Origin of the sequence: Dyadobacter sp. CY356 (assembly GCF_021440195.1) — a bacterium.
In the GTDB taxonomy this organism is placed as follows: Bacteria; Bacteroidota; Bacteroidia; order Cytophagales; family Spirosomataceae; genus Dyadobacter.
In genome coordinates, this window is record NZ_JAJTSZ010000012.1 from 57,672 (window position 1) to 170,578 (window position 112,907).

At 40.7% G+C, this 112,907-nt stretch carries 96 protein-coding genes and 1 pseudogene; 62 read left to right on the forward strand and 35 right to left on the reverse strand.

The genetic code is table 11. The annotated features are described in order from the left end of the window. Positions 1-55: 55 nt before the first annotated feature. The gene (locus LXL81_RS27345; protein WP_234650944.1) at positions 56-2,932 is read right to left on the reverse strand and encodes a PKD domain-containing protein; all 2,877 of its coding nucleotides are present in this window, start codon (positions 2,930-2,932) and stop codon (positions 56-58) included. Between the two features lie 225 nt (positions 2,933-3,157). Here LXL81_RS27345 and LXL81_RS27350 point away from each other — a divergent pair, with 225 nt between their 5' ends. Further along, positions 3,158-4,186, forward strand: a complete 1,029-nt coding sequence (locus tag LXL81_RS27350) for a type IX secretion system membrane protein PorP/SprF (protein WP_255713964.1) — start codon at positions 3,158-3,160, stop codon at positions 4,184-4,186. 109 nt (positions 4,187-4,295) lie between these two features. Further along, positions 4,296-5,087, forward strand: a complete 792-nt coding sequence (locus LXL81_RS27355; RefSeq protein WP_234650948.1) for an NIPSNAP family protein — start codon at positions 4,296-4,298, stop codon at positions 5,085-5,087. Positions 5,088-5,135: 48 nt separating this feature from the next. On the opposite strand, the gene LXL81_RS27360 is transcribed toward LXL81_RS27355, so the two are convergent. Both LXL81_RS27360 and murQ read right to left on the reverse strand, forming a co-directional pair. Beyond that, positions 5,136-5,576: a hypothetical protein gene (locus tag LXL81_RS27360; RefSeq protein WP_234650950.1), complete on the reverse strand. Its 441-nt coding sequence runs from the start codon at positions 5,574-5,576 to the stop codon at positions 5,136-5,138. A 151-nt stretch (positions 5,577-5,727) separates the two neighbouring features. Then, positions 5,728-6,531 carry an N-acetylmuramic acid 6-phosphate etherase gene (gene murQ / locus LXL81_RS27365; protein ID WP_234650953.1) on the reverse strand — a complete coding sequence of 268 codons (804 nt, stop codon included), beginning with the start codon at positions 6,529-6,531 and terminating at the stop codon, positions 5,728-5,730. Between the two features lie 336 nt (positions 6,532-6,867). Between murQ and ilvD the strand changes: the two genes are divergently transcribed. The 19 genes and pseudogenes from ilvD to LXL81_RS27460 all read left to right on the forward strand — a co-directional run bounded on the left by ilvD (position 6,868) and on the right by LXL81_RS27460 (position 24,084). Beyond that, positions 6,868-8,553, forward strand: a complete 1,686-nt coding sequence (gene ilvD, locus LXL81_RS27370; RefSeq protein WP_234650954.1) for a dihydroxy-acid dehydratase — start codon at positions 6,868-6,870, stop codon at positions 8,551-8,553. A gap of 27 nt (positions 8,554-8,580) precedes the next feature. Continuing rightward, positions 8,581-8,829 carry a CopG family transcriptional regulator gene (locus tag LXL81_RS27375; RefSeq protein WP_234650956.1) on the forward strand — a complete coding sequence of 83 codons (249 nt, stop codon included), beginning with the start codon at positions 8,581-8,583 and terminating at the stop codon, positions 8,827-8,829. A gap of 13 nt (positions 8,830-8,842) precedes the next feature. Next, on the forward strand, positions 8,843-10,603 hold the full coding sequence (ilvB, locus tag LXL81_RS27380; protein ID WP_234650959.1) for a biosynthetic-type acetolactate synthase large subunit: 1,761 nt from the start codon (positions 8,843-8,845) through the stop codon (positions 10,601-10,603). 54 nt (positions 10,604-10,657) lie between these two features. Further along, entirely contained in the window at positions 10,658-11,191 is a 534-nt protein-coding gene (gene ilvN / locus LXL81_RS27385; RefSeq protein ID WP_090340612.1) for an acetolactate synthase small subunit, read from the forward strand. A gap of 296 nt (positions 11,192-11,487) precedes the next feature. Continuing rightward, positions 11,488-12,534, forward strand: coding sequence for a ketol-acid reductoisomerase (gene ilvC / locus LXL81_RS27390; protein WP_234650961.1), 1,047 nt, complete (start codon positions 11,488-11,490; stop codon positions 12,532-12,534). 229 nt (positions 12,535-12,763) lie between these two features. Next, positions 12,764-12,976: a type II toxin-antitoxin system HicB family antitoxin gene (locus LXL81_RS27395; RefSeq protein WP_234650963.1), complete on the forward strand. Its 213-nt coding sequence runs from the start codon at positions 12,764-12,766 to the stop codon at positions 12,974-12,976. Between the two features lie 62 nt (positions 12,977-13,038). Further along, positions 13,039-13,224 (forward strand): annotated as a pseudogene (locus LXL81_RS27400) (hypothetical protein); the annotation flags it as partial. 22 nt (positions 13,225-13,246) lie between these two features. Beyond that, on the forward strand, positions 13,247-14,506 hold the full coding sequence (gene ilvA / locus LXL81_RS27405) for a threonine ammonia-lyase IlvA (protein WP_234650968.1): 1,260 nt from the start codon (positions 13,247-13,249) through the stop codon (positions 14,504-14,506). Positions 14,507-14,562: 56 nt separating this feature from the next. After that, positions 14,563-14,871, forward strand: coding sequence for a nucleotidyltransferase family protein (locus LXL81_RS27410; RefSeq protein WP_234650970.1), 309 nt, complete (start codon positions 14,563-14,565; stop codon positions 14,869-14,871). Continuing rightward, positions 14,852-15,193 carry a DUF86 domain-containing protein gene (locus tag LXL81_RS27415; RefSeq protein ID WP_234650972.1) on the forward strand — a complete coding sequence of 114 codons (342 nt, stop codon included), beginning with the start codon at positions 14,852-14,854 and terminating at the stop codon, positions 15,191-15,193. Before LXL81_RS27410 ends, LXL81_RS27415 begins: the two co-directional genes overlap by 20 nt. A gap of 10 nt (positions 15,194-15,203) precedes the next feature. Next, on the forward strand, positions 15,204-16,052 hold the full coding sequence (locus LXL81_RS27420; RefSeq protein ID WP_090340628.1) for a helix-turn-helix transcriptional regulator: 849 nt from the start codon (positions 15,204-15,206) through the stop codon (positions 16,050-16,052). A gap of 65 nt (positions 16,053-16,117) precedes the next feature. Further along, positions 16,118-16,405, forward strand: a complete 288-nt coding sequence (locus LXL81_RS27425; protein WP_234650975.1) for a nucleotidyltransferase family protein — start codon at positions 16,118-16,120, stop codon at positions 16,403-16,405. Beyond that, a complete protein-coding gene (locus LXL81_RS27430; RefSeq protein ID WP_234650977.1) occupies positions 16,398-16,739 on the forward strand; it encodes a DUF86 domain-containing protein in 342 nt (113 codons plus the stop codon). The genes LXL81_RS27425 and LXL81_RS27430 overlap by 8 nt, the downstream gene beginning before the upstream one ends. 234 nt (positions 16,740-16,973) lie before the next feature. Beyond that, a complete protein-coding gene (gene leuC, locus LXL81_RS27435) occupies positions 16,974-18,377 on the forward strand; it encodes a 3-isopropylmalate dehydratase large subunit (RefSeq protein WP_234650978.1) in 1,404 nt (467 codons plus the stop codon). A gap of 141 nt (positions 18,378-18,518) precedes the next feature. After that, positions 18,519-18,890: a GxxExxY protein gene (locus tag LXL81_RS27440; RefSeq protein ID WP_234650980.1), complete on the forward strand. Its 372-nt coding sequence runs from the start codon at positions 18,519-18,521 to the stop codon at positions 18,888-18,890. Positions 18,891-19,014: 124 nt separating this feature from the next. Next, positions 19,015-19,611, forward strand: coding sequence for a 3-isopropylmalate dehydratase small subunit (gene leuD, locus LXL81_RS27445; protein WP_234650982.1), 597 nt, complete (start codon positions 19,015-19,017; stop codon positions 19,609-19,611). Positions 19,612-19,691: 80 nt separating this feature from the next. Beyond that, complete coding sequence (locus LXL81_RS27450) at positions 19,692-21,275, forward strand: alpha-isopropylmalate synthase regulatory domain-containing protein (RefSeq protein ID WP_234650983.1); 1,584 nt, start codon at positions 19,692-19,694, stop codon at positions 21,273-21,275. A 282-nt stretch (positions 21,276-21,557) separates the two neighbouring features. Further along, positions 21,558-22,628, forward strand: coding sequence for a 3-isopropylmalate dehydrogenase (gene leuB, locus LXL81_RS27455; protein ID WP_234650985.1), 1,071 nt, complete (start codon positions 21,558-21,560; stop codon positions 22,626-22,628). 301 nt (positions 22,629-22,929) lie between these two features. After that, on the forward strand, positions 22,930-24,084 hold the full coding sequence (locus LXL81_RS27460; protein ID WP_234650987.1) for a 2-isopropylmalate synthase: 1,155 nt from the start codon (positions 22,930-22,932) through the stop codon (positions 24,082-24,084). A 139-nt stretch (positions 24,085-24,223) separates the two neighbouring features. Here LXL81_RS27460 and purU read toward each other — a convergent pair whose 3' ends face one another. Beyond that, on the reverse strand, positions 24,224-25,057 hold the full coding sequence (purU, locus tag LXL81_RS27465; protein WP_255713969.1) for a formyltetrahydrofolate deformylase: 834 nt from the start codon (positions 25,055-25,057) through the stop codon (positions 24,224-24,226). Positions 25,058-25,191: 134 nt separating this feature from the next. On the opposite strand from purU, the gene LXL81_RS27470 reads away from it, so the two are divergent. After that, positions 25,192-25,677, forward strand: a complete 486-nt coding sequence (locus tag LXL81_RS27470; protein ID WP_234650989.1) for a GAF domain-containing protein — start codon at positions 25,192-25,194, stop codon at positions 25,675-25,677. On the opposite strand, the gene LXL81_RS27475 is transcribed toward LXL81_RS27470, so the two are convergent. The 8 genes from LXL81_RS27475 to LXL81_RS27510 form a co-directional block, all read right to left on the reverse strand. After that, complete coding sequence (locus tag LXL81_RS27475; protein WP_234650991.1) at positions 25,678-26,583, reverse strand: sugar phosphate isomerase/epimerase; 906 nt, start codon at positions 26,581-26,583, stop codon at positions 25,678-25,680. 187 nt (positions 26,584-26,770) lie between these two features. Continuing rightward, on the reverse strand, positions 26,771-28,252 hold the full coding sequence (locus LXL81_RS27480) for a c-type cytochrome domain-containing protein (RefSeq protein ID WP_234650994.1): 1,482 nt from the start codon (positions 28,250-28,252) through the stop codon (positions 26,771-26,773). Positions 28,253-28,272: 20 nt separating this feature from the next. Beyond that, positions 28,273-28,596, reverse strand: a complete 324-nt coding sequence (gene rhaM, locus LXL81_RS27485) for an L-rhamnose mutarotase (protein WP_234650996.1) — start codon at positions 28,594-28,596, stop codon at positions 28,273-28,275. A gap of 53 nt (positions 28,597-28,649) precedes the next feature. After that, positions 28,650-30,125 carry a DUF1501 domain-containing protein gene (locus LXL81_RS27490; RefSeq protein ID WP_234650998.1) on the reverse strand — a complete coding sequence of 492 codons (1,476 nt, stop codon included), beginning with the start codon at positions 30,123-30,125 and terminating at the stop codon, positions 28,650-28,652. 39 nt (positions 30,126-30,164) lie between these two features. Beyond that, on the reverse strand, positions 30,165-32,918 hold the full coding sequence (locus LXL81_RS27495; protein WP_234650999.1) for a DUF1553 domain-containing protein: 2,754 nt from the start codon (positions 32,916-32,918) through the stop codon (positions 30,165-30,167). A gap of 160 nt (positions 32,919-33,078) precedes the next feature. Further along, positions 33,079-34,485 carry a glycosyl hydrolase family 95 catalytic domain-containing protein gene (locus LXL81_RS27500; protein WP_409013981.1) on the reverse strand — a complete coding sequence of 469 codons (1,407 nt, stop codon included), beginning with the start codon at positions 34,483-34,485 and terminating at the stop codon, positions 33,079-33,081. A gap of 27 nt (positions 34,486-34,512) precedes the next feature. Next, complete coding sequence (locus tag LXL81_RS27505) at positions 34,513-35,364, reverse strand: glycoside hydrolase N-terminal domain-containing protein (RefSeq protein ID WP_234651003.1); 852 nt, start codon at positions 35,362-35,364, stop codon at positions 34,513-34,515. A gap of 1,043 nt (positions 35,365-36,407) precedes the next feature. After that, positions 36,408-36,764, reverse strand: coding sequence for a YraN family protein (locus LXL81_RS27510; RefSeq protein ID WP_234651005.1), 357 nt, complete (start codon positions 36,762-36,764; stop codon positions 36,408-36,410). A 190-nt stretch (positions 36,765-36,954) separates the two neighbouring features. Here LXL81_RS27510 and lipB point away from each other — a divergent pair, with 190 nt between their 5' ends. The 4 genes from lipB to rnr are packed head-to-tail and all read left to right on the forward strand — an operon-like array spanning position 36,955 to position 41,339. Then, positions 36,955-37,707: a lipoyl(octanoyl) transferase LipB gene (gene lipB, locus LXL81_RS27515; RefSeq protein WP_234651007.1), complete on the forward strand. Its 753-nt coding sequence runs from the start codon at positions 36,955-36,957 to the stop codon at positions 37,705-37,707. A 15-nt stretch (positions 37,708-37,722) separates the two neighbouring features. Continuing rightward, the gene (locus LXL81_RS27520; RefSeq protein WP_090340679.1) at positions 37,723-38,136 is read left to right on the forward strand and encodes a hypothetical protein; all 414 of its coding nucleotides are present in this window, start codon (positions 37,723-37,725) and stop codon (positions 38,134-38,136) included. A gap of 20 nt (positions 38,137-38,156) precedes the next feature. Beyond that, the gene (locus tag LXL81_RS27525; RefSeq protein WP_234651009.1) at positions 38,157-38,891 is read left to right on the forward strand and encodes a 3'-5' exonuclease; all 735 of its coding nucleotides are present in this window, start codon (positions 38,157-38,159) and stop codon (positions 38,889-38,891) included. Between the two features lie 60 nt (positions 38,892-38,951). Further along, complete coding sequence (rnr, locus tag LXL81_RS27530; RefSeq protein WP_234651011.1) at positions 38,952-41,339, forward strand: ribonuclease R; 2,388 nt, start codon at positions 38,952-38,954, stop codon at positions 41,337-41,339. Here rnr and LXL81_RS27535 read toward each other — a convergent pair whose 3' ends face one another. Next, positions 41,340-41,564, reverse strand: a complete 225-nt coding sequence (locus tag LXL81_RS27535; protein WP_234651013.1) for a hypothetical protein — start codon at positions 41,562-41,564, stop codon at positions 41,340-41,342. It lies immediately after the preceding gene. A 254-nt stretch (positions 41,565-41,818) separates the two neighbouring features. On the opposite strand from LXL81_RS27535, the gene LXL81_RS27540 reads away from it, so the two are divergent. From LXL81_RS27540 to LXL81_RS27560, 5 genes are all read left to right on the forward strand, one after another. Continuing rightward, entirely contained in the window at positions 41,819-42,712 is an 894-nt protein-coding gene (locus LXL81_RS27540) for a DUF1080 domain-containing protein (RefSeq protein ID WP_234651016.1), read from the forward strand. A 64-nt stretch (positions 42,713-42,776) separates the two neighbouring features. After that, entirely contained in the window at positions 42,777-44,429 is a 1,653-nt protein-coding gene (gldG, locus tag LXL81_RS27545) for a gliding motility-associated ABC transporter substrate-binding protein GldG (RefSeq protein WP_234651017.1), read from the forward strand. A 111-nt stretch (positions 44,430-44,540) separates the two neighbouring features. Continuing rightward, entirely contained in the window at positions 44,541-45,665 is a 1,125-nt protein-coding gene (dnaN, locus tag LXL81_RS27550; protein ID WP_090340695.1) for a DNA polymerase III subunit beta, read from the forward strand. 274 nt (positions 45,666-45,939) lie between these two features. After that, positions 45,940-46,314, forward strand: coding sequence for a BlaI/MecI/CopY family transcriptional regulator (locus LXL81_RS27555; RefSeq protein WP_234651019.1), 375 nt, complete (start codon positions 45,940-45,942; stop codon positions 46,312-46,314). A 2-nt stretch (positions 46,315-46,316) separates the two neighbouring features. After that, positions 46,317-48,161 (forward strand): M56 family metallopeptidase, encoded by a 1,845-nt coding sequence (locus tag LXL81_RS27560; RefSeq protein WP_234651021.1) that lies wholly within the window; start codon positions 46,317-46,319, stop codon positions 48,159-48,161. 100 nt (positions 48,162-48,261) lie between these two features. Here the strand turns inward: LXL81_RS27560 and LXL81_RS27565 are convergent, their stop codons facing one another. From LXL81_RS27565 to LXL81_RS27585, 5 genes are all read right to left on the reverse strand, one after another. Next, positions 48,262-49,329 carry a ferredoxin--NADP reductase gene (locus LXL81_RS27565; protein ID WP_234651023.1) on the reverse strand — a complete coding sequence of 356 codons (1,068 nt, stop codon included), beginning with the start codon at positions 49,327-49,329 and terminating at the stop codon, positions 48,262-48,264. A 169-nt stretch (positions 49,330-49,498) separates the two neighbouring features. Further along, on the reverse strand, positions 49,499-50,716 hold the full coding sequence (locus LXL81_RS27570; protein WP_234651026.1) for a pyridoxal phosphate-dependent aminotransferase: 1,218 nt from the start codon (positions 50,714-50,716) through the stop codon (positions 49,499-49,501). Positions 50,717-50,926: 210 nt separating this feature from the next. Beyond that, positions 50,927-51,712: an ATP/GTP-binding protein gene (locus LXL81_RS27575; RefSeq protein ID WP_234651028.1), complete on the reverse strand. Its 786-nt coding sequence runs from the start codon at positions 51,710-51,712 to the stop codon at positions 50,927-50,929. Between the two features lie 48 nt (positions 51,713-51,760). Beyond that, entirely contained in the window at positions 51,761-53,017 is a 1,257-nt protein-coding gene (locus LXL81_RS27580) for a hypothetical protein (protein ID WP_234651030.1), read from the reverse strand. A gap of 179 nt (positions 53,018-53,196) precedes the next feature. After that, positions 53,197-54,408: an NADP-dependent isocitrate dehydrogenase gene (locus LXL81_RS27585; RefSeq protein ID WP_234651032.1), complete on the reverse strand. Its 1,212-nt coding sequence runs from the start codon at positions 54,406-54,408 to the stop codon at positions 53,197-53,199. Between the two features lie 273 nt (positions 54,409-54,681). On the opposite strand from LXL81_RS27585, the gene LXL81_RS27590 reads away from it, so the two are divergent. Together LXL81_RS27590 and LXL81_RS27595 are read left to right on the forward strand one after the other, a co-directional pair. Then, a complete protein-coding gene (locus tag LXL81_RS27590; RefSeq protein ID WP_234651034.1) occupies positions 54,682-55,257 on the forward strand; it encodes a 5-formyltetrahydrofolate cyclo-ligase in 576 nt (191 codons plus the stop codon). Positions 55,258-55,815: 558 nt separating this feature from the next. Further along, complete coding sequence (locus LXL81_RS27595) at positions 55,816-56,826, forward strand: aspartate-semialdehyde dehydrogenase (protein ID WP_234651036.1); 1,011 nt, start codon at positions 55,816-55,818, stop codon at positions 56,824-56,826. Positions 56,827-57,125: 299 nt separating this feature from the next. Here the strand turns inward: LXL81_RS27595 and LXL81_RS27600 are convergent, their stop codons facing one another. Then, positions 57,126-58,343, reverse strand: coding sequence for an NADH-quinone oxidoreductase subunit D (locus LXL81_RS27600; protein WP_234651038.1), 1,218 nt, complete (start codon positions 58,341-58,343; stop codon positions 57,126-57,128). Between the two features lie 85 nt (positions 58,344-58,428). After that, positions 58,429-59,997, reverse strand: a complete 1,569-nt coding sequence (locus tag LXL81_RS27605; RefSeq protein WP_234651040.1) for a family 10 glycosylhydrolase — start codon at positions 59,995-59,997, stop codon at positions 58,429-58,431. Positions 59,998-60,225: 228 nt separating this feature from the next. Here LXL81_RS27605 and LXL81_RS27610 point away from each other — a divergent pair, with 228 nt between their 5' ends. The 7 genes from LXL81_RS27610 to LXL81_RS27640 all read left to right on the forward strand — a co-directional run bounded on the left by LXL81_RS27610 (position 60,226) and on the right by LXL81_RS27640 (position 70,821). After that, positions 60,226-62,040 carry a glycosyltransferase gene (locus LXL81_RS27610; RefSeq protein WP_234651069.1) on the forward strand — a complete coding sequence of 605 codons (1,815 nt, stop codon included), beginning with the start codon at positions 60,226-60,228 and terminating at the stop codon, positions 62,038-62,040. A gap of 130 nt (positions 62,041-62,170) precedes the next feature. Next, entirely contained in the window at positions 62,171-62,467 is a 297-nt protein-coding gene (locus LXL81_RS27615) for a nucleotidyltransferase family protein (RefSeq protein WP_234651071.1), read from the forward strand. 50 nt (positions 62,468-62,517) lie between these two features. Beyond that, positions 62,518-62,808, forward strand: coding sequence for a DUF86 domain-containing protein (locus LXL81_RS27620; RefSeq protein ID WP_255713977.1), 291 nt, complete (start codon positions 62,518-62,520; stop codon positions 62,806-62,808). 109 nt (positions 62,809-62,917) lie between these two features. Further along, entirely contained in the window at positions 62,918-63,754 is an 837-nt protein-coding gene (prmA, locus tag LXL81_RS27625; RefSeq protein WP_234651075.1) for a 50S ribosomal protein L11 methyltransferase, read from the forward strand. An 87-nt stretch (positions 63,755-63,841) separates the two neighbouring features. Next, on the forward strand, positions 63,842-68,509 hold the full coding sequence (locus tag LXL81_RS27630; RefSeq protein ID WP_234651077.1) for a hypothetical protein: 4,668 nt from the start codon (positions 63,842-63,844) through the stop codon (positions 68,507-68,509). 153 nt (positions 68,510-68,662) lie between these two features. Continuing rightward, on the forward strand, positions 68,663-69,319 hold the full coding sequence (gene plsY / locus LXL81_RS27635) for a glycerol-3-phosphate 1-O-acyltransferase PlsY (protein WP_234651078.1): 657 nt from the start codon (positions 68,663-68,665) through the stop codon (positions 69,317-69,319). Positions 69,320-69,453: 134 nt separating this feature from the next. Beyond that, positions 69,454-70,821, forward strand: a complete 1,368-nt coding sequence (locus LXL81_RS27640; protein WP_234651080.1) for a dipeptidase — start codon at positions 69,454-69,456, stop codon at positions 70,819-70,821. A 91-nt stretch (positions 70,822-70,912) separates the two neighbouring features. Here the strand turns inward: LXL81_RS27640 and LXL81_RS27645 are convergent, their stop codons facing one another. Beyond that, positions 70,913-72,145, reverse strand: coding sequence for a lipopolysaccharide assembly protein LapB (locus tag LXL81_RS27645; RefSeq protein WP_234651083.1), 1,233 nt, complete (start codon positions 72,143-72,145; stop codon positions 70,913-70,915). Positions 72,146-72,254: 109 nt separating this feature from the next. Here LXL81_RS27645 and hpt point away from each other — a divergent pair, with 109 nt between their 5' ends. Together hpt and LXL81_RS27655 are read left to right on the forward strand one after the other, a co-directional pair. Then, entirely contained in the window at positions 72,255-72,785 is a 531-nt protein-coding gene (hpt, locus tag LXL81_RS27650) for a hypoxanthine phosphoribosyltransferase (RefSeq protein ID WP_234651085.1), read from the forward strand. 122 nt (positions 72,786-72,907) lie between these two features. Then, entirely contained in the window at positions 72,908-74,305 is a 1,398-nt protein-coding gene (locus LXL81_RS27655) for an MBL fold metallo-hydrolase RNA specificity domain-containing protein (protein WP_234651087.1), read from the forward strand. A gap of 399 nt (positions 74,306-74,704) precedes the next feature. Here LXL81_RS27655 and LXL81_RS27660 read toward each other — a convergent pair whose 3' ends face one another. Then, the gene (locus LXL81_RS27660) at positions 74,705-75,250 is read right to left on the reverse strand and encodes a CopD family protein (RefSeq protein ID WP_234651089.1); all 546 of its coding nucleotides are present in this window, start codon (positions 75,248-75,250) and stop codon (positions 74,705-74,707) included. Between the two features lie 277 nt (positions 75,251-75,527). On the opposite strand from LXL81_RS27660, the gene msrA reads away from it, so the two are divergent. Both msrA and LXL81_RS27670 read left to right on the forward strand, forming a co-directional pair. Beyond that, positions 75,528-76,202 (forward strand): peptide-methionine (S)-S-oxide reductase MsrA, encoded by a 675-nt coding sequence (gene msrA / locus LXL81_RS27665; RefSeq protein WP_234651091.1) that lies wholly within the window; start codon positions 75,528-75,530, stop codon positions 76,200-76,202. Positions 76,203-76,342: 140 nt separating this feature from the next. Then, positions 76,343-76,873: a hypothetical protein gene (locus tag LXL81_RS27670; RefSeq protein ID WP_234651092.1), complete on the forward strand. Its 531-nt coding sequence runs from the start codon at positions 76,343-76,345 to the stop codon at positions 76,871-76,873. 71 nt (positions 76,874-76,944) lie between these two features. Here LXL81_RS27670 and LXL81_RS27675 read toward each other — a convergent pair whose 3' ends face one another. The 7 genes from LXL81_RS27675 to LXL81_RS27700 all read right to left on the reverse strand — a co-directional run bounded on the left by LXL81_RS27675 (position 76,945) and on the right by LXL81_RS27700 (position 83,078). Beyond that, the gene (locus LXL81_RS27675; RefSeq protein ID WP_234651094.1) at positions 76,945-77,709 is read right to left on the reverse strand and encodes a hypothetical protein; all 765 of its coding nucleotides are present in this window, start codon (positions 77,707-77,709) and stop codon (positions 76,945-76,947) included. Positions 77,710-77,746: 37 nt separating this feature from the next. Next, a complete protein-coding gene (locus tag LXL81_RS27680) occupies positions 77,747-78,469 on the reverse strand; it encodes an RluA family pseudouridine synthase (RefSeq protein ID WP_234651096.1) in 723 nt (240 codons plus the stop codon). 117 nt (positions 78,470-78,586) lie between these two features. Continuing rightward, positions 78,587-78,715 (reverse strand): hypothetical protein, encoded by a 129-nt coding sequence (locus LXL81_RS29110; protein WP_255713974.1) that lies wholly within the window; start codon positions 78,713-78,715, stop codon positions 78,587-78,589. Positions 78,716-78,770: 55 nt separating this feature from the next. Then, positions 78,771-79,481, reverse strand: coding sequence for an ABC transporter ATP-binding protein (locus LXL81_RS27685; RefSeq protein WP_234651098.1), 711 nt, complete (start codon positions 79,479-79,481; stop codon positions 78,771-78,773). A 36-nt stretch (positions 79,482-79,517) separates the two neighbouring features. Next, on the reverse strand, positions 79,518-79,982 hold the full coding sequence (locus LXL81_RS27690; protein WP_234651099.1) for a hypothetical protein: 465 nt from the start codon (positions 79,980-79,982) through the stop codon (positions 79,518-79,520). Between the two features lie 92 nt (positions 79,983-80,074). Next, on the reverse strand, positions 80,075-82,738 hold the full coding sequence (locus LXL81_RS27695) for a hypothetical protein (protein ID WP_234651100.1): 2,664 nt from the start codon (positions 82,736-82,738) through the stop codon (positions 80,075-80,077). Positions 82,739-82,868: 130 nt separating this feature from the next. Next, complete coding sequence (locus LXL81_RS27700) at positions 82,869-83,078, reverse strand: DUF433 domain-containing protein (protein ID WP_234651101.1); 210 nt, start codon at positions 83,076-83,078, stop codon at positions 82,869-82,871. Between the two features lie 303 nt (positions 83,079-83,381). Between LXL81_RS27700 and atpD the strand changes: the two genes are divergently transcribed. The 13 genes from atpD (at position 83,382) to LXL81_RS27765 (ending at position 96,995) form a co-directional block, all read left to right on the forward strand. Continuing rightward, on the forward strand, positions 83,382-84,902 hold the full coding sequence (gene atpD / locus LXL81_RS27705; RefSeq protein ID WP_234651102.1) for a F0F1 ATP synthase subunit beta: 1,521 nt from the start codon (positions 83,382-83,384) through the stop codon (positions 84,900-84,902). Between the two features lie 81 nt (positions 84,903-84,983). After that, entirely contained in the window at positions 84,984-85,226 is a 243-nt protein-coding gene (atpC, locus tag LXL81_RS27710; protein WP_234651103.1) for an ATP synthase F1 subunit epsilon, read from the forward strand. A gap of 160 nt (positions 85,227-85,386) precedes the next feature. Next, positions 85,387-86,727 carry an APC family permease gene (locus LXL81_RS27715; protein WP_234651104.1) on the forward strand — a complete coding sequence of 447 codons (1,341 nt, stop codon included), beginning with the start codon at positions 85,387-85,389 and terminating at the stop codon, positions 86,725-86,727. Between the two features lie 37 nt (positions 86,728-86,764). Continuing rightward, positions 86,765-87,226, forward strand: coding sequence for an IS200/IS605 family transposase (gene tnpA / locus LXL81_RS27720; RefSeq protein WP_234651105.1), 462 nt, complete (start codon positions 86,765-86,767; stop codon positions 87,224-87,226). Positions 87,227-87,712: 486 nt separating this feature from the next. Beyond that, positions 87,713-90,142 (forward strand): TonB-dependent receptor plug domain-containing protein, encoded by a 2,430-nt coding sequence (locus LXL81_RS27725; RefSeq protein WP_234651106.1) that lies wholly within the window; start codon positions 87,713-87,715, stop codon positions 90,140-90,142. 150 nt (positions 90,143-90,292) lie between these two features. Then, complete coding sequence (locus tag LXL81_RS27730) at positions 90,293-92,038, forward strand: tetratricopeptide repeat protein (protein WP_234651107.1); 1,746 nt, start codon at positions 90,293-90,295, stop codon at positions 92,036-92,038. Beyond that, positions 92,028-92,858: a DUF4292 domain-containing protein gene (locus tag LXL81_RS27735; RefSeq protein ID WP_234651108.1), complete on the forward strand. Its 831-nt coding sequence runs from the start codon at positions 92,028-92,030 to the stop codon at positions 92,856-92,858. The genes LXL81_RS27730 and LXL81_RS27735 overlap by 11 nt, the downstream gene beginning before the upstream one ends. Before the next feature lie 96 nt (positions 92,859-92,954). After that, complete coding sequence (locus LXL81_RS27740; RefSeq protein WP_234651109.1) at positions 92,955-94,295, forward strand: murein hydrolase activator EnvC; 1,341 nt, start codon at positions 92,955-92,957, stop codon at positions 94,293-94,295. 82 nt (positions 94,296-94,377) lie between these two features. After that, positions 94,378-95,196 carry a 3-methyl-2-oxobutanoate hydroxymethyltransferase gene (panB, locus tag LXL81_RS27745; RefSeq protein WP_234651110.1) on the forward strand — a complete coding sequence of 273 codons (819 nt, stop codon included), beginning with the start codon at positions 94,378-94,380 and terminating at the stop codon, positions 95,194-95,196. A 53-nt stretch (positions 95,197-95,249) separates the two neighbouring features. Beyond that, on the forward strand, positions 95,250-95,981 hold the full coding sequence (locus tag LXL81_RS27750; RefSeq protein WP_234651111.1) for an RluA family pseudouridine synthase: 732 nt from the start codon (positions 95,250-95,252) through the stop codon (positions 95,979-95,981). 6 nt (positions 95,982-95,987) lie between these two features. Beyond that, positions 95,988-96,296 carry a DUF6787 family protein gene (locus LXL81_RS27755; protein ID WP_234651112.1) on the forward strand — a complete coding sequence of 103 codons (309 nt, stop codon included), beginning with the start codon at positions 95,988-95,990 and terminating at the stop codon, positions 96,294-96,296. 109 nt (positions 96,297-96,405) lie between these two features. Next, positions 96,406-96,687, forward strand: coding sequence for a type II toxin-antitoxin system RelE/ParE family toxin (locus LXL81_RS27760; protein WP_234651113.1), 282 nt, complete (start codon positions 96,406-96,408; stop codon positions 96,685-96,687). A gap of 11 nt (positions 96,688-96,698) precedes the next feature. Beyond that, positions 96,699-96,995 carry a HigA family addiction module antitoxin gene (locus LXL81_RS27765; protein ID WP_234651114.1) on the forward strand — a complete coding sequence of 99 codons (297 nt, stop codon included), beginning with the start codon at positions 96,699-96,701 and terminating at the stop codon, positions 96,993-96,995. Between the two features lie 174 nt (positions 96,996-97,169). Here the strand turns inward: LXL81_RS27765 and LXL81_RS27770 are convergent, their stop codons facing one another. Together LXL81_RS27770 and LXL81_RS27775 are read right to left on the reverse strand one after the other, a co-directional pair. Beyond that, positions 97,170-98,597 carry a DUF5723 family protein gene (locus tag LXL81_RS27770; protein ID WP_234651115.1) on the reverse strand — a complete coding sequence of 476 codons (1,428 nt, stop codon included), beginning with the start codon at positions 98,595-98,597 and terminating at the stop codon, positions 97,170-97,172. Next, positions 98,594-100,519, reverse strand: a complete 1,926-nt coding sequence (locus LXL81_RS27775) for an ATP-dependent DNA helicase RecQ (RefSeq protein WP_234651117.1) — start codon at positions 100,517-100,519, stop codon at positions 98,594-98,596. Before LXL81_RS27775 ends, LXL81_RS27770 begins: the two co-directional genes overlap by 4 nt. A 161-nt stretch (positions 100,520-100,680) precedes the next feature. Here LXL81_RS27775 and LXL81_RS27780 point away from each other — a divergent pair, with 161 nt between their 5' ends. Next, positions 100,681-101,955, forward strand: a complete 1,275-nt coding sequence (locus LXL81_RS27780; protein ID WP_234651121.1) for a D-alanyl-D-alanine carboxypeptidase/D-alanyl-D-alanine-endopeptidase — start codon at positions 100,681-100,683, stop codon at positions 101,953-101,955. 7 nt (positions 101,956-101,962) lie between these two features. Here the strand turns inward: LXL81_RS27780 and LXL81_RS27785 are convergent, their stop codons facing one another. Both LXL81_RS27785 and LXL81_RS27790 read right to left on the reverse strand, forming a co-directional pair. Next, entirely contained in the window at positions 101,963-103,660 is a 1,698-nt protein-coding gene (locus LXL81_RS27785; protein WP_234651123.1) for a hypothetical protein, read from the reverse strand. Between the two features lie 72 nt (positions 103,661-103,732). After that, on the reverse strand, positions 103,733-104,752 hold the full coding sequence (locus LXL81_RS27790; RefSeq protein ID WP_234651127.1) for a toxin-antitoxin system YwqK family antitoxin: 1,020 nt from the start codon (positions 104,750-104,752) through the stop codon (positions 103,733-103,735). Between the two features lie 96 nt (positions 104,753-104,848). Here LXL81_RS27790 and LXL81_RS27795 point away from each other — a divergent pair, with 96 nt between their 5' ends. Both LXL81_RS27795 and LXL81_RS27800 read left to right on the forward strand, forming a co-directional pair. Continuing rightward, the gene (locus tag LXL81_RS27795; RefSeq protein WP_255713975.1) at positions 104,849-105,790 is read left to right on the forward strand and encodes a GDP-L-fucose synthase; all 942 of its coding nucleotides are present in this window, start codon (positions 104,849-104,851) and stop codon (positions 105,788-105,790) included. A gap of 185 nt (positions 105,791-105,975) precedes the next feature. After that, positions 105,976-106,449: an Lrp/AsnC family transcriptional regulator gene (locus tag LXL81_RS27800; protein ID WP_090340796.1), complete on the forward strand. Its 474-nt coding sequence runs from the start codon at positions 105,976-105,978 to the stop codon at positions 106,447-106,449. A gap of 104 nt (positions 106,450-106,553) precedes the next feature. Here LXL81_RS27800 and LXL81_RS27805 read toward each other — a convergent pair whose 3' ends face one another. Together LXL81_RS27805 and LXL81_RS27810 are read right to left on the reverse strand one after the other, a co-directional pair. Beyond that, a complete protein-coding gene (locus LXL81_RS27805; protein WP_234651129.1) occupies positions 106,554-108,050 on the reverse strand; it encodes a DUF4301 family protein in 1,497 nt (498 codons plus the stop codon). A gap of 130 nt (positions 108,051-108,180) precedes the next feature. After that, positions 108,181-110,496, reverse strand: coding sequence for an ATP-dependent helicase (locus LXL81_RS27810; RefSeq protein WP_234651131.1), 2,316 nt, complete (start codon positions 110,494-110,496; stop codon positions 108,181-108,183). 291 nt (positions 110,497-110,787) lie between these two features. Between LXL81_RS27810 and LXL81_RS27815 the strand changes: the two genes are divergently transcribed. Continuing rightward, positions 110,788-111,141, forward strand: coding sequence for a hypothetical protein (locus LXL81_RS27815; RefSeq protein ID WP_234651133.1), 354 nt, complete (start codon positions 110,788-110,790; stop codon positions 111,139-111,141). A 126-nt stretch (positions 111,142-111,267) separates the two neighbouring features. Next, the gene (locus tag LXL81_RS27820) at positions 111,268-112,575 is read left to right on the forward strand and encodes a hypothetical protein (protein WP_409013982.1); all 1,308 of its coding nucleotides are present in this window, start codon (positions 111,268-111,270) and stop codon (positions 112,573-112,575) included. The last annotated feature ends 332 nt before the right edge of the window (positions 112,576-112,907 follow it).

A 112,907-nucleotide genomic window follows, 5' to 3' on the forward strand; every position in this document is an offset into this window, starting at 1 on the left:
ACGCACACATGTTACCTGATCAAAAATAACCGTTTTTATTGGCAAAACCGAACAGTTAACGAATCACCATGACAGAGCCACGCAACACAACAGGATTTCTTTCAGGGAAATATTGGGCTTCGTAAGAAACAATATATGGATATACGCCCGGCTGCACTTTCATGCCCTTATAAGTCCCATCCCAACGGCTTTCAATCGAATTGGTTGCATATATCACCTCACCCCAACGGTTGTAAATCCGGATGGAATAATTGGTGTAATATGCTCCAAAAACTTCCAGTGTTTCATTTTTACCATTTCCATCTGGTGTGAAAGCATCAGGAATAAAGAACCGGGGTTCACATTGATCTAAAACGGTTGTCGACTTCTGTGCAATACAACCTTCCTTATTTGTCCCCAAAACGGTGTAAACGCCTTTTTGATTTACCGTTATTGTTTGTGTAGTATCACCGGTAGCCGGCCATTCGTAATGGATAACCCCGACACCTTTGGCATCCAGCACGGTCGATCCGCCATCAGGTATACAGATATAGTATTCAGGCGCAAGTCCCAGGAAAGGTGATGGAAGTTCTCCAACCTGAATTGTATCCGCATTATAACAGTCGTTCCCGTTTTTAACCTGAACAAAGTAAGTACCCGGCTGACGAACGGTTATACTCCTTGTTTTTTCACCGGTATTCCATAAAAACTCTCTCCACGTAAGTCCCGGAGCCGTAATTAAAATAGAACTGTCGCGGCACATGGTTGTATCTGCCCCCAGATCAAATGCCGGCGGCTTTCGTAAGGTGACTTCGGTAGTATCAGCCGTGAAACAATCTCTTTGCGGACCATTATAGGCAACGGCAATGTAGCGACCAGTGGCAGTAACTTTCAAAGTCCTGGAACGGCCAACAATTCTGCCTCTGTTATACCATTCATAAATTTGCGCTGTGATACCCATGTCCAGCTGAATATATTGTCCGCAAGTATCGATGTTCGCACGAAGATTCATAGCAGGTGGTGTTTCATAAATAACAACGGTATCTTTTGTTACCATTGTCGTACACTCATTTGTCTGCGAGAGCGTTACGAGATAACTACCAGGCTGCGTGTAAGTATGGGTTGCCTTTTGTTGTTGTTTTGATGGAGCAGTAGGAGCACTTCCATCACCGAAGTTCCAGCTATACGTATCTTCTTTGGGATCGCAAATCGGTCCGGCTTCAAAGGTTGTCGGTTCATTGGTACAAAAACCATCAGCAGTAAAGCCTGGCCCGGATGATTCCTGAGAGAAATCCTGAACCATATTAGGCAAACCTAATCCACTTTTTTTGCCACCAAGATTTGCACCTTCTAATTTATATTCAATCGTACTAACAGAATTTCTTTCCGGTTTTCCAATCACACCCAGATAATCACTTCCGTCAACAGCCATGTATATCTTCCCATCAGAAGCCATTTGTAAAGCCCCGTACTTCTGCGTGGCAGAACTGTCGATAACCAGCGCGGATTCTACCAGCGTACTGTCGCTAAATGTAAGATCGTATTGTTTTAAATATGATTTGGTTTTCCCGTCTCCCTGAAAGGTGACGTACATTTTTTCACCACTGGAAGAAAATTCTATCCCATACGCAATAGGCGGGGCAGGCCCGAGATTTATTTTTTTGTCATAGGTAAGAACACCTGTTGAATCATTGAATTTGAACAATTCAACATAATTGGTAGGCGGTCCTGGTATGACAATTGCCAATCGCCGGTCACCGCTGGTACTGTCCGGTGAAGAGAATTTCATATATCCTTCTCCTTTATTCAAGGAATCGTGCGCCATACCCAATTCAGGAGAACTGGTCTCTGTAAGACCACCGGTTGTAGCGTGAAAAATTCTGAATTTATTGGTTCCGTAATCATGTGAAACAACCCAATAGGTGGTATCTCTTTTATTTTCAACCGCTGCAATTCTTTCCGTTGTTGGCTGCTGTAAGGTTGTATTTTGTTCTATAATGGCACCTTTACCATTATTCCGGCGCATATCTACCACACTTACTGTAAGATATTTCGTACCCTGAATATCTGTTGTTGTAAAAACATTATACAAATATTCACAACCGCGGCAGGTGGGCTGCGGAACAATTAAAACCGATTCTGTGGATGTATGACTACCTAAAAGCGGCGCGCAGTTGGCGATCGCAAAGCAATCCATCTTCTTATGGTCCTTATTATAGATGGTGATACCATCAGAATAAAACAGCAATTCACCTTTTGAATTTGCTATGGAAGAAACCCCTTCTGCCGTATTTACCTGACCATCCGTTAAAGGTGATGGCGGAGAATTATTAAAATCAAGCCCCGCATTCGCTCCAAAATACCATTTGGCACCTTCCGAATTGGTAGGTTCCATACAAATCTTCACATTAACCTTATCCTGGAGTTTACAACCATTTGGCATAATAACCTGAACGGAATAACATCCGGAGCTGTCGACTTTTAAAATCTGTGTTGTATCACCTTTTGGATACCAGATATATTTTGCGCCTGCGGGTGCATTGGTAGGATAAGGATTCAAATCAATACTTTGTCCGGGACAGATGGTAGTATCTGCTTTCCATTTCTGAAATGCAGGTGGAACTTCTCCAATAGTAATTGCCTGCGTTTCCGTTGTCTTCGAACCATCAGCAAAAGTTCTGGTCAATGTGACATTAAAAGTCCCGGCAGTTTTGTAAGCATGCAAAGGATTTCGTACAATATCCGTTCCTCCGTCTCCAAAATCCCAGGCCCAGGCCGTAGCCTTGCTATTGTTGTCTTCATTAAACACAGTTCCATCCTCCGCGCACGCCGGACTTGGCACGCACTTTTCTGTGACCGTGAAAGTTTGACCTTTTGCAAATCCCGTTACCAGAAAGAACAAAAAGAAAAATGAATAAAATATTTTCCGATGTGTATTATAAAATTGCCTCATGTTTCGTTACTAAATCAATCATCCCTACCGAGCCACTTTAATATTCTTGTTACCTGATCATTCTAACGAAAATAATATGTTAAAATTTTGTGTGGTAATGTCTTAAAAACCATGCTAATTTGAATATAATTACGCAATGTGGCGACAATTTGTGAATTAAAACCTGTAATTTTTTATGTCACTATACACAATTCGCCGTAAATAGCGGACAAAGTCTATTATTGTATGATAAAGCGTTTACTCTCTCTTATTTTTATGACACTGCTCAGCCTCGAAGGTTGGAGCCAGGACCCGCAATTTTCCCAATTTTATGCTAACCCCTTATACCTCAATCCCGCTTTGGCAGGTGGGGCATTAGCTCCGAGACTTACAGCCAATTACCGGAATCAATGGCCGGCTCTTTCTGCCAATTTTGTAACGGCATCTTTTGGTGCGGATGTTTTTCTTCCAAACTATAACAGTGGGATTGGTATTCAGGTCACAACGGATAGCCAGGGTTTGGGAAATCTAAAAGCAACGGATGTCGCTTTACAATATGCATACCAGATTGCATTGAATGAAGTAACCTCATTAAGGCTTGGTATTCAGGGCGGTTTTTCTTCCCGTTCTCTTGATTATTATGGATTAACTTTTGGTGATCAGTATAACAACGGCGGACTGACCGGCACGCCATCAACTGATCCTTTTGCACAAGGAGGCCCCAATGTTAGTTATGCTGACTTCTCAACCGGTATGATGGTGTATTCTGACTGGTACTGGGCAGGTTTATCGGCACATCACATTAACCGGCCGAATCAGGCATTTAGTGGTACCGAGGCAAGGCTTCCGGTAAAAGCTAGTTTACAGGCTGGTTTAAGAATACCGTTTGCCGGCTATACGTATTTGGGAGATGAGATTGATAAAGAAAAAACTATCTCTCCAGCCATCCTTTACAAGAAACAAGGAAAATATGATCAGCTGGATGTAGGTATGTATGTAACCATTGAGCCTTTGGTATTAGGAATGTGGTACCGTGGAATTCCTTTCAAAAAATATGAGCCGACGATAAATAATCATGAATCACTGGTTTTTCTGGCTGGTTTTCGTCAGGACAAATTTTCGATTGGATATAGTTATGATCTGACAATATCAACGCTGGGCGCTGGCAGCGGAGGTGCTCATGAGATTTCATTATCCTATATTTTTGAACCACTTACACCTAAAAAGAAAAGATCAAGAAGCAGTAAACATCAGCTTTCCTGTCCTAAATTCTAAAATAACATAAATTTTATTGTATTAAATCTGGCGTTTCGTTACAGTAAAATCCTAAACTGCTCCTCTTTTTGATATATACCAATCCTAAATATCACAGAGCAACAATTTTATGAACAATCCACAAAAACGAAATTTTATTTTAAGCATTTTAATGCTTGTTGTTTTATCAGTTAGTGCAATGGCGGCTCCGCCAAAAAGAGAATTTTATGAAATAAAAATATATCACCTGAAAGACAAAACGCAGGAAGCAGCGGTTGAAAATTATCTGAAAGAGGCTTATGTACCAGCCGCGCATCGTGCCGGAATTAAAGATGTTGGTGTATTTAAACCGGTTCCATCGGATACTATGAGCGGAAAACTGATCTATGTTTTGACACCGTTAAATTCACTGGATCAGTTACTTTCACTTCCAAAAACACTGGAAAAAGATGCAAAATACCTGGAAGCCGGAAAAGATTATCTTGACGCTTCTTACAAAACGCCTCCTTACACTCGTTTTGAAACTACAATCCTTCAGGCATTCACAACGATGCCAACGCATGCAAAGCCAAATTTAAAAGGTGCTAAAAGTGAGCGTGTATATGAAATGCGCAGCTATGAAGGACATACTGAAAGAAGATATCAGAACAAAGTAAAAATGTTTACCCAAGGTGGAGAAGTTCCTCTTTTCGTAAGATTAGGCTTTAATGCAGTTTTTTACGGAGAAGTAATTGCCGGAAGTCATCAGCCAAATTTGATGTATATGACGACTTTTGAAAATAAAGCTGACCGGGATGCACACTGGAAATCTTTTAGCGATGATGCTGAATGGAACAAATTGAAAGTTAATCCTGAATATCAGAACAACGTATCAAAAAATACAAGTTTCTACATGTATCCGACTGAGTATTCGGATATTTAATTGTTAACAATATTTTGAAAAAGGTCAGAACTATCGGTATACTTCCGGTTATTCTGACCTTTTTCTTCTCCAAAATCTCCTCCTGACAGGCTTGTCCTTTGCTATGGAATTGGAAGTAACTGCGATATTATTTTCAAAAAATATTTGTTTAATTTCATTTACAGAACAATCAAACTGAACGGCCAAAGTCTCAATTTCCAGACATTTGTTTAGATATTTGTTTATTAATTCCTTTTTTCTAAAATCTGTAAATACTCTCTTTCTAGGGTGATTCTTCCGGATTTCTGATTGATAGCTTACTAAGATTTGAATAATCTCATCCAAGTCAGACGGCCTTATCCTGATATTTGATTCTATTGTATCCAATTGATGAACAAATATGCTCTGACCAATTGAGACATAAAATAACCCGTTTGCGGCTTTTATCAGTTCGAGATTATATCTGCTTTTCTCCGTGTTGATAATTTCGGATTTTAATATTTCCTGCATAAGTGTATGTCGTAAAAGTGAAATCCCTTGATAAATCATCAAACGGATAATTTATTAAGGGATTAATATACAATTTACTCTACACAAAATATCTCAGCATTATACTCTAATCAAACAATTCATATGATATGAAAAATTTGATTAGCAGCTACTACTTCCTCACCGCCTCAATCGCGCCACGAACACTGCCATACTGATCCAGCAATGATTCCGCCTCATCCGGTGAAACACCTAATTCATCTATAATCATATGGATCGCACGATTTACCAGTTTTTCGTTGGTCATCTGCATATCCACCATTTTATTTCCTTTTACTTTTCCCAAACGGATCATCACAGCAGTTGAGATCATATTCAGCACCAGTTTTTGCGCAGTACCCGACTTCATTCTTGTACTTCCCGTCAGGAATTCCGGTCCAACAACCACTTCAACGGGGAACTCACAAGCGGCTGCGATAGGGGAACCGCCGTTGCAAACTACACAACCTGTCAACAAGCCAGCTTTTTTCGCTTCATTTAATCCACCAATCACGTATGGCGTACGGCCGGAAGCGGCGAGCCCGATTAATGTATCGTTTTCATTTAAATTATACGGAGCAAGATCAATCCAGGCCTGCGTCCAGTTATCCTCAGCATTTTCTACTGCTTTTCTAATTGCGATATCCCCGCCGGCAATAATTCCTACAACCAAATCGAATGGCACGCCGAAAGTTGGCGGACATTCCGACGCATCTACAACCCCCAGGCGACCGCTCGTTCCGGCACCGATATAAAATAAACGCCCGCCTTTTTTCATACGCGGAACAATCTCTTCGATCAACGCTTCAATTTGAGGAATTACCTTTTGAACGGCATTAGGCACGGTCTGATCTTCCCGGTTTATTGAGTTCAAAATTTCATTGACACTCATTTGATCGAGATTATTGTAGAGAGATGATGATTCGGTTGTTAGCATGGAATGTTGCATTGATTGAAAACCAAAATTAATTATTTTCTGTGAACGAACCTTTACCAAATAAATAATATGGGATTTATCTAAGTATATCCGCAAATATTTGGCCTAAAATTTGGAAAATAAAAAGATAGGCTCCTAATTTGTAACACCAAGTTAGAGTTAGCGAAATTTCGCTAAAACAAATATTTTCGTTTTTTTATTGATTTATGTTAATCGTACGTTCCATCTTCCTACTGATCGTAGTCACGTCTTTGACGTGAGTGAGATGTTAACGGCATATATCCGCACCTCACTCACCCGCTGAGTGAGGTGTTTTTTATCTTACAATAATTCACCATGGCGACAGAACTAAACAGATTTTCGAAAACCTTAACTCAGGAAGTTACTAATCCGGCAGCTCAGGCAATGCTTTATGGCATTGGATTAAAAGAAGAAGACATGGCAAAACCACAGATTGGTATTGCCAGTACAGGTTATGAAGGAAACCCTTGTAACATGCACTTAAACGGTCTTTCTGTTTATGTAAAACAAGGAATTACGGCTAATAACATGGTCGGCTTGATCTTCAATACCATTGGAGTTTCTGATGGTATGACCAACGGAAATGACGGGATGCGTTATTCACTTCCAAGTCGTGATATCATTGCAGATTCTATTGAAACGGTTGTTGCTGCGCAGTGGTATGATGGTGTGATCGCTGTGGTAGGTTGTGATAAAAATATGCCTGGTGCTGTTATGGCGATGGCGCGTTTAGACCGTCCTGCGATTATGGTATATGGTGGAACGATCCGTTCAGGTCATTATAAAGGACAAAAACTGGATATCGTTTCTGCTTTTGAAGCACTTGGTAAAAAGTTCGCCAACAATATTTCTGACGAAGATTATAAAGGAATCATTCAAAATTCAATTCCTGGTCAGGGTGCCTGCGGTGGTATGTATACTGCTAATACTATGGCTGCTTCCATTGAAGCGATGGGATTAAGTTTACCTTTCAGCAGTTCTTATCCGGCTACACACGAAGGAAAACAGGAAGAATGCAAAAAAATCGGTGCGGCAATGAAAAACTTGCTGGAACTGAACATTACGCCGAAAGACATTATTACAAAAAAATCGCTTGAAAACGCTTTGACGGTGGTTATGGCATTGGGTGGTTCTACAAACGCAGCATTGCACTTTCTTGCGATTGCTCGTGCAGCAGATCTTCCTTTAACATTGGATGATATTCAGGCAATTTCCAACAAAGTGCCGTTTATCGCCGATCTTAAACCAAGCGGTAAATATTTCATGGAAGATATTCTTGCCATTGGCGGAGTACCTGCGGTTATGAAATATTTGTATTCAAAAGGACTGATCCACGGTGAATGTTTGACAGTAACCGGAAAAACTTTGGCTGAAGATTTGGCTGAAGCACCGGATCTTAATTTTGACACACAAAAAATTATTTTCCCGCTGGAAAACCCCATTAAGTCATCAGGACATATCCAGATTTTATACGGCAACCTTGCTCCAACGGGTTCTGTTGCAAAAATTACTGGTAAAGAAGGTTTGACATTTGATGGCGAAGCAAAAATCTGCGAGCATGAAACGGAGATTATTACCATGCTTTCCAAAGGAGAAATAAAAGAAGGTCACGTGGTGGTTATCCGTAATGCCGGACCAAAAGGCGGACCAGGTATGTCAGAAATGTTGAAGCCAACATCTGCGGTTATGGGAGCCGGACTGGGTGATAAAATTGCACTGATCACAGATGGTCGTTTCTCAGGAGGAACGCACGGATTTGTGGTGGGGCATATCACTCCGGAAGCATTTGACGGTGGCCCGATCGCACTTGTAAGAGATGGCGACAGAATCACAATTGATGCAAACACACGTCAACTGATTGTGCATATTTCTGATGAGGAAATGGCAGCACGCAAAGCGGCATGGGTACAGCCAGCACCGAAATTTACAAAAGGTATGTTGGGAAGATATATCCGCACGGTGAAATCTGCCAGTGAAGGATGTGTTACTGACGAAGCGTAATATTTCGTGCAAAAAGTATTGACAATTATGCAAGTCACATACACCAGCAAATTACCTGACACGCTACTCAAAGAATTAGAGTTAGTAGCGGCTAAGTTGAAGACGAGCAAAAAAGATGTCATTGCTGCGGCTCTTACCCATTATTTCGAAGAATTAAAAAAGGCTGAATACATAGCGTCTTTTAAGAAAGCAAAAGGTGAGCCTGAGATAATTGAAATGGCCGAGGAAGGCTTCGGAGATTATTCAAAATTGAGATTAAAAAATTCATCCGACTAAATAAGTAGAGGTCATGGAATTTAATGAAAACCAAACACAAACAACCGGAATCGCTGAGCAGCCTGTTTCGGTAGCAGCACCAGAACTGATCAACGGTTCTCACGCACTGATCCAGTCATTGATTATCGAAGGCGTCAAAACGATCTTTGGATATCCGGGCGGCGCGATCATGCCGGTCTACGATGCTATTTATGACTATCAGGAACAAATTGATCATATTCTCGTACGTCATGAGCAAGGTGCCGCACACGCTGCTGAGGGATTTGCCCGCATTACTGGTGAGGTTGGAATATGTTTGGCAACATCAGGTCCTGGTGCTACGAATCTGGTTACAGGAATTGCCGATGCAATAATCGACTCAACACCAATGGTATGTATCGTTGGTCAGGTTGGATCTCATTTGCTGGGAACGGATGCTTTCCAGGAAACTGATATTATGGGTGTTACGATTCCAATTACAAAATGGAATTACCAGATCACCAATCCGGATGAAATCCCTGAAATCATTGCAAAAGCATTTTATATAGCAAAATCCGGGCGTCCTGGTCCGGTGCTGATTGATATCACAAAAGATGCCCAGCTGAAATTGATGTCAAAACCATTTGACTATAAAAAATGCGAAAAACTGCTGAGCTATCGTCCACGCCTGTCGCCAAAAGAAGAGCAGGTGGAAGCGGCTGCAAAGCTTATTAACGAATCTAAACGTCCGTTTTTATTTTTCGGCCATGGCGTACAAATTGCGCATGCGGAAAAAGAACTATTGCAATTTATTGAAAAAACAGATGTTCCTGCGGCTTCAACCTTATTAGGACTTTCCTCTGTTTCTGTCGACCACCCGAATTATGTGGGCTGGTTGGGGATGCATGGAAATTATGGTACCAATGTTCTTACCAACCAATGTGATTTAATTATCGCGATTGGTATGCGTTTTGATGACCGCGTGACAGGTGATTTGAGCCGTTATGCAAAACAAGCCAAGGTTATCCACATCGAAATTGACCCTGCTGAGATCGATAAAATCAAAAAAGCAGACGCGCCGGTTGTAGGTGACGCCAAACGTGCTTTGGAAATGCTTTTACCACTCGTGAAAGAAAATAATCACGAAGCATGGAGAGCGGAATTCAAGAAATTTGATTCGATTGAAGATGAAAAGATAACGCAGCCGGAACTTGCTCCGACTACGGAGAAAATAAAAATGGCGGAAGTTATCCGTACCCTTTCCAATAAAACAAAAGGAGAGGCAGTTGTGGTAGCCGATGTTGGTCAGCACCAAATGATGACAGCGCGTTATTATCAGTTTAAAAAACCAAATTCGTTCATCACTTCCGGTGGTTTGGGAACGATGGGATATGCGCTTCCAGCAGCCTTCGGAGCGAAAGTAGGAGCACCTGATCGTGAGGTTGTAGCGATTATCGGTGACGGCTGTTTCCAGATGACGATTCAGGAATTAGGAACCATTGCGCAAAGTGGTTTGCCTGTTAAAATCATCATATTAAATAACAATTTCCTGGGTATGGTTCGCCAGTGGCAACAGCTTTTCCACCAGAAACGCTATTCATTTGTGGAACTTCAAAACCCCGACTTTATCACGATCGCAAAAGGTTTTGGTATCGACGGACATACATGTGGCGCAAGAGAAGATCTTAACGATTCGCTTGATAAAATGCTTGCTTCCGACAAACCATATTTATTGGAAGTATTGGTTGAAAAAGAAGAAAACGTATTCCCAATGGTTCCAACAGGAGCTTGTGTAGCGGATATCAGACTGGAATAATGTAAATGAATTTTCAGAAATCACTTGCATTTTTTCACTAGACATTAAAGAATCATGACAACTTACACCATTTGCGTATTTACGGAAAATACGATTGGGATATTAAACAAGATCACAACCATTTTCACCCGTCGCCGTATTAACATCGACAGTCTGACTGTTTCGGAAACGGAGCGTAAGGGTATATCCCGCTTCACCATCGTCATTCGTCATGAATCGCGTGAGGCTGTTGAAAAACTGGTTCGCCAGATCCGTAAGATCATCGAAGTGCTTGCCGTTTTTGGTTATCTGAACGATGATATTGCTTACAATGAAATTGCGATGTTTAAAATTTCAACGCCAATCGGAGCAAAACCTCTTGATATTGAAACGATTAACAAAGTATATAAAGCCTGGGTAGTATATTGGCACCTGACTTATGTGATCATTCAGAAAACAGGTACGGAAGAAGAAATTTTCGAATTCTTCAACTATATCAAACCACACGAAATTCTTGAATTCGTACGCTCAGGACGAGTTGCAGTAAGCAAATCTCCTCAGACACTGGTGGATTACCTGCCGGAAGCGGAATGGGAATATTATATGTAGGAGTTGTGTTTGTGTCTTATCCTAAATCAGGAGGCTATTACAGAGGCCATTTTAGAATAACAATCATGATTGCTATAAACAGGATGCTTCTCCGAAGCACTGGATTAAGCAATTTAAATAGCAAATTTTGAGTAGAAAGCCCTGGAAGGGCTGCCTGTTTATAGAACCAAATAATTCCCGACTTGACAAAACTCCGTAGGAGTTGCCTGTCTGGCAAATGTTAACAAAGAAATATCAAATCCATTTTTAGTAATATTGTCCTTTAATTAAGTAATCAATAATTCAATTAATAATCAATGGCAAAATTAAATTTCGGCGGGGTCGAAGAAGAAGTAGTTACCCGCGAAGAGTTCCCACTAGAAAAAGCCCGCGAAGTACTATCTACTGAAACCATTGCCGTGATCGGATACGGTGTTCAAGGTCCTGGTCAAAGCTTAAACATGCGTGACAACGGATTTAACGTAATCGTTGGACAACGTAAAGGTGGTAAATCATGGGATAAAGCGGTTGCTGACGGATGGGTTCCTGGCGAAACACTTTTCGAACTTGAAGAAGCTTTGCAAAAAGGTACTATAATTTGCTATTTGCTTTCTGACGCCGCTCAAATCGAATTATGGCCAACTGTTAAGGCTAATTTGACTGCCGGAAAATCATTGTATTTCTCACATGGTTTCGGTGTAACTTATAAAGACCAGACTGGAATCGTTCCTCCTGCTGACGTAGATGTATATCTTGTAGCGCCAAAAGGATCAGGAACTTCTCTTCGTCGTTTGTTCGTAGAAGGAAAAGGTTTGAACTCATCTTTCGCTGTGTTCCAGGATGCAACTGGTAAAGCACGTGAAAAATGTATCGCAATGGGTATCGGTGTTGGTTCAGGATATTTGTTCGAAACTGATTTCTACCGTGAAGTTACGTCTGACCTTACAGGCGAGCGTGGTACTTTAATGGGTGCTATCCAGGGAATTTTTGCTGCTCAGTATGAAGTTCTTCGTTCAAACGGACACACGCCATCAGAAGCTTTCAATGAAACAGTTGAAGAATTGACGCAATCATTGATGCCTCTTGTTGCCGAAAACGGTATGGACTGGATGTACGCAAACTGCTCTACAACAGCACAACGTGGTGCTTTGGATTGGTGGAAACCTTTCCGTGACGCTACAAAACCTGTTTTCGAACAACTTTACAACTCAGTAAAATCGGGAGAGCAAGCTACAATTTCTATCACGCGTAACTCACAACCTGACTACCGTGTGAAATTGGAAGAAGAACTAGCTGAACTTCGTGAATCAGAAATCTGGCAGGCAGGTGCTACGGTACGTAGCCTTCGTCCGGAGCGCGGATAATTCATTGATTTTGAATTGGATTTCTTTTTTGAAATTTGAAAAATATATACCCCTGATTTCGTTAAGAGTCAGGGGTACTTTTTTAGCATTGAAATCTGTTTGTTTATCCTCCACATTTTATCAATTTAGATTTGTGGTTGATTGTGGTTTGCCCTGTTGTTAATGCGAAAGCTCAAATTGCTGTCTGATTCAAAAAAATGTATATTTGGTAAGTAACAAAGATGAAATCATGAAAGAGATCGTTTTCCTAATAAACGAAGCCGAAGAAGGCGGATATACAGCCAGGGCATTAGGCGTATCCATTTTTACTGAGGCAGAAACTATGGAAGAACTGAAAAGTAATATTCAGGAAGTTCTTGAATGTCATTTTGATGATCCTGCCGACAAACCTAAAATCGCTCATCTTCATTTTGTAAAAGATGAAGTTTTAGCAATCGTCTGATGAAAATCCCAACCGATATTTCAGGAAGAGATTTATTAAAACTTTGAAGCAAACATTTTGGATATGAAAAAACCAGACAGGTAGGTAGTCACATGAGAGCAACCACTACTTTAAATGGTCAGCACCATATCAGCATTCCTGATCACAAACCCATAAAAATAAATACTTTACGCGGTATCGTTAAAGATATTGCCGAACACCATAATAAAGATCCAAAACTCATTTTCGAATTGTTTTTTGGTCAATAAATAGTCATTGCACTCCGAAATAATGAATCCTTCATCTCAGACATCCCCAACACTCGACAACATTTTCCTCGCTGCCGAAAGGCTTCGTGGAATCATAAATCACACTCCATTACTTTATAACGCTCATTTATCGGAGCAGTATGAAGCTAATATCTATCTAAAAAGAGAAGATCTTCAAACAGTTCGTTCCTATAAAATCAGAGGCGCTTATAATAAAATGGCAAGTCTGAGTGCGGAGGCATTAGCGGGAGGTGTGGTTTGTGCGAGTGCGGGAAATCATGCGCAGGGCGTTGCTTATGCGTGCCGAAAAATGGAAGTGAAAGGTGCCATTTTTATGCCAACCACTACGCCGGCCCAGAAGGTGAAACAGGTTCGTTTGTTTGGAAAAGAGTGGGTTGATGTGCATTTGGTAGGCGATACTTACGATGATGCTTACCATGCTTCGGTTGAATATCAAAAAGAAAATAACGCCACTTTTGTTCATCCTTTTGATGATTTACAGGTTATTGAAGGACAGGGAACGGTAGGTTTGGAAATATTCAAAGATGCCAATTTCAGAATTGATTATCTGTTAATGGCCATTGGCGGCGGGGGATTGGCTTCTGGCATTTCGACGGTTTTCAAACAACTTTCTCCAAAAACACAATTGATCGGTGTGGAGCCACTTGGTTCTCCAACGATGCAAAAATCAATTGAAGAAGGCCATGTGGTAACTTTGGATCACATTGACAAATTCGTAGACGGAGCGGCCGTTCGTCGTGCCGGAGATATTACTTTCGACATTTGCAGCAAAAGTCTGGATAAAGTTTTACTGGTTCCGGAAGGAAAAGTTTGCTCGACTATTCTTCAATTATATAACGAAGAGGCGATTGTAGCCGAGCCAGCCGGTGCATTAACCGTGGCTGCACTCGACATGGTAAAAGATGAGATTAAAGGAAAAAATGTCGTCGCATTAATTAGTGGCGGAAATAATGACATTACCCGCACGGAAGAAATTAAGGAACGTTCGCTTCTTTACGAAGGATTAAAACATTATTTCATCATCCGTTTCCCGCAACGTTCCGGCGCATTTCGTGAGTTTTTAAATGTGCTTGGACCAAATGACGATATCGCACGATTTGAATACGTAAAAAAAACGAATCGCGAACAAGGTCCTGCATTAGTAGGTATTGAATTGAAAAACCGTGAAGATTTTGAGCCGTTGATCGAGCGGATGAATGAGAATAGGGTTGTGTATGAATATCTGAATGATCAGCCGGATTTGTTTCAGTTTATGGTTTAAATAGCTGTATTTAATTATAAAATATTAAATTTATATTTTATAATCTACAATTAGGCATGGTGCAGAACAAACAAGAGGTTTTTAAATTGATTCAAAATCACAAACCTGCTATTCAGCAACTAGGCGCTGAAAGGATCGGCCTATTTGGATCATTTGTTCGTGAAGAGCAAAAAGATGGAAGTGACGTTGATCTTATTGTTGAATTTAAGGAAGGCAAAAAAACCTACCGAAATTTCATGAACCTCGCTGATTATCTGGAAACTTTACTAAATAGAAAAGTTGAACTTGTGACTTGGGAGTCGTTAGCCTCATTTGTTAAAAGAAACGTTCAAGAAGAAATAGAATATGTCACCTTCACTGATTGAATTTTTGCAGCATATAGAAGGTGAGCTTATTTTTATTAAAAAAAATACGTCTGATCTTGACTTCGAAGAGTTTGTAAATAACGATTTACTTACAAAAGCAATTGTAAGAAGTTTTGAAATAATAGGCGAAGCTTCCAAAAGAGTGCCGGATGATGTCAGAATTAAGTACCCTCTATTTGACTGGCGGGGATTTGCAGGATTGAGAGATCGTATGATTCACCATTATTGGGGAATTGATTATGCCCTTCTCTGGGACGCCATTCTAACAGAGGTTCCTTTCAATTTACTTTGGATAAAGTTAATCATTGAAAGAGAACAATAATTAAAAAAAATTGCTACGCGTCCCTTCCCACATAAGCTCCCAGGAATTTGAATCCTTAAAGATTCAGGATATGACTTTTGTTGCTTATCGCAATGAAGTATATCCATCCCGTTACGAGGTTTTCTTTGAAGAACATGCAGTCATTGTGGTTCTGGAAGGTGAAAAAAAATTCAGCAGCCCGACGCAGGAAGTTTATGTTGAAAAAGGAGATATCCTTTTTATTCAGCGTGGGTTTTATCTGATGTCTGAATCAATCAATGAATCGTACAAAAGTCTGGTTTTCTTTTTTGATGAAAAGTTGTTGAGGGAATTTGTGAATCTTCACCCCGAACTTTTTAATCCTGACGAAGCAACAAATACCCTCGAAAATCCTATTCTCCCGCTGAAATCAGATGAGAATTTTGAAAAATTTATTCAATCTGTTTTTCCATATTTCAAATCAAGAACAGAATTAAAAAACCATTTTCTCCGGCTGAAATTCCAAGAATTACTACTTCATTTACTGGAATTGGATAAATCGAAACAACTTAGAGCGAATCTTTACAGTTTGTATATTGGAGAGAAAGTGGATCTGTCATTTTTAATGAACAGTTATTACCTCAAACCGCTTACGTTAAACGAACTCGCCAGATTATCCGGCAGAAGTCTATCCGCTTTCAAACGAGATTTTCAGGAAGAATTCAAAACCTCACCTGCGCTTTGGCTGAAAAATAAACGATTGGATTACGCTGACTTTTTGTTAAGGAATAATACCAAAAACGTGACGGAAATCAGTACGGAAATTGGGTATGAAAGTGTGTCGCATTTTATAAAAATGTATAAGGAAAAGTTTGGAGTGACGCCGAAGAAGCATGGGTAGTTTCCAGCGTAATCATATTCTCTATCAATTTATTATCTTTGTTTATACTTTCAAAGACACACAGTATGGAAACGCAGCCAATTCTTCAGACACTTCAAAAAAACAAGAGCCATTTCTTTAAAAAATATCCTTTAAAGTCAATGGCGTTGTTCGGATCCTACGCGAGGAATGAGGCAAAGGAAAAAAGTGATGTCGATATTATGGTGGAATTTTCAAGCCCGGTAGGTTTCGAGTTTATCGATTTGGCTATGGAATTAGAAGATGTATTACACCAAAAAGTCGATTTGGTAAGCAGGAAGGCAATAAAGCCGTCAATGTTTCCACACATAGAAAAAGATTTGATCTATGTCTGAGCGCATTCCAAGATTATTACTGGAAGACATGCTTGATTCAGTGACTCACATCTATAAATATACAGAAGGTTTTAACTTTGATGATTTCATTGCAGATCGTAAGACGAGAGACGCAGTCATAAGAAATCTGCAAGTATTAGGCGAAGCCGCAAATAGAGTTCCTAAGGCTATCCGCGAACTTTATCCTGAAATCGAATGGATGAGAATCATCAGATCCCGGCATATTTTAGTTCACGATTATGCGGGAATTGATTATGAAATTATATGGAGAATTGTTGAAATCCATTTACGTCCACTTCAAGAAACCTTGACTGTCATACTTGACAATAAATAGTACTCACCCAATCTATTTTTAAAAAATTCCCAGAAAACGATAAAGATTTCCGCCCAACCCACCTCCTCAAACCAAAAACACTATTTTTTGAACGTTTCCCGTCATACTTATTTGAAGTATTCTGGTGAAATTTGTTTTCCTGATTATTTTACCGGTCGACTTCCGGTCTAAGCAGTCTTTTAGCTGTCAATCAGTCACAAAAATATTAGGTACCTATTTCACCATAAATTGAGAATGAGTAATCAAGCGAGTACCCTTTTTGACAAAGTGTGGGATTCACACGTTGTTCGTAAAATTGAAGATGGCCCGGACGTATTTTTTATCGACCGTCATTTTATCCATGAAGTAACCAGTCCGGTTGCATTCCTGGGACTTGAAAGCAGAAATGTTGGTGTTATTTATCCGAACCGTACTTTCGCAACGGCCGATCATAACACGCCTACTATCAACCAACACCTTCCTGTACAGGATCCACTTTCTGCAAAACAGCTGGATGCATTGGAGTCAAACTCTGCGAAATACGGTATTTCGCATTGGGGACTTGGTAATGTAAAAAATGGTATCGTTCACGTAGTCGGTCCTGAAAACGGAATTACACTTCCTGGAATGACGATTGTTTGTGGTGATTCACATACATCTACACACGGTGCATTTGGTGCTATTGCTTTCGGAATTGGTACTTCTGAGGTTGAAATGGTACTTTCTTCTCAGTGTATTATGCAGCCAAAACCTAAAAAAATGCGTGTAAACGTAAATGGAAAATTAGGTAAGGCGGTTACTCCAAAAGACGTTACGCTATACATTATTTCAAAACTGACAACAGCAGGCGCTACGGGTTATTTCGTCGAATATGCTGGTGATGTTTTTGAAAATATGTCGATGGAAGGCCGTATGACGGTTTGTAACATGAGTATCGAAATGGGTGCCCGTGGTGGTATGATTTCTCCTGATCAGACTACTTTCGATTATATCGAAGGCCGCGACCAAGCTCCAAAAGGTGAGAAATGGGACAAAGCGTTGGCTTACTGGAAAACTTTGAAAACAGATGAAGGTGCTGTTTTTGACAAAGAATATACTTTTAACGCAGAAGATATCGAACCAATGATCACATACGGAACAAATCCGGGAATGGGTCAGGGGATTTCATTGAATATCCCAACGGCGGAATCAGTAGAGGGCGGAAAAGCGACATATGACAAATCGTTGATTTACATGGGCTTCCATGAAAATGAATCGATGTTGGGCAAAAAGATTGACTATGTATTTATCGGGAGCTGCACAAACGGCCGTATCGAAGATTTCCGCGCTTTTGCATCGATCGTAAAAGGACGTAAAAAAGCGGATAACGTAACTGCCTGGGTAGTACCCGGTTCACATATCGTTGAAGCGCAAATCAAAGAAGAAGGAATTCTTGACATCTTAACCGAAGCAGGTTTCGAACTTCGTCAGCCTGGCTGCTCAGCATGTCTCGCGATGAATGATGATAAAATACCAGCAGGTAAGTATGCAGTAAGTACCTCAAACCGCAACTTCGAAGGTCGTCAGGGCCCGGGAGCACGTACGCTTTTGGCTAGTCCATTGGTTGCAGCGGCAGCGGCGGTAACGGGAGTTGTTACTGATCCGCGCGACTTGCTTTAACCGGTGAAGGTTACACAGAGGTTCTCAGAGTCAACAAAGAGAACCACAGAGGTTGTGTTAAAATAAACATTACTAGTCTATCCTGTGTGACCTGAATATCAGTTTGTGGTATATGATGTTGAATCATAACCACAAGGAATAATGGAAATTAATGAAATTACCGGAGAGATTATTGGGTGTTGTATTGAAATTCATAAGGAACTAGGTCCTGGGTTACTTGAATCTGCTTATGAAGAATGCCTGGCTTACGAGTTAAGCAATGCGGGTTTGTATTTTGAAAGACAAAAGGCACTACCAGTTCGATATAAAGAAATTCAAATTGAATATGGTTACCGAATGGATTTCATAGTTGAAAATCAGGTAGTAGTAGAATTGAAAAGTGTTGAAGTTATTAATAACGTTCATACAGCTCAAATTCTCACATATATGAGATTTTCCGAAATGAACGCAGGCCTGTTAATCAATTTCAATGTTTCAGTATTAAAAAACGGTATAAAAAGATTCATAAACTGACCGTGACACAGAGAACCATGGAGTTAAAAAGAGAGCCACGGGGAGCTTGGGTTTGATAAAAAACAGAATTTCTGTGTCCCTCTTTCAACCTCAGTGAACCTCTGTGTAACCTAAAAAAATAAAAATGGCTTACGATAAATTCACCATATTAAAAAGTACGGCAGTTCCTTTGCCGATTGAAAACGTTGATACGGATCAGATCATACCAGCGCGTTTTCTCAAAGCTACAAAACGTGAAGGTTTTGGAGATAATCTTTTCAGAGACTGGCGCTACAATGGCGATGATACTCCGAAACAGGATTTCGTATTAAACAACCCGATTTATTCCGGTAAAATCCTTGTAGGCGGACGCAACTTCGGAAGCGGATCCAGCCGTGAACATGCTGCCTGGGCAATTTACGATTATGGTTTCCGTTGTGTAGTATCAAGTTTCTTTGCAGATATTTTCAAAGGTAACTCGCTGAATATCGGAATCTTACCAGTTCAGGTAAGTGAAGAATTCCTTGACAAAATATTCCAGGCTATTGAAGCAGATCCAAACGCAGAACTTGAAGTAAATCTTCCGGAACAAACGATCACAATCGTTGCATCGGGCGAAAACGAAAAGTTTGATATCAATGGCTACAAAAAACACAATATGATCAATGGTTTTGATGATATTGATTATTTGCAGGCGATGAAAAGCGATATCACGGAATTTGAAGCACAGCGACTATACTAAATAGCTATCAGTTATCGGCAATCGGCAATCAGCGTTTTTGGCTGATAGCCGACTGCCGACTGCCGAAAGCCGACTGCCCCATGAATAAACGCTACATAGAAATAATGGACACGACACTCCGGGATGGAGAACAAACATCCGGTGTGTCGTTTTCCGCATCTGAAAAGCTGACGATAGCTCAGCTCTTGTTGCAAGAAGTAAAAGTTGACCGCATAGAAATCGCTTCGGCACGTGTTTCCGAAGGAGAATTTGAAGCGGTTAAAAAAATTACAAACTGGGCAAATCAAAACGGTTTTATTGATAAAATCGAAGTTTTGACTTTTGTTGATGGTGACGCGTCCATTAACTGGATGCTCAATTCGGGTGCAAAAGTGATGAATTTGCTAACAAAAGGATCTTTAAATCACCTCACCTTTCAATTAAAAAAGACTCCGCAGCAGCATTTTGAAGATATTGAACAGGTTATTGAACTTGCACAATCGAATGGCATAAGCTGTAATGTTTATCTTGAAGATTGGAGTAATGGTATGCGTACCTCCCGTGAATACGTTTTTGCTGCGCTCGACTTTTTGACAAAACAACCTGTAAAACGGATTTTACTGCCCGACACGCTGGGAATCCTTACGCCTTCTGAATCTTATGAATTCGTAAAATCAATCGTCGATCGATATCCTGACAATCATTTCGAATTTCATGCCCATAACGATTATGATCTGAGCATTGCCAACGTAATGGAAGCAATTCGCGCAGGTGCACATGGACTTCATTTAACCGTTAATGGTATGGGCGAAAGAGCTGGAAATGCTTCTTTGGCGAGTACCATAGCCGTTATAAATGATTTCATGCCGGAAGTTGAGACTTCGGTTGTTGAACGGTCCTTGTATAAAATCAGTAAGATTGTTGAGACATTTTCAGGTATAAGAATTCCTTCTAACCGGCCGATTGTTGGCGAAAGTGTTTTTACGCAAACTGCTGGTATTCATGCAGATGGAGATAAGAAAAATAATCTCTATTTCAGTAATCTGATGCCGGAACGTTTTGGAAGATTGCGTTCTTATGCATTGGGTAAAACTTCGGGAAAAGCGAATATTGAGAATAACCTGAAAGATATCGGAATCACATTATCGGATGCAGATATCAAAAAAGTTACTCAGCGGATCATCGAGCTGGGCGACCGGAAAGAGGTTGTAACGCCGGAAGATCTACCGTATATCATCTCTGACGTGCTTGATAGCAACGCGATTGAAGAGAAGGTTGTCATTCTGAATTATGTATTAACACATTCGAAAAATCTGAAACCATCCGCAACTTTGCAGATTAATTTTGGTGATGAGATTTTTGAGGAAAATGCACAGGGCGACGGTCAGTATGATGCGTTCATGAATGCGCTGAAAAAGATCTATGCGAAAAAAGGAATTTCATTGCCGATGTTGACGGATTACACCGTACGGATCCCGCCCGGAGGAAAAACGGATGCGCTTTGCGAAACAATTATCACCTGGGAAATAAACGGTAAAGATGTAAAAACCAGAGGTTTGGATTCTGACCAGACCGTTTCTGCGATCCAGGCAACACAGAAAATGTTGAATTTACTGGGTGTGCCGAGTGCGCTAAATTTGATCCCAAAGTTGGAAGAGGTTAACTCGGAATTTCAAAAAATATAAAATATCAAAGTAGATTAGGTTATGTCACCCTTTCAGGGTTAAAATCTTAGTTCGATCTATCCATTTCTATAATAATGTCATCCCTTCGGGATTTTCAATATGCGATTTTAATCCCGAAGGGATGATATTATTATAGAAAAGTGATTCGCCCCCAACAACTTTTAAGCCCCGTAGGGGCGGCCTATCACCTTGATACTGAATACTATAAAATTTAAATCAAAAACCATAATAACCCGTAAAGCCAACTAGCCGGCCAGCGGATTATAAATTTTAACCATAATAATGAAGAAGAACATCTTAATAGTACCTGGTGACGGAATCGGGCAGGAAGTTACAGAAGTTGGAAAAAAAGTTTTGATTAAAATTGCTGAGAAATTCGGACATGAATTTACTTATGACGAAGCATTAATGGGCCACGTTGCGATTGAAGCAACAGGAAATCCACTTCCGGACGAAACTTTAGAAAAAATGCGTGCTTCTGATGCGATTTTATTCGGAGCCGTTGGTCACCCGAAATATGATAACGATCCAACTGCAAAAGTTCGCCCTGAGCAAGGTTTGCTTAAAATGCGTAAGGAACTTGGTTTATATGCCAATTTACGCCCTATCAAACTTTTCGATGAGCTATTGGGTGCTTCTTCGATCAAACCTGAAATCCTTAAAGGTTCCGATATCCTTTTCTTCCGTGAGTTGACTGGTGATATTTATTTTGGAGAGAAAGGCCGCAAAAATGATGGAGATACTGCTTACGACATCGCTGAATATAGTCGTTATGAAGTAGAACGTATAGCGCGCAGAGCATTTGAAGCAGCCCGTACACGTGGTAAAAAATTATGTTCTGTCGACAAAGCAAACGTTTTGGAAACAAGCAGACTTTGGCGTGAAGTGGTTCAGGCGCTTGCTCCTGAATATCCGGACATTACGGTTGAACATCAGTTTGTTGATTCGGCTGCGATGATGCTTATCAAAGATCCACGCCGTTTTGATGTGGTTGTAACAGCGAATTTATTCGGTGATATTTTGACAGATGAAGCAAGTCAGATCGCTGGTTCAATGGGCATGTTGGCTTCTGCCTCGGTAGGAGACAGCACAGGCGTTTATGAGCCGATCCACGGTTCAGGACATGACATTACTGGTATGGGTGTTGCTAATCCAATGGCTTCGGTACTTTCTGCCGCTTTGCTGCTTGATATTTCTTTCGGTTTGAAGGCTGAATCTGACGCCATTATCTCGGCGATCGACCAGGTTTTGAAAGCTGGTTTCCGTACACGCGATATCGCTGATTCAACCACTGCACCAGAATTTATTCTTGGAACGGATGCGATTGGAGAAGAGATTTTGAAACGTATTTGATATAAAAAATAAGATTCATTATAAAATACATCTTTTTTTGAATTTTCATTAAGAATGATTTGTGCAACCAAAATCTTCTTAGTACTTTGCAGAAGAAAATCGCAGTCAGCGAATTTTCGCAAATAAAATAAAGATGAAACTTATTGACAATTGCATTTTTCTACTCATTCAGAGTAACCCGTAACAAGGAGAAAGGCATTGTCTTGAATAGATCAAAAACCCTTTCTCTAACACGGAAAGGGTTTTATATTGTCCTAAAATTAGTAAATTCGTAATTCAATCTTTAATCACAGTACCCACAATGAGTCAACGAGTTCAAATCTTCGACACAACATTACGCGACGGCGAACAAGTACCGGGAAGCCAATTGACAACAGAAGAAAAGATAATTGTAGCTACACAACTCGAAAAACTGGGGGTAGATGTTATTGAAGCCGGATTTCCTATTTCAAGTCCAGGTGATTTCAGATCAGTAGTAGAAATTTCAAAAGCAGTTCGCGAACCAATTATTTGTGCCCTTTCGCGCGCTGTAACCGGCGATATCGATGCTGCCGGAGATGCACTTGAATTTGCAAAAAGAGGCCGCATCCATACCGGAATCGGCTCATCAGATATTCATATTCAGCATAAATTCAATACGACAAGAGAGAAGATTCTTGAAAGAGCAATTGCTGCTACTAAATATGCAAAAGGAAAAGTAGAAGACGTAGAGTTTTATTGCGAAGATGCAGGAAGGGCAGATCTTGTTTTCCTGGCACAATTGGTTGAGGCTGTGATCGCTGCGGGTGCAACGGTGGTAAATATTCCTGATACAACGGGATATTGCTTACCGGAAGAATATGGTGCCAAAATCAAATATATTTTCGAAAACGTAAAAGGAATTCATAACGCAACAATTTCTATTCACTGCCATAATGATCTTGGTTTAGCGACTGCTAACTCATTGGCTGGTATCCGTGAAGGTGCGCGCCAGGTGGAAGTAACCATGAATGGAATTGGTGAGCGCGCCGGAAATACTTCTTTGGAAGAAGTAGTAATGGCTTTAAATGTTCACAAAGAACTAGGTTACGAAACGGGTGTAAATTCGCAATTGATTTACCCTACCAGCCAGTTGGTATCAAAAATGATGCGCATGCCGGTTCAGGCGAATAAAGCGATTGTTGGACGTAATGCTTTCGCACATTCGTCAGGTATTCATCAGGATGGCCACTTAAAAAATACGCTGAATTACGAGATCATGAACCCGCAGGATGTGGGTGTTGATAAATCGGATATCGTATTGACAGCACGCAGCGGCCGCCACGCTTTAAAACACCGTTTAGAGCTTTTAGGCTTCTCTTTTGAGAAAGCAATCCTGGATGATCTTTACAAAAAATTCCTTGATGTAGCCGATTTGAAGAAAGAAGTTAACGATAAAGATTTAGTGGATTTGGCACGTACGGTTGTCGTCGCTTAATATTTTTCATACATCATTTTGGATAATTACCTGAATATGAATTTGATGTTACAATGCTTTTTTGTAACATTACATATCAATAACATCCATCAGATTACAAAAAGCCCTCGGTGAGTCTGACTAAGGGCTTTTTTCTTGTTTATAAAATGATGGTCCGGTTGTTATGAATGAAAACGCGGTCGTTGAAAACCAGCTTTAAAGCAGACGTTAATACCCGTTTTTCTGTATCTCTTCCCAACGTTGACATATCACTTGCAGTTTGTCTGTGGTCAACAGATTTCACGTCCTGAGCAATGATCGGACCTTCATCCAGATCATTATTCACAAAATGCGCCGTTGCGCCAATGATTTTCACACCACGTTCGTATGCTTGCCGATAGGGATTTGCACCGATAAATGCCGGTAAAAAGGAATGGTGGATATTGACGATTCTGTCCGGAAAATGATTGACAAACTCAGGCGTGATGATGCGCATATACTTTGCCAAGACAAGATATTCCGGACGATAAACATCCAGTGTTCTCAAAATCGCTTCTTCGTGTTCCTCACGGGTTTTGTTTTCATGTGTGATGAAATGAAAAGGTATCCCGAATTTGCTGACCAGCGGCTGCAATGTATTATAATTACTGAACACAGCCAGAATATTGGCATCCAGCTCATCAAAGGCATATCGAAGCAATAATTCGCCCAGACAATGGTGTTCCTTTGTTACCAGAACAACAATATCCTTTTTCTTTTTTGGATTTAAACGCAGATTAATTCCAGCCGGCAGTTTCTTTTGTAGGATTTGCAATAATTCAGTCGCATCCGTTTCCCCTTCAAATTCCGTCCGCATAAAAAAATACGCTGACGGACTTACATATTCATCATTTCGGATGATGTTTTGATTATGCTCAAAAAGTATACGTGTTACCTGATAAATGAGCCCTTTATGATCCGGGCCGTCCATCAGTAATATATGGCGGTGATTCATTTGTTCAATTGATACGGGATAATAATGTGCTAAATAACACAATTTTAGCGTTTGGCTTACGAAAATTACTTCCTATTCGTCCAACTTTTTAAAAGAAACTACTGTTCAACTTATCAAATAGTACAACCTAAGAAATGGCTGAAGAATTAATAATACCCATTGGAACGGATCGTAAGGAAATTTACGACGCTTTGTTACCACAGATCAATGGTTTAATCGAAACAGAAAGCGATCTGACTGCAAACCTTGCCAATATTGCTGCTGCACTAAAAGAAGCTTTTGGATTTTTTTGGGTTGGATTTTATGTGGCAAAAGAGGGACAACTCGTTCTGGGACCATTCCAGGGACCGATTGCCTGCACACGTATACCTTTCCACAAAGGCGTTTGCGGAGCATGTTACTCGCAGCAAAAAACGATTATTGTACCGGATGTAGATCAGTTTCCCGGACATATCGCCTGTGCTTCTGCTTCGAAATCAGAGATCGTTCTTCCTGTTTTTCATAGAAACGGGACCGTAGCCATGGTTCTGGATGTCGACAGCGATCAGTTGAATGATTTCTCCGAAACAGATGCACAAGGCTTGCAAAGCATTCTAACGCTTTTGGAAAGAAAGTTATAGCTATTTGCTATATCGTTTTCTTAGCAGGTGCATCATAAAAACATTGATTTCCCATTGATTCGCTAACGGCTGATTCGTGAAAGGAACGGTTGGCATATAATGCGGAGGACCAAATTCTGTCAAAAACGTAATTTGTTCTCCGCTTTTTATTTTCCTCTCCACAACAACGTCCCACCAGGCCAAATGTGCTTTCAGCGCAGATTCCCATTCCGGAGCGCGGGGATCATTTACTTGCGGACCTTCCGGGTGTCCGATACGCGCATGGATATGGCCAGCCCGTGAAAGTGCCAGTTTTACCGTTTCCTCCTGATCTTCCAATAAGGTTTCCGCCACATTACACCAGTGCGAAATATCGAGCGTTAACTTCAATTTTGGATCTTTCTCGATAAAATTTTTTGCAATATGTGCAGCAAATAGCATTCTTGCACGATGCGTTTCATGATAGATCGGAATGCCACTTTTATCCGAAGCTTCGCTGGTATGGTCTATAAATGCTTTATTTTGATCATAACTGAAATGGTCTCTTCCGCTATGACAATTGATATAAAGTGGTTTGATTTCTGATTTTGTTGTCGCAGCATCAATAGATTTTTTGAAAAAATCCAGATGTGCTACGTAATCTTTTAATCCCGAACCGCATAAAAATCCCACTTGCAAATCGTGTTTTTTTAATGCTGCAAATAGCTCGTCGCGATCCTTCTGATTCTGCGGCCACCAAAACTCTGCGCCATCATATCCTTCTTTTTTTGCAGCTGCGCAAAAGGCATCTACGGTTCCTTCATAACCCCAGTTTGTAGCCAGGATTTTTATAGAACCAGCATTCACTTTTTCAAACGAAGGAGCATGTTCTTGCGCGATTGTTTCTATGGCTGATAAGGTGCCTAATCCGGTTATTGCAGTGCTCATAAATTTTCTACGATTCATTTCGTAATGGAATATGGAAACAAATTAAATTATGGTAATCCATTGATATATTGCGGATAATGTTTATTTCAGTGCGCTGCACCTTTTCCTGACTTTGGGAAAAATCACATCTACAAATATTTCGCAGCGCTGCCGCTGTGCTTTTAGAAACTACCTGGCTGCGACAATTTTATTTGGTTTTCGATATTTCTGCTTGCTTCAACGTGTCACCTGCTTTTAGAAACTCAGCAACCTTGGCCTCATTAAATCCATTAATAATATGCAGATCCGGATGTAATTTTTGTACTTCGGCAACGCCATTTTCCGTGACCGCAGATTTCCAGATATAGATGTTTTTCAGACTTTTCGAAGAGGCGAGGGTTCTTAAACCAGCATCGGTAACTTTTGTACCGACCAAATTAATGTATTCCAGGTATTGCAAATCTTTCAACAAAGTCAAACCTGCATCGGTAACATCCGTATATTCCAAATGTAGTTTATTTAGATTTTTTAACTTGCCAAGTTCTTTCACGGATGTATCAGTCACCTTGGTACCGCCCAGTTTTAGCCAGATAATCTGTTCCGATAAAGGTGAAAATAAATTGATTTGTTGATCCCCAAAAGCTGAGGCATTCACAGCACTCACTTCCAACAGATTCTTGTCATGCGAAATCGGCATAACCAGTAGCCCAGCCTTTTTGACAGCTTCCAAGGCTTTTTCATTAGGTGTTGGGACCTGTAAACTTAAAACCGGGGAGTCTGCACTTTTTGCATTTTCGCTTCCTGAACCAGAAGTTAATGAGGTAAGAGCTGGCTTAACCTGTTCAGAAATTTTTAAATCAGAAACTTTTTTATCTGCCGAAGCACCTTGTTCAATCCACCAGCTGAGCAGCGTAATTTGCGATTCTGACAGCTGAGGTTTTCCTTTTGGCGGCATATGGTCATCATCACTTTCAGGAAGCAGACAGCGCTTGATCATGGCACTTTCCAATGCTTTTCCAGAAACAAATACCGGCCCGTCTTCACCGCCTTTCAACAACATGACCATATTATCCATCCGTAAACCACCTTTTTGCTTATTCGCATTATGGCATTGCACACAGCGCATTTCTAAAATTGGCTGGACAATATCTTTGTAAACAATTGCCTGATTGATATCAGTAATAGGTTTTATTTCTGTTTTGTCCTCAGTTCTTGGTGGAATTCCTGCCAGCGACCGGAATGGTTCAGGTGTATATTGTGTCAAATATCCGTCTCCATGCGTGAGCGAGCCGCCGTCATGTCCCGCGGTAAATGTTAGCAGCGTAGAGAGTCCTAACGCGGGAAGATAAATAGCGGAACCGATCAAAATCTTGCCTGACTTTAATAACCACGCAATCCAGGCAAAAACAGCAACGCCGATTCCCTGCCATTGATGATCACTCAATAATTCTTCATCATACCCTCCGCCGAGCGATAAAAGATAGCCTGCAATACAAGCCATTGTCGCGCCAATAGCAGACCAAAACAGTATAAAAGAGATAGATGAATCGCTGACTGAGATCTTTCCGATTCGTTTGCCAATTTCCAAAAGTGCCGCGATCAGCAAAAATCCGATGGGCAAATGCACCAGAACCGGATGAAATCGTCCGATAAAATAAGTCCAGTCTGAAGCTTGCAAGAGGGTTGACATAGAAAAATTAAAACATTGAATTATTGTAACCGGAAAACTTCCTGGCAAGCGACAATTTTGGGAGAATTATCCGGATTAACTTCCATCAGATCCGCCATATGGTCCCACCATTTTTTCATGATCGGCAACGAAGATAATCCGGAAGTATCTGCATCTGGCGAAAGCTTTTGAAAGGCAAAAAGTGCCAGGGTAACCTCGTCCAGAAAAATATAATATTCCTGAATGCCGGCATTTTTCAAGAGTTCAGATAACTCTGGCCAGATTTCATCATGTCTTTTTTTGTATTCAACTTCGTTTCCCTTATTTAATTGCATGCGGAAAGCAAGCACGGTATCATTTTGCATTGGATTAAAGTTTGATTTCAGGCTTAAGACGACAACTGATCGATTATATCCGGTTAAGCAATAATATTTTTCACCACTTTTCCTTCGGTATCGGTTAATCTGAAATTTCTTCCCTGGAACGGATAGGTAAATTTTTCATGATCGAAGCCCATTAAATGCAGAATCGTAGCTTGTAAATCGTGCACATGAACACGGTCTTTTACGCCGTAATATCCCAGTTCATCCGTTTCACCATGGGTATAGCCTTTTTTGACACCACCGCCAGCCATCCACATTGTGAAAGCTTCCAAATGATGATCGCGGCCCATATACGGCATTACAACACCGTTCCTGTTTTCCTGCATCGGTGTCCTGCCAAATTCTGCTCCCCAGATAATTAAAGTTTCATCGAGCAAACCACGCATTTTCAAATCCTGAATTAAAGCAGCAACAGGTTTGTCTGACAGCCTACATTTATTTCTTAAACCTCCTTCAATATTATCACCTGCCGTGGTTCCGTGGCCATCCCAGCCCCAGTCAAAAAGTTGTACAAAACGCACATCATTTTCAATCAGTTTTCTTGCCAGAAGACAATTCATTGCAAACGTTCCCTCGCCTGGTTTTACACCATACATATCCAGAATAAACTGCGGTTCTTTGGATACGTCCATCACCTCGGGCACAGACATCTGCATCCGGAACGCCATCTCATACTGACTGATCCGGGTCAATATTTCCGGATCTTTTACGTCATCGTAGGTTTGTTTATTAATTTCATTGATCGCTTCTATCGTCTGTTTCCGCATATTCCGGTTCATACCATTTGGGTCGGTCACATACAAAACCGGATCTCCTCCCGTTCGACATTGCACGCCCTGATAGACTGATGGCAAAAATCCACTGCCATAAACACTTTTTCCTGCATCCGGTTGCCTGCCGCCGGAAGCCAAAACAATAAATCCGGGCAAATTCTGATTCTCTGATCCTAAGCCATACACAGACCACGCACCCAAACTCGGTCGACCTAACCGCGCGCTTCCGGTATGCAATAACAACTGCGCAGGAGCGTGATTAAACTGATCCGTATGCATGGCTTTGATGAATGTAATTTCATCCGCAACGGTTTGTAAATAAGGAATATAATCTGACATCCAGGCTCCGGATTGTCCATATTGATTGAATTTCCCCTGCGGTCCCAACATTTTTGGAACACCCTGGATAAAGGCAAATTTCTTTCCTTCCAGGAATTCAGCAGGACAATCTTTCCCGTGATATTTTTCCAGTTCAGGTTTATAATCAAACAGTTCAAGCTGCGAAGGCGCACCTGCCATATGGATATAAATAACCCGTTTTGCCTTTGGTGCAAATTGAGGAATCTTCGCTCCCATTGCTTCGGCTGTCGCACTTGTTTCTGCATTAGAATTACCACAGGATACTAAAAGCGAACCTAATCCCAAAGCACCCAGGCCAAAACCGGCCGACTGCAAAAAATGCCGGCGCGTCTGGCTGTGCAGATCAGCGTGTTGTAATTCTTTTAATAACTTTTCCATAGCTGTAATCAGTATTAGAATCAGAGAAAATTTCTCCGGTTATTCCTTGGTCACCACATTATCCAGGTTTAGCATCACATTGGCAGAAATTGTCAGCGCGGCCAGTTCAGGCGATTTTCTTTCTTTTCCGTAAACTAAAATACTATCCACGTCAGATGGCTTGGCCCGGTAAGATTTCAAGGCATCCCCATATATTTTCACCAAAACCTGTAAACTTTTATCGTTAATCGGCTGGAAAGTTAAAAGTCTGTAACCTTCCCGAAGCTGCTGTTCAGGTGTTTTTCCGCGTTTTTGCATGGTTGTTGCAAGCTTTTCAGCCGCTTCCAGATACACAGGATCATTTAAAGTAACCAAGGCTTGCAAAGGCGTATTTGTCAAAATTCTCCGCGACTGGCAAAATTCACGGCTTGGCGCGTCAAAAGTTGTCATGGAAGGATAGGGCGCCGTACGTTTCCAATACGTGTAAACCGCTCTCCGGTATTTATCTTCCCCTTCGCTAACCTTCCAACTTTCACCGCTGTAAGGAGATAACCAGATGCCTTCCGGCTGCGGCGGCATTACGCTTGGACCATACATTTTTTTGGAAAGCAGACCACAAGCAGCCATCGCCTGGTCGCGAACCTGTTCAGCACTCAATCGTACCCGCGGACCTCTTGAAATAAACCGGTTATAAGGATCCTGCTCTTGTCTGGCTTTATCCGATTTTGAACTTTGCTGATAAGTCGCAGACATGACCATCGTTTTCAGAAGCTTTTTAACGCTCCAACGATTTTCCTCCATAAAGTTTACAGCCAACCAATCCAGCAATTCCGGATGCGAAGGTTCGGCTCCCTGTGAGCCAAAATCTTCGACAGTTTCCACAATGCCTCTACCAAATAACTGCTCCCAAAAGCGATTTACAATAACTCTTGATGTAAGAGCATTATCACGGCTGACCATCCATCTTGCCAGTCCAAGCCGGTTTTTTGGATAATCCTTTGGCATGGGTGCCAATAATTTAGGAACATCCGGTTTTACTTCTGCTCCTTTCACCGACCAGTTTCCTCTGACAAAAACATTGGTTTTTCTGGCGAAATCTCCCGTTCCTTCCCAAACCACGGGCATACTTTCTGTTGATTTGGTTAGAATCGTTGAGTAATCTTTCAGAATTTCAGGATATTCCGGTTCACCAGCTCCGGGCAAGGCTTCCTGGAAAGCCAGCCAGGTAATCCGTACCCATTCTGTCGGATTTTTGGGACTTTTCAGCGTCAGAAAAATATCGTGTTTTCCTGAAATTTTTGGAATTGGCGTGACCAGAACCGTATCTTTGGTCGGAACATTTACGGTAGAAATAATTTGTCCGTCAATTTTATCCAGATGAAAAGTCATAACGGCATTTTCCGCTTTGGTAGAAATATTCATCACCAGATTTCCCGCACCAGTCAGGTTAACATTTGGAATTTTGGCATTTCCCTTATCCTTAACACCATAATAAGAAATCAGCAAAACGGTTGATTCGTCTCCTTTGATGATACTATGCGCATTAATTTTGGGCTCCATCACACGCATAAACTGCGTGAATTTTTGTGTCTCTTTTGGATCATGTTTAGTGATCCAGGATTTCACTTTTTCAACCCTTGCTGAATCATCGCCTTTATAAAAACGAAGTTTAGGCCATTCATCCCACACATCTTCGTCGCGGGAATTGTTGAAAAATGCCATGTATTTGTAATAATCCTCATGCGGAATCGGGTCATACGGATGACTATGGCATTGAATACAGGCGAAAGTGGTTCCCTGCCAAACTTCCCAGGTAGTGTTAACCCGGTCAATCTGAGCGGCTATGCGGAATTCTTCATCGTCCGTTCCACCTTCATTGTTGATCATTGTATTCCGGTGAAAAGCAGTAGCGATCATATTTTCATCGGACGGCATTCCCGTTTTCTTTTCCGGCATCAGATCACCGGCCAATTGCTCAATCGTAAATTGATCGAATGGTTTATCCGCATTGAAAGATTTCACCACATAATCCCGGTAACGCCAGATATTTCTGCCGCCGTCACTTTCGTAACCTTTGGTATCGGCATAACGCGCCAAATCCATCCACATGGAAGTCCAGCGTTCACCGTAGGAAGGCGATTTTAACAGCCCGTCGACCACTTTTTCAAAAGCGTCCGGCGAGTTATCTTTTTCAAAATCAGCAACTTCTTTTTCAGTAGGAGGCAAGCCGGTAAGATCCAGGCTTACACGACGGATTAAGGTCGCCTTATCTGCTTCGGGGGAAGGTGAAAGTTTTTCCTGTTTTAATTTTTGAAGAACAAATTCGTCAATTTCGTTTTTAGGCCAGTTGGCATTTCCCGTATTGATCAGTCCAAAAAGATTCCAGAGATTTTTATTAGAAGGGACTTCCGGTTTTTCAATTCTTTTATAGGCCCAGTGCGTTTCCCATTTTGCACCCTGGTTAATCCATTTTTTCAAGATTTGAATATCCTCTTCTTTCAAAGGAGCGCCACCTTTGGGCATCATCTCGTCCGGATCTTTTGACAAAATCCGTCGTATCATTTCACTGGCATCGGCATCACCACGAACCACAGGAATTTTACCAGATTTTCCGGGTTCCAGCATTTCATGTTCAAACAGAAAACTGACCTCGCCAGCCTGCTTGACACCGCCATGGCAGCCCATGCAGTTTTTGTTCAATATTGGCTTAACCTCCTCATTATAATCCACCTGATGGTCGAAAAATCCCAGCCATGAGAAAGATGATAACAAAATCACCGCCACACCCAAACCAATAAAATGCCACTTTTTCATTGTCAGGAACTGAATTTTAACTTGACTTACTAATCATTTAAAAGAATCAGCTTCTATAAAAATACTTCCCTACCCTTAAATTCTGTCAAATTTTATTTCAATAAGTTATTAAATCCATCTATCCAGCGTTTATCAAAATAAAATATGGAATTTCAGCTCATTAGTTACTTTTTAATATAACGCTCCCACCGGCTTTACATTTCAATTCTACAAAACCATCTTCCGAAGCATTTATAGTTACTAGCCTGGCTGACAAAGTGTGATATTTTTTAAAGGGCAATTTTAAAGTAGCAACCCCGTCTTTTTCCGCTTCTATTTTAACTTCCGTGACCTGGCCATTTTCCTTTTTGGCACTAATCAAAAACGCACCTTCTGCCCGGAGTTTTTCAAAAGCAATATCCCTCCAAGTTTCCGGAACTGCTGGCATGATCTCGATAAATCCGGCATAACTTTGCAGCAGCATCTCCTGCAAACCGGCCGCGAAAGCGAAATTTCCTTCCAACGTAAAAGGCCGGTAAGTGAATTTTGACAACCCGGATTTTGTCTGGTCGCCGTTGACATGAAAACTGTTTGGCAGTACAAAAGCTTTGGCAAAAATAGACAGATCTTTGGCGGCACCTTCACCATCTTTGGCACGCGCTTTCATATTGGCCAGCCACGCATAGGAATATCCACACCAATAATCCGGACCAACTTTATCCAGTAACGCAATGGTATTTTTGATAATGGTCTGCGACTTTTCGCCGTCTTCCCATTTGATCAGACCCAAAGGATGAATGGCCATCATATGTGAAAAATGGCGATGAGATTCCTGGTAAGGCAAATTTGGTGCAAACATTAATTCATTGTTTTCAGTAACTGCATAGTCACCAAATTCAGAGAGAATCTCCTTCCAATGATCTGATTCCGCTACCAAACCCAGCTCCAAAGCAAGTTCTGCACCGGCACTGAAAGCAAATTTCATCAGTGCCAGATCATAATTTGTATTTTGTGGAAACCAGGCTTCCAGACTGTTATCCTTAATTTCCGGACTTGAACTGATCGGAAGTTTTCGCTGCCCATTTTCGTCTTTGACCGTTATCTTTTCTAGAAAAGTACAAACTTCCTTTACCCAGGGATAAGCCCGGTTTTTGAGAAAATCAGTATCCATACTATACCGCCATTGCAGATAATAGTGATGTGCAAGCCAGGATGAAACCGTCGGCGAAAGTGAATATTGAATCCAGCCGCCCATTTCCGTTCCGTCCAACGTGGTTACGCCGGGAACGGCCAGCCCGTCAACGCCGAAATACATTTTGGTATAACGTTTGTAATTAGCCAGATTTTCGTCCAAATGGTCAAAATAACCTAACCCTTCTTCAAGGTGATTACCGCTGTAACTTGGCCAATAACTCAGCTGTGTATTCAGATCATGATGAAAATCGCCTTTCCACGGTGGGATTCTGCCGTTATCTGCCGTCCAGACAGCCTGCAAAGAAATCGGAGGCGCACCACGACGGGCAGCTGAACCGAATTTATATTGTTCAAGATACCATTGTTTTTCAATAACAGGGTCGGGGACATGGATTGCCGACTGGTTCCAGAATTTTTTCCATCAATTCGAATGACTAACAAAGTCTTTATCAAATCCATGCAAAATAGTTGTCTTGACAAGTGAAGAGGAGACAGGATTGAGATTTTTCTCAGGGTATTGTGAAGAAATACTCCATACACCTTCAATTGTTCCTGTTCCGGTTTTTTTCCATTGAACCGTTATCTCATAAGTAAATCCTCCCCAGCCCTCCTGTTTGTAAATAATGCTGTTTCCTTGTCGATTTACCGTCCCCTGTTTATAACCCAATCTGGCCAGATCATCTCCTACCAACGAATTCACCTCGCCGCCAGATAATTTGCCATCATATTTTGGTGCGATTAATTGCGGAATGATATCGGTTTTTACGTTTTCAAACTTAAACCAACATACTGGCTCTGTCGCGTGAACAAAGGTTTTAAGCGTCATTCCGTCTTCCCATCGAATCTCACATAAAGCTTTATCCAAAGAAAGATGAACGGATTTTACATTATTTTTTCCTGTAAAACCAAATTCCAAAGCACCTGCCGGGATTTTTGATGGAGCCGGTTCTTTGTCGTAAGGTGCGTCAAAATATTGCTGGACGGCTTTGTAATCTTTCTTTTCAACCTGCTCCTGTACCCATTTATAGCTAAATTCTTTCCGGTGCAATCCGGCCATAGGACGCATATCCCATATATCGGCGCGGTCGAGGGAAAAGCGTAATTTGTCGCCGTTCTTCCAGATCAATGCCCCGACGGTTCCGTTTCCCAAAGGAATTGCCTCATCCCAAACGGTTGCCAGGGAATCAAATTGGAGGTCGTGTCTTATTGTTGGTTGCGCATGGAGATTTATCACCGCCAGCATTAAGAATATTGAAAAGAGAATTTTATTCATATGTTTTTTGAAATATTTAGCAAGATCAGGAGGCTCTTATGGAGCCCGAATTTGTCATGGTTACAAGCGTTTTCTATAAACAGGAAGCCACGAAGTGGCTGGGAAACTTCCGGAATATGACAAGCATTTTAGAATCAAAACATTCTATTATCAGGCATTCAGAATTATTTCGCTCCATAGGAGCATCCTGTTTATAGCTGGCATTTACCCTGGCGGATTCCCGACTCCGTCGGAGTCTCCTGGAAATATTGGCGGTTTAGATTTTTCGTACACTTCTTATTTTTAAGAAAATATTTAAATCATATTTCCCCAAAAATTGATATTAAATATATTTGATTTTCATGAGTTAAATGAATAATTAGATCAAGCATCAGGAGGCTCCTACGGAGCCAGGATTTGTCGTAGGTAGCATCGGATTCTATAAACAGGAAGCCACGAAGTGGCTAGGAAATTTCTGGAATATAACAAGCATTCTTTAATCAAACGTTTCTCCTTTTTAATTGTGATATAGGAATTGTTCGGCTCCGTTGGGAGCATCCTGTTTATAGCTCAAATCTCTTTATTTGTCTTTCCTGACTCCGTAGGAGTCGCCTGGAAATATCGACGGTTTCCTTTTTTAGATTTTTCCTCCACTTCTTACTTTTTGAGAAAACATTTCAATCATATTTTCCCAAAAAATGGATCTCTAATATATTTGATTTTCACCATTAACAGAATAATTAGATCAAGCATCAGGAGGCTCCTACGGAGCCCGGATTTGTCGTAGGTAACAGCGTTTTCTATAAACAGGAAGCCACGAAGTGGCTGGGAAACTTCCGGAATATGACAAGCATTTTGGAATCAAAACATTCTATTATCAGGCATTCAGAATTATTTCGCTCCATAGGAGCATCCTGTTTATAGCTGGCATTTACCCTGGCGGATTCCCGACTCCGTAGGAGTCTCCTGGAAATTCCATAAACTCCTAACAATAATTGGGTTTCATATTTTTAACATAGAATCCAGACTATCCTAATGCTCCAAAACAACAAAAACATACTAACTCACGAAAATGCATCTTCAATATGTTTGATATTGATCCCGCCACTGGAAAGAATTAAAATGGACACAATATCAAACCGGATATCAAAATGCCAGTCTTTCGTGTAAATGTAATTTTCTGCCGCTTTCATGATTAGTTTTGCTTTGGTATAATTGACAAATTCTTCCGGCATACCGAAACCTGTGCCGCTTCGGGTTTTCACTTCAACAAAAATCAACGTTTTGTTTTTCCTGACGATCAGGTCAATTTCCGCATGTTTGTGGCGGTAATTTTTTTCAATAATTTCATAACCTTTTCCTTCCAAAAAGGTCGTTGCCTGAGTTTCACCCCAGCTTCCGGTAGTGTTGTGTATAGCCATTCGAACATTTTTAGTACAAAATAGTGTTATTGTATAGTAAGTAAAAGAAATTCCAAATCGATTATGTGTTTTAATCGATCTTCGATTAGACAAGCATTATAAGACATTGATTTCCACAGCCGGAAAGGCGTAATTTGTTTCAAACCATTTGATTTGATATTTTCCGTGATCAAATTGATTTCCTTCAGACATGAATACCCTCATTAATAAACAAGCAGAGTTCCAGAATTTAGGTCTGATCGATTATCAGGAGGCCTGGGATTACCAGGAGAAACTTTTTGCAGAAACGCTTTCGATAAAAACACAAAACCGTTCACTTCCCGCTGACGAACAATTAATTACACCAAACCGTGTAATTTTCTGTGAACATCCGCATGTTTATACTTTGGGGAAAAGTGGCAAACTGGATCATTTGTTATTGAATGAAGAAGATCTGAGCCAAAAACAGGCGAAATTTTACAAAATCAATCGTGGCGGAGACATTACTTATCATGGTCCGGGTCAGCTGGTTGGATACCCGATTCTTGATCTTGACAATTTTTTCACAGATATTCATAAATATATGCGGACGCTGGAAGAAGCGATCATTCTTACCCTGGCCGATTATGATATCAATGCGGGAAGGATCAGCGGATTAACAGGGGTATGGCTGGATTTTGTTGAACAAAAAAATCCTAGAAAAATTTGTGCAATGGGTGTAAAAGCGAGCCGTTGGGTTACGATGCACGGTTTTGCCTTAAATGTAAACACGGATCTGGCCTTCTTTGGAAACATCGTTCCTTGCGGGATCGAAGACAAAGCCGTTACGTCGATTTCTCAGGAACTTGGTCACGAAGTCGACTTTGATGAAGTTTCGTCACGTCTGAAAAATCATTTAGGTAGTCTTTTTGAAATGAACTGGACAAATCCATATTATTCAAAAACAGATATTTTAGAAAATTAAGCATTTAGAAAAAGAATGAAGAAGGATATTATATTTCATCCGGTGGAAGGTGTGAAAGTTGCTATTGTTCGTAAAATAAACGAATTAAATGAGGCCGAGTGGAATGTCATTGTGCTCAATAAAAATAATCAGCCGATCACCGGCGTTTTTGTGACTTCCAAAGGATATGGAAATACTGAGTCTGGTGAAAATGCAGGGATAAAAACTTCAACCTTACGTCACTTTTTTCCGGAAATCAAGGCGCAGGATCATGTGGTTGTAGAACCGATCATGCCGGAAGTTTTTCACCTGAATAACGAGTTCTGGATCAGCTATTTCCTTGGAAATCAGATTTATGATAAAAAGTTTATATTCGTGCCGGACAGTATCGTGGAGGACAATATCATTGAAATCGAGCCGCTGGGACTGGAGGGCGTCCTGCACGACTAGCGGATAATCAATAACACACTATGACAGATGAATTTCGCCGCAAGGCAAAAAATTTCCTTCTTCTCGACATTGAAACCGTAGCAGGATATGCTTCGTATGACCAGCTTCCCGAGCGGCTGCAAAAGCTTTGGGACAAGAAAGCGACCACGTTGAGAAAAGGTGATGAGAGCGTGTCCAATGAAGAATATTTTTATGACCGGAGTGCCATATATGCAGAATTCGGCAAGATCGTATGCATCGCTTTCGGTGCCTTTTATTGGGATGAAAATAATGAAATTGCCTTTAAAGTCCGCAGCTTCTCCGGCGACGACGAGGTTAAACTTTTGCTTGAATTTAAAGCATTAATAGAGAAATACCCGGCAGAGCAACTGATTCTTTGCGCTCATAACGGCAGAGAATTTGACTTCCCGTTTCTTTGTCGACGTATGCTGATCCTTGGCATTGAAATTCCAAAAGCATTGCAGATTGCGGGTAAAAAACCCTGGGAAATTCTGCATCAGGATACTATGGAACTATGGAAATTCGGTGATTATAAGAGTTACACCTCACTCGATTTGCTGGCTGCGGTTTTTGATATTCCTGGCAGCAAAAATGAAATGAGCGGCGATCAGGTCACGCGCGTTTATTACGAGGAAAACAATCTCGAAAAAATTTGCCGATATTGCAGAGAAGACGTGGTTGTGCTGGCACAATTATATCTAAGGATGCATTCCTTTCAGCCGGTAAGCACTGAAAATATTACAAGAGTGGAATAAATCGATGTTTAATAAGATGATTATTCCACCTTCCTTAAACAACAATTACTCATAAACTTCATGAGAGAGAAAAAACCAAATAAAGAATTTAAAGAAAACAAAATAGTCAAAGCACCGCATGGCATTGTTTCCTATATCGATAGTTTGAAAGCAGATATTGCCGCTTTTTTCGATTTAAATAGTGAACATTCCTTTCGTCCTTTTGATGTACACGCGCATTTTGGCGTCGAAGACCGGAAGGTCCGTGCGCTTTTTAACGAGATTTTACACGAACTTCAGGAATCCGGCCAGATCCGTTCTAATGTGGACGGGACGTTTACAGCCGCTCCTAACAAACCACAGGCCGATCCTGGCCTTATCGGCCGCGTCGATCGCGTAAACAAAGGTTTTGCTTTTGTGATCATTGAAGGTCGGCCGGATGATATATATGTGGAAACTGAATTGCTGAATGGCGCCTGGGATGGTGATATCGTGAAGGTTCAGATCCTTTCCAAATCAGGAAGAAGACAACAAACGAGCCGCGGAGATTCAGGAAAAACCAGAGTGGAAGGCCGTGTTGTTGAAATCGTTGAAAGATCACAAAAAGAAATCGTCGGGATTATTGAAGTATGGCCGAAATATGCTGTGGTTCAGCCTGATCATAAAAAATTATTTGACCCGATTTTCGTGGAACCGGAGCAGCTTCATGGTGCTTCGAATGGCGATAAGGTAATTATCAAAATGATTACCTGGCCAACAAGAACCCGGCAGCCGGAAGGTGAAGTTGTACATGTTTTAGGACAGGCAGGAGAAAACGATGTAGAAATGCACGCGATCCTGGCTGAATTTGGCCTGCCATATGAATTCCCGGAATCTGTTGAAAAAGAGGCTCAGAAAATTCCGGATACCATTTCAAAAGAGGAAATTTTAAAACGCCGCGATATGCGCGCGACTTTAACTTTTACGATTGATCCGGTTGATGCAAAAGATTTTGATGATGCGCTTTCGGTGCGTTATCTGGACGAGGGAAATGTGGAAGTTGGCGTTCATATCGCTGATGTATCGCATTATGTGCGCCCGGGAACGGAGCTGGAAAAAGAAGCATTCCGTCGCGCTACTTCGGTATATCTGGTAGATCGTACCGTGCCGATGCTTCCTGAAAAGTTGTCGAATAATCTGTGTTCACTTCGCCCAAATGAAGACCGTTTGGCATTTTCAGCTATTTTTGAATTAAATCCGAAAGGGAAAATTTTAAAAGAATGGTTTGGAAGAACAGTTATCCATTCCGAACGACGCTATTCTTATGAAGAAGCGCAGCAGGTTTTGGATACCAACGAAGGGGATTATCCAAATGAATTGACGTTGCTGAACAGTATCGCCAAAATTCTTCGGAAAGAACGTTTTAAAAACGGCGCGATCAATTTCGAAACTGCCGAAGTACGTTTTCGTCTGGATGAAAATGGGAAACCGCTTGGTGTTTATCAAAAAGAACGTCACGATTCGCATAAGCTGATTGAAGAGTTTATGCTTCTGGCGAATAAACGGGTTGCTGAATTTGTCTATTCTCTTTCCAAAGGGCCGGATAAAAATACGATGATCTATCGTATACACGAAGCACCCGATGCAGATCGTTTGAAAACATTTGCTGCATTTGTTGCCAAACTTGGGCATGAACTGGAAGTGGACGATGAGAAAATGATCGCGAAGTCCATGAACAGTATGTTGCAGGACGTGGCAGGAAAACCGGAACAAAACCTAATCGAATCTTTGGCCGTGAGAACGATGGCGAAAGCGCGATATAGCGTTGAAGATCTCGGTCACTTTGGGCTTGCATTCAAAAGATATACACACTTTACTTCACCAATCCGCCGGTATCCTGATGTGATGGCGCATCGCCTATTACAGCATTACTTAAACGGGGGCGAAAATGTAAATGACGATCCGTATGAAGAAGCCTGCAAACATTCGTCTGAACGTGAGAGACTTGCCTCTGATGCGGAACGTGCTTCAATAAAATACAAGCAGGTAGAATTCATGAGCACGATGGACAAAGATCGTGTTTTTGATGGTATCATTACCGGCGTAACCGAGTTCGGGATTTTTGTTGAAATAACAGAAACGGCTTCTGAAGGTTTGGTAAGAATGACGGATTTAGGTGATGATTATTACGACTATGACAAGGAAAATTACCGCCTGATCGGACAGTCGACAAAAAAGATTTACACCTTCGGAGACGCTGTCAAAGTGCAGGTAAAAGATACAAATCTTGCGCGCAGAAGTATGGATCTGTATCTGGCCGGTCACACAACATCATCCAGCCGTTCCCGAAATGGTGGTGGATTTGACGAAAAAAGCGGGCGAAGTTCCCGTGGATCTTCTTCAAGAGATTCCGGGAAACCATCTTCTTCGAGAAGAAGCAAGCCCTCAACGGCTGCGCCAAAAGATAAACAGCGGAGAAAAAGGAGATAGTCAGGCGGGCGTTTTTTCTTTCACCGTTTGGTGCAGGGCTTTTACCCTTTCTGATAAATTTAATACTCCATCCAATAAAAGTTGGTTAAGAATTTCAGGTGAAAAACCACTTGTATTTTTAGCCAACTCTTTCCAAAACTCCGCCTTTTCTTCTTCGGTTTCTAAAGTAGAAAAACGATTGAAAGCTTCCTGTAATAATTCCGGCACTTGTGGTTCTTGCTTCATAATCACTATTGTATTTTGACAAGCGCCCGGTAAGGGCATCCTGTTTATAGCCCGAAGTATCTCGGCATCAATATAACTCCTTTTGGAGTTTCCTTGAAATATACTAAGGCTCCGATGGAGCCAGGGAATTACCGATTAACGAGCTCTCTATAAACAGGAGGCTCTATTGAGCCGGTCAAGATCAATCTTAATTGCTGACAATTTCCAGTAGGAAAGTTAGTTCATTACCTTTTCGAAACAAACAATATTCGATTATGCCCAAATTCTGCAAATTTCTATCTCTTTTCCTCATACTTTCCTACACCACCTTTGCCCAAAATAACCCTGACAAAGAAGAGTGGCAATCCTTATTTAATGGAAAGGATCTGAAAAACTGGGATATTAAAATAGCAGGGCATAAGGTTAACGACAATTATAAAAACACCTTCATCGTCGAGGACGGTATGATCCGGGTGAATTATAAAGAATACAAAACTTTCAGCACAGAATATGGGCACATCTATTACAACAAACCATATTCTCATTACCGACTGCGTTTAAAGTATCGTTTTACAGGAAATCAGGTTCCGGGCGGGGCTTCCTGGAATGTTCGCAACAGCGGAATTATGCTTCATTCACAATCTGCTGCCAGTTTAGGGCTTGATCAGGATTTTCCGGTTTCTTTGGAAATGCAATATTTAGGAGGATTAAATGCCGGCGAACGTACGACAGGAAATCTTTGTACGCCGGGCACCATCGTTGAGGTTAATGGGAAAATTGACCAGGCACATTGTATTAATTCCACTTCAAAAACTTATGATGGTGATCAATGGGTTTCTGCCGAGGCTATTGTTCTGGGCGATTCTATTGTTCATCATATCATCAACGGTGATGTTGTTTTCACATTTACCAAACCTAAAATCGGCGGTGGATATGTAGGTAAAGATCACGATTTCAAAGCCGGACATTTCAGCAATGCCGAAGAATGGATCAAAAAAGATGGGACGCCATTAACGAGCGGTTATATTGCCTTACAGGCTGAAAGTCACCCGATTGATTTTAAAGATATCGAAATCCTGAATCTGCAAGGCTGTATGGATCCCAAAGCTTCCAACTACAAATCATACTACCAATCGGCTGATAATAAAAGCTGTAAATACAAGAAATAGTCGCCTGCCGTAATAACTCCGTTTAGTTTTTATATTTTTGCTGAAAATCGGGCGTTACTGCTTCATGAAAAAAACAATTTTCAGATTCTTATTTTTATTGATCATCCTGGCCGGACTCAACTGGCTGGCTTCTCTGTTCTTTTTCCGCTGGGATTTGACAGAAGATAAGCGATATACCATTTCTGACGCAACCAAGCAGTTATTAAGCAATCTGGACAAAGACGTAATCGTGAACGTCTACCTTTCCGGTGATTTTCCTCCTGGTTTTGAACGTCTGGAAAGTGCTACCCGCGAAACACTTGAAGAATTTAAAACTTATTCCAACGGACATTTATCATTTCAATTCTCGGATCCTTCTGACGCAGCGACCGAAGACGAACGGAAAAAACAATATCAAAATCTGGTTGATCGCGGATTAACGCCGACAAATCTTTTTGCCAACGAAGATGGAAAACGTACGGAAAAACTGATTTTTCCTGGAGCCATCGTTCAGGCTGACACGCTTGCGATTCCAGTTCAGCTTTTGAAAGGAAATAAAAGCAGCTCTCCGGAAGAGCAGCTAAATCAATCTTACGAAAACGTAGAATTCCAATTGGCTTCCGCGATTCGCGTGCTTGATAATCCTGCGAAAAAGAAAGTTGGTCTACTTGTAAATCATACCCAAAAACTCCCCCCGGCGAGGCTCAGCGATCTGATCGCCACCATGCAGCAAAGTTATGATGTATTTATGGTCGTAAACGATCCGGAAACTTACGAAGGACTGGATGCTTTGATGGTTTTAAAACCGGATGTTCCGTTTTCTGAGGAAGAAAAATATAAACTGGATCAATACGTGATCGGAGGAGGAAAGGCACTTTTTTTCGTTGACGGAGCGAAAGTGGATAGTGTAAGTCTGGAAGGAAATTATGTGCAACCACTTGATTTAAATTTGAACGATCTCTTTTTCAAATGGGGAGTACGGATCAATAATAATCTTGTAAAGGACTTAAACAGTGCAACAATTCCAATGAATGTTGGAAATATGGGCGATAAACCCGAGATCAAAGCGGTTCCATGGCGGTTTTTTCCTCTACTGAATAATTTTGGCCCAAGTCCGATTACCAGAAATACGGATGCCGTTTATTCCCGGTTTTTAAGTTCTCTGGATACGGTAGGAGGCGCACCAGGAATTCATAAAACTCCGCTTTTGATGACTTCGCCGTATACAAATCTTGTTAATACGCCTGCTTTGGTTGGCTATAACGAAGCACGTCAGCAACCTGATCCTTCTGAATATAAAGGTGGAGTAAAACTCGCAGCAGTGCTTTTGGAAGGTTCTTTCAATTCACTTTTTGAAAACAGGATCTTGCCAAACGATCCGCGTTCCAAAACTTTCAAGTCAACAGGGAAGGGGAAAATTATTATTTGTGCGGACGGCGATGTTGTTGTGAATGACTTTGATTACCGCAGAAATACGCCGCTTCCACTAGGTTACGACCGCGCTTCAACCAATATTTTTGGCAATAAAGATTTCGTTATGCACGCGCTGGATTATATGACAGACGAAAACGGGATCATCAATTCACGGAGTAAACAGATCAGTATCCGGGCTCTGGACAAGATTGCTGTGCATAAAGACAAGAAATTCTGGCAGGTACTGAACCTGCTTTTGCCATTGCTTTTGCTTGGTATTTTTGGAGCAATCCGCTACTATATCCGCAAGCGTAAATTTGCCTGATAATAAGTCGGCAGAGTACGTTTTTTTTCTTACTTTTGTTCCCTACCAGACAGATTTCCGGACCTGCCTGGATTTTTTATATTTTTTAATTAACTACTTCCGTCACGAATTATGAAGTTTGTCGTTTCGTCATCGGTACTGCTCAAGCAACTGTCTGCAATTAATGGTGTCGTTTCAACGAACCCTATCGTACCTATATTAGAAAATTTTCTACTTTCCCTTGAAGGTAATCGCCTGACTGTTACTGCATCTGATTTGCAGACAGTTATGATTACTGAAATTGAAGTGGAATCCACAGAAAAAGGCGCTATCGCTGTTCCTGCAAAACTTTTGCTGGATACATTGCGCGGTCTTCCTGAGCAACCTATAACGCTTCAGGTAAATAGCGAGACTTTCGGAACAGAAATTATTTCGGATAATGGACGATATAAATTGTCTGGAGAAAACCCGATCGATTTCCCAAAAACGCCTTCTGTAAACCGCGGACAATCGGTTGATCTGTCTTCTTCCGCCTTGGGAGCTGCAATCGCCAACACATTGTTTGCAACCAGCACAGACGATCTTCGTCCTGCTATGACAGGGGTTTTTGTTCAGATGGGTGTTGAAAATGCAACATTTGTAGCCACTGATGGCCACCGTTTGGTGCGCTATCGCCGTTCTGATATCAAATCGGATGTTGATACTTCGATGATCATTCAGCGTAAGGCTTTGAATTTGCTTAAATCTTGTCTGCCTTCTGACGATGTTCCTGTAAAAGCTGAATTTACTGCCTCAAACGCATTTTTCAGTTTTGGAAACATCCGTATGATCTGTCGTTTGATCGATGAGCGTTTCCCGGATTATGAAAACGCGATTCCAACAAACAATCCAAATACATTGACAATTGGCCGGATGGAAATTCTGAGCTCGTTACGTCGTATCTCCATTTATTCAAACCGTACTACACACCAGGTTCGTTTAAAAATGTCTTTGAATGATCTTGTAATTTCTGCGGAAGATCTTGATTATTCAAACGAAGCGAACGAACGTTTGATGTGCGAGTACAACGGCGATGCTATGGAAATTGGTTTCAACGCTAAGTTCCTGATTGAAGTTCTTGGAAACTTATCCAGCAAAACCATCACATTTGAACTTTCTGCGCCTAACCGTGCCGGTTTAATTATTCCGGTAGATCAGGAAGAAAATGAAGATATTCTTATGCTGGTAATGCCGGTCATGTTGAATACTTACGTCTAGAAGTTACATCAATCGAAATTGAGGTATTCAATTATCTTAATTTTTGTTAAAATATCAAAAAATGCCAGTAGGAAATTCCTGCTGGCATTTTTTATTTATCTGTAAGTCAGAAACTTAAACTTCATAAATTAAATTTTTATACCAAAGTACGAAAATAGTCGTAATAGACATTTGCAAATACGAATCTTTTCGTACAACTTTGCTACGAACTAAATCGTACATAGTCAATTCAGGCGATTGAATTGAAAATCAAGTTACTAAAATTTTATTAGCCATGATCATAAAACCAACAGAATCCGAACTGGAAATTTTGAACTACTTATGGAAAGAAGGCCCTTCTACTGTAAGACAAGTTCATGATTTCCTTTCCGCATCCAAGGACACAGGTTACACAACAACACTTAAACTGATGCAGATTATGCATGACAAAGGCGTTTTGTATAGAACCGAAAACGGTCGCTCTCACATTTACGTAGCCTTATTAGACGAAGAAGAAACGCAGCAGGATTTGCTAGGCCGATTTGTTGAATCAACTTTCCGTGGCTCAGCTGCCCGTTTGGTGATGCAGGCTTTGGGAAATCATTCAACTTCAAAGGAAGAATTAGACGAAATTCGTGAATTGTTAAACAACCTCGAAAACAATAAATAGCCATGAAATCATTTTTTAATTTATTCTCTGACGCGCTTGTTTCTTCCTTTGGATGGATGCTGGTTCATTCTTTATGGCAGGGTGCCTTACTGGTTTTGATTGCCAGTATTGGTCTTTATTTGTTAAGAAAAAGCCCGGCTGCAATACGCTACAATGTAGGAATTCTGGCTCTTTCAGCTCAGGTTATCTCTTCAATTGTTACATTTTTTTATTATTACCTCAATACAACGCCCAAAGTTTTGAGCAGTGCATTTAAGAATACCGCACATAATGTAGCTGACTGGAAAACATTAACTTACGAACTTTCATTGACTTCAAAAGTTCAGCTTTGGCTCACTACACATATCCAGGAACTTGTTATTTGCTGGCTTATTGGCGCGGCTGTTTTGGTCGTAAGATTTCTGGGCGGATGGATTTATACAGAATATCTCCGCCACAATTCACGGTTAGTCATGAATAAGGAATGGAGAGCCAGATTTGGGGTTTTAACAGCGAAACTAAAAGTTTATCAATCTATTGAACTGAAAGAATCTTCGAAAATCCTGACACCGATGGTGATCGGGACTTTGCAGCCGGTAGTATTAATTCCGATTGGATTATTGCTGGGTTTTCCAACAGCTCAGATCGAAGCCATTCTTGCGCATGAACTGGCGCATATCCGCCGCCATGATTATCTGGTTAATATGCTGCAATCTTTTGTAGAAGTGGTTTTCTTCTTTCACCCGGCACTTTGGTGGTTATCGGAGCGTGTCCGGATTGAACGAGAACATTGCTGCGATGACCTGGCCATTGAAGCATGCGGAGATCGCCTTTCATTGGCTCATGCACTGGTAGGAATTGCTGAATTTAAAACAAATCATTCATTAGCTATGGCTTTTGCTTCTAAAAAACCACTTTTATTACAACGTGTAAAACGCGTATTGGGGGTTGCTCCCAAGTCGGTCAGGATATTTGGTGGCTTACCGGTTACGATGTTATTTATTGCTGCATTGATCGGTGTTTCTGTTTATGCCGTTGGACAGGATACAATTAAAAAGAAAAAGGCAAAAGCAAAAACACATCAGGTTGCTTCAAGACAATCTAAATATGTTACTGTAAGAGATGAATACAGGACAGTCGTGGATGCTGAACAGGAGACTAATATTGAAATACCGGAGATCGATGAAAATATCAATGTAAACATTAATGAAGATTTTGATGGATCAGAATTTCTGTTGATGAACGATTCTCTTAAAAGTAAGATGAATGAATTCCATCAGAAAATGGCTGTTTTACAGAAACAAATGGAGCCGTTGCAAAGCCGAATGCATGAGCTGCAACTGGAAATGGAAAAACGTCAGTTTGATATGGAACATTTTGACAGAGACCAGGAGAAACTTGATTGGAAGAAAGATAATGCCAATGAAATTCGACAGGGTTTACTTGAAAAACGTTCTGCTCTGTTACATCCGGACAGTAAATCCAAAACAAAGTTAAATGAGGCCGATATGGAAAAACAATTGGCAGATTATGAACAGCAGATTAAGGCACAGGAGCAAATCATAACCAAATTAAATTCTGAGCTCGCCAATAACTTAAAAGAAGCAGAAAAAGCGGGAGAACCTTACCGGGAAATGCAGAAAGAAATGGATCAGTTGAGCGGCAAGATGGATGAGATTGGCAAAAGTATGGGACTGGCGTCTTTGGGAATTGAAAAATTATACCCTGCACCGCCAAGACCGGCAAGGGCACCAAAAGCACCAAAAATGAAGGTAAAGTCCGCTGCCATAGCAGCACCTGCTGCCCCGGCAGCTCCTGCAACTTCTCCAAAATCTCCGCCGGCTCCACCAGCACCGGCTAGAAAATAATATTACTGTAATTAAAATGGCTTACTGCAAACAAATGCCGTAAGCCGTTTTAATTACTTTTCAATTTGTATCTGACCAAACAGGAAATACAGTTATTAGATTATTCCACCTCAATAACCACATCATCACTCATCGGATGCGCCACACAAGTCAGGATGAAACCTTCATTTAATTCTGCTTCTGACAAGGCATCTTCCTCATCCAACTGCACTTTTCCGGATACGCAACGGCCCATGCAGGCTGTGCACATACCAGCCTGACAAGAATACGGAAGATCAATATCCATATTCATCGCAGCTTCCAGAATGGTCTCATGAGGTTTCACAGGCACTTTGTATTCCGTTCCTTCATAAAAGAGCGTAATCTCATGCGTTTTCGGTGAATCATCTGTTTCTTCCAAGGTTACTTCTCCGTGACTTGGTGTGGTGGCAGTTAAAAAACTCTCTTGTCTTATTTTATTTAAGGTTACACCGCGTATGGCCAAAGCACGGTTTGCCTCTTCCATCATATCTTCCGGTCCGCATAGAAAAAATTCGGCTTCATTAATCTTTAAATCCGGCAAACCTTCCATAATTTTCAAGATATGGCTTTTGTTCAAACGGCCACGCTCGCCTTCCCAGTTTTCTTCCGGTTGACTAAGGGTGTAAATCACTTTAAAACGCTCCTTATATTTTTCCCGAAGAATCCTGATTTTTTCCTTAAAAATGATACTTGATTCTGTACGGCTTCCGTAGATAAGTACAACTTCACTTTCCTGCTCCACCATCAGAATGGATTTGGCAATTGAGAACAGAGGCGTGATTCCGCTTCCCGCGCCAATAAAAACAACCTGACGGGTTTGGTCATCCTCCTGTTTTGGAAAAAATATTCCCATGGGCTCCATGGCTTCAAGCACGTCGTCCACTTTTATAGTATCCAATAAATAATTGGAAGCAAAACCACCAGGAACACGTTTAATAGTGATGGCCAGGGAAACATCAGTATAAGGAGAACTGGACATGGAGTAGGAACGGCGCACTTTCTTGTCTCCATCCGGCAAAAGCAAAGTAATAAATTGTCCGGGACGATAAGCTACTACTTCATTCAGAGGATGCCAAAAATGGATTGTAGCTGCATCTTCCGTTTCCTTTTCTATTTCTTTAACCTTTAAAAAATAATATTTGCTCATGGTGATTTGGCGGTCGGCTTTCGGCTATCAGCAGTCAGCTTTTTGATATTTCAGAGTTTATGGTGCTTTTTATCTCTAACAATAAATGAATAAAGGTAATTCGCTTATCAAAAGAAAAAGCCTCATGGAGTTGAAAATCCATGAGGCCCCGGAATAAATTTATTCTATGTTATTTCAAAGTTGCAACCGCGTCTTTGATTCTTTGCACTGCTTCTGCCAAGGATTCGTCAGAGGCTGCTGTTGAAATCCGGATGCAATTTGGCGCACCAAAACCTGAACCAGCAACGGTTGAAACGTAAGAATTATTCAGCAACCAATTACAGAAATCATCCGAATCTTTGATAAGATTTGTGCCGTCCGATTTACCGAAGTAATAACTTACATCAGGAAATGCGTAAAATGCTCCGTCCGGTACATTTACTTTAAAACCAGGAATTTCTTTCAGCAAACCAACAACAAGGTCACGACGACGGGCATATGCTTTTGTCATCTCTCTTGTCGTATCCAAAGGCCCGTTGAATGCAGCGGTAGCCGCTTTCTGAGCTATTGAATTTGTTCCTGATGTAACTTGCCCCTGCAATTTCTCAACACCATCAGCGATCCATTTTGCAGCACCGATAAATCCGATTCTCCATCCCGTCATAGCGAATCCTTTTGCTACTCCGTTCACGGTAATCACGCGATCTTTCAAAGCAGGAATTGATCCCATGCTGAAATGTCCTTCTTCTGTGAAGTTGATATATTCGTAGATCTCGTCAGCCAAAACATAAATTCCTTCATGTTTTTCCAAAACAGCACCAATTTCTCTCAACTCGGCTTCTGAATAAACAGCACCTGTTGGGTTATTTGGAGAAGCATACATCACAACCTTCGTACGAGGCGTAATAGCAGCTTCCATTTGTGCAGCCGTAACTTTGAAACCGTTTTCAAAAGCACCTTCCACAATCACAGATTTTCCTTCTGCAAGTTTTACCATTTCGGAATAACTAACCCAGTAAGGAGCGAAGATCAATACTTCGTCGCCCGGATTAACCAAAACCTGGATCACGTTGGCCAGAGAATGTTTAGCTCCCGTAGAAACTACAATATTTTCAGGTTTCCAATCTATATTATTGTCGCGCTTTAGCTTATCAGCAATCGCCTTTCGTAAGTCAGGGTAACCTGCTACCGGCGAGTATCCATGAAATCCATCGTCAATTGCCTTCTTGGCAGCCTCGCAGATGAATGCGGGCGTTTTGAAGTCTGGCTCTCCCACGCTCAGACTGATCACTTTGTGGCCTTGGGCAGCCAATTCACGGGCCATTTTCGTCATTGCCAACGTTGAAGATTCTTCGAGGGCATTGATACGGTCGGCCAGCACCTGGGTTTGCTCTGCTACTGCGGACATTGCAACAAAAATTAAGTTAAATGAAAATATTTCATTTGAGATTCAGACCTGTCGCAGGTCAATATCAACAAATTGCCCGCAAAGTTAGGGCTTTTTTGGAAGAGTTGAAGAAATAGGAGGTCTTAAAGAAAAAAAAGAATTTATGCCTGACTATTTCAAGTATCATAAACCAGATATTCGGAGATAAAATATTCGTCGTGAATTGGTTGGCTATCTTCTTACTTCAATAGAATTTTGTGTAATTACTTTTAATTCATCAGGGTTAAAAATTAACGGTTCAATGGCATTATCGATGTTTTCAAGTTTGATAAGAATACCATTTAAAGGCTTTTCTTCGATTTGGTTAACGATTTCTCCAAATGACCGGATTGTGTCAATACTTTGTGTCGCTGCAAAAACCTGAACGTTTAAACGTTCAGAAATTTCAAAAATCATATCCCACATCGCTTCCTGCACTGAATAATGTATGCCATTTTCAATTTCATCGATCAATATGATTCCATTTTCGGAGGTACTTAAAGCGAGTAAAACAGTAAGGATACGGTGAATTCCATTTCCCATGCGCAAGAGCGCAACATTTTTACCATTTTTGAATGTAGCGATCGGGTTTTTTAAATTATCTGCTACAAAATCAATTTCCATGATCCGGTCATCCATAATTTTTAGACATTTCAAGGCCTTTTCACGAATAAGGTCAGAAAAGATATCAAAGGTATTTTGTCTTAAAAAACTCTGGATACTGGAATGTGAACCAATAAACTTCACATAAGAGGAAAAAAAGATTTCATCTTCAGACAGCAGACCAGGAGCCAGATCGTCGATGATAAGTTTATCCTCGGGAAGGAATTCATTTTGAGAAGAATAGAAATTTATTGATTCAAGGAAATTCGTTTTACCTGTATTATTCTTGCCAATAATCAGATTAACACGACTTAATGAATCGATATTGAGATTTTTAAGATTGCGGAAATTCTGTATTTCTATCGAAGTGATCATTTCTTTCAAGTTTCCTGATCACCAAATCTAATTAAGAACAAGTTATATTTAAAATACTTCTCCCAGATTTACAAACAAACCTCTCGAACCGTTTGCCCCAAAACCATAATCAATAGCAATATTTGTTCTGGAAGCTTTATTGATTTTAACACGGATACCCAAGCCAACACCAGGCGCAACTTTATCGAATTTTTTGGTAGGCCAGTTGGAAAAACTTTGCGCATTCCCAAATACAACACCACCAAGCAATCCGTTTTGAGTCAATGAAAATCTATATTCTGTTTCAAAATATAACATATTAGGACTGCGGAATCTACCCTGGATGTATCCCCGGCCGGTGTTATTTGAAGGATCCCAACTTGTGCTAGGCAAATCAAGATACGGTGGTTTTCCGGATAATGTCAACCAGTTAAAATCCCAGAAAGCCAGCGTATTACGGCTTCCTCTCGGAAAATTTACATATTTACGTAACTCTAAAACCAGAGATTGCCAGTTTGTATTACTGCCTAAAACAGTCAGATTGTTTCTGTAACGCGCATTGGCATAAAGTCCGGCGATCGGATTTATCGAATTTTTTCTGTTATCAAAAAGGATATTGGCAACCAGTCCGGAAGATACTGATTTGGGACGCAGTCCATATCTGGAGACATCTTCGTTGCTTCCTTCCTCTTTGATTTTCCACCGATAATCCAGCAAATAACCGATTCCCATATACAAAGAGCCGCCTACTTTTTTTAAAACCGTTTGGTGCATTCGAATATGAGAATAATCGATTCTGTCTGCATTGGCTATAAGGCTATGACCTCCAAGACCATAAGTATCCTGTGGATATTTGAAATATCGCCAGTCGAAAATAATATTATAGCCATTATCTTTCGTCCAGATGTTGGCTATAACCGGTATCGTGATCTGATTGTATTGAGTATAATTGAAACTTGTGCTGATACTTGAAATGTTGGTCGTAGCAGTATCGCTTAAATAAAATGCCGCATTTGCACTTAATAAACCAACCACGCCGGTTGATAAAGTATACCCAACAGCGGGAACCATGGAATAAAGAATCTTCCCCGATTTTTTCTCTTTCAGTTTAAAACTTTCCCTTTTACTCTTTTTTCGTAACTGTCCGAGCACGTCCATAATGTCCTTTTCTTCTACTTTTTTATCAGCAGGAGCCGAACTATCAGGATTAACCGTTGTTTCAATCCCTATTGAATTATCAACGGGTGCTACGACCTGTGCCTGAACTTCAACGTAGAAAGCCCCACAAAATAATATAATAATAAAACTGAAAAAGGCTTTAAACAAGTCGGGAATTCGGTTAAATGAGATCAAATTTAGTTCAAAATAAAAAATCCATGCCTGGAATAAAAAGATCTAAGTATTTTCTAACTGTAATTTAAGATGACAATTTCAATAAATATAAAATAAAAAAGCTGCCAGCTCTATAAAGAACCGGCAGCTTTCCATGATATTTCTAAAATAATTTAAGCCAATGCAGCTTGCAAATTATCGTTAATCGCTTCTAGGAATTCCTCTGTATAAAGATAATGCTCTCCGTGATTCACTTTGTTTCCGTGAATACAAACAGCCAAATCTTTTGTCATTTTACCGCTTTCAACCGTTTCGATACAAACTCTTTCCAAAGTCTGGCAGAAATCGATAAGCTCCTGGTTGCCGTCTTGTTTTCCACGGAATTCAAGTCCACGCGTCCATGCAAAAATTGAAGCAATTGGATTTGTAGAAGTTGGTCTTCCTTTTTGGTGCTCGCGGTAGTGACGTGTCACCGTTCCGTGTGCAGCCTCAGCTTCCAGTGTTTGTCCATCCGGAGTCAACAAAACAGAAGTCATCAAACCAAGAGAACCAAATCCTTGTGCAACTGTATCTGACTGAACGTCACCATCATAGTTTTTACAAGCCCAAACAAAGTTACCTTCCCATTTAAGTGCAGAAGCAACCATGTCATCAATCAGACGGTGCTCGTAGTGTACTTTTCCTGCAAATTCAGCATCGTAAACTTCCTGGAAAATATCTTTGAAACGACCATCGTATTTTTTCAAAATGGTGTTTTTTGTAGAAAGGTATAAAGGCCATCCTTTGCCCATTGCTACATTGAAACAAGAACGCGCAAATCCACGGATCGACTCGTCCACGTTATACATCGCCATGGCAACACCTGGTCCCTGGAACTGATACACTTCGTGCTCAATCACTTGCCCGTCTTCTCCTTCAAACTTAACGGTAAGTTTCCCTTTTCCTGGTACAACGAAATCTGTTGCTTTGTACTGATCACCAAAAGCGTGGCGACCAACGATGATAGGAGCAGTCCAGTTTGTTACCAGACGAGGCACGTTGCTCATTACGATAGGCTCACGGAAAACAGTTCCATCCAAAATGTTACGGATCGTTCCGTTTGGAGATTTCCACATTTGTTTCAGATTGAACTCCGTTACGCGGTCTTCATCAGGCGTAATGGTAGCGCATTTGATACCTACACCATATTCTTTAATCGCATTCGCAGCGTCGATCGTAACCTGATCGTTGGTTTCATCGCGATATTCAACACCTAGATCGTAGTATTTGATATCTACGTCAAGGTATGGTAAAATAAGTTTTTCTTTGATAAACTTCCAGATGATACGAGTCATCTCATCTCCGTCCAATTCTACTACGGGATTTGCAACTTTAATTTTGCTCATGATTATTATTTACTATTCGAAAGTTAAAGATATTGAAATGCGACGGTGAAAGTACAAATAATAGACTAAAAAGGCGAAACAGAACAGGAAGTTAGTTTGAATTTATCATTCATTCTTTCAAATTTTGCAATACCTCAGTGCAATTACTATCCTTTAAAAAGCAACTGTAAACCTGATCTACCCGGTTTCTTATAAAATGTAAATCATCGCCGGATAAATTTTTTAATATTGACGCCCAATATCATTTCACACCATTAATTTCTGCCCCGCTTTATGAAAAAATCCTTTCTGCGTTCCGAATTTTTAAAAAAGCGAAAGGAGCTTTCTGAAAACGAGATTGAAGAAAAAAACGAAGCTATTTTAAAAAATTGTGCGCTTTTTTTCAAAAGCAGTGTAGCCAAAAAAATACACATATTTCTACCCCAAACCGGTAAAAATGAAATTGATACCTGGCGTATTATTTCTTTTCTTCAAAGTTTTGATCAGATAAAAATTATTTCTCCGCGAATTATTTCGGGCACTAAGGAAATGGAACATTATCTGTTAACCCCTGAAACCATACTAATCAATAATCAATGGCAAATTCCGGAGCCAGATCCGGAAACTTCACTTAAAGTGTTGCCAAATGATATTGATGCTGTGTTTTTACCACTTTTAGCATTTGATAAAAAAGGGTTTCGGGTTGGTTATGGAGGAGGTTATTACGATCGTTTTTTAGTGCATTGCAGGCCAGATGTTGTTAAAATAGGATTATCATTTTTTGATCCGGTGGATGAAATTACTGAAATTGATGCTTTTGATGTGCCTATGGATTATTGTGTTACACCTTTGGAGATTGTGCAGTTTTAGTAAGTGTGTTTAATATTGAGGAGAGATTAATTGATGGTAATTATGATTTTGCCAAGGTTATGTCACCCGTTCCGGGTTAGGGAAAATCCTTGCATAATGAGCTACTATAATAATTTTATCCCTTCGGGATTGTGATGTGAAAGAATATTTATGCTCACTTATTTTTTTATCAAAATCTCAACCTTGATTATAAAGGAAATTTGGTTGTGGTTTTTTCCGATATAAAATTTCATTTCGAAATTCAATTATCTGATTTTTTTTTCGTGTACAACAATTCGCCCTTCTCACAATCCCGAAGGGATGACATTATTATAGAAAAATTACGAACCTGAATCCTCTAAAACCCCAACGGGGTGACATATGAATTATGGAATAATCAACTTCATTTTCCAACAAATTGAAATTCTCAAATTTATCATCCAACGCATTTGTACAATAAAAACATTATTTGTTATCAATTTTCATCGTAAATTTGCACCACTTTTCGGAAAGAGCTTATTTTGACTAAATCCGTTGAGTTACAACAATTTTACAAATCACATTAATCCTGGTTTTAGAATGAAAATCGCAGTAGTAGGCGCTACCGGTCTGGTGGGCGGCGAAATCCTCAAAGTGCTCGAAGAGCGTAATTTCCCGGTGACGGAATTATTGGCCGTTGCATCTGAAAGATCTGTTGGTAAGGAAGTTACATTCAAGGGTAAACAGATTAAGGTAATCGGATTTGAGGATGCCATTGCAGCTAAACCTGAAATTGCGATATTCTCGGCTGGTGGCAGTACTTCTCTAGAACTGGCTCCAAGATTTGCTGCGGCTGGAATTACTGTTATCGACAACTCATCTGCATGGAGAATGGACCCTACGAAAAAACTCGTAGTACCAGAAATTAATGCGGTGACGCTGACAAAAGAAGATAAAATTATAGCGAATCCAAACTGCTCAACCATTCAGATGGTAGTGGTTTTGAATCCGTTACATCAAAAATATAAAATTAAACGGGTTGTCGTTTCAACTTATCAATCTGTAACAGGTACTGGTAAAGCGGCTGTCGATCAGCTATTTGCAGAACGTTCAGGCGATAGCAGCGTATCAAAAGTTTATCCGCATCCGATCGACTTAAACGTATTGCCGCATATCGACGTTTTCCTTGACAATGGTTATACCAAAGAGGAAATGAAGATGACGAATGAGACGAAGAAAATTATGGGAGACGATAGTATTGCTGTAACGGCAACAACTGTTCGTATTCCTACAATCGGCGGTCACTCGGAAGCTGTTAATATCGAATTTGAAAATGAATTTGATCTGGAAGAAGTTCGTCAGATTTTGAGCGAAGCGGAAGGCGTAATTATTCAGGACGATCCAAAAAATTTCCTTTATCCAATGCCACTGACAGCACATGGAAAAGACGAAACTTTTGTAGGTCGTATCCGTCGTGATGAATCTCAGCCTAAAACTTTGAACTTGTGGATCGTTGCAGATAACCTTCGTAAAGGTGCTGCGACAAATACTGTTCAAATCGCAGAATTTCTTGCAAAACACGATCTAGTTGGTGTGGCTCAGGAAGCTTAAGATTTTCCCAATAGATTATAAAACGAAAAGAGCGGCCTATTGGTCGCTCTTTTCGTTTTATATGAAAATGATATTTAATTATGCGACCAAAATTTCATCATTCAAATCGCTCCATCGGAGCGCCCTTTTATAGCATTAGGATATTGAATCCGGTAATTTTCACGCCATATGAGTGTCCTGGAAATCACAGGAGGCTCCGATGGAGCCAGGAAATATATTACTTCAATTCATTTCTAGAAACAGGAGGCTCCAAAGGAGCCATTTGTAATCGATGTTTTTGATTTAAAGAAATAATATTATTACCTATCAACCTCACCCATTACCACATCTATGGAACCAATAATTGCTATCAGATCTGCCAGCAAACCACCTTTCGCCATTTCTCCGATCACGGACAAGTTATGAAAACAGCACGAACGTGCTTTGCACCGTACCGGAATATCTGACCGGCCATCTGTACGGAAGAAAAATCCTAATTCGCCTTTCGGACTTTCTCCACGTGTATAAAAATCCATTGCTTTCGGACGGATTTTTTTGGGAACCAAAGCCTGTGGATCGAATGATGGCGTCCTTTTATAGTCACCCTGCAATTGCACCAGACTTTGCTCAATTATTTTCACCGATTCCCAGCACTCTGCCACACGCACCCAGGTTCTGTCCCAGCAATCACCTACTGTTCCCATTTTGCCTTCTCCGATCGGAATATCAAAATCTAGTTCAGGATAAACTGAATAGCCGTCTACTCGACGTAAATCGTAACGAAGCCCGGAAGCCCGAAGCATTGGGCCTGTACATCCATAATTGATGGCAACGGGCAGTGGAAGCACTCCTACATTAGCAGTACGCTGAACAAAAATTTTATTATCGACCACCAGTTGCTGTAATTCAACCAGTTTTGGCTTTAAATATTGAATAAATTCAGAGCACCGCTCTTCAAAACCGACCGGCAGATCATAAAACAAACCGCCGATCCAGATATAATTATAGAGCATTCTTGCACCACAGGTCCATTCGAGCAAACGAAGGATTTGTTCCCGGTCGCGCATCATCCACAAAAAAGGTGTGTAAGCACCAATATCCATCGCGTAAGTTCCCAGGGCTACAAAATGAGAAGCCAAACGATTTAATTCGGCAACTACTACACGGATATATTCAATTCTTTTCGGAATATCATTTTCAATTCCCAGCATTCTTTCCACGCCCATTACATAAGCATGTTCGGAATTCATAGAAGCGACATAATCAAGCCGGTCAACATAGGGAATGATCTGATTGAAAGGAAGAGATTCCGCATGTTTTTCAAAACACCGGTGCAGATAACCAATATGCGGAACAACGTCTACCACAACTTCACCATCGGTCACAACTTCCAGGCGCAAAACTCCGTGCGTTGAAGGATGTTGAGGCCCCATATTAAGCACCATTTCTTCCCTGCGGAGCGTTTCGGCGTTGTATTTATTTGGAGCAGAGATGGAAAGATATTCCGGTCGGTATTCGTATTGAATCTGTTGACTCATTTTTAATTCTATTTTTCTTCCGCGAGATTATTCAAACTTGTGAACAAACACAGGATGGAATTAATCGCACAATCCTGTCAATTTATTAAAACCGTTGTAATTTCTGATCCAGTACCTCAACTTTTAACGGGCCAATCGGGCGACCTTCATTATGTAAACGATCTACTGCGGTAATATAATAAACATATCTGCTTCCGGATTGAACTGTGGTATCCACAAATTTTTCACCTTCATAAGCCATGCCCAGAATTTTTCTTGGGTCATATGCCGAGGGTTTTTCATCCGGTTTGAAACGATAAATTACATAATACGTTGCCGTTTCTCCATCGGTCGCCGGATCTGGTTTTTCCCAGAACAATTCCAGACCGTTTGTAAGCAAAGTCGCTTTCAGACTTTTTGGTGTAAGTGGCGGTATCGCATCTTTCCAACTCATCGTCGGCACCAATGCAGGATATCTGAACAAATCGTTTCTTAATGAATCAACAAAACCCAGATTATTATTTTTGAGTGATCGGGAGCTGAAAAAGATCGTTCCCTCTGCTTCGTTTTCCCTAGAATAACGAACCTGGCCTGGTAATTCTGTCGGATTTTGCCATTGACTATCCTTTTCTTTACCTCCTACACGATAGGCACCCAATCCTACATAAAAATGACGTCCATAACAATTCTCCGACCACCAGTCCACAAGGTTTTTATATGGAACCCGCCCAAATCTCGACGAGAAATATACCTGTGGTGCTATATAATCCACCCAACCTTCCCGAACCCATTTCCGGCTATCAGCAAATAAATCATCATAGGATGCGAGTGCTCCATACGTTTTGGAACCTTCTGAGTCGGTACCTTTATTTCGCCAGACACCACATGGACTAATACCAAATTTGATCCGGGGATTCACTGCCATCAGGGCATCATGAATCTGTTTTACAAGTAAGTCAACATTATTTCTACGCCAGTCGTTTTTGCTGGAAAATGATTGTCCATATTGCCTGAATGTAGCCTCATCATTGATAACCTGTCCGGCAACGGCATATGGATAAAAATAATCATCAAAATGGATTCCATCCACATCGTAATTTTTCGCTACGTTGACTGCTATTTCAGTGATAAACTGACGAACGGCAGGAATCCCGAAGTTGAACAATTTATATCCATCGTAACTAAGAATCCAGTCGGGATGAGTTTTGCTTATATTCTCAGAAGAAACGCTGGTTGAAGATTTGTGTACCAGACGATTTAAATTCAGCCAGGCATGAAATTCAAGTCCGCGGCTGTGTGATTCATTGATCATAAATTCCATAGGATCCCACATTGGATCCGGCCGGCGGCCTTGCTGGCCAGTAAGCCATTCGGACCAGGGCTCATTACTTTTTGCATAAAACGCATCACCAGCCGCGCGGACCTGAACAAAAACAGCGTTCATTCCATTCCTTTTATGGAAATCAAGAAGATTAGAAAATTCTTTGCGCTGTTCATCCGGCACAAGATTTTTACTGCTGGGCCAGTCGATGTTATCAACCGTCGCGATCCAAACTGCCCTGAATTCCCGTTTGGGAGGAAAAATTTCTTCAGATTCTGAGCTTTGGGCTTTACAGCCTTCCAGTGAAAAAAGGGCTAACAGCAAGGTAAACGCAATAATTGGAATTTTTTTCACTATATAACAAATGCAAAATGTTAATCCGAGCAAAGTAACGTATTTTAGACCAAAGTTAGCCGAGAAGTTCTTTAATTTGTCTTCGAAGCAAATAAACATCTCAGTATTATTGTTATTGTGAATAATTTTTCTGGATATTTATTGTGTAATTACAAGGAATTTTTGTGACGAACTCCCAAGAAATTACCAAAAGATATACTGCTATAACGTTTTAACCTATCTCCCATATTGGAACCATTTGTAAAAACAACTAAAAAAAACGTCCTTTTTGAAATAGCCTGGGAGGTTTGCAATCAGGTCGGTGGGATTTATACTGTTATCAGAACCAAGGTGCCGGCGATGGTCGAGAAGTGGGATGATAATTACTATTTGCTTGGGCCTTATTTTGAAAAAAAGGCATCGGCCGAGTTTGAAGAAATTACAGATCTGGATGATACCAATGTTGGTAAAACAGTGCGCAGGCTCCGTGAAATGGGCTATACCGTGCATTACGGATTTTGGCTTGTAACCGGTAAACCGCGTGTTGTGCTTTTTGATCTGGAAAGTATCAATCACGAACTGGATACGATCAAGTTTAATCTCTGGGAAAAAAACCGCATTTCCACCATCAATACCGAACCTTTGGTAAACCAGACCTTATGTTTTGGTGAAATGGTGCGTATTTATTTGAAAGAATATGCAGAAGAAAATGCGCGAAGAGAGGATATTTCTGCTCAATTCCACGAGTGGATGGCGAGCAGCGGTCTTCCTGACCTGAAAAGAGAAAATGTAAAAATTGCTACCACGTTCACTACCCACGCAACCATGCTGGGCCGTTATCTGGCACAAAATGTTGACGGGTTTTACAGCAAACTTCCGTTTTTTGACTGGGAACAGGAGGCAAAAAATTACAATATTGTCACCCAGGCTTCTATCGAAAGGTTTGCCGCTTTAAGTGCGCACGTTTTGACTACGGTTAGTGACGTAACGGCGAGAGAATGTGAAGTATTTTTAGGTAGAATGCCAGATCTGGTTACGCCAAACGGATTAAATGTTGTTCGTTTTCAGGCTGTCCATGAATTTCAGAACCTGCATTTGAAGTATAAGGAACGGATTCATGAATTTGTGTTGGGCCATTTCTTCCCGAGTTATTCTTTCGATCTTGATAAAACGCTTTATTTTTTCACATCCGGCCGTTACGAATTTAGTAACAAAGGTTATGATTTGACTTTGGAAGCATTGGCAAGACTGAATTACAAAATGGTTCAGGCAAATATGGATACTACGGTTGTGATGTTTATTGTAACCAAACAGCCCTATTATTCCGTAAATCCGGATGTATTGCAGTCGAGAGCGGTTTTAAATGAATTGCAGGAAACCTGTACGGCGATCGAAAAAGAGGTTGGCGAAAAACTTTTCCTTGCAGCCGCTTCTGGTGTTGATCACAAAATGCCTGATCTTAATAATTTTGTCGATGAATATTGGCGTCTTCGTTTACGTCGTACGATTCAAACCTGGAAAACGGATAAATTGCCCGCTTTCGTTACCCATGATTTGAAGGAAGAAGACGGGATCACTGATTTTTGCAGAAAAGCAAATCTGGTAAACAACGAGCGCGATCGTGTAAAAATCGTTTATCATCCTGATTTTATTTCCTCAACAAATCCATTATTCGGACTTGATTACGGACAATTTGTACGTGGATGTCATTTGGGTGTTTTCCCTAGTTATTACGAACCATGGGGATATACTCCGCTTGAATGTGTTGTCCGTGGAGTGCCTACGGTAACCAGTGATTTATCAGGATTTGGTGATTATATCATGCAGATCATGCGGGATTATGAAAATCGGGGGATTTATGTAATCAACCGTAAATCTCAGACTTACGCGCAGGCAGCTGAACAGATGGCAGATATTCTTTTCAAATTCGTAAGAATGCAGCGCCGCGACCGTATCATGCAGCGTAACCGAGTTGAAAATATTTCGGACGTTTTTGACTGGATGAATTTGAGATCGTATTATGATACGGCTCATGATTTGGCAACGAAGAGAAGGAAACCTTGATGACGTTAAGTTCGTTACGACGACATAAATAACAATTTGTTTAAAGCCTGATTAAATTTATATTGTTGAAGATTTGTTTCTTTTCCAGTAGAATTTTAATCAGGTTTTTATTTGTAATACCAACGCCCTTATGAATAATCTGCAAAATTTACAACACAAGCTTGCCGGCTTTTGGAGCGATAAACCTGTCAAAAAGGCTTATTTATTTGGCTCTGCGGCAAGACAGGAATTATTACCGGGAAGCGATATAGACATTTTAGTAGAGCTTGACCAAAGCAAACTCATTGGTATGATCGAGTATATTAAAATAATTGAAGCTCTGGAAAGTTTGTTGGAAAGAAAAGTGGATCTGGTTACAACTGATGGACTATCTCCCCATATTCAACCGTCAATTGACCGCGAAAAATTGCTGATTTATGAAGAGTAATCTAGGCAATCCGGAGCGGTTGGTACATATTCTTGAAGCCATTGAAAACATTGAAATGTTCCTTCAAAAATATGGATTTCGCTCAGTTTGAAATCAGCAAATTGCATCTTTCAGCAACTGAACGTCAACTGGAAATAATTGGAGAAGCTACCGCATCAATCTCTTCTGAAACCAAATTAAAATTTCCCGAAATTGAATGGCAGCCTATCAAACGGTTTAGAAATATTATTGCGCACGAATACTTTGGCGTAAGTACTCAGATTTTATGGGGTGTGGTAAGAAAAGAATTGCCGACGCTAAAACTTCAAATCAAAAATGCTATTGACAAATTGAACAATTAGCTTCTAAACATAACATTCATAATTCAATAACCTGCACTTCCAGCCTTGTCTCTTGAATTTATAAAAAAAATCAAGACCTTCACTGTTGATTATCTTATACCAACAAATCATGAATTACGTAGAAGTACAACTGGAACTTGAATCTGACTATACAGAAATATTAATTGCAGAACTGGCAGAGGCTGGTTTTGAATCTTTTGTTGAAACGGACGAAGGATTGCAGGCCTATATCGTTGAGGAAGATTTCAATGAAACTGTTTTAAAAGAGCTGATTGCCAAATACAGTGAGATAACCGCAATTTCCGGTTCCTGGAAATCGTTAGAAAGAAAGAACTGGAATGAGGAGTGGGAAAGAAGTTATGAGCCCATTGAAGTTGGAAAAGACATCAGGATACGTGCAACTTTTCATGAACCAGACCCGACTTTTACTTACGATTTGCTTATACAACCAAAAATGTCATTTGGAACAGGCCACCATGAAACGACCTGGCTTGTGATGAGTGAGCAACTTAACTTGTCGCACGCAGGCCTTTCTATAATGGACGTCGGTTGCGGAACCGGAATTTTGGCCATTTTAGCGTCAAAATTAGGTGCAGCAAATTTACTGGGTTTTGATATTGATGATTGGGCGGTCGAAAATACTATGGAGAATTTCTTAATGAATGGTCTGGGCGATGAGGCAGAAGTGTTTAAAGGCACCATCAACGAAGTACCGTCAGAAAAACAGTTTGGCGGCATTCTGGCCAATATCAATAGAAATATTTTGCTGGAAGAAATTCCAAAATATGTAAAACATTTGTTGCCTGGCGGCTGGCTTGTTACCAGCGGATTCTATGAAATGGATCAGGCTGATATTGAAAATTGTGCCGCAGAAAGCGGATTAAAAAAATTAAGATCCAATACACGAAACCAGTGGGCAACCGTTGTTTTTGAAAAAGAAAAATAGATCGTCCGGATTAAGCTATTGACGTCTTTAATTCGTTAGACTTCAATAGCTTAATTTGAAATCATAAGGCCAACTTCGACATACTGCATGAAGATCACTCGTTACTTCCTGTTAATCTGCACTCTACTATTCATCGGAAAAAATATATCCGCTCAAAGTATCAAGGCTTCTGATGATCCCGGACAGTTTATGGTCCAGATCCGGAAGCTTATGGACGGCAGCAAAAACCCAGTTTACATGCGGTCCACCGCTCAGCTTGACAGTATCTGGATGAGCACAGTCACACCGGCACAACAAACCAAGTTCATAAACATAGCAAAAACACAATTTTCAAAAGGCCAGAAAGCCGGTCCGATCCTTCATTTGCTGATCAAAAACACCCAAACGCTTGCCAAATCCGGAAATGATGTCAATGGATTTCTGGATATGGCTGCTAAATCGGGGGACAGGTATGATGCTAAAACTTTTCAGCGTATTCTGGAAACGGTTAAAAATACGATTGAAACGAACAGACTTTACACATCAAATTTCAATTCACTTTATCTGCTGAGCGGTACCTACAAATTCCGTTTTGATACGACAAAAGCGGAAGTCGTGGAAGCGCAAAAAGTGGCAGCCGCTGATAACTGGGATACACCGGTGGATTCCAACGAAGTTATTTCTCCAAAGTCTGCTCCTGTTATTCCGGTTTCCGGCGCCATCATTGATTTACAGAATGTGATTTTCGGAATGACTGGTTCCGGAGACTCCATCGCTTTTGGACCTGCGACAGGAAGCGTTTCGCTAAAAGATGGAATTTTTGCCGGAAAAGGTGGAAAATTCAACTGGCAGGCGGCAGGTGATTCCTCAGTTTATGTTGATCTGGATACTTATTCTTTCAACATTACTCAACCCAAATTGCTTGCCCAAAATGTCACTCTACATGATGAAAACCAGCTTGCCAATCCTATAAAGGGAACTCTGGAATACCGGAGCGTTAAAAAATCCAGAAGCCAGCCTGCACCTTACCCTCGTTTTGTATCTAATACGAATGATGCCAAATTAAAAGCCTCCCGCAAAAATATTGCTTACAAAGGTGGTTTCACGCTGATTGGAAAAACCATGTACAGCACTTCGCTTAGTGATGAACCTTCAAAAATTACCGTTTCTTACAAAGATAAACCTGCTTTTACGGCAGTCAGTAAACGATTTTCTTTGAGAGATTCTGTCATTTCTGCTCCGCTGGCATCTTTTTCAATGCCGTTGGGTAAAGATTCATTGACACATCCGGGCGTGACTTTTATTTACAACGATACCGAAGGACAGGTAAAACTTGGCCGTGCTGAAAAAACGGATTTTGGCCCGTTGCCTTATCTTGATTCTTACCACAAAATGAGCATCTGGTCGCAGGCTATGCGCTGGACTTTTCCAAATAATAAAGTTGAGTTTTTCCGTATTGATGGAAAATCTGTTGTACCCGTGAAACTGGAATCTTTTGACTTTTTCAAAAAAGAACGATTCAGAGGAATCAGCCAGGAATTTGGTTTTCAGCCGCTTTTGATGGCTACGAATTATGTTCAAACTGAAAAGAAACCAACTTTTCTTGCAGAGGATATAGCCAAAAAATTCAAACAGGATCCTGTAATCATCCGTCGTGCACTGCAAAGACTGGCACTTGACGGGTATTTTATTTATGACAAAAAAACGGATGAATTTGCAGTAAGCAAAAAGGGAGTTTTATATGTTTTGGGTAGTCTGGATAAAACGGATTATGACAATTTCCAGGTTACGTCTCAATTTTCAGCCAGTGACGAAGTTGCGAATGCGACCATCAATTTGCCGGATACGCTGCTTACCGTTATGGGTGTCGGCAGATTTATCGTCAGTGATTCATTAAAAATCTCCGCTATTCCCTCAGATAAAAAACTTGTCATTGGCCGCAACCGTGACTTTACGATGAATGGACAATTGGTGGCCAATAACTATCAATTCAGAGGTCAGAATCTCAAATTTAACTACGGTCAGTTTTTTGTTAATGTCAATCCAAATGACTCGATCACTTTTACGCCAAAGGAAAAATTTGCAAAAGGACAATCCGGAGAAGTTGGGGGACACGTAAAATATGAAAAAGGAGGTACGTTTTATCTGAGTGATCCTGCTAATAAATCCGGTATACAGAAAGGTAAAAAATCACCTAGACTGGTCGTTCCGGATGGTATGATCGTTTATTTTGATCAGCCTGAGCGTGGCACGATCCTTTATCCGCGTGAAGTATTTTTCAAAATTCCGAAAATTGATATGGACGGACTGGATCAGCGTGATGTCATTTTTGAAGGAACTTTTAATTCAAATGGCATCATTCCGCCTATCCAGACCATATTGAAAAGTATGCCGGACAACTCCCTCGGCTTTGAATACAAACCGCCCGTGACCGAAATGAAAATCTATGGCGGGAAAGCGATGGCCAGGTTTACGGATACGCTGGTGATGGATAATGCAGGTTTGAAATCAAAAGCGGTTTTGCGCTATTTGTCTGCTTCCATGACGGCTAAAAATATTTTGCTTGCTTCTGATTCATTATACGCTTCCGGGGAGCTGGCGAGTATTAAAGAAGCCACCATTGGCAAAGGATATTTCCCTGCGGTTGAGCTGAAAGATTACACTTTGCGGTGGACGCCAAGTACGGATAGTATGTTTATCAACACTACCGGAAAATCGTTCTCTTTTTATAAAGGCACAACAAGCCTGGAAGGTGGTTTGCTTTTGCGTTCATCGGGTTTATACGGAAACGGAAAACTGAAACGACCGGATTCTGAACTTACCTCACAGGATATCAAATTTAACAAAGACGGATTCCTCGCAAACCGCTCCCGGTTCACAGTTAACAGCGGACAATTGAAAGACGCAAAAAACATTCTGACCGGTAAAAACGTCAATATTGATTTCAATATCAAAACTTCCATGGTGAATTTCGTTACCGATTCAACCGGTTTTGACAGCGATTCTTCGGGTATGGAAATTCCGGTTGCTGCTTATAAAACACTGATCGCATCAGCGAAATGGGACATTTTGAAAAAAACCATTTTGATGAAAGGATTTGGCGAAACTTCATCCTATACTTCTATCGCACCCGAGCAGGAAGGCCTGACTTTTGAAGGTTCCGAAGGAATTTATGATGTTGAAAAAGTGACATTGAATGTTCGTGGCGTTCCGTTTATCCGCACGGCCGATGTGAAAATTATTCCGGATAAAGGAATGGTTAGTATTGCCAGTAATGGAAGAATTGTTCCGTTGAAAAAGGCCAGAATTGAAATTGATACCTTAAACGCTTCGCACCATTTACGCGACGCCGATATTAAAATTGATTCGAGAAACCGTTTTGAAGGCTCTGCAACTTATCAGTACATCACCGCCAGAAAAGATACTTTCAACATCAAAATGCAGAATTTTGAACTGGTAGAAATCGGAGCTGCGGCGGAAGGAAAAAAAGTAAAAGGAAATAAAGATTCCGGTCCGATCCGGTATTACACCACGGCCAGGGCAGAAATTAAAGAAACGGAAAACCTGATCCTTTCGCCAAGAATTCAATATAAAGGCGGTATCAATCTTATTGCTTACCAGCCTTCATTGCAACTGGATGGTTTTGTAAAACCTATGCTGAAATTCCGTAAAGATTTCCAGAGCTCCTGGATCGTTTACAAAGAAGCACCAGGCGAATCAGTTTCAATCAAGATTGATAAAAACCTGAAAAACGAACATGAACTACCACTTTCGGTCGGTTTGCATTTCAACGAAACACGTGGCATGTACATGACATTTTTGTCGCCAAAAGAATCTGATGGTGATGAGGATATTTATCTTGCTCAGGGTTCTATGGCTTATGATGAAGATAAAAAGGCGTTCAAAGTAGCCCCGCCGGTTGGAAAAGATAGTCTGGTGGATGAAGCTAACACTTTGACTTTCGATGACAAAACCGGCATTGCTTCGTTTTCCGGACCTATGAAGCTGGCCTCAGCCGATTGGCTGCAGTCTACTGCCATTGCTGATGTTCAGGTGGATAGTTCCAGATTTTCGTTTAACGCGATGTTGCTGATGAAGCTTTCATCGCTAGTTCCGGTTCTGCCTCAGCTTTCAGCAAAAATTATTGAAACAAATCTTGAAGAACAAAACAGCACGGCAGCCGATGATGATGCCGAACAATTAAACAGAAAACTAGCTGCGCTGATCGGTTCAAAAGCGACGGATGCCTATGTGAAACTTTCTGCTGCCGGTTATAAACCTTTGTTTGACGCTTCGCCGGTGCTGGATGTACCGCTTGTGCTTTCGAGTGTTGATCTGCACTGGTCGCCGGTCCATAATGCTTATTTTTCACAGGGCCCGATCGGTGTCTCCAATTTTGGCAGGAACAATATTAATGCACAAATGGACGGCGTACTGGAAATCCGGCGTTCAGAAGCGGGAGATGAGTTCAGTCTTTATATTCAGGCATCACCGGATATCTGGTATTATTTTGATTATAAAGAAAAAGAGCTGGGCGTAATTTCCTCTCAGGTTGACTTTAACGATCTGGTCACGGCAAAAGGTAATAATGCAAAATCCAAAGATATGTCGCTGGTCTCTTTGGGGGTTGAAGAAAAGGATATGTTTGTAAGTCGTTTTGACGATTTTTATCAGCCTGCCTTGAAAAAAGCCAAATTGGCGGCTAAAACTGTGAAGAAAAAAGCGGTTGTAGCAGAAGAGAAAAAGAAAAAAGAAGAAAAGACAGAAGGGTTCTGATAATCAGACAGTTAACATCAAAATTTGAATTTTTAAATAGTTAAACCTATTTTTGCATTTTATTGTTTTAGTCCTGTTTGCTTGCTAAAGAAATAAAAGTGTCGTATTTTTAAGAAACTTTTAAAGTTCAAATAAACCTACTAATAATACAAAATGAGCATAGCCTTATTGATCATTACGATAATAGCCGCCTATTTGTTAGGTTCCATCCCGAGTTCTGTATGGTATGGGATTGGTTATTTCGGCATTGATGTGCGGAAACATGGAAGCGGGAATGCAGGTGCTACCAATACTTTCAGAGTGTTAGGTAAGCGTGCAGGTACAATTGTGATGCTAATAGATGTGATGAAAGGATGGACAGCAACTTGCCTGGCATCTATGTTGTTTTATATGGGTGCAATTGCCGAAACGGACATTTTGATGTACAAAATTATCTTCGGTGTGATCGCGATTGTCGGCCATATTTTTCCGGTTTTTGTTGGTTTTAAAGGCGGAAAAGGAATAGCAACATTACTGGGTATGGTCCTTGCCATTCATCCGGAACTTGCAGCTATGAGTATTACCATCTTTTTACTGACACTTATCACCTCTCAATATGTTTCTTTGAGTTCAATGCTGGCCACACTGGCTTTCCCGGTATTATCCTTATTGAGGGTTTTCGGGCAGCCCGAAACTTTGCTTGTCATTTTCGGATTTGTGATGTTCGTCTTGGTGGTGATAACACACCAGAAAAATATTGTCAGATTATTGAATGGAAATGAAAGCCGTGTGAATATTTTCGCAAAATCAAAGTCGAAAGGAAATTCCTGAGAATTAAAAAATTGAAATACCAACCCCTAAGGCTCCAACCTTAGGGGTTATTTTTTTATATTGGGCACCGATAAAATCTTACAGGGTTTCAAACCGGATTAAGGATTGATTTTAAAATAATAATGCTTGTATCAATGAATAACTACATCGAAAAAAACCGCGATAAATTTTTAAATGAACTGCTGGATCTGATCAGAATCCCTTCGGTAAGTGCTGATTCGAAATTCAAAGAAGATATGATCCGTGCGGCAGAATTTGTACGCGACCGTATTTCAGAAGCAGGAGCAGACAAAGTTGAAATTTACCAGACGCCTGGCCATCCGATTGTTTATGGTGAAAAGATAATTGATCCGGCATTACCAACCGTGTTGGTATATGGCCATTATGACGTACAGCCAGCCGATCCTTATGAACTTTGGGATTCTCCGCCGTTTGAACCGGTAATCAAAAATGAGCGGATTTATGCACGTGGTGCTTGTGATGATAAAGGCCAGTTTTATATGCACGTTAAGGCACTGGAAACCATGCTGGCGACAGATTCTTTGACTTGTAATATTAAAATTATGATTGAAGGTGAGGAGGAAGTGGGTTCTTCACATCTTGAAACATTTGTGAAAGCAAATCGTGAATTGCTGAAATGTGATACCATTCTGATATCTGACACCAGCATGATTGCCAATGACGTACCTTCTATTGAAACCGGATTGCGTGGATTAACGTATCTTGAAGTGGAAGTTGTTGGAGCCAACAGAGACCTTCATTCCGGTGTTTATGGTGGTGGTGTTGCTAATCCGATTAATATTTTGTGTGAAATGATCGCATCGCTAAAAGATGAAAACGGTCATATTACAATTCCCGGATTTTATGATAATGTAGAAGAACTGACTGGTTCAGACAGAGCAGCTTTAAACGCTGCGCCTTTTGATTTAAATGAATACAAGAAAGATCTTGGTATTGAAGATGTCGTGGGAGAACGCGGATATACAACCATTGAACGCGTTTCTGTACGCCCGACGCTCGATGTAAATGGAATCTGGGGCGGTTATATCGGCGAAGGCGCAAAAACAGTTTTGCCGTCAAAAGCAAATGCAAAGATTTCCATGCGTCTGGTACCAAATCAAACGGATCAGGAAATCTGTGATCTGTTCACTGCACATTTCAAATCCATTGCTCCTTCTTCTGTAAAGGTTTCTGTCGTTCCTCATCATGGTGGTTTGCCTTATGTGACTCCGACAGATTCCCTGGAATACCACGCAGCAGAATTAGCCATGGAAGAATCTTTTGGCAAAAAACCAATCCCGACGCGCGGTGGCGGAAGTATTCCGATCGTTGCTTTATTTGAGCAGGAATTAGGAAGAAAAAGTATTTTGATGGGTTTTGGACTCGATATTGACGGTTTGCATGGACCTAATGAAAGTTATGGCCTTTTCAATTATTTCAAAGGTATTGAAACGATACCTCTATTTTTTAAACATTACGCTAACTTGAAAAAAGGGGAATAAGAAGTTCTTGTTTATTAGAAGACTTGAATCATAACTCTTCGTTTTTGTTATCCGTCGGACGTCAGAAAAAACCGTCCGACGGAATATCAGGTTATTTCCTTCTGTTTCTGCGCTCTTCACGTTTGAGCTTTTTCAGCGCCTCAATATGTTTTCTTGCTTCTTTCTCCTGACTTGATTTTTTGTCAGCCTTATCGTCAGCGAGTTTATAATAACTAAGTGCCTCGTCATAATTTTTCTGCATCTCTGCAATTTTACCTAAACCTAAAAGAGACGAGACATAATAACCGGCATTCATCGAATTTGTCTGTGTTGAAAAATCAACTGCCTGTTTGAAATACTTGCCCGCCAAATCATAGTTACGGTAATACTGTAAATTGTAAAAACCTAAAACATAGGCCGCATTCCGGCCGCTTACACCTTCATATCCCGGAATTCCCTGACTGATCTTATCAAGAATATTCTGAGCCGCTTTTTCGGCTTCCGCCGTTTTCCCCGTTACAAATGCAGTACGGCATAAGTATCTTTCAAAATATGGATTGTTGGGATAAGTCTGCCACATGTACTTCGCCATTTCATAAGCTTTTCCATATTCATTTTCCATACTGTAAATCTGAAGCAGGAAATATCTGGCTTCAACCCGGGTATAAAAGGCATTGTTAGCTACGGTTTCCAGCTGCTGCTCACCAAGTTTTTTATTTCCTTTTGGAAAAAAGGCCAGAATTGGTTTCAATAACGGATATTCATTTGGAACCCACTGCGCGTAATAATTGTAAATCCCGTCCCCAAACAATAATTCAGGCGTCAAATCTCCGTTTCCTTTACAGATATCCAGATATTTCAATGCATTTTTACCTGCAAAAGTCGCCTTTGTCCACTGTTTCCGTTCAGAATAAAGCCTGCCTTTGAAGGCATATGCCGCGGCCAGGAAAAACGCCGGTTCTATTTTATTTTTTTCATTATCATAAAGCTCTTCGGCCAAAGTGATTGTAGAATCCATCTGGGCAAGAAATCTTTTATCATACGTTTCAATTTCAGTATTTGGTACAATTTTCCACCACTCCGCCAAACCCATCAAAAAATGGGGCATAGGGTGTTTTGGATACCGGTATTTCAGCCAGCGAAATTCTACATCAGCTTCGGCAAATTTGAAGTTATACAACATGTTAATTGCCTCTGTTGCTTCGATCTGTACGCTTGGATTTTTGATAACCATATCATAATTCTTATCCAGTTCGGCCGAAGAATAAAGCTGGGCGACGGCCGACGAAATGGACAGAAATATAACAAGACTGAAAGCAATAGGTTTAATCAGCACTATTCTCATAATTAAGCTTAAAAATCTGACAATATTAACGTTGGATTCATATTTTACGTTTGTGTGCTGTCGTGTTTTTGAAAAAAGAGTTAATATTACTGTCCAAGAAAATTCTGACATGATTACGATTCACGATAAAACTTTTTCTCCGTTCATTTCCCGGGACGACATTGAAACCCGGATTGCTGAACTGGCAGCGCAAATTAATTCTGATTATGAAGGTCGAAATCCTTTGTTCATAGTAGTGTTAAACGGTGCATTTCTGTTCGCTTCCGAGCTTGTCAAAAATATCCCTCTTTCCTGTGAAATTACTTTCGTGCGGCTTTCTTCTTATACCGCAACAGAATCTACCGGAAAGGTACGCCAAATCATTGGTTTAGAAGAAAAGCTTACCAACCGTGATGTTATCATTATTGAAGACATTGTTGACACCGGGCTCACCATGCATCAGTTACTACTCCAAATCCAGGCTTTAGAACCATTGTCTGTCGAAATTGCCACACTGCTTCATAAACCGGAAGCAATTAAAAAACCTGTTGACCTCCGGTATGTTGGTTTTGAAATAGCCAATCGTTTTGTTGTAGGTTATGGTTTGGATTATGATGGCGTTGGCCGGAATCTCAACGCATTGTATGTTTTGCCGGAATAATTAATTCTGTAAAGTTACGGATTGTATCTTTTGATGAAAAATTTTAATCAATTCACATTTATCTGATTGAAATTTTTCAAATTGAATTTTCAAATTCAACAAACGATAAGCCGATATAACACATGCAAATTCAATTTTTTGGTGCCGCACGCACCGTAACAGGCAGCAAGCATTTAATTACAACCGAAAAAGGAACAAAAATATTACTGGATTGCGGTTTATTTCAGGGAATCCAAACGGACGATTTCAATCAAAAATTTGGATTTGAACCTTCGGAAGTAGATTATCTGATACTTTCCCACGCCCATATTGACCATTCCGGCCTGATTCCAAGATTAGTAAAACAAGGTTTTTCCGGGCCTATTTACTGTACAACGGCGACGGCAGATCTTTGCAAGATAATGCTTTTGGACAGTTCTCATATTCAGGAAAAAGATCTGGAACGAATTAACAAACGCAGGCAAAAGCAGGGAAGGCCATTGATTGAGGAACTGTATAATTCCGAAGATGCGGAGAAGGCACTGTCTTTATTCAAAGGCGTACAGTATGGAGAAAATTTTCTGGTAGGAGAAGACATGGTTTCTGTTTTCTTCACAGACGCCGGACATATTCTGGGAAGCGCGGCTGTACATTTAAGTATTCCGGACAAAGGCACTATAAAAAAACTGACTTTCACAGGAGATATTGGCAGGCAGGAAGATAATATTTTAAGAACACCACAGGTTTTTCCACAAGCCGATTTTATCATCAGCGAATCCACTTACGGAGACAAACTTCATCCAAAAGAAAATGATATGCAGGCGCATTTATTGCGGGTTGTAAGTGAAACTTGTGTGGAAAAAAAGGGCAAAGTGATCATTCCTGCTTTTGCTATTGACCGGACGCAGGAGTTAATTTACACGCTGGACAGATTGTCAAGTTCAGGAAAGCTGCCGCGGATTGATGTTTATATTGACAGTCCGCTGGCTGTGCGCGCCACCACAATCATGAAAGATCACGAAGAATGTTTCAATCCTGCAATTCTGGACTATATTGAAAGAGACGGCGATGCTTTTGCCTTTCCAAATCTTCATTATATTTCTGAAACCAGTGAATCCATTGCTTTAAATGATCTGGACAAACCTTGCATCATTATTTCGGCTTCCGGAATGGCGGAGGCGGGCCGGATTAAACATCATATCAAAAACAATATCGGTGATCCGGATTCAACGATTTTGCTTGTAGGGTATGCTTCGTCCAATACCCTGGCCGGTGCTTTGAAAAGAGGAGATAAGGAGGTTAATATTTTTGGAGAAACCTTTGAAGTCAAAACGAAAATTGAAGTTATGGATTCGTTTTCCGCGCATGGCGACTACAATGAAATGCTTCAATTCCTTTCCTGCCAGAATCCGTCAGAGGTTCAAAAGGTATTTCTTGTGCATGGCGAGTACGATACTCAGCTTTCGTATAAAACAAAACTTGAAAATGCAGGATTTAAAAATGTCGTGATTCCTGAACTATATGAAAGTGTGGAAATCTAATACTTTACTTACAACAAAAACGAGGGCTTTTCCAGTTGGAACAGCCCTCGTTTTATATTCGTCAATAAAAATTCCTCAACCGGGAGTTTTATTTAACTGAATCAGTTTACTTTTTAAAACAAGATTATCTGTTTTAGCTGGTGATTTATCTATCCATTCCAGTACGAAAAATGGAAATGACAGTATCGCTGTTAATACCAAAGCCAATAGCATTACAAATGCAAACCAAACTTTCGCGATGAAGTATATTATCTTATTTATATAAGTCATAATCGTTGAGATTTGTATATTAGACATAAACATTTTGATATTTAAAAGAACTATACCAAAATAATCTAACGTACCGGAAGCTTATTTAGTTGCCTTTCTAAGACATAAATGTCACAATACTGTGGAAAGTTATTCACTAACTTTCTTTTCTCGAATCTTTTTCACAATTCTGACCGCTGACATGATGATTACGGCAAAGGCAATGAGCCCAAGGACGCCCCAGATCCAGTCAACCGAATTTTTTAACACCACCAGGAAAACGATGGAAAACAAAAAGATTGTGGCAACTTCATTCCACAGGCGCAGTTGATTAGAAGAAAAACGGAATCGTTCTTTTTGAACTTCAAGAATCAGTTTTCTTGTAAAAAAATGGTATCCGATCAATCCCAGCACAAAAGTCAGTTTCATATGCATCCAGCCCTGGCTCAGCCAGCCGGGCGTAAGGTAAATCATAATACTTCCTGTGATTAAGGTCATCCACATGGCCGGAACCATAATCGCATTCCAGAGCAGTTTTTCCATCTTGATAAATTGCTCATTCAGAACTTCTCTGGCAGCTAAAATTTTATCCTGCGCTTCTGTATGATAAACCAGCAGACGCGGCATGTAAAAAAGGCCTGCAAACCAGCTCACAACGAAAATGATATGAAGTGCTTTAAAATGTAAATAGGTCATTTGAAAAATAATCGAAATTTTTGTTGATAATCTGTAAGGAAAACGAAAGCCTTTCGTCTAAACAAACGGGAGATTATTTATATCATCATTAAACACTTTTCAGGTTCAATTGTACGTCGTTTGATCGTCCGATTCGTTTCAATCGTATATCTGAAAGAGCCGGATCATTAACTCACAGACGTTCAATTTCGGTTTGAAATGTAAAATTACGGTATAAACTTTCTGCTGTAATTAGTTGTTTACCTAACATAAGTTTAAAATTAACTATATCCTTTCGATGAAACCAAACATCCCGTTTTTCACTTTCATATTAATGTGCTGTATGGTCGTGATTTCGTGCGCACAGTCAGATAAAAAGAATAAGAAAAAAATGAATAATGAATCGTCCGCATCTGCTGCGATTGATACTGCAAATACACAAATCGCAACATTTGGAACTGGATGTTTCTGGTGTTCAGAAGCTTTGTTCGAGACACTGGACGGCGTGAAAGACGTGGTATCCGGTTACTCAGGCGGTCATGTTAAAAACCCTGGTTACAGAGAAGTCTGCGAAGGAACAACCGGTCATGCGGAATGTATTCAGGTAACCTATGACCCTAAAAAAATCACTTACACGGCTTTGCTTGAAGCATTTTTCCGTGGCCACGATCCGACTTCTTTAAACCGTCAGGGAAATGATGTCGGTACCCAATACCGTTCGGTGATTTTTTATCAGAACGATGAACAGAAAAAACTGGCCGAAGACGCAAAAAATGAGTTGAACAAATCGGGTGCATATGCCAAACCAATTGTGACGGAAATCGTGAAAGCTGATAAGTTTTATCCTGCCGAAGATTACCATCAGGATTATTTTGCCAAAAATCCTGATCAGGGATATTGTGCATTTGTCATCGCACCAAAACTTGATAAATTCAAAAAGGTTTTTCATGATAAATTGAAAAAAGATAGTTGATTTGGAGAGGGAATAACCCTTAAATCAGCCGCTCATCAAGTAAAAGCCCCCGAATAATAAGTAGTAATGGCACAAGTTTTGAAGCGATTAAATAATAACTTTAATTTGTGCCATTATTATACTTCTAACAATTATTCAAAATGAAAAAGATTCTATCAACGCTAATCGTTATCGCTATTTTGAGTGTTACTTCGCACTCGGCTTTTGCACAGTATGAAAAAGGAGACAAGCTGCTAAATGTTGGACTTAACCTTGGCGGTACTTACGGCGGGGGTGGAGTTGGTGTTGGCGCATCTTATGAGGTTGGCATTCATGATTTTATAAGTGTCGGCGGGCAAGCTGATTTTACGACCTGGAATTATGGTTTTAGCGGATATAAATGGAGATATAACTTCTTTACAATCGCTGCCCGTGGTTCTTATCACTATGGAAAACATTTCCTGAAAATGGATAATCTGGATCTTTACGCAGGACCTTCTCTTGGCTATCGCGTATCTTCTTTCAGCAGTCCGGATGGTTATAACGGGTTTTACGATAACGGCTACGGTAGCGGTGTGTTTGTTGGTATTTTTGCGGGTGCAAAATATTATTTCAAACCTACGACCGCTGTTTTTGCAGAGGTTGGTTACAATGCAGCACCTGTAAAAGTTGGTATAAGCTTTAAATTCTAAGACATTTCATATTGTAAAAAAGCGGCCTGGGATACCCCAGACCGCTTTTTTGTATCTTCCGGTTGATGTTATCAGAATTTCAACCTTAAAGAAAGGTACCCGGATTGTGTTGCAGGATTAAATCCAGGACTAAGTCTCAAAGAAAATGGCTCATTTCTCCTTCTTAATTCCTGTTGCGCATCAACCGCTTTTCGGGCGTAACGCTTAGCTTTCACAAATCCAATGATTGTGAGTGGTATACCTGCTCCAAGGCCCGCTGTGAACAGCAATGAACCCGCCGTTAGATTTGATTCTGATTGGTAATATCCGTAGGTATTGTAATAATTTACCTCATCGGAAACTTTGATAAATCCAATAACAGTAAATAATATCCCCGCTGATAAACTGATGATACCAAGTTTCTTGTAAGACCTTGACTTTCTTATGTACAAATTATAGTTTTCTCTTAACTGATCAGCGTTCAGCAATGAAGACTGGCTGTTATTACCATAAATTCTTTCAGCGGGTTTGTTATAAATAACAGGAGGCTCCACTTTACCAGGAGCAAAATACTCTTCCGTAGCGTTATCCAGTTTTTCAACCTCCCCATTTCCATAAAAAATGGAAGAAATTTCCTTTTTTTCTATTGTGAAAACGGGGCCCTCAGGATCACTTGCTTTCTTATATTTAACTTTTCCGGAATCAACTTCCTGGATGATCGCCTCTATCTTCTCGTTCGTACGGGTTACAATCACATCGTTTTTTCTAATATTCTGAGCTTTGGCAAAGCTGATCAACAAGATCAAAAAACAAAATGTTGTTATCAATATTTTTGAAGAAGATAAATTTGATTTCATACAATCCCGGATTTATAAATTACTGGAAACAAAGCTTTTACACCCCAAATTTATTCAATTGTTTTACCAAAACTTCAAAATCTTTTGGATACGGAGCTTCAATTTTTACTGGTTCTCCGTTCATTAATGCAAAAGAAAGCGAAAACGCATGAAGCGCAACACGTTGAATGAGCGGCTGTTCTTCTGTTTCTTTTTTCAGATTAAACTTGCGCTTTAAAGTGGAAAGGAAAATTGGTTCACCACCATATTGAGGATCGCAAACGATTGGGGCCTTCAAACAGGAAAGGTGAATCCGGATCTGGTGCATGCGGCCTGTAATGGGGATACATTCCACAAGTGTGTAACCTCGATACACTTTTAGTGTATTAAAAATTGTCTCCGCTATCTTTCCTTCCACCCTATCAATTTTTACGGCCGTTCCATTTTTAAGAGCCAGAATAGGAAGATAAACAGAAATGCTTTCCAGGTTGTGAATACCATTTGCCACAGCGTGATATCTCTTAGTGACTTCACGATGCTCAAACTGCATCGCCAGATGACGGTATGCAGCAGGATTTTTTGCAAAGGCCAATACACCGGAAGTTTCTTTATCCAGACGGTGGGCTGCCTGTAATTCAGAATTATATTCTTTGGCAAGGCGTAAAACACTTCCGCCACGGTCGGCGGTACGTTCATCCAGCGTGGCCAAATGAGGTGGTTTATTAACGAGAAGAAAGTCCTCGTTTTCAAATAAAATTAAGTCTGCGAAATTGATTTTCATAAAGGTATTAACTAAAAATAATCCGAATAAATTACATCGATACTGTAATTCATCCGGATTTTATTTTGATTCTTGTATTTCTATGGTAAAAAAGCGGCTTGGAAGTTCTGTGGATTGCTAATCTTGGCTCAGCAGTTTTTCCCTTACATCATTCCAATCAAAACACTCTTCGTCCTTTCTTGATTCAATTGCTATTTCATCTTCGATATCTTCCAAAATCTCGATCAGATACCAGAATTCTTCCATTTATTCTCTCTTTTTCTCAAAGTTACTAAAATTATATCAAACGACATTTATATCCTCAAACCAGGTGACCAACCTTCGTCGGATTTGGATTAATTGAATCAGATTCTACCAGACCATCCCGTAATCGTATGATCCTGTGGGCATAATGTGCAATATCTTCTTCGTGCGTAACCATGACGATCGTATTTCCCTTGCTGTATAACTGGTCAAAAAGATCCATGATTTCATAAGAAGTTTTTGAATCCAAATTTCCCGTTGGCTCATCCGCAAGCAAAATACTTGGATCATTAACCAAAGCGCGGGCAATGGCCACACGTTGACGCTGACCGCCTGAAAGTTCGTTAGGGCGGTGTCCGGCGCGGTTTTCAAGACCTACATTTTTCAAAGAAAGCATTGCTTTTTCCGTTCTGTCAGATTTGTTTAAACCGGCATAAATAAGCGGAAGAGCAACATTATCCAAAGAAGACATCCGTGGCAGCAAATTGAAAGTCTGGAAAACAAAACCAATTTCCTTGTTCCGGATTTCGGCCAGCTCGCTTTCCGTCATATCACTGACGTCCTTATTATTCAGAATGTATTTTCCGGTACTGGGTGTATCCAGACAGCCGATAATATTCATCAAAGTGGATTTCCCGGAACCGGACGGCCCCATAAAAGCAACATATTCTCCTTTGCTAACGGAAATAGTCACCGATTTCAGAGCCTGGATAACCTCACTTCCCATCACATAACGTTTTGAGATATCGGTCGTTTCAATGATTTTCATACTGACATTATGGTTTGATAGGAAAGTTTCAATTTATCAGGCATAACCAGACGCCGCTGCCGCCATTTTTTGAAAATAGGAATAAACAAAAAGTCCGGTAAGGATAATTGCCGGAGATATATTTTCTGCTTCAATTTCTCCCTTATTTTTCCAGAAACTGGTTTTGGAATAACGCGCATGGTTTTCCCCGTTTTTTACATTCCAGGTTTTGCGCATCCACGAATCGAAAGACCAGTCATAAGATTGGTTCTCATAGGTAATAACCGCGGTAGTTTTCCAGGAATTGTATTTAATATGCCCTAGTTCCCGGGTACCTTCGATATCCAAAATCTTCGTGGTAGGATTCCAAAAACCTGTTGTTTTAAACCGGATCATGTATCCGTTTAATTCTCCCTGCGCGTCATCTTTCCAGGTACTTCGTTTAATTAATCCGGCAATCAGCTTTCCACGAAAGATACGCGTTTCATTTCCACTCATCGTTGATGTCCACTGTAACGTCATAGCTCTCTGGATTTTTGTGAATTTAGCCGGTTAATGAAAATAAAATACCTTTCTTACGGCTACTAACACATTTCAAATGCTAAAATAAAAAATCACTTAAACTCCGCCCTTTGTTTTTCGATGAGAGCGCGCATAGGCTGATAGCGAGCGGAAAAAGCCTGATAACCGGCAGGAGAGGAGATTTCTTTCACCATAGCTTCTCCCTCATCCGCCTGACCGATAAGGCCTTGCTGCAAACTTAAAATTGAATATTCTTCCCAAAGCAATGGCGCACGATCATTAAATTTCAATGCATTTAACACAATACCATATGCTTTGGAAATCTGCTTTTTCTGACGATAAAAATTCGCACTTGCCGATACGATTTTCTCGTCAAAAGGGTTGGCATGAACAGCTGTAGTAAAATTCTTTTCCGAAGGTGATTTTTGAGCAATTGCAAAAAGGGAATCTGCTTTGGTTTTGGGAGCTTTGATATTGGCCAGCGTAGCCTGCAAATTCTGCAGTGCCGGACTTTTCTCTTTTTCCTGCAATTTTTCCAATAAAATCCCGCCAATAGCCTGCTGGCCGGAGAGGGCATAACCAACGGCCTGTCCAAGGGTTCCCTCGATTCCATCAACATTGGTAAGATGTTTGATTGCCAGATCATATAACCCAACCTGCAATAACCAGTGACCTAAAATTTTATGATAGATTTTGGCCTTTTCACCACCTTGTTCGGCCCAGGTTGAAAGTGTTTCAATTGCTTTTAATTTATCACCACTATAAAATTCCGGATAAAGGGCCGCCAACAAAAGATCCTCAGCAAGTAGCTGATTTTTATTCGCAAGTTTTGACAGAATCAGCGCAGGAAGACTATCTTGTCTCGCCTGGTTTTTGGCATAATTTACCAGATAAGCCAATCCGGCAACATTCAGGGACGAATCCGGTTTGATCGCAGTTTTGTTAAAATCCTGTTTTGAAAAATCCTGACGCAGATTCTGCACAGCGAGCCAATTTGCCTGCCAGGAAATATACTGATGCCTTTTGGTATTATTGGCCAATGAATCCAGCAGGCCGGAATCTGTGCTTCGTGCCCAGATTGCTAATAGATTGGTAGCCGGGACTTCTGGTTTTTTGCTTGTTTTTTCAGCTTTGTCCAGATAATAATGTGCTGAATCAGCAACATTGGTTTTGGCATAAAGCATACCCAGGTTATTCAGCAATTCTCCACTCTCCGGAAAAGTGCGAAGGCCTTCCTGCAAACTGAAAATTGCATCAAAAAACAAACTTTCCTGCATTAACACACCGGTTAATCCTACATAGGCCTGCGGTGATGGATTTTTTAACAAAGCCTGACGAAAGTAGTATGCGCCAGCTACTTTATCACCCTGCTTCAATGCCAGTGAAGCCAGAGCATAATTGGATTTATGATTTTGAAACTCCTGCTGCAAAGCCATTTTGTAATATTGCTCAGCCAGCGGATACTCCCCTGTGTTAGAATATAAATCACCTAATCCATTAAAGTATGCCGCAATTCCCTGATGTACCGGTAGTAATCTTTGGATTGAAAATAAAATGACAACACCAGCAAAACCAAATAATCTTGTTTGGGTCAGGCCGAAGCGCATGGGTTTATACAATACTTTATGAACAGCCAGATTCTGTTTAAAAACCGCGTAAAAGTTGATAATAATATAAAAAAGAAAAACGATACCCATCGCTAATTGTCCATTAACGACAACATCTTCAAGCACTTCCAGCAGCGGGTCGTTAGCAGTACCTGCTGCATATCCGGCAAATGCGCCTGTGATTATGAACATTCCTGCATATAACCAGAAACCTGTTGAACGATAGGAAAAAATGCTGCGCTCAGAATCAGCCCGTTTTTTAAACCCCCAGATCCCAAGTATACCTGCTGCAATGGCCAGATATATAGGGCTTAATAAAGTTAGATCCCAATCTATCTGTCTTGTATTTTTCAGATATAACAGGACAAGCGAAAGAAGGTAAAGGATCGTGATGACTAAAAAATTAGTAAAACCTGATTTCCCGGCTTTCATCTGCCCACTGGTACTAAGCCAAACCAGGCCGGCAATAATTTCCGTAGCTGAAATCAGCAGGAACAAAATGGAAATCAGAAGCCAGATCGGCATGGAATAAGACGCCGCAGTAAGTGCAGGAAAAGCGACCTGCGACAAAAATGTAACAAGCAATAAAAGGAAAATGGAAACCCCTGAAAGCCCCAGAATCCTGAATCCGATACCAAGGTCCGGGCGAAAAGCATGAAAATAATAACTTAGGCCTGCATATAATGACACAGTAAGAATAAATAAAACACGACTTCCTTGTCCGAATACACCAAGGGTTTCCAGACGGGCAGAGGCAATTAAAACGATAAAAGCCACCATGCCGGTCAGATACCAAAAGCGGGGCAAGGTGGTTAATGAGGCAAGCAGGAAGGATAAACCTACAATAATAAGCCCCCAGAATATTTTAACAGTTAGAAAATCGGTTTGCATCGTTGAAGCCACAAACTGCTCTGTGACAAGATTGGAAGGGCCAGAAATTCCGTATTGCCACTGATCAAATTTCAGCATATCGACAACCGTAGAAACGTCCGATAATTCACTCAAAACATCCCACCGGATCACATTGGCAAGCGGATCAATACCTTTGATTATAAAGAAAAGAAGGGCCAAAACGATCGTGACAAAAGCTGCAATAACAATGCGACGTTCAGAGGAAGACCAGACTTTCCAGAAAAAAAGTTCTTTCATAAATATTTTTTAACCCGATACGGAAAGATTACCAACGCCGTTTTGTGCTGTTTTGATATAATGAGTTAAAACTAACATTAACGTCCGGTAATTTCTATTAATCGGCTTTTTGAAGGGTTTGAAGTTTAGTTTACAATTTAAGGGATTCATATAAAAGGCAGGCTTTTATATCATTTATTTCAAGCGAAGGGAATTCCTCATTAATTATTTGATCCGCTGTTAAGCCATTTGCCAATAATTCAAGAACATCTGTAACTCTGATACGCATATTACGAATGCATGGTTTTCCACCGCACTGGTAAATGTTGAATGTGATACGGTTCAAAAGTTCAGCATTCATATTTAGTATTATTTCGTGTGTAAGTGTTTAAATATCGATCTGAATTTCATTTAAATCGCAGCCCGACGAAAATAAAATATAACTTAAAGCTTAATAACATTTGTCTTAACAAGAAAGAAAAAGTTCATTACAAAACTGATTTGGATAGCGATTCTGATAATTTCTATACACTTTTCACAGATTTTGGGCGATTTTCTAAAAAATATCCTATAAATCAAGTGTGACACTATTGGTACTGACCAAATTATCTCCTACTTTTGCGGTTCGAAATAACCTCTCATAGACTATACTAAAATTCTTATAATGGCAAACGCAACAAACTTAGGAAAAATTACGCAGGTAATTGGACCCGTTGTAGACGTATCATTTGAAGACAGCGAACGCATCCCGGCTATTCTTGATGCATTAGAGGTCATCAAATCAAACGGACAAAAAGTAGTTCTTGAGTGTCAGCAGCACTTAGGTGAAGACAGAGTTCGTACCATTGCGATGGACAGTACCGAAGGTATGTTCCGCGGGATGGTTGTAACTCCGCTTGGTTCACCGATCACAATCCCGACTGGTGAATCAATTAAAGGACGTTTGTTTAACGTAATCGGAGAGCCTATCGACGGTCTTAGAGCAGTTGACGCAACGGACAAACGTATTTCTATTCACCGTGCAGCACCGAAATATGAAGATCTTGCAACGGCGACTGAAGTACTTTTCACAGGTATCAAAGTAATTGATTTGCTTGCTCCTTATGTAAAAGGTGGTAAAATCGGTTTATTCGGTGGTGCTGGTGTTGGTAAAACAGTATTGATCCAGGAATTGATCAACAACATCGCAAAAGCATATGCTGGTCTTTCAGTATTTGCAGGTGTTGGAGAGCGTACCCGTGAAGGAAATGACTTGATGCGTGAGATGATCGAAGCTGGTATTATTAAGTACGGTGACGATTTCAAACACAGCATGGAAGAAGGCGGATGGGATATTTCAAAAGTGGATTACGAAACTTTGAAAGATTCACAAGCTACTTTTGTGTTCGGTCAGATGAACGAACCTCCTGGAGCACGTGCGCGTGTTGCCCTGACAGGTCTTACAGTGGCTGAATATTTCCGTGACGGGGATGGCGAAGGACAAGGACGTGATATCCTTTTCTTTATCGATAATATTTTCCGTTTTACACAAGCGGGTTCTGAAGTATCGGCTCTTTTGGGTCGTATGCCTTCGGCGGTAGGTTACCAGCCAACGCTGGCTACCGAAATGGGGCAGATGCAGGAACGTATTACTTCAACAAAACGCGGTTCTATTACATCTGTACAAGCTGTATATGTACCTGCGGATGATTTAACGGATCCGGCTCCGGCAACAACATTTAATCACCTTGACGCAACTACGACACTTTCACGTAAAGTTGCTGAAAAAGGTATTTATCCTGCTGTGGATCCACTCGATTCTGTTTCACGTATCCTGAATGCTGAAACGCTTGGCGACGCTCATTACGACTGTGCACAACGTGTGAAAAGTATTTTGCAGCGTTACAAAGAATTGCAGGATATCATCGCGATTTTGGGTATGGAAGAATTATCTGATGAAGATAAACTGGTTGTATCACGCGCCCGTCGTGTAGAACGTTTCTTGTCACAACCTTTCTTTGTGGCTGAACAGTTTACAGGTCTTAAAGGTGTGTTGGTAGATATCAACGATACAATTAAAGGTTTCAACCAGATTATGGACGGCGGATACGATCACCTTCCTGAAATGGCATTCAACCTTGTTGGTACCATCGAAGATGCTCAGATCAAAGGTGAAAAAATGATGGCAGAAGCTGCTAACAGATAATCACAATATTGATTAACAGCTGATAGCAAGATTTTTTATCAATGCTAAAAGCTGATTGCTAACAGCCAAAAGCCAATTAATATGCATTTAGATATCATTACCCCAGATAAAAAAGTGTTTGCCGGAGAGGCAAATGCTGTTACTTTACCGGGTACCGACGGACAGTTTCAGGTTTTGAACAACCACGCACCGCTTGTAAGCTCGCTTAAACGCGGAGACCTGGTTGTCGATATCAGCGGCGCCAAAACAACTTATACCATCGATGGTGGTGTGGTTGAGGTACTGAACAATAAAGTTTTGGTTTTGGCTGAGGCGGTTTTGTAGGGTAAAAAAAGATAAATTTTTAGTAGGGTGCACGCTTTCGGCGTGTACCCTATTTTTTTATACTGTTTAAGATACTCATCTTGAACAAATAGAAGTGACGTTTCTTAACTTTCTCTAAAGTTTAACTATTTTCGGAAAAGTACTTTTCCTGATCACTCCTATGACACAACCTTCTCCCAAAAAAGAACTTCTCAAAATACTTGGCGTCGGCTTTGGTATTGCCGTAACCATCGGTGGTACCATTGGAACCGGAATTCTTCGAAAACCAGGCCCCATCGCAGCGCAACTGGGAGAACCCTGGCTCATTATGGGCGTCTGGATTGCTGTAAGTTTATATGCTTTTCTGGGAACATTATGTACGATTGAACTCGGTACTTCTGTTCCAAAAGCTGGTGCCTGGTATGTTTATGCGCGCCGCGCTTTTGGTGATTATGCCGGGTTTGTCGTTGGAATAAACAGCTGGATGGGCACCTGTGCCGCATTGGGTTTCGGAGTTTATACCATGAGCGAATATCTCGCACTACTGATTCCCTCACTTCTGGGTTATGAACCTTATGTCGCCGCTTCAATATTACTGATCCTGACAGGAATACACTGGATTGGTCTGGCATTGGCCAGTACTTTTCAAAATATAATGAGTTTCCTGAAAGCTGTGGGACTATTTACCTTTGTGGCCGTTTGTTACATTTATGGAAATGAAATTTCCTCAGCCGATGCAACTTTAACAACGAGTAAAATTATCCAGAACGGAAGTGTTATAGGACCGGTCATATTTTCGCTGCAAGCCATTTTTTACACTTATGATGGTTGGCACACAGCCGCCTATTTCACCGAAGAAGATGAAAATCCGACAAAAAATCTTCCTAAATCAATGATCGGTGGTGTTTTGCTGATCATCATTATTTATCTGCTTTGCAATCTGGCAATACTTTACATTTTGCCAATGAATGAACTGGCCAACTCAAAACTTGCGGCCGCGGATGCGATCAAACTGATATTTGGGGAAGGATCTGCGAAAATTGTTACGATATTTTTGATGGTTTCCATACTCGGGATTGTGAATGCGCAAATGTTATTCAACCCAAGAGTTTTGTATTCCATGAGCCGGGATGGCTTGTTTATCAATGCTGCAACCTATGTAAACAAAGGCGGAACACCTGCGCTCGCCATGCCGATAACGGCTGCTGTGGCTATTGTCCTTATTCTGGTGGGGAAAGAAGCTTGCGAAAAACTGTCGGATATTGCTACTTTCTTTTTTGTATTGGGCTATACTTCCGGATTTGCTTCCTTGCTTATGTTAAGAAAAAAAGAACCGCTTTTGGCACGGCCCTGGAAAGTGCCGGCTTATCCGGTTTTGCCAATTCTGATGTTAATCATCTCATTAGCTTTTTTGGTTTCAGCTGTCGTGCAGGATATTTCAAGCAGTAAGTATTCAATTTTGTTTTTGGTATTGAGTTATCCGATTTTCCTGTCCGTTCAGCGGTTGAACAGAAGGAATTAAATCTCATTAATTAACACACACTAAACTTAATATTGACATGGCAGGTACTTTTTCACAATTGTATGTTCAGGTAGTTTTTGCTGTAAAAGGCAGGGAAAATTTGATTAGAAAGGAATTCAGGACTGAATTGCACGAATACATTGCCGGAATAATTAAAGGCAAAGATCAGAAACCCATTATCGTTAATGGCGTTGGTGATCATGTGCATGTTTTCGTTGGGCTCCGATGGTCAATGTCCGTGTCTGATTTGGTAAGAGATATCAAGAATAATTCTTCAAACTTTATCAATTCGCGGAAATTTGTCAAAGGTAAGTTTGCATGGCAGGAAGGTTTTGGCGCATTTACTTATGGACAATCGCAGATCGATTCGGTTTTTAAGTATATTAGTAACCAGGAAGCACATCATCAAAAGAAAACCTTTAAAGAAGAATATATTGATATGCTGGCGAAATTTCAGGTTCAGTATGATGAGAAATATTTGTTTGATTGGATTGAGTAATTTTTCAAAATATTTTTGATTTTATGATATTTGGTCGGGTTGGTTATGTCACCCGTTCCGGGTTTGGTTTTCGGCTCGATCTAACTTGCTATAATAATATCATCCCTTCGGGATTCAGGATAAAGGAAAGTTTATTAAATGTAGGCTTTATAATCCTGGGAAATAATCTAAACCATTTCATCTTAAAATTCGAATTGCAAAATCCCGAAGGAATGACATTATTATAGAAAGGTAACCACCAGCTATTTGTAAATCCTGAAAGGCTGGCACAAGGAATTACATAAATACATTTAAACCTAAATCTCACGAATCGAAAAATCCCGAAGGGATGACATTATTATAGAAAGGTAACCAAATTCAACCGCTTAAACCCTGAAAGGGTGGCATAGGAAATCTTAACCAAACCCATTCAAAAAACCCAAAATATAACCATGATAAAATCACCCTTCTAACCCTTTCATAAAAAATCAAAATTCATTATTAGCCATGCCCTTTAAACTCACCTTTCTAAAAACCATCGCTCTCGTTTTCGCAGTTTTTCTGCTTGCCTCCTACAAATGGGCGGACGATGATTTTTCAAAAATAATTCTTAGCCGTTTACAGGAATATCGCCGCATCTTTCCTCAGGAGAAGGCCTATTTACATCTGGACAAACCGTATTACATCACCGGCGACACACTTTTTTTTAAAGCATATCTGGCAGAAGGCTCCGTACATTTTGCGGACAGTGCAAGCCAGGTTCTTTATGTGGATCTTATTGATAAGAGAACCGGGAAAAACATTTCGTTAAGAAGAGTAAAACTCGACGGAGGTATTGGGAATGGCGATATAGTGCTCAACGATGATCTTCCAAAAGGAGCTTATGCCATCAGAGCCTACACCAGCTGGATGCGCAATTTTCAGGAAGACTTCTTCTTTCATAAAGACATTTATCTTTTCAATGACGATATTGAAAAACCTGCAAGTCCCGTTTCCGGGCTGGATGTCCAGTTTTTTCCTGAGGGTGGCCAGCTGGTAGCAGGCTTAAATACCCGTATTGGCTTTAAAGCGATTGATGAGTCAGGTTTGGGGCCGGATGTTGAAGGTTATATTCTGAATCAAAATAATGACACCATTGTCCCTATCAAAAGTGAGCACCTGGGTATGGGCAAATTCCCTTTTCAGCCTTTGGCTAATCAGAAATATACGGCTTATTTAAGAAAAAAGTCGGAGCCGTTTAAAGCTTTCAATCTCCCCGAAGTAAAACCGGAAGGCTTTATCATGATGGTGAATAACCTGACCACAACAGATAAAATGCGTGTTCTGATTTATGCCCACTTTGCTGATAATACGGAGAAGGAAGTGAATATTATTGCACACACAAGGGGTTTAGTCGCATTTGCGGCCAAAGGAAAAGTAACAAAAAAAGGGTTGCAGCTTAACGTTCCAACATCAGCATTTCCGGATGGGATCACACAGCTGACTCTTTTTGACCATCTGAATCAACCTGTATGTGAGCGGCTTGTTTTTATTGACCATGGTGACCGCCTGAATGTCAAAATCAATACCCAGAAAAAAATATATAAAATAAGGGAGAAAACGGAGGTTGAAGTGACGGTGACAGACAGCGCCGGAGCTCCTGTGGAAACCAATTTATCGGTTGCTGTTACCGATGCAGGGCAGATCGCTCAGCAGCCTTTCGACCAGAATATTGTTTCCTACCTGATGCTTTCTTCCGATTTAAAAGGAAATATTGAGCAACCTGCATATTACTTTGATCTTACAAAAGAAGACAGAAAAATGAAAGTGGATGTGTTGATGATGACACAGGGTTGGCGCAGGTTTGACTGGAAAGATGTTTTACAGGAAACCCATACTGCACCTGCACGTTTTGTTGAACAGGGATTTTCTATCCAGGGCGAAGTTAAACGAGGGAAAAAACCTGTTGAAAATGTAATGCTTTCGGTTTACCTTTCAAATGACAGTATCAATACTTTTCTTAGTACCGAAACAGGACCGACCGGATTGTTTTCACTCGACAATCTTGTTTTTAAAGATTCATTGAATGTCCGGTTACAAGGAATGAGCCCTAAAAACCGGGATGTGCTCAACATTCTTGTCGCTCCGTTTGACCCGCCTAAATTCACCATTTCCCGCATACCTTTTTACCCGGTTACGGTGGACGCATTACAAATGGCCGCTTATTTGAAAAGGGCAGAAGAATATCTGGCCATTGAAAAGAAAATCCGCGATAGCAGGGAAAAGTTATTAAAAGAAGTGACGATTCGCGGGCAAAAAGAGGTGCAGCGGGATTCCAGGAAATTATACAGTCGTGCAGACGCAACAATCAAAGTTTCATCCATGCCAGCCGGTGGTGCTATGACTGTTCTGGATATGTTACAGGGCCGCGTGGCTGGTGTGGTCGTTTCAGGATCGGGATCCAACGCTTCGGTGCGTATCAGAAATAGTAATTCAGAACCTACGTTTTTACTGGACGGTGTTCCGGTTGAAAAAGATTATATTACCTCTATCAATATTTTTGATGTTGAGACAATTGATGTGTTAAAAGGTGCCTCAGCTGCAATTTATGGCAGTCGTGGGGGAGGTGGCGTTATTTCCGTACTGACCAAACGTGCCAATGCGAACTATGATTATTCCAAAGATATCGTTCCGGGCGTGACCGTTGCCAAAATTGCAGGTTTCAATACGCCACGTGAATTTTACACACCACGTTATGACCTGGATCTGCCAAATAATAATATTCCTGATTACCGTTCAACTTTTTTCTGGGCTCCCATGCTCAGAACTAACAAAAACGGCAAAGCCAGGTTTAGTTATTTCAACACAGATGCCAATACAAATGTTACAATCCGGGCCGAGGCATTGACAGCCTGGGGAATACCAGGATCAGGTGAAGGAAGCTATTCCGTGCGATAAATGATTTTCTTACACGAATATTTTCCAATATCCGTTACTAAGGAGAAGGTCACGGGATTTCAGCCAATCAACACGAAAAAAATGGTACCTTTGCTGTTTATATTGAAATAGATGATCCGTCGAGATCGCTGATGGGCAACAAGATAAAATATGAGGATAGAATTATTCAGGATATTTTTGCTGACAAGCATTTTAATGGCTTGCGGGATTGCGCGTGTCGATGCACAGCGCAAAAGTAAAACCAATGAAAAAGAAAAATCCGCAGTGGTTTCAGGATTTCGGCTGGAAGAAGAAACACTTACCTCCGAAGGCATGAAGTTCATGATGACCGATCAGCCAGCCCGTGCACTTCCGGTTTTTGAACAGATCATCAAAAAAAGCCCATCCGACGGAGCCGGGTATTATTTGCTGGCCACCGCGCTGCTTAAACTCGATAAACAGGATGATGCACTTGTTCCTGCTAAAAAAGCATATGATCTGGATAAAACAAATCCGTTTTATGCCCAGCAACTAGCGCAGCTTTACGCAAAAAAAAGAAAATATTCCGATGCTGCTCAAATCTACGAGCCACTTGTCACCAAAAATCCTGAAAATCTGGAATACGGAATTGAGCTGGCTGCCATTTATGTTTTCAACGAACAATTTGACAAAGCGATCCAGACGTATGACCTTCTTGAAAAATCAATTGGTGTAACCGAAGAAATTACGCATCAGAAAGAACAACTTTATTTACGGGAAAATAAACTGGATAAAGCGCTGGCCGAGGCAAAAAAGCTGATTGACAGCGAACCCGGAGAAGCAAGTTATCGTGTTGAAATTGCTGAAATGCTGATTGCCAACGACAAAGTCTCGGAAGCTATTGGCCCCTTGCAGGAAGCATTAAAAATAAACCCGGATGAAGCCCAGGCGCATGTGCTTCTGGCCGATATTTATCGTCGGAATGGTGATGTTGAAAAATGTAATCAGGAACTGAAACTCGTTTTTGCTAACCCAAACCTGGATGCAGATCCAAAAATCCGTGTACTTTCAGGTTACCTGAAAATGCTGAAAACGGATGAGGAAATGAATGAAGCCCTGGTTTTGGCAAAGCAATTGGCAGATACACATCCAAATGAAGCACGTACTCAGGTCATTTATGCTGATCTATTAATGCGTCGCGGACAAAAAGCGGAGGCGCGTGATATGTATGCAAAAGCAGCCAGGCTGGATGGTTCTGTGTATGAGGTCTGGGGTGCGATTATCCAGTTGGACGGGGACTTAAATCAAGTGGACAGTTTATTGGTCCACTCTGAAAAAGCACTGGAAATTTTCCCAAATCAAGGCCTGTTGTGGTATTCAAACGGAACGGCACTTTTGATGAAGAAGAATTACAAACAAGCCATTTCATCATTTGAAGAAAGTCTGAAACTGATCACAGACAAACCGGATATGATCCCTTATATCCACGCTCAGCTTGGTGACGCATATAATGGCCTTGGAGATAATGTAAAATCAGATGCAGCTTATGATCTGGCTTTGCAGGAAAACCCTGACAATGATCACGTTTTAAATAATTATAGTTATTTCCTTTCTCTGCGTAAGGAAAAGCTGGATCTGGCATTAAAAATGTCGGAACGTTTAGTACAGCAGCACCAGGACAATCCTACTTATCTGGACACTTATGCCTGGGTATTATACATTCGTAAAGATTACAAAAAGGCAAAAGAATCGTTAGAAAAGGCAATTCAGGATACTTCCAATATCAGTGGCACGATTGTTGAACATTATGGAGATGTACTTTTTAAACTTGGCGAACGTGACAATGCCGTTCTCCAATGGAAAAAAGCGAAGAAAATGGGGGAAACAACTGAACTACTTGACAAAAAAATAGCAACCGGAACATTACATGAACAATAAGATTACAGTATGGTTCCTGGCTTTGGGCTGCATCTGGTTTACTTCATGCCACAAAAAACATCTTTCAAAAGGAACGACCAGGCCAACACTTGACTCGTCCTTCGTAGTAAAAGATTCTTCAAAAACGGATTCAGTAGTTGCTAATTCCGTAGCACCTGTTACGGTGAAAGAAGTTGCGTTTGACTATCTTTTGACAAAATCCAAATTTTCATTTCGCAGCAGCACACAGGATTTCGATAACACCAATGTCAACATCAGAATAAAAAAAGACAGCCTGATCTGGCTTTCAGTGACCGGCGTTGGTTTTGAAGTAGCGCGTGGTTTAATTACGCCTGATTCTATTGTTTTCGTTGATAAATTTCACAAGGAATACTTTGTTTTTACCTACGCACAGCTCAGTAAACAATATAATTTTGATCTGAATTTCAAACTTTTGCAATCGATCATTATAGGAAATCTGCCTTTCGCACCTACTGCCGATACAAAGGTTTTAAAGGAAAATGATTTTGTTGTCCTGCATCAGGAGAATGCCCGGATTATTTTGGATAACTATATTGATGAAAAAAATCTGAAACTGCAAAAGCTTAAAGCGGTTGAAGTACCTACAAAAAATACTTTTGTTTTAAATTATGAGGACTTTAAGGAGGTAAACGGTTTTCTGTTTCCTTTTGGCAGCCTCATCAATCTCGACGTCCAGTCTCAAAAAGACAAACAATTTTACCAGACTACCATGCGAATCAAGCATAACAAGGTAGAATTGGCAAGTAAAAATCCTGGATTCCCTTTTAGTATCCCTTCCAGCTATACCCGCAAAAGGTAAAAATCCAGATTCTCCACGCATTTATAGGCACAAAAACGTGAAGTCTGCTTAACTTTACACGCCCTTTAAGGTATTTTGGCAGCAAGAAAAATAAATATGCCCTTTCATCAACCGAATTATCGTCGTTTATTTTTGGTACTCACACTTCTGTGCGGTACTTCTTTTAGCGTATTTGCCCAAAAAACCCGGGAACAGCTCGAACGGGAAAAAAGTGAAAACCAGAGCAAGATGAATGAAATTCAGAGTATTCTGAAACAAACATCTTCCCAAAAAAACGTCAACCTTGGCCAGTTACGTGCCCTGAATCAGCAGATCAATAACTTAAAGAAAAAGATTGATCTGCTTTCGGATGATATGGCGATTCTGGATAAGGAACTTAAAACGCTTGAAAAAAAGCGTCAGGTTTTGGCCAATGATCTGGGTAAATTAAAAGCCGAGTATGGCGATATGATTTATGAAGCTTCAAAAAGAAACGTTTATCTGAATCAGTTGGTTTTCCTCTTTTCATCAGGCACCTTCAATCAGTTTGTTTTACGTTACAAATATTTAAAACAATATACTGATGCCCGTCAGGGACAGGTAAAACAGATGGAAGTTCTGGAAAAAGAATTGATGGCCGAACGCCAGCGTATTACTTCCAAAAAACAACAGCAGCAAACGGTACTTGTAACCCAGGTTTCGGAAAATACAAAACTCGAAGGACTGAAAACCAAACAGGATGAGGTTGTAAAAGAGTTATCCCAAAAGGAAGTTGAGCTGAGAAATCAGTTAGCCGAGAACCGGAAAGCGACTAATTTATTGGAAGCCAACATCCGCCGGATTGCGGAAAGAGAGAAAAAGGAAAGAGAAAGAAGGGAGAGAGAGGAACGTGCTGAACGTGAGGCAAAAAGAAAAGCTGAACGTGAACGTGTAGCACGAGAGAATGCAGAAAGAGAGAAAAAGGGAGAGGCAAAAGTAGTGGTAGAAGAACCAAAAGATGAGCCGGTGGTTTCGTCAAGCGGAATGAGTGATGAAGAAGTTACACTTGCATCGTCATTTGCAGCTTCGCAATCACGCTTATCATGGCCAACGAGAGGGTTTATTTCAGGTCATTTCGGGCAGCGTCCACATGCTGTTTTGAAAGGTGTGATGGTTGATAACCTGGGGGTTGATATACAAACCAATGCAGGAGAAACGGTTCGTTCGGTTTATGACGGCGTTGTTCTGGATGTAACACAAATGCCGGGAATGGGTAATGTTGTGGCCATTCAACACGGAAATTACATGACTGTTTACGCAAAAATGTCTGGTGTAACGGTTCAGGCCGGACAGAAAGTAAAAGCCAGGGAAACCATCGGGCGCGTGGCGACGGATGGTGACGGAACTTCTGAACTTCAATTCCAGATCTGGAAAAGTACTTCACGCCTGAATCCGGAAAGCTGGCTGATAAGGAGATAAGTTTTAATGATTAATTGTTAATGGTAAATTGTTAATGTCTTAGCATTAACCATTAATAATTGACAATTAACAATTAAAAAAAATGTCTATACATAGTTCTGATATAAAACGCGTTACGACCCACATCATTCAGGAAATGAAAACGCGGGGCGAAAAAATTTCCTGTTTGACTGCTTACGATTATTCCATGGCAGGTATTGTGGATGCAGCCGGCGTAGAGCTGATTTTGGTTGGCGATTCGGCTTCCAATGTAATGGCGGGTCATGAAACAACATTGCCGATTACGATCGACCAGATGATCTATCACGCCTCATCGGTTGTACGCGCTGTGAAGCGTGCTTTGGTGGTTGTGGATTTGCCTTTTGGTTCTTACCAGGGGAACTCGGGAGAAGCGTTACGCTCAGCTATTCGCATCATGAAAGAGTCCGGCGCACACGCCGTGAAACTGGAAGGCGGGCTTGAAATAAAGGAATCTGTAATGCGGATTTTGAGTGCCGGCGTTCCTGTTATGGGACATTTAGGTTTGACCCCACAGTCGATCTACAAATTTGGTACTTACACCGTTCGCGCCAAAGAAGAAGTTGAAGCTAAAAAGCTTTTGGAAGATGCCAAAATGCTGGATGAAATTGGTTGTTTTTCCGTTGTGCTGGAAAAAATCCCTTCGGCACTTACCAAACTGGTTTCGGAAAGTATCGCCATTCCGACTGTTGGGATAGGAGCTGGTCCTCATGCTGACGGACAGATATTGGTTCTGCATGATGTATTGGGAATAAACAAAGGGTTTAAACCACGTTTTCTTCGTCAGTATGCCAATTTAAATGACATCATGAACGAGGCAATCACAAATTATATTAAAGACGTTAAAGGCAAATCTTTTCCAAACGAAAAAGAGTCTTATTGATCACCTCCCTTTTGTTTTCTTTTATTAAACAAAAGTTTTAAAAACAGAAAATTATGGCAAAGCGCCCATTTCAGATTATATATGAAGACAATCACTTACTGATTGTCAACAAAGAACCAGGTATACTTGTGCAGGGCGATTCTACGCGCGACAAGCCGTTACTGGACATGTTGAAGGAATATATAAAAGAAGAATATGACAAACCGGGAGCAGTGTTTTTAGGAACCGTTCACCGTCTGGACCGTCCGGTTAGCGGATTGGTTGTTTTTGCCAAAACGTCAAAAGCGCTGGAAAGAATGAACGAGATCTTCCGTAAACGCGACGTTCAAAAAACATATTGGGCAGTTGTAAAAAACCGTCCGCCGGAAAAAAAAGGAAAACTTGTTCACTGGCTAATTAAAGATGAGCAAAGAAATGTAACCACTGCTTATGATTACGAAGTGCCCGGATCACAGCGTGCTGAGCTTAGCTACAGGCTTCTGGGTGATGTCAACAAATTCAATTTGCTTGAAGTAACACCGGTAACCGGCCGTCCGCATCAGATCCGCGTTCAGTTGGCCTCTATGGGTTGTCCGATTCGTGGTGATTTGAAATATGGTTATCCAAAACCAAATCCGGATGCAAGTATAAACCTTCATGCCCGCCGTCTTTTCTTTGAACATCCTGTAAAAAAGGAACCGATTATATGCAAAGCAGGCCTACCAAACGATCCGTTCTGGGAAGAATTCCTTCCTTTGGATACAGAAGTCATCAAAGCTGATCACCTCGGATTTTTATACGAATAAACCTGTATGATTGAAAAGTTAAAGCAGCGCTGGAATGTTAAAAATGGATGGGACGTATTAATCATCTTACTGGTTTTTGCCTGTACCGGATTTTCCATTTTATACATCAAGCGCGCACTTTTTAATCTGGTTGGCATATCGACAGAAACATCACCGTCCTGGCTTCTCTGGACGGTTAATATCCTGATCATTCTACCTCTTTACCAGGTTGTCTTACTCGCCTGGGGCTGGATCTGGGGCAGGTTTTCTTTTTTCTGGGAATTCGAGAAAAGAATGTTCCGGAGGATTGGGAGCTGGTTTGGGCGGAAAGGGTAGACTCCTATGATATAATTATACAAACGCTTTACTCTTCAATTGATTAACTTCTAAATTAAAATATTTGTAAAAATTGTAACCTCTTGGGTTTCACTGTATCTTTGTAATAATGATTGAAACCATTGCGCATAAAGGGCTTCGGTTACTTTGGGAAAAGAATAATCCTTCCAAGTTACCCGCTGAACAAGTGGAAAAGATCAAACGTATTTTGTCGGTTTTAAATACCGCAAAAACACTTGATCCGATTAAAGCAATTCCAGGCTATCGGTTACATCAATTAAGTGGTGATTTGAAAGGATACTGGGCAATTTGGGTTACAGGCAATTATCGGATTGTATTCCAGTTTGAAGAAGACAATGTATTTGATATCAACTATATTGATTATCACTAAAATAAACAGTAATGGAAAGTGAAATGAAACCGGTACACCCTGGTGCCGTTTTGCGGGAAGATGTTTTAAAAGAAATGAAAATATCCATCACAAAAGCGGCCAGGGAGTTAAACGTCAGCAGGAAACAGTTATCAGAAATTGTTAATGAAACATCTTCTATATCTGCTGAAATGGCAGTACGGCTTGAAAGTGGATTTGGAATCAACGCGGAATTTTGGCTGGATATGCAGAAAAACTTTGACATTTGGAAGGTCAAAAGTAGCGGCCGTGTCCAGGGCATTCACCGTATTCTGTCACAAGCGGTTTAAACGGGCACAAATCTTAATTTATGTATTTAGCTTAAACCAGATTAACCTCACCCCGCACTAAGCAATAAAACAACCACTATATTCACCCCAAAACCAATACGCCAGTTAGTCCAAACCTTACGCTGTTTAATCTTTTTAGCGTTTTTGGAATAACTTGCGTTATAGGCAGGCTGCTCATCCCTTCTTCTTCCACCCCTTCAATTTCCATGCACTCACGCCAACATAAGCCATACTTCCTCTCGCTCCACCACTTTTCATCAGTCCATTAATATTACTAAATCCAATAAAAATCGGCCCGAAATGCGCCAGAGCCCCGATCGCTACTCTTTTGTTCCCCTGAATAAACGAGATTGGAAAAGCAAAGTCAGAATCTTCATCCTCAAAACGTGGCGTGATGGTAAAAACGTTAGGTTGGGCCACACCAAGTATATTATCCGATTGTTCTTTAAAACGTTTTGTCTGGGATAACGTAACAAAAAAACCTTTTACCAATTGCACATCCGCTTCCCAATGTACCGCTTGCGGCAATTTCACTTTACTATTAAAAGTCGTATCAGAGCTTGCCGGATACAAATTCATGAGTCCGTCAGCACCTTCATTACCAATTATTTCCAGTTCCTTTTGACCGATGATCGTTTGTTCCTGCTGCCCGCCGATAACCCGGCTTCCGGTTGTTTTGTATTTTATGGATCCTATATCAGTTAATGACGCTGCAAGGCGCAGAATGTATTTCGGATTCTGGTCGAACGCCTCATCTTTATTTTGCCAATAATTACCTAACTCATAAGTCACACCCAGATCATATGCCCAACCTGCTGCATATTTATCAGAATTGAACAAATCGCCTAATTTCATTTTTTGATTTTGCTGGCTATATCCGGTTTCATATGAAAAATTATTCAAGACCAGTTCACTTTCATCTTGCGATCCGGTTACTTTTCTAACCTGGAAATTATCAACAGATCCTTTCAGATACCCGATTCTGGCACCAAAAATCCTTTTTCCAGTTGCTCCCACACGTAATTTATGCGCATCCAGATCAAGCAACTGTACCCCATAAGAAAAACTCATTTCAGAAAAACTCTGCTGAACCAAATTGAATTTTCCCCAGTCCGTACTTGCCACATTGTCCATTCCGGTATCCAGCCGTTTGAAATAAAGATTCCGGATATCATCCGGCACATTATTTCCTGTAACAAAACCTCTGGTTCTAAACTGAATGGCAACACCCTGATATTTTCCAATAGAAAACATGGCCGACGGCCACCGGATTTCACTGGTCAGATATATCGGATCTTTGTCAGTAAGCGAGCCCATGGTACGCGAACGGCCATATAATTCATCTTTGGAATGTGCGGCCAAAAGTGGATAGAAAAGAGAGTTTTTGCCTAAAAAAACAAAATAGCGGTGATTGATACTGCTTCCGATCGTACCAATGTTGACCTGCCACTTAAATCTTGAACCGGCAATAGCCGATGGATTTTCCGTCGCCCGGTATAGTCCGCCATAATTACTTGCAGCAAGACCCGGTATTTGTTGTGCGTAAGCTGATTTTGCCAGAAGGCCAAGTGTTATTGTTAGGTAGTAAAGTTGCTTTTTCAAGAATGATACTTGCTGTTTAAGGTCAGTTTCCCAACCTGGTCATAGTTTATAATTTCTTCGTCAATCAAATATCTTAACGTTTGCAGAAAAGGTTTTTCATCTACATTTTCAAATATCTGGCTCAAAGCCCGGGGCGTAACGGATCCGAAACTTTTCAAATAAAGCAAGATCTGGTTTCCCAATTCTTCATCAACTTCCGGCTTCGGTTCATTCTTTTTGTTTTTCAGACAAACGTCACAAACCCCACAATCTTTTCCATCCATTTCATTGAAATATTCCAATAAAAGTATGGTCCGGCAACGGTTTTTGTTTGAGGCATACTGAATAACCGCCCGGGCTTTCTGCCTGTCGCGCTCACGCCTCCTTTCGATTTCAAAAACATTGAGCGGCAATTGTTCCGCATCATATCTTGGTGTCAGGAAAGTGAGCTGCGGTTTATCTCTTCTGGGTTCATAATCCGCAATACCGCGTTCTTTGAGAAACGACAGTTTTTTAATGATTTCAGATTCTGTTGCAAAATAAATTTGCCCCAGCTCAGTTTCGGAAATCCGGACATACTCTGTAAAAAGTTCTCCCCCATAAATCCTGAGCAACAATTTCACAAACGAATCAAACTCGGGATTACGTATCTGAAAATCGTATAATTGCCGGTTATCTACTTCAAAATGCAGTCGGGCAGGATTATTAAAATTCTCACTCAATTGAATAAAACCTTCCTCTTCCAGCAGCTTTAAAGCATAATGTGTCTCATTTACAACAAGGCCAAAAGTCCCCGTAAACTTTTGTATATCAAAATCATAAGCCGAAAACTCGCCGCCGCCAACATGGATTTTGTAATAATTTGCCAAAGACTGGTAAACACGTCTTAAAACATCCATGGGAGGATATTTTTTTTCCACATTTTCCGCCAGCTCTTCCAGATCAATTTTATTAAAAAGTGCTACTGCAAATGCTTTTTGCTCATCACGCCCGGCACGGCCGGCTTCCTGGTAATAGGCTTCCAGATTATCCGGTAAGTCAAAATGAACCACGGCCCGTACATCGGGCTTATCGATTCCCATACCAAAAGCATTGGTGGCCACCACAACCCGAACCTGGTTTTTCAGCCATGCCGTTTGCCGGTCTGATCTTTCTTTATAAGGTAAACCCGCATTATATCCAGCCGCACGAAGGCCTTGTTTTGTGAGCCAGTCAGCCAATTCCTTGGTACGTTTTCTGGTTCTGACATAGACAATGGCAGTACCGGGCACATTTTTGAGAATCTGTAACAATTTCCTTTCCTTATTTTCTTCCAAAAAAGTAGAATACGACAAATTTGCCCTTGCAAATGACTGTCTGAAAACCCTGACAGGTTTCATTTCCAGTTTGTCAATAATATCAATCTGAACCTGTTCCGTGGCAGTGGCGGTTAACGCCATTACCGGCACTTTGGGAATCAGTAATCGGAATTCGGAAATTAACAGATAAGATGGGCGAAAATCATAACCCCAGGCAGAAATACAATGTGCCTCATCCACAGCCAGCAGACAAACTTTCATTTGCTTAGTCCGCTCAATCATAATCTCCGTACGAAGGCGCTCAGGAGAAACGTATAAAAACTTCGTTTGTCCATGAATACAATTGTCGAGCGTGATATCAATTTCGTGCCGGTTCATACCGGAATGAATTGCCGCCGCCGGAATATCACGTCTTTTCAATTGTTCCACCTGATCTTTCATTAACGCAATAAGTGGCGTTACTACAATACAAATACCCTCCATCGTCATCACCGGAACCTGAAAACAGATCGATTTTCCACCACCCGTTGGCAGCAGCAAAAGCGTATCATTTCCGTCCAGGACCGACCGGATGGCTTCTTCCTGCACAGGCCGAAACTGGTCATAGCCCCAGTATTGTTTCAGGACAGCTTGAAGGTTACTCATAGTATGCGTTTACAAAAGACTTGTGCTAACAACGCGCAAATTACTAAATTCAATGGAGTGATCGTTTCGAAAAAATTCGGTCGGGTTAAAAACTAAGGTTGTGCTTTCTTCGTTTTTTAGCCGAAACCACTAACTTTACAATCTATTTTTAACAGATTTCTATGCGCACGCTCCTCTTTCTGATTACATTAGTTTCATTGTCTGGCTGCTCGGTTTCCCATTATTTAAATCATGAAATAAAAAATTCCCCGGTTTTAAGTCAACAGCATACCGGTGTATCTATTAAAAATCTGACAGGCGATAAGGCATTAGGTTCTTATCAATCCGACAAATATTTTAATCCGGCTTCCAATACAAAATTATTCAGTTTCTATGCTGGTTTATGCGCATTGGGCGATTCGCTGCCCGGAATTGAATATCTGGAATGGGGCGAATTATTGATAATCCGCGGAACTGGTGATCCGTCTCTGTTGCATCCTGACCTTCCCAAAAGTGCTGTTATCGATTTTTTGAAAAGCAGAAAAGAACAGATATTTTTCTCTCCTGTCAATTTTAAAGATGAAAGATATGGGCCAGGCTGGGCGTGGAGCGATTATAATGATTACTATCAGCCGGAAATTTCCTCGATGCCGGTTTATGGAAACATAGTCCGCTTTACAGGCATAACGGACAAAATCTTCAAAGTAAGGCCGGCTTTCTGGAATAAGTCTATGGTGGCCGACACATCCATTCAAGGTATTAAAAGAGAAGAGTTCCAGAATACATTTCATTATTCCGAAAAAGCCATAACGTCAGGAAAATCAGTTGATATCCCGGTTCGTATGTCCGATCAGGTTACCGTTCAGCTTTTGAGTGAGGCCTTGAAAAAGGAAATCAAGCTGATTCATATTCCGCTCAGTATTGAGCTGAAAACCGTTTACAGTATCCCTTCTGATTCTTTATACAGACGAATGATGTATGTCAGTGACAATATGCTTGCTGATCAGCTGATGCTTTTGTATGCCTCAGCGAAAGGTCTGCCTTTAAACACGGAGCAGGCAATCAGTCATATGACAAAAAATTACCTGAGTGATTTGCCTGATAGTCTGGTCTGGAAAGATGGCTCAGGATTAAGCCGTTATAATCTTTTTACGCCAAGAACAATTACTGCTCTGTTACAGAAGATTTATGCAAAAGTGCCGCAGGAGCGTTTATTCAAAATTTTGCCAAATGGTGGAAGTACAGGAAACTTACGGAATTCTTTTAAAGGTGAAGCACCTTTTGTTTTTGCCAAAAGCGGAAGTTTCAGTAATAATTATAATTTGAGCGGTTATCTGCTTACCAAAAAGGGCAAGATGATGACTTTCAGTTTTATGAACAACAATTTCGCTCATCCATCGTCGGAGGTGCGGAAGGAGGTTGAAAGGATTTTAACTGAAATTCACCGTAAGTTTTAAGACAGAATCATTCTTCTGTCCAGGTTTTATTGGTACAAAAAATCGTATTTTTTCCGCCTTTTCTTACCAATAAATAAATCCTGTAAAACCCGGGCTCTACGGTTGCCGTATGAAAAGAGGCATAGGCTCCTTTGTTGAAATACATCATTCTGCGCAGTGTTGTTTTAATTGGCACGGCAGACTGCGTTTGTGGAGCGGCGTAGGTATGCTTATTGGATTTCAAAATCACATAAGCACCATCTGAATAATCCTTCTCTGCCGCAAAAGAGCCATTTTCAAAATTCACGACCAGATAATTACCTTCTTTTTTGACGATATCAGGCTGATAAATTTTCGAGCAAGTTACAGAATCAGAAAGATTTCGTGGATTCCATCCTTCCGCCAACGGATCATCGGAATGATAATATGCACGTATTTTTTCAAAATGTGCCTGATCCATTGAAAACATTCTAATACCCAACCAATCTGCGTTATAACGCGCGTTAAATTCTTGAACGATTGCTAACCGGCGATTATTAACGGCCAGCACAAAATTACTATCAAGGATAATCAAGTTTAAAAAGATCGTTAACGGAACCAATGATGTGATAGCGATACGAAGTTTTTGCCGGGACGTTAAAGACAGCAGACCAAAATACAGCGCAATACACCAAAGCGTGGAATACATCCGGTAACGGCCTTTGAACATACCTTCAAAAGTGTCGGTTGGGATACGTTTGTAGACCAAAGCCAAGGTCGTGATAGCTACAAAAGCCAGAATTCCTAATGAAAATAATGCACCAGGATTGACGTAATCAGTTTTCCGCCAGGCAGCGTTCCAAAGTGATATCCATTGTTTTCTAAATAAAAACAAAACGGAAAAGATCAGAACAAATCCAAAAACCACTGCCGTCGTTAAAACCGGAGAGGATCCATCATAAGCTGAAATGGTTGCGATGGAGCCGATAAAACCAAAGTATCCCAGAAAACCTTCCTTTACCTGTTTTGGATTTGAGAAATCAAGATTTTGAGTAATTGGCGTGAAGTCAATAAAATAGATAATGGCGATAACAGCCGAGACAAAAACGGTTATGAAAAAATCCCTTTTCCGCCCCATGAGCCAGGCGATCAAACCGATAACCGGAAAAACCATGAGGCCGTTACCATAGGTAAACGTGGCGATAACCGCGAAAATAAGGGCTATATAATGTTTTTGAGGATGATGTGTTGCAAAGTAAACAGCACTTATTACAAACAATAAAACACCATAATTACAAAGAGAACTGACGCCCCAGAAAATATTTTCAAAAGACTGAATATTGAACCAGAGCCACATCACCGGCACAAAATACCACAAGGACAAATGCAGCTTTTTAAACACATAATAAAAAACATATGCGCAGCCAGTCCAACAGATGTTGGCCACAATCATAGGCCAGACCAGATTTATTCTTCCAAAAACGGAATGCAGTAAAAGAATAATGGAACGGGAAAAAACAAGGCGGTGTTCGGGAAAAAGTTCGGTTAGCCGGCGCCAGCGGTCCGGCCAGGATGCATCTTCAAAACCAGGAATAATTCCCAAAATTAAAATATCGTCAAAGGCAACATAATTGATATTCAAAGCTATGACTTTGAAAACAAAAATGTAAATAATTACAGGAATCAGGCAAAAGACTAGTGCCAGCCAGGTTTTAGTCCGCGCAAAATCCAGGAAAGCTTTAAACATAAATGAAGTAGCTCGTATCGATCAAAGACACGAATAAAACAGAAAGAGGGGAATTTCCCCTCATGATCCTTATTAATTTTCAGTTTCTTCCTCGGCGGAAGCGCGGGGATCTTTGGTATAATCGTAAAGAAGTTTTCCTTTTTCGTCCCATTCCCGCAATACAAATGGATCAAATTCTTCGTCCCAGCTTGATTTTGGATGCTGAATTTCTTTTTTCCGCTGACGACGGTACTGGTAATATTCAACCCAGCGGCCCACTTTTTTGCCGTGATCATATTTTCCACTGGTCTTCAACTGTCCCTCATCATAAAATGAAGCATATTCTCCGCTGGTTTCCCCAAACATAACCGGAATCACTTCCTTGATCTTTGTGTGGGTTGAATCGTAATAAGTTATACGTGACTCGGCAGGAAAACCTTTGTTCCAGATCGCCTTGTCAACCAGATTGAATTTGGAGTCATACTTCACCCAGCGCCCATCCTTTACGCCCATGTAATAAAATCCTTCTTCGATCAGGTTTTCACCGTTATACTTTTTGTACGAACCGTGAAGCAAACGCGCTTTTTCCTTGTCCTTGATCAGCGCAGAACTTAATTTTTTACTCTTTGTATCATACCAGCGCGTTTCAGTTGCCCGGGCATAAATATCAAGCGGTTTGTATTCCTTCAAAACATGAAATAATTCCAGGTTTGCACGGTCCCCGCTACCATATCGGATCGACATCACTTCCATCGGAATGCCTTTGTACATTACTTTGGCCAGTCTTGCCTTTTCCTTTTTTAATTTTCTGTCAGCTTTCTGACTTTTATATTCCTTTACTTTTAATCCCAGATCAGGAATTGTTTCTCCAAAAAGTGTAGAAATTGATGTCGTTTTTCCATTTCCTCCGGGCAAGGATGAACTCACCGCAGGATCCAGTCCTGACACGAAAGATTTCAGATCCTTTGACCCCTTTTTAGCATTTACAGAATCCGTATTGGCTGCTTTGGGAAGCCAGGATGGTGGTGAATCTTCTTTTTTATCAGTCTGCGCCACTGCCCCTTGTACAAGAAAAACGGTGACAATATACCAGACCAGCATAACTCTTTGCATGTGTATTGAATTTTTCTTCAGGGTAAGATTGTTACTTTTGTAACGAATTGGGTATTAAAGATATTGATTTTTCAACATACAAATTTACATAACACATTGGAAAAAAGCGCTAAAATTTATATTGCCGGTCACCGGGGTATGGTAGGTTCTGCAATTCACCGCAGATTGCTTGCAGAAGGCTTCAATAATTTTGTATTCCGGATGTCATCAGAACTTGATTTGCGTGACCAGGCTTCTGTTAAGGATTTTTTTGAAACCGAGCGCCCTGAATACGTTTTTCTGGCAGCTGCCAAAGTAGGAGGGATTATGGCAAACAATATTTATCGGGCCGAATTTCTGTTCGATAACCTGCAAATCCAGAATAACATCATCGACAGCGCTTACCGGGTTAATGTAAAAAAACTGCTTTTTCTGGGTTCTTCCTGTATTTATCCAAAGCTTGCTCCTCAGCCTTTACATGAGGATTCTTTGCTTACCGGTACTTTGGAATCTACCAACGAGCCTTATGCGATAGCTAAAATTGCAGGAATAAAAATGTGCGAAGCGTATCGCAGTCAGTATGGATGCGATTTCATTTCGGTTATGCCAACAAATCTTTACGGCCCGAATGATAATTATGATCTGAACAAATCGCACGTTCTGCCTGCGATGATCCGTAAATTCCATGAAGCAAAGGAGGAAAATAAACCAGCCGTTGAGCTTTGGGGCACCGGTTCGCCTTTGCGTGAATTTTTGCATGCCGATGATCTGGCGGATGCATGTTACTTCCTGATGGAAAATTACAGCGAACCGGGATTTCTTAATATTGGTGTTGGCACAGATGTAACCATAAAAGAACTTGCAGAGCTTATCAAGGAAACTGTGGGTTATGAAGGCGACGTTCACTGGAATACGGATAAGCCTGACGGAACGCCCCGGAAACTAATGGATGTTAGTAAACTTCATGCCCTGGGATGGAAACATAAGACCGATTTGACCGAAGGAATTAAAATAACATATCAGGATTTTTTACAGAAAATAGAGGCTTATTCCGTTTAATGAAATTAGTATTAAAGGGCTGTTTAAAAATAACACCCAACAATACAGCACTAAAACGCTGTTTTACCTATTAAAATTCTTTTTTTTGACAAATTTTCAGTATAAAATTACAATTATCTTCGGGAAACTAATTAGTTTTGCAGCGTCCTAAAAAATGGGGCTAACTATAAACCATGTTATAAGCAATGTCTGCTATCATTAAATTAGACCAGATAGACCGTAAAGTACTGGAGATCTTACAAACGAACGCCAAAATAACGAACGCACAACTTTCAAAAGAAATTGGGCTTTCTCCGGCTCCTACACTGGAACGTGTAAAGAAACTTGAGCAATCAGGGATTATCAAAAGCTACCATGCGCAGCTGGAACCTGAAAGAGTTGGCTTAGGTGTAAGTACTTTTGTACAGATTTCTCTGGTTGGCCATAGAAAAGCTGTTACTGAATCATTTGTTGAAAAAATACATGCAATACCAGAAGTAATTGAATGTCACCACATTACAGGTACAGGCGATTTCTTGTTAAGAGTAATTTCAAAGGATATCAGTACCTATCAAAAACTGATGTTGGAAAAAATTAATGAAATTGAAGAAGTGGCAAGTACGCAGACAATGGTGATTTTGTCTACTTTCAAAGAAAGTAAGGTTTTACCAATTCCTTGAAATAGTACCCCTGACAATCATGATATTCCGGAATTTATTCCAATAAAAAACGTCGAAACCGTAATGGCTTCGACGTTTTTGTTTTTATAAATGTTATTCTGACACTACTGATGCTGTTCGCGGAGTAAGTCATTTACGGTTTTTACCGGGTTAAAAGTGATCAGTGGAACTTCAACAAAAAGTGTATTCCAGTTTGCCATTGATCCGTTCCACAAGCCGGGTAATTCCTGCGCTTTCAACTCTTTCCCATCTTTGGATTTGTAAGTAATAAATCCTGTCAACGGGTCACGGAATTTTTTCAGATCATACAATTCTCCGTTTTTATTCTTGATTGCGCATACCAGATCAACCGGATTAAAGTGGGTTGAATTCTTGAAAATGCCATTTTGCTGTTCATTGTCGACATCAACCTGCGCAGATTCTACGATTTGTAAAGAAGAAGAGCCATCCGCATTTTCCGCCCAGAAAGGTCCGCCACCAGGTTCTCCCTGATTTTTTACCATACCGCAGGCGCGCAAAGGACGATCCAGTTTGCCAATAAAATATTCTGTTTTCTGTTCGTCTGACCAACTTTCATATGTAGCCGGAGGAACTACACATAGTTCCTCACGGAAAAAGGTATCAAGTTCTGAGAACAATGAAGCATCTGCTCCTGCACTCAATTTATCAAGATAACCAAATATTCTTTTCTGGAATTCAAGAACAATACCCGCCAGTGCTTTTTTGTAAGTTACGGTATCTCCTTTAATTCTGTCAGGAACGACGTTATCAATATTTTTGATGAAAATAATGTCTGCATCAAGCTGACTTAAATTTTCCAGCAAAGCACCATGTCCAGCCGGACGGAACAACAATCCACCATCTTTTTCACGGAAAGGCGAGTTGTCCATGTTCACAGCGATGGTATCGGTAGAGCTTTTTTGCTCAGAAAACGATACCATATAAGTTACGCCGAATTCGCTTTGATAACTTGGAAGCACTTCCACAACCAGTTTTTCGAATTTATCCCGGTGTTCAGGAGAAACTGTAAAATGGATCTGCACATGACTTCCCGCGTTTGCATAATGTGCGCCTTCTACCAAATGTTCTTCCAAAGGCGTACGTGAGCTGCTTTCGTAATTATGAAACTTCAACAGTCCTTTTGGCAATTCACCATAACCTAAACCTTTGTTATTCAGGAAATAAGATACAATCGTATTTTCATCTGCGGTTGTAATGTCTATGCCGTCCGAAGCAAGGGCAGTTTTCAAATCTTCGTAAAAAGCAAATTCTGTTAATCTCGCAAAAAACTCGTCAACCGATTTATCTTTTTTATTTTCCTGTAAAAAACTAAAAAGCGATTTGAACATCCGCGTAGCAGCACCAGATGCGGGCACAAATTTCAGTAAAGCAATTTCTCCGTCAGCAGAACTTTTGTCAAACGCCGTAACTACAAGTTCAATCTGTGCGTCTGACAGACGAATAATTCCGTCTCCAACCGTTGCCGCTTTTGAGAGATGAAGAAATGGAAATCCATTTACAAAATAATGCACTTGTTCTTCCACTGTCGTGGCGTCGCTTCCGCGCTCCTGAATTTGTTGAAGGTCTTTCTCGATGAACATAATTAAATTGGTTAAATCAATAATTAAAAAACATCGCCACAAGAGTATTAACAAGTTAATAAAGTCCTGTGGCGGTGTCGGTTTATTAGGTAAAGTCTTCGTTGATCGTACTATAACTATGCAACACGATTTATTTCACAATTCTCAATTTGGCAAAACTGAGCAATAAAGTTTTGTCACCAACTTTATCAAATTTCACAGTTGCCTTGCGGTCTGTTCCGTTCACATCCATCTTAACAACCGTGCCAAAACCAAATTTGGCGTGTTCTACCTTATCACCTTCGGCAAGATCGTAGGTATCACTTGGCACAAAATCGGAAGAAGGTATATGTGATGATGCGGCAGTGGCCGGCCTTGGCTCTGTCGGTCTTCTCGGACTCAGGTTTTTAACAAAAGACATGGGCGACGAAGACGAGCCTTCACGGCCAATTTCTCTTTGGAAAGACTGAGAAATATTCAGATATTTTGCATCAACTTCCAGCAAAAACCTGCTTGGTTCGCACATTTTCAGCCGTCCCCACTGGTAACGGCTTTCCGCATAGGAGAAAGTAAGTTTCTGTTCAGCCCGGGTAATCGCAACATAAAACAAACGCCGTTCTTCTTCCAGATCCTGGCGGCTTTCCAGCATCATCTGACTTGGGAAAAGATCCTCCTCCAAACCAACGATAAAAACATTCCGGAATTCCAGCCCTTTTGCCGAGTGGATCGTCATCATCGTAACGCGGTCATTATCCTCGTTTTCATCCGGTTCATCGGCATTGGTCAAAAGCGAAACGGATTGAAGAAAGGCACTTAATGTTTTGTCTTCATTTTCTTCGCTATCGACGAATTCCTTGATCGCATTCAGCAATTCCTGGACGTTTTCATAACGCGAAAGTCCTTCAACGGTTTTATCTTCATACAATTCCCGAAGAAGTCCGGATGTTTTTGCGATATGTGCTGCAACTTCAAAAGCATCTTTGCCGGCATCAAGCATTAGCATAAAACTTTTGATCAATGTCCCAAACTGATCGATCTGCGTAACGGTCCGGCCGGTCGCATAATTGGCAATATTGCTGACCACTTCCCAGATCGGAACATTATTTTCGGCAGCTGTTACTGTAATTCTGGCAACGGTAGTATCACCTATCCCGCGTTTGGGAAGATTAATAATTCTTTTGAAAGCTTCTTCGTCACGCTGATTTACCGTAAAACGCAGGTAACCTAAAATATCTTTAATCTCTTTTCTTTGATAAAAAGATTGTCCACCGATAATCCTATATTTAATTCCCAGCTTTCGAAGTGCTTCTTCAAAGGAACGTGACTGCGCATTGGTACGATAAAGAATTGCAAAATTTTCGTTTTTAAGCGCTTTCTGCATTTTTTCTTCAAAAATGGCTCCAGCTACCAAACGGCCTTCTTCATTATCCGAACCCGCTTTGATGACATCAATCATCGAACCTTCCTCATTAACAGTGAAGGTTTCTTTTTTCAACTGGGATTTATTTCGGGCAATTACTGAATTTGCAGCATTTACAATCGTGCTTGTAGAGCGGTAATTTTGTTCAAGTTTGATGGTCTGAACATCCGGGAAATCCTTTTCGAAATTCAGAATATTCTCAATATTGGCTCCGCGGAAAGCATAAATACTTTGCGCATCGTCACCCACCACGACAATATTCCTATTAACTGCTGATAATTTTCTTGTAATTAAGTATTGCGAAACGTTCGTATCCTGAAACTCATCCACCATTACATGCTGGAATTTGTGCTGATATTTGTACAAAACATCAGGAAAATCACGGAACAGCACATTTGTATTAAAAAGCAGATCATCAAAATCCATCGCATTCGCCTGAAAACAGCGCGTTACGTAAGTTTTGTAAATCCGCCCGATTTCCTTCATTTTGGCCGCTTCGTCATCTGCCTGGATTACGGCGTTGTTGATATAATCGTCCGCAGAAACCAGCCTGTTTTTCGCTCCTGAAATCCGGTTGTAAACCACATTAGCCTTGTAAACTTTATCATCCAGGTTATATTCCTTTATAATACTCCGCAATAAAGATTTGGAATCGTCGGTATCATAAATCGAAAAATCGCTGGTATAACCAAGATATCTGGCCTCGATCCGTAGAATTTTGGCAAAAACGGAGTGAAAAGTACCCATCCAGATATTTCTCGCTTCTGTTCCGACAGCCCCTTCGATACGTTTCCGCATTTCGCCGGATGCCTTATTTGTAAAAGTCAGGGATAAAATACGAAACGGATCTACACCATTTTCTATCAAATGGGCAATCCGGTAAGTAAGTACTCGGGTTTTTCCTGAACCGGCACCGGCAATAATCATTAGCGGACCATTACCATAAACCACAGCCTGGCGTTGCGGTTCGTTCAGTGTATCTAAATATTCTGGCTTGCTCAATCTATCTCCCTCCTTATGTATATTATTCGTATCAGTATTCTTCATTCGTATCGCACAAAACCCAAAGTTAGGAAAAACCGGCAAATGCACTCTTTTCTATTCTATATATGATCAAGAGTTTACAATCATTTTACAGGAAAATTAAAACATCATGACAAATAGAACGTCCGCCTTCTGTTATTGGTTTTGATAAAACGGAAACAAACCGGAGATTTGATAAGTAGTCAGCAATGCCCTGTGTTTTCCTTTCCTATATATAGATGTAAATTATTGTATCGGTTTAACATGTCCTCGGGCTGGATTTGACTGATACGCATTAATAGAACAAGAACTTATATGAGCACATTAAATATAGAAGACCAACCCCTGGAAGCGCAGTGGGAACATTTGCTTCAAACGTTGGAGGAGTTATTAGGCAAACGCCCCGCTGACCTGAATGGCGTATTATTTCTGATAGGCGTGCAGGAATTGGGACAAGGTGCCAAAAGATTTACAAAAGAACAAAAACAAGATCTGATGCATATAGGTATATGTAAGGTATTAAGTCTGTCGTCTTATTATCTGTTTGAAAAAAGGGACAAGGACGGCTGGCCCCATTATATATTGAACCGTGCCTTGCCGCAGGGAGGTATTGACAAGCAGGAAGCATTGTTGAAGATGCATGTAATTGAGTATTTTAAAAATATTTAAGCTGCTTGAGGTTTTACAGTTAGTATTACTTGTAATTATTAATCCTGAATTATTTTTGTACACCCGGAATATTATTTAAATATTGCATCTTCTTTTTCACACACAATATCTTGCAATATTTATATGATGAATAATTCCTCTGTATTCCGCTGGGTCTGCATTTCACTGGTGCTTGCTTTTTCTGATGGATGCTCTCCCCGGAAGGGCGAGGTAAAGCAACCACAGTTCAAGCTGCTTTCTTCCGAAAAAATAGTATTCAATTCTTTTGTGGATTGTAATATGGCCGAAGCCTGGATTGGCGATACCTTCAGAATCTTCCCTGGGAAATACGGCGAAGATCCTCTTTGGGGCAATGCAAAGGATCTTAAATTTGCCAATGGAAGTAATGCTGATGAAGCATTTAAGAGTAATCCCAGCCAATTTTCAGATCCTGTGCTACCAAAAAATGCTCCGGTTGGCAAACCCGGTTTGCATGGGGCAATATGGTTTGAAACCGTTTATCAGGAACCGCACGATAAATCAGGCAATACCCTTTACGCTGTTTATCATAATGAAAATTATCCTTCGACACTTCCCTATGATTCATTAACCAAAGAAGGATACAAAAATGAAAAATGGCCTCAGGGGTTGAGAGGGCCGGAAAGCCCCGCCGCAGTTTGTAGGATCGGGATTATGAAATCAACAAATGGAGGAAAAAGCTGGTACAACAAAGGTATTTTCATCGAAGATCTTAATCCCCGGATGATTTTAAAACCTAACAACATCTCCAACACATTTGGAGGGGGCGTTGGTGACCCGTCCGCAGTGGCGAGCGGAGAATATCTTTACCTTTTCTATGGTGAATACGGCTATCCCGGTATTTATGATCAACATACCTATAAAAAGGAAACGGAATGGGGAGGGCAGTGCATAAGCGTAGCCCGTATTGCATTAAAAGATTTGGATAACCCTCAGGGTAAAGCAAAAAGATGGGATGGGACCAGCTTTGAAGCAGCTTACAATAGTTTTGGTAAACCCATAAGCAGTTTGCAAATACCGTTAAAAGCCGGAGGAGGCCCTGCATCGTCTGCAACAGGAGGATTTTATTGGGGGCCATCCGTCAGCTGGAACACCTATCTGAATTGTTGGGTTATGTTAATGGCCAAGGTCGTTGGAAAATCATGGCAGGGCAGTCAGGTGTATATTTCCTTTAATACAAACCCTGATCTCGGAATTGATGCAAACAGCCAAAACTGGTCAGAACCACAGCTTCTGTTTGAGAAACCAGGTTATATCCTTTGGTATCCTTCTTTACAGCCGCTTGGTACACAGGAACATCTCCTGGCAAAATATACAAGCCTCAGGCTCGGTAAAAAGGCTCGTTTTTTCGTTAAAAGAATAAAGCCTGGCGACGACCAATATGCTTCTGAACACACAGTCGAGTTTTTCCGGTAGAATCAAACATATAAATACTCGCTTTCTAAGCATGCTAATAGTTGTCAAAAAAATTTGACAACTAAACTTATGATGATTAGGTAGTTATAAAAAAAGATAAAATTATTTTGATTTTTTTTCTTCCAGGACTTGCATCTTAAAATAAAATGGAGGACTTTTGCACTCCCAATCGGGTAGTACGGTGCTGAGAACGATCAGCGCAACGAGTTTCGGAAGACGCGGAGCACAGTTCTTTGACATGATGAAGAGAGTAACAAGATAGTTCGTTTAAGAAGATAACGTGGAATCTTAGGATTACCACAAAACAAAATTTACAATGGAGAGTTTGATCC

Coding starts and splice junctions, on each gene's coding strand:
- LXL81_RS27815 (WP_234651133.1), top strand. CDS start 110,788: ATGAGCACATTAAATATAGAAGACCAACCCCTGGAAGCGCAGTGGGAA.
- LXL81_RS27415 (WP_234650972.1), top strand. CDS start 14,852: ATGTCACCTTCACTGATTGAATTTTTGCAGCATATAGAAGGTGAGCTT.
- LXL81_RS27475 (WP_234650991.1), bottom strand. CDS start 26,583: ATGAGCACTGCAATAACCGGATTAGGCACCTTATCAGCCATAGAAACA.
- LXL81_RS27525 (WP_234651009.1), top strand. CDS start 38,157: ATGACAGATGAATTTCGCCGCAAGGCAAAAAATTTCCTTCTTCTCGAC.
- LXL81_RS27655 (WP_234651087.1), top strand. CDS start 72,908: ATGCAAATTCAATTTTTTGGTGCCGCACGCACCGTAACAGGCAGCAAG.
- LXL81_RS27360 (WP_234650950.1), bottom strand. CDS start 5,576: ATGCAGGAAATATTAAAATCCGAAATTATCAACACGGAGAAAAGCAGA.
- LXL81_RS27680 (WP_234651096.1), bottom strand. CDS start 78,469: ATGAAAATCAATTTCGCAGACTTAATTTTATTTGAAAACGAGGACTTT.
- ilvB (WP_234650959.1), top strand. CDS start 8,843: ATGGAATTTAATGAAAACCAAACACAAACAACCGGAATCGCTGAGCAG.
- LXL81_RS27765 (WP_234651114.1), top strand. CDS start 96,699: ATGGAAAGTGAAATGAAACCGGTACACCCTGGTGCCGTTTTGCGGGAA.
- LXL81_RS27565 (WP_234651023.1), bottom strand. CDS start 49,329: ATGAGCAAATATTATTTTTTAAAGGTTAAAGAAATAGAAAAGGAAACG.
- LXL81_RS27505 (WP_234651003.1), bottom strand. CDS start 35,364: ATGAATAAAATTCTCTTTTCAATATTCTTAATGCTGGCGGTGATAAAT.
- panB (WP_234651110.1), top strand. CDS start 94,378: ATGTCTATACATAGTTCTGATATAAAACGCGTTACGACCCACATCATT.
- LXL81_RS27810 (WP_234651131.1), bottom strand. CDS start 110,496: ATGAAGAATACTGATACGAATAATATACATAAGGAGGGAGATAGATTG.
- ilvC (WP_234650961.1), top strand. CDS start 11,488: ATGGCAAAATTAAATTTCGGCGGGGTCGAAGAAGAAGTAGTTACCCGC.
- LXL81_RS27555 (WP_234651019.1), top strand. CDS start 45,940: ATGATCATAAAACCAACAGAATCCGAACTGGAAATTTTGAACTACTTA.
- purU (WP_255713969.1), bottom strand. CDS start 25,057: ATGAATCACCGCCATATATTACTGATGGACGGCCCGGATCATAAAGGG.
- LXL81_RS27670 (WP_234651092.1), top strand. CDS start 76,343: ATGAAAAAGATTCTATCAACGCTAATCGTTATCGCTATTTTGAGTGTT.
- murQ (WP_234650953.1), bottom strand. CDS start 6,531: ATGCTAACAACCGAATCATCATCTCTCTACAATAATCTCGATCAAATG.
- lipB (WP_234651007.1), top strand. CDS start 36,955: ATGAATACCCTCATTAATAAACAAGCAGAGTTCCAGAATTTAGGTCTG.
- LXL81_RS27640 (WP_234651080.1), top strand. CDS start 69,454: ATGAATAACTACATCGAAAAAAACCGCGATAAATTTTTAAATGAACTG.
- tnpA (WP_234651105.1), top strand. CDS start 86,765: ATGGCAGGTACTTTTTCACAATTGTATGTTCAGGTAGTTTTTGCTGTA.
- LXL81_RS27790 (WP_234651127.1), bottom strand. CDS start 104,752: ATGCAAAGAGTTATGCTGGTCTGGTATATTGTCACCGTTTTTCTTGTA.
- LXL81_RS27375 (WP_234650956.1), top strand. CDS start 8,581: ATGCAAGTCACATACACCAGCAAATTACCTGACACGCTACTCAAAGAA.
- rhaM (WP_234650996.1), bottom strand. CDS start 28,596: ATGCAAAATGATACCGTGCTTGCTTTCCGCATGCAATTAAATAAGGGA.
- prmA (WP_234651075.1), top strand. CDS start 62,918: ATGAATTACGTAGAAGTACAACTGGAACTTGAATCTGACTATACAGAA.
- LXL81_RS27395 (WP_234650963.1), top strand. CDS start 12,764: ATGAAAGAGATCGTTTTCCTAATAAACGAAGCCGAAGAAGGCGGATAT.
- LXL81_RS27645 (WP_234651083.1), bottom strand. CDS start 72,145: ATGAGAATAGTGCTGATTAAACCTATTGCTTTCAGTCTTGTTATATTT.
- LXL81_RS27520 (WP_090340679.1), top strand. CDS start 37,723: ATGAAGAAGGATATTATATTTCATCCGGTGGAAGGTGTGAAAGTTGCT.
- LXL81_RS27355 (WP_234650948.1), top strand. CDS start 4,296: ATGAACAATCCACAAAAACGAAATTTTATTTTAAGCATTTTAATGCTT.
- LXL81_RS27690 (WP_234651099.1), bottom strand. CDS start 79,982: ATGACGTTACAGTGGACATCAACGATGAGTGGAAATGAAACGCGTATC.
- LXL81_RS27430 (WP_234650977.1), top strand. CDS start 16,398: ATGTCTGAGCGCATTCCAAGATTATTACTGGAAGACATGCTTGATTCA.
- ilvA (WP_234650968.1), top strand. CDS start 13,247: ATGAATCCTTCATCTCAGACATCCCCAACACTCGACAACATTTTCCTC.
- LXL81_RS27725 (WP_234651106.1), top strand. CDS start 87,713: ATGCCCTTTAAACTCACCTTTCTAAAAACCATCGCTCTCGTTTTCGCA.
- LXL81_RS27410 (WP_234650970.1), top strand. CDS start 14,563: ATGGTGCAGAACAAACAAGAGGTTTTTAAATTGATTCAAAATCACAAA.
- LXL81_RS27595 (WP_234651036.1), top strand. CDS start 55,816: ATGAAAATCGCAGTAGTAGGCGCTACCGGTCTGGTGGGCGGCGAAATC.
- LXL81_RS27820 (WP_409013982.1), top strand. CDS start 111,268: ATGAATAATTCCTCTGTATTCCGCTGGGTCTGCATTTCACTGGTGCTT.
- LXL81_RS27535 (WP_234651013.1), bottom strand. CDS start 41,564: ATGAAGCAAGAACCACAAGTGCCGGAATTATTACAGGAAGCTTTCAAT.
- LXL81_RS27540 (WP_234651016.1), top strand. CDS start 41,819: ATGCCCAAATTCTGCAAATTTCTATCTCTTTTCCTCATACTTTCCTAC.
- LXL81_RS27560 (WP_234651021.1), top strand. CDS start 46,317: ATGAAATCATTTTTTAATTTATTCTCTGACGCGCTTGTTTCTTCCTTT.
- LXL81_RS27735 (WP_234651108.1), top strand. CDS start 92,028: ATGAACAATAAGATTACAGTATGGTTCCTGGCTTTGGGCTGCATCTGG.
- LXL81_RS27575 (WP_234651028.1), bottom strand. CDS start 51,712: ATGATCACTTCGATAGAAATACAGAATTTCCGCAATCTTAAAAATCTC.
- LXL81_RS27775 (WP_234651117.1), bottom strand. CDS start 100,519: ATGAGTAACCTTCAAGCTGTCCTGAAACAATACTGGGGCTATGACCAG.
- atpC (WP_234651103.1), top strand. CDS start 84,984: ATGCATTTAGATATCATTACCCCAGATAAAAAAGTGTTTGCCGGAGAG.
- LXL81_RS27615 (WP_234651071.1), top strand. CDS start 62,171: ATGAATAATCTGCAAAATTTACAACACAAGCTTGCCGGCTTTTGGAGC.
- ilvN (WP_090340612.1), top strand. CDS start 10,658: ATGACAACTTACACCATTTGCGTATTTACGGAAAATACGATTGGGATA.
- LXL81_RS27785 (WP_234651123.1), bottom strand. CDS start 103,660: ATGTTTAAAGCTTTCCTGGATTTTGCGCGGACTAAAACCTGGCTGGCA.
- ilvD (WP_234650954.1), top strand. CDS start 6,868: ATGGCGACAGAACTAAACAGATTTTCGAAAACCTTAACTCAGGAAGTT.
- LXL81_RS27440 (WP_234650980.1), top strand. CDS start 18,519: ATGGAAATTAATGAAATTACCGGAGAGATTATTGGGTGTTGTATTGAA.
- LXL81_RS27460 (WP_234650987.1), top strand. CDS start 22,930: ATGAGTCAACGAGTTCAAATCTTCGACACAACATTACGCGACGGCGAA.
- LXL81_RS27570 (WP_234651026.1), bottom strand. CDS start 50,716: ATGTCCGCAGTAGCAGAGCAAACCCAGGTGCTGGCCGACCGTATCAAT.
- LXL81_RS27675 (WP_234651094.1), bottom strand. CDS start 77,709: ATGAAATCAAATTTATCTTCTTCAAAAATATTGATAACAACATTTTGT.
- LXL81_RS27425 (WP_234650975.1), top strand. CDS start 16,118: ATGGAAACGCAGCCAATTCTTCAGACACTTCAAAAAAACAAGAGCCAT.
- plsY (WP_234651078.1), top strand. CDS start 68,663: ATGAGCATAGCCTTATTGATCATTACGATAATAGCCGCCTATTTGTTA.
- LXL81_RS27585 (WP_234651032.1), bottom strand. CDS start 54,408: ATGAGCAAAATTAAAGTTGCAAATCCCGTAGTAGAATTGGACGGAGAT.
- LXL81_RS27715 (WP_234651104.1), top strand. CDS start 85,387: ATGACACAACCTTCTCCCAAAAAAGAACTTCTCAAAATACTTGGCGTC.
- LXL81_RS27695 (WP_234651100.1), bottom strand. CDS start 82,738: ATGAAAGAACTTTTTTTCTGGAAAGTCTGGTCTTCCTCTGAACGTCGC.
- LXL81_RS27780 (WP_234651121.1), top strand. CDS start 100,681: ATGCGCACGCTCCTCTTTCTGATTACATTAGTTTCATTGTCTGGCTGC.
- LXL81_RS27495 (WP_234650999.1), bottom strand. CDS start 32,918: ATGAAAAAGTGGCATTTTATTGGTTTGGGTGTGGCGGTGATTTTGTTA.
- LXL81_RS27760 (WP_234651113.1), top strand. CDS start 96,406: ATGATTGAAACCATTGCGCATAAAGGGCTTCGGTTACTTTGGGAAAAG.
- rnr (WP_234651011.1), top strand. CDS start 38,952: ATGAGAGAGAAAAAACCAAATAAAGAATTTAAAGAAAACAAAATAGTC.
- LXL81_RS27700 (WP_234651101.1), bottom strand. CDS start 83,078: ATGAATGCTGAACTTTTGAACCGTATCACATTCAACATTTACCAGTGC.
- LXL81_RS27730 (WP_234651107.1), top strand. CDS start 90,293: ATGAGGATAGAATTATTCAGGATATTTTTGCTGACAAGCATTTTAATG.
- dnaN (WP_090340695.1), top strand. CDS start 44,541: ATGAAGTTTGTCGTTTCGTCATCGGTACTGCTCAAGCAACTGTCTGCA.
- leuD (WP_234650982.1), top strand. CDS start 19,015: ATGGCTTACGATAAATTCACCATATTAAAAAGTACGGCAGTTCCTTTG.
- LXL81_RS27590 (WP_234651034.1), top strand. CDS start 54,682: ATGAAAAAATCCTTTCTGCGTTCCGAATTTTTAAAAAAGCGAAAGGAG.
- LXL81_RS27490 (WP_234650998.1), bottom strand. CDS start 30,125: ATGGAAAAGTTATTAAAAGAATTACAACACGCTGATCTGCACAGCCAG.
- hpt (WP_234651085.1), top strand. CDS start 72,255: ATGATTACGATTCACGATAAAACTTTTTCTCCGTTCATTTCCCGGGAC.
- LXL81_RS27750 (WP_234651111.1), top strand. CDS start 95,250: ATGGCAAAGCGCCCATTTCAGATTATATATGAAGACAATCACTTACTG.
- LXL81_RS27450 (WP_234650983.1), top strand. CDS start 19,692: ATGAATAAACGCTACATAGAAATAATGGACACGACACTCCGGGATGGA.
- leuB (WP_234650985.1), top strand. CDS start 21,558: ATGAAGAAGAACATCTTAATAGTACCTGGTGACGGAATCGGGCAGGAA.
- LXL81_RS27685 (WP_234651098.1), bottom strand. CDS start 79,481: ATGAAAATCATTGAAACGACCGATATCTCAAAACGTTATGTGATGGGA.
- LXL81_RS27350 (WP_255713964.1), top strand. CDS start 3,158: ATGATAAAGCGTTTACTCTCTCTTATTTTTATGACACTGCTCAGCCTC.
- leuC (WP_234650978.1), top strand. CDS start 16,974: ATGAGTAATCAAGCGAGTACCCTTTTTGACAAAGTGTGGGATTCACAC.
- LXL81_RS29110 (WP_255713974.1), bottom strand. CDS start 78,715: ATGGAAGAATTCTGGTATCTGATCGAGATTTTGGAAGATATCGAAGAT.
- LXL81_RS27630 (WP_234651077.1), top strand. CDS start 63,842: ATGAAGATCACTCGTTACTTCCTGTTAATCTGCACTCTACTATTCATC.
- msrA (WP_234651091.1), top strand. CDS start 75,528: ATGAAACCAAACATCCCGTTTTTCACTTTCATATTAATGTGCTGTATG.
- LXL81_RS27600 (WP_234651038.1), bottom strand. CDS start 58,343: ATGAGTCAACAGATTCAATACGAATACCGACCGGAATATCTTTCCATC.
- LXL81_RS27755 (WP_234651112.1), top strand. CDS start 95,988: ATGATTGAAAAGTTAAAGCAGCGCTGGAATGTTAAAAATGGATGGGAC.
- LXL81_RS27800 (WP_090340796.1), top strand. CDS start 105,976: ATGTCTGCTATCATTAAATTAGACCAGATAGACCGTAAAGTACTGGAG.
- LXL81_RS27740 (WP_234651109.1), top strand. CDS start 92,955: ATGCCCTTTCATCAACCGAATTATCGTCGTTTATTTTTGGTACTCACA.
- LXL81_RS27805 (WP_234651129.1), bottom strand. CDS start 108,050: ATGTTCATCGAGAAAGACCTTCAACAAATTCAGGAGCGCGGAAGCGAC.
- LXL81_RS27470 (WP_234650989.1), top strand. CDS start 25,192: ATGGCTGAAGAATTAATAATACCCATTGGAACGGATCGTAAGGAAATT.
- LXL81_RS27480 (WP_234650994.1), bottom strand. CDS start 28,252: ATGTCAACCCTCTTGCAAGCTTCAGACTGGACTTATTTTATCGGACGA.
- LXL81_RS27345 (WP_234650944.1), bottom strand. CDS start 2,932: ATGAGGCAATTTTATAATACACATCGGAAAATATTTTATTCATTTTTC.
- LXL81_RS27510 (WP_234651005.1), bottom strand. CDS start 36,764: ATGGCTATACACAACACTACCGGAAGCTGGGGTGAAACTCAGGCAACG.
- gldG (WP_234651017.1), top strand. CDS start 42,777: ATGAAAAAAACAATTTTCAGATTCTTATTTTTATTGATCATCCTGGCC.
- atpD (WP_234651102.1), top strand. CDS start 83,382: ATGGCAAACGCAACAAACTTAGGAAAAATTACGCAGGTAATTGGACCC.
- LXL81_RS27660 (WP_234651089.1), bottom strand. CDS start 75,250: ATGACCTATTTACATTTTAAAGCACTTCATATCATTTTCGTTGTGAGC.